Below are 112,965 nucleotides of genomic sequence, written 5' to 3'. Positions count from 1 at the left end.
GCCTTCGACGTGGACGGTCTCGCCGCCCTCGAGGCCCGCGAGCCACGGCGAGAGGTCGCCCTCGGGGTCGATCCCGACGGTGAGTTCGAACGTCTCGCCGACCGTCGGCGAGGAGAGCGTGTAGTGGCGAGCGATCTCCTCGTCCTCGGGGGCGGCCCGCAAGAGGACGAACTGCCCGGGGAGGGCGTCGAACCCCGCGGGCGTCTCGAGTTCGAGCGCGACGGTGTCGGGACCGACCTCGCCGACCGATGCGACCGTGACTGGCGTCCCATCCATGTCGAACCCGTTCGTCGGCGGATTGAAAAGGCGTTCCGTTCGCCGCGACCCTCGCGAGCGGCCGTTTCGATGGGAGACGATACCGTGTGATTACCACACACATTCACTCGCTTCCGTGTTTCTTTCTCTCGTAAACTCTCGCCCCACAATTCCTAACGATTAATAACCAACTGTCCTTCCATCCCGAACATATCCACCACTGATGCGGTGGTCCGCTTGGGGTTTCAGAAGCCTTTTCATTTATGGGGGGCAAGGGGCCTCATAACATGGCTGAGGATCTCAACTGGGCGATCGGAGGCGAGGCCGGTGACGGTATCGACTCCACCGGAAAAATCTTCGCTCAGGCACTGTCCCGGGCCGGAAGACACGTATTCACCTCCAAAGACTTCGCGTCGCGAATCCGTGGCGGCTACACAGCCTACAAGATTCGGACGTCCGTCGAGCAGGTCCAAAGCGTCGTGGACCGCCTCGACATTCTCGTCGCCCTGACACAGCGGACCATCGACGAGAACTTGGACGAACTCCACGAGGGCAGCGCCATCATCTACGACGGCGAGCGCTCGTGGGACGCGGAGATCCCCGACGAGATGACCGCGGTCGACGTCCCGCTGAAATCGCTGGCCGAGGAGGCCGGCGGCGCGATCATGCGCAACATCGTCGCGCTGGGCGCGGCGTGTAAGATCACCGGCTTCGACGTCGAGTATCTGGACGAGGCCCTCGAGAAGCGCTTCGGCGGCAAGGGCTCGAAGATCGTCGAGAACAACAAGGAAGCCGCTCGCGCGGGCCAGGAGTACGTCGAGGAGAACTACGACCTGAGCCACCTCGGCTACAACGTCGAGACCACCGACAACGACTACGTCCTGCTCAACGGCAACGAAGCCATCGGCATGGGCGCGCTCGCGGCCGGCTGCCGGTTCTACGCCGGTTATCCGATCACGCCCGCGACCTCGATCATGGAGTACCTGACCGGGCGTATCGAGGACTACGGCGGCCACGTCGTGCAGGCCGAAGACGAGCTGTCGGCGATCAACATGGCACTCGGCGGCGCACGGGCGGGCGCTCGAGCGATGACCGCCACGTCGGGAGCCGGGATCGACCTCATGACCGAGACGTTCGGTCTCGTCGCGACCAGCGAAACGCCGCTGGTCATCGCCGACGTCCAGCGATCCGGTCCCTCGACCGGGATGCCGACGAAACAGGAGCAGGGCGACCTCAACATGGCGCTGTACGGCGGCCACGGCGAGGTTCCGCGGTTCGTCGTCGCACCCACGTCGATCACCGAGTGTTTCTGGAAGACCGTCGAGGCGTTCAACCTCGCCGAGAAGTACCAGACCCCGGTCTTCCTGGTCTCGGACCTGGCGATGTCGGTCACCGAGCAGACGTTCCCGCCGGAGGCCTTCGACATGAGCGAGGTCGAGATCGACCGCGGCAAGCTCGTCGACGAGGACGAGGTCGACGAGTGGCTCGACGCGCAGGGCCACTTCCGTGCCCACGCCGTCACCGAGGACGGCGTCAGCCCGCGGGCCATCCCCGGGACGACCGACGCTGCCCACATGTCTACCGGCCTCGAACACGACGAACTCGGCCGCCGGACCGAAGAAGAGGACGAACGCGTCCAGCAGGTCGACAAGCGCAACCGCAAGGTCGAGACCGCGAGGGAGAACGAGGACTGGGACTACCGCGAGTTCGGCGATCCGGACGCGGACAACCTCGTCATCTCGTGGGGATCGAACGAGGGCGCGCTCGTCGAGGCGCTCGAGTACCTCGAGGAGGACGGGATCGACGTCCACGTGATCTCAGTGCCCTATATCTTCCCGCGACCCGACCTGACCGAGGAGATCGAGGCCGCCGACGAGACGATCGTCGTCGAGTGTAACGCGAACGGACAGTTCGCGGACGTGATCGAACACGACGTGTTGACCCGCGTCAAGCGGATCAACAAGTACACCGGCGTGCGATTCAAGGCCGACGAACTCGCAGACGATATCACCGAGAAACTCACCGAGGAGGTACCCGCATAATGAGCTCCGACGTTCGATTCACCGACTTCAAATCCGACAAGCAGCCAACGTGGTGTCCCGGCTGCGGCGACTTCGGGACGATGAACGGCATGATGAAAGCGCTGGCCAACACCGGCAACGACCCCGACAACACGTTCGTCGTCGCCGGGATCGGCTGTTCCGGCAAGATCGGGACCTACATGCACAGCTACGCCCTTCACGGGGTCCACGGCCGTGCGCTCCCGGTCGGCACCGGTGTCAAGATGGCCCGACCCGACGTCGAGGTCATGGTCGCCGGCGGCGACGGTGACGGCTACTCGATCGGTGCCGGTCACTTCGTCCACGCCGTCCGCCGGAACGTCGACATGACCTACGTGGTCATGGACAACCGCATCTACGGCCTGACCAAGGGCCAGGCGTCGCCAACCTCGCGGTCGGACTTCGAGACCAGTACGACTCCCGAAGGGCCGAAGCAGCCGCCGGTCAACCCGCTCGCACTCGCGCTCGCCTCCGGCGCGAGCTTCATCGCTCAGTCCTTTAGCTCGGACGCGATGCGCCACGCCGAGATCGTCGAGAAGGCCATCGAACACGACGGCTTCGGCTTCGTCAACGTCTTCAGCCCCTGTGTCACGTTCAACGACGTCGACACCTACGACTACTTCCGCGACAGCCTCGTCGACCTGCAGGAAGACGAGGACCACGACCCCCACGACTACGAGGCCGCCAAGGAGGTCATCCTCGACAGCGAGAAGGAGTATCAGGGCGTCATGTACCAGGACGAGAACTCGGTTCCCTACCACGAGAAACACGGCGTCACCGAGGACATGTCCGAGATCCCCGACGGCGCGCCCGAGGACGCGATGGATCTCGTCCGCGAGTTCTACTGAGACCGCCGTCGATTCCGACTGATTCGCGCTTTTTCCGTCGTCGGTTCCGGTACTGCCTTCGCCGTTTAGTTACCGACCGCTCGAGAGGCGAGGTTCCAATCGCAAACTAACCGCCGGAGCGACCCGGTCGCCGGTCGTTAGGCCGGGTGTTCGACGGACTCGAGCAGGACCTCGGCGTTGGCCGATTCCTCGGTGAGCAGTTTCGGATAGGTGCCAAGGAGGACGAGCAGATCGCCCTCGTGATCGAAAGAGGTGAGTTTGATCTCGACGTCGATCGGCTCGCCGCCGAGTTCGGACTCGCCGAGGAACCGGTCGACCTCGCGGCCGTCCCCGAGGATATCGAGGCCGAACGTCTCCTGGTGCTGGATGTTACTGATATCGCCCTGGCCGCCCTCGAACTCGCCGAGGAACCGGTCGAGTAACTCCTCGTTGGACAGATCGTCGATCGGGTTGAGCGATCGGCCTGCGACCTCCATCCCCGGGATGGAGACGGCGGCGACGGCGGCCCCGTCGCGCTCTTCACCCTGATACTCCACGGCCTTCGAGTAGATCGCCGTCGCGATCGAGGCCTCGACCTGGCGCTCGACGCCGCCGGGAAGTTCGACCGAGCGGTCGATCGTTCGCTGGCTGACGTCGTCTTCCGCGTAGCCCGTCTCCTCGAGCGCGTCGTCGGTCGGGCGAACGGCGTCCGAATCGAACGCGAGCGGCTCGTTCCCGAGGACGACGTCGATACAGCCGGCGGTGAGCGCGATCGTCCCGGTCGCGCCCGCGGCGAGCAGCGATCGTCGAGAGAGAGTCATTACAGGTGGGTACGTTACGAGCGGCATATTCCTTGTGGCTTCTTCAGTTTCGCAGACAAGAGTATCAGGCCTCGTTGAACGTCGAGAGCGGATGATAGCGGACAGACACATCAAGAGTTATCGGGGTCGGCATCCCCCGTCTAGCCATGACTGACTTTGCAGACCGAGTCGAGCAGGTGTCGATCAGCGGTATCCGGGAGGTCTTCGAGGCCGCTGGCGAGGACGCCATCAACCTCGGCCTCGGCCAGCCGGACTTCCCCACTCCGGCCCACGCTCGGCGCGGGGCCATCGAGGCCATCGAGTCGGGGCAGGCCGACGCCTACACCTCGAACAAGGGGACCGAACAGCTCCGGGAAGCGATTTCCGCGAAGTACGACCGCGACTACGGCCTCGCGGTCGATCCCGCCGACGTGATCGCGACCTCCGGCGGGAGCGAGGCCCTGCATCTGGCGCTCGAGGCCCACGTCAACCCCGGCGAGGAGGTCGTCTTCCCCGATCCGGGCTTCGTCTCCTACGACGCCCTGACCCACATCGCCGACGGCACGCCGAAGCCGGTCGGGCTGCGGGAGGACCTCACCCTCGATCCCGCGACCGTCGAGGACGCCATCACCGAGGAGACCGCGGCGTTCGTCGTCAACAGCCCCGCGAACCCGACCGGGGCCGTCCAGAGCGAGGCCGACATGCGCGAGTTCGCCCGTATCGCCGACGAACACGACGTCCTCTGTATTTCGGACGAAGTCTACGAACACATCGTCTTCGAGGGCGAGCATCGTTCGCCGCTCGAGTTCGCCGAGACGGACAACGTCGTCGTCGTCAGCGCCTGCTCGAAGACCTACTCGATGACCGGCTGGCGGCTCGGCTGGGTCGTCGGCTCGAACCGCCGCATCGAGCGGATGCTGCGGGTCCACCAGTACGGGCAGGCCTGTGCCTCCGCGCCCGCCCAGTACGCCGCCGAGGCCGCTCTGACCGGCCCCCAGGATCAGGTCACGGAGATGGTCGAGACCTTCGAGCAGCGCCGGGACCTCGTCCTCGACGGGCTCACCGACGCGGGCCTCGAGGTACCCACCCCCGAAGGCGCGTTCTACGCGATGCCGAAAGTACCCGAGGGCTGGTGTGACGAGGTGCTGGATCGCGGCGTCGTCGTCGTCCCCGGTGACGCCTTCGGCGCGAACGGCGAGGGCTACGCGCGACTGTCCTACGCGACCGGGACCGAGGAGCTGAAGGAGGCACTCGAGATCATCGACGACGCGACTCGAGCCGTCCAGTAGCTCGCTCAAGCCGTTCGGTTTCTCCGGTCTTCCATGCAGCTTTCTCTGTCGCCGAGAAAGTCGCCGTCTCCCCTGCCGTCACGTGTACCGTTTTACCGTCCCGATCCGTGTGTTCGAACGAGATGCGCGCTGTACGCCTTCACGAACATGGCGACGCGGACGTACTGCAGGTCGAGGAGATCGAGCGGCCCGAACCGGCCGCCGACGAGTTGCTCGTCGAGGTCGCCGCGGCGGGGATCAACCCCGTCGATACCTACTTCCGGGACGGCTCGTACGAACCGGTCGGCCTGCCGTTCACGCCGGGCGTCGACGTCGCGGGAACCGTCGCGGCGACCGGCGAGGCCGTCGAGGGCTTCGCGGAGGGGGACCGCGTCTACGGGACCGGGATCGGTAACGGCGGCTCGCAGGGTTCCTACGCCGAGTACGCGACGATCCCGACGGATCGCGTGGTCCACCTCCCGGATAGCGCGGACCTCACCGAAGCGGGCGGGGCCGGCGTCGCCGCCGTCACTGCCTGGCGCGCGCTGATCGACCACGCCGACCTCGAGCCCGCGGAGTACTGTCTGGTCCACGGCGGCTCCGGCGGCGTCGGCCACGCGGCCGTCCAGATCGCGGCCGCGGTAAGCGCGCGGGTGATCACGACCGCGTCCGAGGAGTACCACGACGAACTGGCCGACTACGGTGCCGAGACGGTGCTTGACTACGGCCGGGACGATCTGGCCGACGCCGTCCGCGAGGCGGCCGACGGCGGGGTCGACGCCGTCCTCGACCACCGCCTCGACGACTACCTGCAGTTCGACGCCGACGTCGCCGCGACGGGCGCTCGCGTCGTCGGCATTGGCGAGAACAGCCCCGATCCGGGCTTTACGAACGACGGCGCGGCCCGCTCGAAAGACGTCTCCTACCAGTTCATGAGCATGTTCAACACGCCGGACCTGCGCGTGCCGATGCGGGGCGTCGCCCACCTCATGGACACCGGGAAGCTCTCGATCGACGTGGCCAGAAGCTACGACCTCGAGGAGGCCGCCGAGGCCCAGCGTGCGGTCATGGAAGATAGCTTCCTCGGCAAACTCGTGATCGAGCCGTAACGGACCGCAGTTCTCGGTGAAAACAGCGCAGTCGGCCGGTCAGGCGGACACCTGAACCGCGTCCGCCCGCTCGAGCAGGGTTCGTCCGTGGTCGGTAAGCGTGATCGTCTCGGTCTCGGTGTCGTAGTCCACGACCTCGGCGGTCGTCAGTTTCGGGATGTGGGTGTGATGCAGCGAGATTCGGACGGCGCGGCGCTCCCGCGAGGAAACGTCGCTGTGGTCCGAGATCGCGTTCGGCTCCACGCCGGCCTCCTGCGCGGCGATCTCGACCGCCAGTTCCGTGAGCGTGGCGTCGCCACCCGTCTCCGCGAGATACTGCAGCGCCGCGCGGCGTCGCCCGTCGGCAAGCAGATCCATCGCCGTATCGACGGCGTCGGCATCTTCACCGAACGCGGTGAGGCGCTCGGGCGACCGCAGTAGTGGGATCATATCCCCGGTAGGGTCCGGGACGTATATATGCAACTTGTGAGTCAGATCGAAACACCACACTGCGTGTCACGTCGTAGGAGGGCCCGCTCGAGACGGCTGCGATCGCGATGGAGGACCGATCCGGCGATTAGACGAGGTCGGCGACCGCTTCCATCGTCGTCCGCTTGTCGTCCTCGCTCATCCCGTCGACGAACCCGATACGGACGGCGTCGACGCCCTCGATGGCGGCGTACTCCGCGAGCCACTCGCGGACCTCGTCGGGGGTGCCCGCGAACGCGAGTTCGTCGAGGACCTCGTCGGGCAGGGCAGCGGCCATCGCGTCGGTGTCGCGGTCGTCCCAGGCGGCTCGGACCGCCTCGACGACGTCGGGGTACCCTTGCTCGGCGACCGAGTTACCGTAGTAGGGACCGTACGCGCCGAGCATGAACGCGATCGTGCCGCGGGCTTTTTCGCGGGCAGCCTCGCGGTCCTCGCTGGCGATCCCGCGGACGATCGGCGCGACCCGCAGGTCCGAGAGGTCCTTCCCGCCGAGTTCCGCGCCGCGCTCTAAGTCCTCGAGGCGGTCGCGCAGGCCGTCTTTCGTGAACATCTGCGGGGCCCAGCCGTCGCCGAAGCGGCCGGCCATCTCGGTGGCCTTGGGGCCGAGGGTGCCGACGTCGATCGGCGGCGGGTTCTCGCTCGGGCCGCGCTCGTAGCCCAGCCCGGCGATCTCGAAGATGTCGCCCTCGTAGGCGGGGTTGCCCTCCTCGTAGACGTTGCGCATGATCTCGATCACTTCCCGGGTGCGCCGGAGCGGCCGGTCGAACTCCTGGCCGTGCCAGCGCTCGGTGATCGCGGGCGAACTCGGGCCGATCCCGAACCGGAAGCGGCCGTCGGCGGCCGCCTGCATCGTCAGCGCGGTCTGGGCGAGCATCGACGGCGTCCGGCCGTACGGCGAGATGACGTCGTTGGAGATGCCCAGTTCGTCGGTCTGGTCGGCCGCCAGCGTCAGCGGCGGCACGATGTTCCAGCCGGTCGTCTCACCGACCGTGATCCGGTCGAAACCCAGTTCCTCGGCCTGGACGGCACGCTCGGCGACGCCCTGCGGGCGGTCGTAGTCCCCGAGCCGGACCAGCAAGTCGAGTTCGGCGTTCATCGGGCTCCCCTCCGCGTCGGCCGTCGAGTCGTGGTTCGGTCTGCCATCACCGCACACCGCGTCACGGACTCACATAAATCTGTAGCGTTTCCGTCCAGTCACGTGCGCGACCGATCACCGCGATGGGAGGGTCGTCACATCTCCGGCGAACCGCTCGCGGCGATCCACCCACTGTGTGCCTACAGTTCCGTGAGGGACGGGTCGCCGTCCGGAGTGCGATATCGGGCGAGGGTCGACTGCTCGGCATCCCGCGGGTCCGCATCTTTGTCGACGCCGTACACGGTGTACGTACAGTGATCGCGGGTGAACTCGACGACGGCGTAGCCGTGCTGATGCCAGTCGACGTACTCGAGGTGGTCGTTTTGATCTTTGGTCAACTCCGCGAGCGCGTCGTCGTCCCAGTCACTCGGGAAATCGACGACGTCGGCGGCGTTGACGCTCGTAACGGCGGGAGTCATCAGCTCGACACCGATTCGGTCGTACGTCTCGAACGGCTCGATTTCGCCGTAGCCGGCTTTCACGTGGCCGGCAAGCGACGCGTGGAGGTCGCCGGTCAGGACGACGAAGTTGCGTGGATCGACGTCCGCGACGTGTTGCATGAGTTCCCAGCGTTCGTGCTGGAAGCCGTCCCACGAGTCGTGGAGCAGTTCGATCTGCGACCAGTTGTCGCCGATGGTCAGGGGCATCGTCAGCACCTCGTTGGCCCAGACCGACCAGACGGCATCGGACTCGCTGACCCACTCCGTGAAATACTGTTTCTGTTCGTGGCCGAGCATCGTCCGCCCCTGCGCTTCCTCATCCGTACAGGTGATCCGTGCGTCGCCACAGGGTGGCCCGTCGCGATAGAGGCGTTCGTCGGTGACGGTCAGATCGACGAGGTCGCCGAACTGGAGATCCCGCCACAATCGGAGCTGGTCCTGCAGTGCCGACTCGTTCGGATCGAACTCGACGCGGGCGGGAACGTACTCGACCCACGCCTGGATGCCGTCGGCCGTGATCTCCATCGCCCGCTCGGGCTGCTCGCCGCCGTCCGTATCCGGCAACACCGGCGCGTTCGCTTCCTCGTCCCAGTATCGATTGTTCCCGATCTCGTGGTCGTCCCAGCCGTGAACAACGGTGTGTTGCTCGAGGCCCTCCTGGAGGAATTCGTTCCCCTTGTAGGTTCGATACAGCGTCCGGAAGTCGGCCAGGGACTCCGCCAGACCGGCGCCGCTGGGGAGGTCGATGTCGCGCCCGTCCTTGATATCCGTCGTCGGCGAGGTGTAGGCACCGTCGGCGGACTCGTAAATGAAGTCGCCGAGGTGGACGACGAAGTCGACGTCTTCGGCCGCGAGATGGCGGTAGGCTCCGTAGTACCCGTTCTGGTAGTCCTGACACGTAAGGACCGCGAACGACAGCGAATCGGGGCTCGCGCCGGCCGCCGGCAGCGTCCGACAGCGACCGGTCCGTGTCGCGACGCCGTCGTAGACGAACCGGTAGTAGTAGCGCCGATCCGACTCGAGAACGCCGTCGAGATCGACTTTGACCGTGTAATCGTGTGTACTCGAGAGTCGATCGGCGGGGACCGTTCCCTCGTAGACCGGCTCCTCGAAACTGTCGTCGGTCGCGACCTGGACACCGATCGGCTCCTCGGAGACGACCGCACTGGGGGCGATCCGCGTCCAGAGAATAGCGCCGCTCGAGGTCGGCCCGCCGCTGGCCACCGACTGCGGAAACGTCGCGTCGGGATCGGCTGTCTCGTCGACGGCGAAGACGCTCGGATCCGTCGCCGACGCCGCGGCGACGGGCTGGACGATATCGCGCTGGGCGAGAACCGCCGCGAGGCCGCCAGCGACCGAGGTGGTGCCGATGCTCTCGAGAAAGCCGCGCCGATTCGTCCGGTTCCGTGTGCCATTTTGCTCTGGCATACGATTGTGCTGGCAGAATCCAGTAAAAGGCGATTATAATTTATATATGTTGGATACTGTTATTATACCGTCGGATACGAGGGATATATACCCGAGTCACGAGGTCGTCTCGAGCGATCCGCGTACGACCCAGTGGGAAACGTTGATACTGTCAGTGTCTAACATGCATGCATGGCACACGATTGTTCGTTCCTCGAGGACCTCGACCTCGGGGACGACCAGCTGTCGTTCGCGGACGGCCGACGCGAATCACACGCGACGGACTGGGGGACCGAGGAGTCGGGCGGGGTCATGCCCGACGCGGTCGTCTGGCCCGAGCGGACCGCGGACGTCTCGGCAGTGCTGTCGGCGGCGACCGACCGCGGCGTGCCCGTCACACCCTACGCGGCCGGGACGGGCCTCGAGGGCAACGCCGTCCCGGCCCACGGCGGAATCAGCCTCGACCTGACCCGGATGGACGCGGTGGTCGACTACCGGCCCGACGACTTCCAGATCGACGTCGGCCCGGGGATCATCGGCTCCGACGTCGACGAACACGTCGCCGGCGACGGCCTCTTCTTCCCGCCGTTGCCCTCCTCGGGCGATATCTCGACGATCGGCGGCATGATCTCGACCGACGCCAGCGGGATGGGGACGGTCCGCTACGGCGAGATCGCCGACTGGGTCCTCGGGCTCGAGGCCGTCCTCGCGGACGGCACCGTCGTCCGGACCGGCTCGCGGGCGATCAAGACCTCGAGCGGCTACAACCTGACCGACCTGCTGGTCGGCAGCGAGGGGACGCTGGCGGTGGTCACCGAGGCCACCCTCGAGCTGGCCGGCCGGCCCGAGCAGATCCGTGGCGGACGGGCGATCTTCGAGACGCTGGACGACGCCGCCGAGGCGGTCTTCGACGCGGTCCGGACCGAGGTCGACGTCGCCAAGATCGAGCTCGTCGACGGGCTGAGCGCTCGGATGGCCAACGACTACCTCGACACCGGCCTGCCCGACGCGCCGATGGTCTTCCTCGAGTTCCACGCCAACCACGGGATCGAGGCGGAGATCGACCTCTGCCGAACGATCTTCGAGGACCACGACGTCGCCCGCTTCGAGATGAGCGAGGACGACGACGAGATGGCCGCCCTCTGGGAGGCCCGGCGGGAACTGGCCTTCGCCGTCAGGAGCTACGACCCCGACCTCGAGTCGCTCCATCCGGGCGACGTGACGGTGCCGATCAGCGCCTACCCCGAGGTGGTCCGCGAGGCGAAGCGACTCGCCGACGAGTACGACCTGCTGGTCCCCTGCTTCGGCCACGCGGGCGACGGCAACCTCCACTACAGCGTCCTCGCCGACCCGAGCGAGCCCGACCAGCTCGAGCGCGGCGAGGCCCTCTACCGGGAGATCGTCGAACTCGCCATCGAACTGGGCGGCACGGCGACCGGCGAACACGGCATCGGCGAGGGGAAACAGCCGTACCTCGAGCCGGAACACGGCGCGGGCGCGGTCGAGGCCATGCGATCGGTCAAGCAAGCGTTTGACCCAACGGATACGCTCAACCCGGGGAAAGTCTTCCCCGAGACGGCCGACGGCGAGCGGGTTCGGGAACCGGACCGCTGACAGCGGTCGGGACCGGCGTCAGTGGCAGCCCCAACCCTCCTCTCGGCCGGAAAGACGATATGATCACACTCGCATCGTTCCCTAGAGCGTTCCATGCCAACCCGCCGTCGTGTTCTCGCGTGTGCCTGTACCGTGGCCGGAACAGCCGCTGTATCGGGAGTCGGCGCGGCTACCGGCAGCGACGGTGATCTGACCCTCGAGATCGTTCGTCACGCCTCCGCCGAGCCCGCCGAGGACGCGCTCGACGCGGTCCGCGAGGGTGTCGACCTGTTCGCGGAGACCTGGTCCGGAGCGACGCCGGGCACCGCCGAGGTAACCCTCGAGACGGATGCGGTCGCCGACTTCGAGATCGCGCCCGCACACGGCGAGACGTTAGACGCCATGGAGACCGACGACGCCCTGCGAGGCGGTCGAACGGCGGCAACGGTGACGCTGGTCGTCGTCGCCGACGGCGCGACGACTGCCGGGGCGATGCGGGGGTACGCGGGCCGTGGCGACGGTCGCTCCCGCGAACCCGGTGCGTACGGCTACGTCAATGCCGAACTCGCTGCGCTTTTCGGCGCGGGAATCGGGACCCCTCGAGACCTGCTGCGGAACTTCGCAGCCCACGAGTGTGGCCACGCGGTCGTCGGCTGGACCGACTTTCCGCACTACCCCGTCGAGGCGACGGAGTCCGAACCCTCGCCGTCGCGACGGGCCCACAGCTGCGGCGCACAGGACCATCCCGACGCGCGGGGCTGGTTCGTTCGCCACGGCATCACCCCAATGGCGACGGGCTACTCGGCAGTGGAGAGCCGGAACACGCCGCGCGATCACCCGTTCGCGACCGAACGGGGGCCGATCGACGAGTACGCCGAGCCGGTTACCGAGTCGCCGTTCTACCTCACCATGGACTACGTTCCCGTCTTCTCCGCCACCGCTCGAGCGGCGATGGCCCACCACTACGAGCGGGTCTTCGGTTGAGTCTCGGCGACCCGCCCGACCGTGCCGTCGTGGAGTGCAGCCCAGTCTTTATTGCGCTGCTACAATTCTTCCGTAGTAGTTACTGTTCGCCGGCCGACGGTGGGTTCGGTCACGCTCTCAGCTATGATTGGCAGGATTCACGTCGATGTCCGCTCGAGTTGCAGCCTCCTGGGCACCGTGTTGAAGTCCCTCTCGCTGACGCTTTTGGTGCCGACGGCGGTCGCGCTGTTCTACCGGGAGAGCCCGCTCCCGTTTCTGGTCGCGCTGGTCGTCGCGGTCGCCGTCGGGATGGGGCTCGAGCGCCTCGAGCCCGAGCCGGACCTCGAACACCGCGAGGCGTTCCTGCTGGTGGCGCTGACGTGGCTGGTCCTGCCGTTGGTCGGGACGATCCCGTATCTCGTCGCCGGAACGGGGACGATCGCGCAGCCGATCAACGCCCTCTTCGAGTCGATGTCCGGATTCACGACGACCGGGGCGACGGTGATGGGCGAGATCTCCGTCGAAACGCACTCGCATTCGATCATGCTCTGGCGACAGCTCACCCAGTGGCTCGGCGGGATGGGGATCATTGTCCTCATGGTCGCGATCCTCTCGGAACTCTCCGTCGGTGGGACCCAGCTCATCCGGGAGGAAGCGCCCGGCATTCAGGTCGAGAAGCTGACCCCGCGGATCAGACAGACGGCGCGGGCGCTCTGGCTGATTTACGTCTGGTTCACGCTCGCGGCCGTGGTCGTCTACTACGGGCTCCACCTCGCGGGACTGGCCCCGAACATGACCTTCTACAACGCCGTCTCGCATGCACTCACGACGCTGCCGACCGGCGGCTTCTCGCCGGAGGGACGCAGCGTCGAGGCCTTCGAACCGATCGTCCAGTGGGCGGTCATGCCCTTCATGATCGTCGCCGGGACGAACTTCGCGCTCTACTGGCACGTCTGGCGCGGCAAGCCCGATCGGCTGACCGGGAACGCCGAGTTCCGGTCCTATCTCCTGTCGATGGGCGTCGTCGGTGCCCTCCTCTCGGCCCTGCTCTTTCTCGGGGTCGGCCTCGCGACGGTCCCCGACGGCGTCGCCGCGATCCCGGGCAGCCTCGAGCGATCGCTGCGCCACGGGCTCTTTCAGACGCTGGCGATCGTGACGACGACCGGCTACGCCAGCATGGACTTCAACACCTGGAGCGAGTCGACGCAGGTAATCTTGCTGTTCGCGATGTTTCTGGGCGGTTCGGCGGGGTCGGCGGCCGGCTCGATCAAGATCATCCGCTGGTACGTCGTCGGGAAGTCCATCGAACGCGAACTGTTCACGACCGTCCACCCGCAGGCGGTTCGGCCCGTTCGGATGGGCGACACGGGCGACGTCATCGACGAGGAGGCGATCCACGGTATCTTCGTCTTCATCGTCCTCTTTCTGACGCTGTTTGCGGTCTCGACGGTCCTGCTCTTTCTCGACGCCTATCGAACGCCCGGCCTCGAGCTGACGGCACTTGAGGCGATCAGCGCGACGATCGCGACGCTCGGCAACGTCGGGCCGGGCGTCGGCGTCGTCGGCCCGATGAACAGCTACGAGCCGTTTTCCGGAGCCGCGAAGCTGTACATGACCTTCCTGATGTGGATCGGCCGGCTCGAGATCCTCTCCGTGCTGGTGATCCTGACGCCGGCCTATTGGCGTTCCTGACTACGCGGGGGTCGTTACTCGGCCGCTCCGACCCCGGATGACGTCCCGTCGGACCGGTCGTCAGTCGCCGTTTCGTGTCGCTCGACGCCGGTGATCTCGAACCGTGCGCCCCCGTCCCCGTCAGTCGCGATCACCGACCACCCGTGTCCCTCGCAGATGTCCGCCACGATCGACAGCCCGAGTCCCGTCCCGCGCTCGCTCGTCGTATAGCCGGAGTCGAAAATCTCCTCGGGATCGCCCTCGAAGCCCGTCCCCGAGTCGGCGACGAAGAACCCACCCTCGAGCGTGCCGACGGTGACGGTCAGGTCGCGGCCGTCGGTTTCGGCCCCCGATCGCCCCCCATGGTCGATCGCGTTTCGGAACAGGTTCTCGAGTAACTGCCGGAGTTGAGTCCGATCCGCGACGATCGTTCGCTCGTCGACGACCGACAGCGTCGCCCCCGCGGTATCGACCGTCGACCACGCCTCGTGTGCGACGGCCGCGAGTGCGACCGGCTCGGGATCCAGCCCGCGTTGGCCCTGCCGAGCGAGCGTCAGCACGTCGTCGATCAGCTGTTCCATCCGCTCGTGGGATTCGGCGACGGTCCGTACGTACGCCGGGTCGTACTCCTCCTCGAGCAGTTCGAGATACCCCTTCGAGACCGTCAACGGGTTCCGCAAGTCGTGGCTGACCACGCTCGCGAACTCGTCGAGTCTTCGGTTCTTGCGTTCGAGTTCGCGTTCGCGATGGACCCGCTCGGTCACGTCGTGGACGACGATCGTCCAGCCGGCCGAGTACCCGCGCCCGTCGTCGATCGACGAGATCGAGAGATCGTAATAGGTCCGTCCGCCGTCGAGCGAGAACTGCATCGTGTCGGCGTTTCCCGCCGTTGTCGCGGCGTCCACCCGGTCTCGGTCGCGGGACTCGTCGATCACCGCGTCAACATCGATCGGAATTACGTCGTCGATCGATTCCCCGACGAGAGCGTCTCGCTCGTCCGCGAATATCTCCCGCGCGACCGGATTGCTGTCGACGATACGGCGATCGGCGTCGGCGACCAGCACGCCGTCCTCGAGGTTCGTCACGACCTCGCTGCGGGCGATGGGGGCGATCTCGAGGAGCCGGTATCGATAGAGGCCGAAGGTAATCGCGAGGCCGGTGACGGTAAAGCCGATCGGCGTCGTGCCGACGATCTCGAGCGACGCCGCCGAGAGGACGGCCGCCCCCCAGGGAACCGTGATCGCGACGAAGACGGCGACTCCCTGCCACCGGTAGAGTCGCTCGGTCCGCGCGATCAGCCGGAAGACGAGGACCGACGTGATCGCCAGACAGAGTGTCGCGTACCCCAGGTGAACGAACAGCCCGAGCCCCGGTTCCGAGGTCGCGACCGTCGCGGACGATGCCCACCAACTCCCGATCGAGATCGGTTCCTCGACCGGCGGCCCCCACAGCACGAACGTGCGGTCGTTGATCGCCAACGCGCCGATCATGGCGAGTGGCTCGATCGACAACAGCCCCAGTCGAGACCGGGTGAGCCAGCGGTCCTCGCCCGTATACTGGAGCGCGAAGACGACGAATAGTGTCGGAATAACGGCAGCACATATCCACTGGAGGTCGGCCCACCACAGTTTCGTGGCTATCGTCGCCGATTCGATCTCGAGGACGTGTGCGCCGAGCCAGACGGCGACGGTCGCCATGAGCGCGGCGAGCGCGCTCGAGCCGGCTTCGGGTCGGGTCCGCCACGCCGCGGCCGCGGTTCCGACGGCGACGACGAGCGAGAGCAACAACACGGCACTGTACGGAGAGACGGCCCAACCCATCGGTGAATAGGTAGCAATTAGTAACGAGACGCAAGTGTCTACCGGCCGGCCATCCGAGAGCCGGCGCTCCGCCCTCGAGGCGGTCGCGGATCGACGTCTCAGTCCTGTACCAGTACGTCCAGTACGTCCGGCCCCGAACGGTCCAGGGCCGCCTCGAGCGCGCCCTCGATTCCGTCGGGCGTCTCGACGAGTTCGGCTCGCGCGCCGTGGCTCTCGGCGTTTTTGACGAGGTCGACGTTCGGCTCGAAGTCCATGCCGACGAAGTCGTAGTCGTCTTCCTCGCCGCCCATGATCGCCAGCGTGTTGTCCTTGAGGATGCGGTAGTTGCGGTTGTCCGAGATGACGACGGTCAGGTCGAGGTCGTAGCGGGCGGCGCTGTAGATCGAGTGGGGGTAGTACTGGTAGGAGCCGTCGCCGATGAACCCGACCACGTCCCGGGGATCGTCGTGCTGTTCCTCGGCAACCGCGGCACCGACCGCGGCGGGCAGCCCGTAGCCGAGCCCGCCGCCCTTGTTCGAGATGTACTGCTCGGGGCCGAGGTCCCACCGCGTCAGCATGGCGTACTTCGAGGTGACGCCCTCGTCGACGATCGCGGCGTCGCCCGCAACCCGCTCCATCGCATCGACCAGCTGGGCCTTCGAGGCCCGCGGATCGTCCCCGTCGGCCTCGCCGTAGCCGGCCATCTGGGACTCGACCATCTCCTTGACCTCGGCGACTCCCTCGAGGCGGTCGGCGACGACGTCCTCGGAGAGCTTCGTTTGGACGCGCTCGGCGATGCCCTGCATGACGAGCCCCGGATCGCCGATCACGGCCGCGTCGGCGGGCTGGTTCTTCCCGACCTGCCAGCTGTCGTCGGAGAGGTGGATGCAGGTCGTGTCGGGATCGACCAGCGCCTCCTCGTGGCGGGTCAGCGTCGTGTTGGTCGAACAGCCCGCGAAGAGTATCGTATCGGTATCCATCAGCATCGCGGCCAGCTCCTCGTTGGTCGGCAGGTACGAGACCCACTGCTCGTGGTCGGTCGGGAAGTCCACCTCGCAGGCGAGGATCTCCCCGTGGACGCGGGCCCCCGTCGCCTCCGCGAGGTCGACCGCCGCGGCGACGGCGTCGGCCCCCGACCGGGCGACGTGGTCGCCGACGACGATCACCGGATCGTCGGCCTCGGCTAACAGTTCCGCCGCGCGCTCGAGCTGGCCGGGATCACCGCTGCCGGCGTTGGGGATCGGGCCCAGCCGTTCCGGTTCGGCGTCGGTTTCGGCCAGCATCACGTCCAGCGGCAGCCCGAGGAAGACCGGTCCCGTCGGCGGGGTCATCGCGACGCGGAACGCGCGCCGGAGCATCGTCGGCAGCGCCGACACGTCGAGCACCTCGTCGGACCACTTGCAGTACTCGCGGGCCATGTCCGCGAGCCGGCCCGAGAGGATCGGCTCCTCGTGGCGGAAGTCGGTGCTGTGATTGCCCGCGGTCACGACCAGCGGCGCGCCGGTGATCTTTGCCGCGTAGAGGTTGCCGAGCCCGTGGGCAAGCCCCGGCGCGATGTGGAGGTTCGCGACGCCGACCGGCGTGATCGAGTCGTCGTGGTGGGCGTGATACCGGCGGCGCTGTGCGTAGCCGCCTGCCATCCCCACCGCGATGTCCTCGTGGAGGCCGAGCCGATACTCGAGGTCGCTGTCGCCGATCGCGTCCATGATCGGGAGTTCGGTCGTCCCCGGGTTGCCGAAGACGTAGTCGACGCCGTAGGTCTCGAGAGCGTCAGTGAAGAGATCCGCGCCGGTATAATCGTCCGTCATGCTCGCTCGTGGTACGGCACACCACATCAAATTGTGTGTTTCGGAACCTCGGTGCCCGCCCGAGGTATTATCCGTCGGTTCGTTGTCGTCCGGGTATGGCTCTCGCGAGAGACGGGACGGGTTCGGGCGCGGTCGCTCGAGCGTACTGGTCGCAGGTCCATCCCGTCTTCATGACGCCGCCGATCGCCGCGTCGCTGTTCGGCGCGATCCTCGCGGGGAGCGTCGACCCGGTTCTCGCAGCGGTCCACGTCGTCGCGATGTTCGCGGCGGTCTACACGGCCCACGTCAAAGACGGCTACGTCGACTTCCACGTCCGCGGCGAGGACGACGACCACCCGCTGACCGAACGGGGCTGTCGGATCGGCCTCGCGGCGTCGACGGCGGTGTTCGCGGGCTGTTGTCTCCTGCTCGTGGCGCTGGTCGACGTCCTCGTGCTGGCGGTCGTGGTTCCGACGTGGCTGATCGCCTACCACCACGCACCCCAGCTCGACACGAACCCCGTGACGGCGACGACCGGCTATCCGCTCGGCATCGCCCTCTCGATCCTCGGCGGGTTCTACGTCCAGGCCGGGACGATCACCGCCGTCTCGCTCGGCTTCGCCGTCGTCTTCCTGATCCTGTTGTCGGGCGTCAAGGTGATCGACGACGCACAGGACTACGCGTACGACCGCTCGATCCGGAAGCGAACGGTCGCGGTCGCCGTCGGTCCCGACCGCGCCTATGCCGTCGCCTACGGACTGATGACCACGGCGCTGATCGCCGTCACCGCGTTCGCCGTCCTGCGGATCTTCCCGCTGACCGCCCTGGTGGCGGCGCTGGCCTTCGCTGCGGTCGCCGCTGTCGCGCGCCGGGCCGATCCGGAACTCGCGACCATGCTGCTCGTTCGGGGCTCGTACGTCTTCTTGGCGGTCCTCGTCGCCGCCGTCCGGTTCGATCCGCTCGGCCGACTGGTCTGAGACCGAGCGCCCTACAGCGACTCCCGGAAGCCACAGCGAGGACAGTACATGCAGCCGTCCCTGACCAGCGTATAGCTCTCGTCACAGCGACTGCACTGACAGCCCAGCGAGCGGCCGACCTCGCGGGCCAGCCCGGCGACCGTGGTCCGAAGCAGCCGCTGTTGGCGTTCGGCCGCCTCGAGTCGCTCCTCGAGGGTGGCCAACCGTGCCGCCATCGCTCGGTCGCGTCGGGACTCGGAAACGCCCGTGTGACGTGGGGTCATGCGGGGTGTAGGTCGCCGTCGGAGAAAAGCACGACCCTACCCAACAGCGATCGCGATAGTCCGTGCCGTCGTCGGTATCGACCGCCCGGAGAATCCGACCAGAGCGCCGCTACTCGGCTTCGCTCTCTTCGGTTCCCTCCGTGGTTTTCGGCGGCTTCCAGTCGAGTTTGACCGTGACCGTCTCGCGCTGGCCGCGCAGGATCGAGGAGCGCTCGCGGACGCCGACCTCGTAGGCGATCGACTCCGAGGGCGTGAGATCGACCGTTTTGTTCCCCGTACGGACCGATGTTGCTCCGGTCCCATCGATCTCGTCGGCCAGCGCTCGCAGTCGTTCGGCGGCCTCTTCGCGGGTGACTTCGTCGGCGGAAAGGGTCTTGTCCACCATATCGGACCCAACCACGTTTCGCGGGATAAATAGCACACCCAATGGCGTATCGGTCATAGATGTACAAAAATACATAATAAAACTGCATTCACACCCACTCGATTAATTCACGACCGACTATCAGTTCCCGACGGACTGACTCCGAACCGACCCGACGATACCCGGCCCGATCCGACCCGGTTCGCTACAGCGGTAGCGAGGCGAACGCCGACGGCGTTCGCCGCGGAAGAGCAATACCGTTCTATCTACGCCGGTTTCGTCTCTCCGTCAGTTGATGCTCACGATCTTGATCAGCACTTCTGCGTACACAACGGATAGATACAGCCAAACTCCGTGCGCTGCAATAGCAAGGATTACCTCGGGTGCAGTCTGATTGAACGAACGAATGGCAGACTCGCTCTGGTATCCGTCAGTGGGCGACGTTCTCGCCATCCACGACGACATCGTCTCGGAGTACTCTGACACGCATGCTGGCGTCCAGAATCGTGGCGATATCGAGTTTGCCCTGAACTACATCGAGAGTGGGAGTTTCGGGACGGTGCCCGAAACGATTCACGAGAAATCATTTCACCTCCTCAGACTGTTGGTGGCGAACCACCCGTTCGTCGATGCGAACAAACGCACCGCGCTCAACACGACGGTCGTGTTCTACTTCCTCAACGGATATCGGTTCACGTACGACAACGAGATCAGGACGATCCTCAAGCAGTTCGGCACCGATCAGACGACCGTCGAAGAAGCAGAAACCATCGAATACCTTCGTTCTCATACTGGAGAAATCGACCTCGTCGGAGAGATCGAACAGTGGCGTGATGATCTCATCCAGTACGGACTGGACGAACTGACCGGTGATTCGTCTAACCCGAACGATTAACCGCAGTCGGGGCGATACACCAGATATGGCGACCGAGGAAAGTTCAGAGTCCGATTCTCCCCTCGATGAAGTAATGGACGACATCCGACGAGAACTCGTCCAGCGGGTGGCAGCAGCTGACCGGGACGCGAACCGCAAGATCTACGACGCCCTCGAAAACGAGTAACGCGCTTCGACTCTACTGTTATCAGTTCGTACTCACGATCTTGATCACGTCGCCCTCCTCGAGTTCGTACTCCTCGCTGATCTCGCGGTTCGATTTCGCGTTCACGGCGTGGAGGTAGCCGTCGCCGATGTCGGAGTGGACGCTGTAGGCGAGGTCGACCGGGGTCGAGCCCTCGGGCAACAGGAAGGCGTCGGGGAGGACGTTGCCGCTGCCGTCGGACCACTTCGAGGCGTCCTCGACCGGGTAGGCGGTGAGGTGATCGAGCAGGTCGTAGACGGCGTGGTCGAGTGCCGCCTGCACGCCGGTGCCGCCCCACTCGGTCATGGTGTCTGCCAGTCCCTCGAGGGCCTCGCGCTGGGCGTCGTTGACGTCGTCGCCGACCTCGAGCGTCTCGTCGCCGGGATCGTAGTCGACCAGCCCGTTCTCGGCGGCCCGGCGCAAGGCGAGTTCGCCCTCCGCCGTGGTCGGGATCACGGGCTTGTCCAGGTCCAGCAGGCGCTCGACGTTCTCCGCGGGTGCGACGTCGATCTTGTTGGCCGCGACGACGATCGGTTTCGTTCGCTCGCGGACCAGTCGTGCGAGTTCCTCGCGGTGGTCGTCGTCCCACTGGATCGGGTCGTCGGGATAGTCCAGTTCCCGCAGGACCGTCGCGATCTGCTTGGGAGAGGCACCGAAGCCCGAGAGCATGTCCGCCAGCGCGTCGTCGATGTCGAAGTCCGGGGAGCGCGATTTGCGCTCGACGGACTCCCAGTTGCGGTCGACGATGCCGGCCAGCCAGAGATCCATCTCCTCCTCGATGAAGTCGATGTCCTCGAGCGGGTCGTGGTCGCCGATATCGACCGGTTCGCCCTTCTCGTTGGTGCCGCCGGAGGCGTCGACGACGTTGACGATCACGTCCGCGTTCGTCAGTTCGTCGAGGAACTGATTGCCCAGTCCCTTCCCCTCGTGAGCGCCGGGGACCAGCCCCGCGACGTCCAGCAGTTCGATCGGCACGTAGCGCTTGCCGTCCTCGCAGTTCTCGGCGTTACAACGGTCCTCGCGCTCGAGGCAGGGACACTCGGTCCGGACATAGCTCACCCCGCGGTTGGCGTCGATCGTCGTGAACGGATAGTTGGCGACGTCGACCTCCGCCATCGTCGCCGCGGTGTAGAACGTGGACTTGCCGGCGTTCGGTTTCCCGGCAAGCGCGATCGAAAGCATACCTCCCGATAGCGCCGTCCGGAGGAATTGTCTTTCGATTCGACCGACCTCGGCGGTCACTCGCGTCGGTCGGGCCGGCGGAAGCGGCGGACACGTCGCGTACGGCGGTCGATTCCCCTCGTCCCCCGTACTCGAACCGCGTGGGGGGCACGTCGTGCGTTCTACCCCGTTTCGGGGGCGGTCAGATAAATCGGGCTGTCAACTCAGAGTTCGGCAGCCATCATTACCTCGTCGACGTAGTGGCCGTTGAGTTTGTAGTGGTCCTCGCGGACGGCTTCCGTCTCCCAGCCGTGACCCTCGAGGAAGGCGATCGCCCCCTCGTTGGTCGAGGGAACGCTCTGGTAGAGCTTCTCGTAGCCGTTCGAACCGGCCCACTCGAGCCCCCGGGAGAGGAGATGCGAGCCGATGCCGTGGCCACGGTACTCCTCCAAGACGCCGACGGTGAGTTCGGCGGTGTGGCTCAACTTGTCGATTTCGGGCGCATAGAGGTGGACCCAGCCAACGACGTCGTCCTCGACGGTGGCGACGAAGAACATCCGCGACTCGAGTTCGTTGTGGCGGAGCAGGGCCTCCTCGTGATCGATCTCGTCGGCGACGCTCTCGGCCTCGATGTAGGTTCGTTCCTCGGCAACTTGCCGGATCGCGCCGACGATCCCCGTCAGGTCCTCCTGGCGGGCGGGTCGGATGTGGAACTCGAGGTCCGCCGAGACGTACTCCTCCTCGGCACCGGCGTCGATCGTCACCCGGAGTTTGCCGTCGCCTTTCTCGAGTCGCCCGTCGCGTTTGAGGATCGCGACGTGGTGTCGGAAGCCGCTCGGATCGATCCCCAACCGTTCCCGCGTGTCGTCGGGATCGACCGCGCCGTGTCGCTCGACGTACTCGTAGATCCGTTTGCGGTCCTCGTGACCGAACTCGAGTGTCTCAGTGGCCATGGCACTCGCTACCACGAACCAATACTTAATCCTTGCCTGGCGGATACGACCGGTCTCCGGCGTGACCTTAAGCCGGCAACTGGTACAGCCGGCCCCCCTTGCACCGGGAGTCCATCGATCCGATCGCGTGAGACGATCGCCGCCCGGTTCCCGGCGGCAGACGTGTCGCGCGCTCCCCATGATCGGATCGGACGTGGTGGTTGCTGGATCGGCCCTCGCGATCGCGGTAGCGGTCGGACTGGTCGCCCACGAATGGTCACACGCCGCGGTTCTGCGGCTCGCACGCGTCGAGTACGCCGTCTCCTACTTTCCCGGTCGTGCCGACGGCCTCGTCGCACTGGTCACGACACGGCCGTGGGCCGCCGTCCACCCCCGACCGACCGGTACCGAACCGCCCTGGGCACTCCGCCTCGCGGCGCTCGCGCCCGCCCTGCTCGCCGTGCCCGTCTTCGGACTGGGACTGTCCGGCCACCTGACCACGGAGACGCCGGTCGTCGCCGCGGCGGCGATCGGGTGGCTCGCCTGTGCCCTGCCCAGTCCGCAGGACTTCTCGGTCGCCTTTCACGCCGGCCGACTCCTCGAGCGGTCCCGAGAGCGGACCGGAACGGCCCACTCCCGCGCCGACTGACGGTCGTCGCCGGGTCGTTCCCGTCGCTCTACGAGTCGGTCCACGCGTGTGCGGCCGTTACGGCTGCGAACGAACCCAAAACGAGTCCCGCGGCGACGAGCCCGTCGATCGGAGCGAGCCCGGCCGCCACCGCGCCGAGGAACACAGTACCGAGCCCGACGGTCGCCCCGTACCGGCGGGGCCACGGGTCGCTCGAGTCCGTTTCGGTCGGCCCCTCGAGATACGGCTCGAGCTGACCGGTCCGCGGCGTCGAGTCGACCCGGCCGCGATCCTTGTCGTACTCGATGATCCCGTGATTGTCGAGTTTCGGCAGGTGGGATTGGTACAGCGAGATATAGACGCGCTGGCGTTCATCGGATCGGAGTTCCTCGACGGTCGTCTCCTGTTCCCAGGCGGCGACCTGTTCGGCGAGTTCGCGCAGTCGGACCGGCCCCTCGGCGTCCCGCAGGTATCGCAGGACGTCCCGGCGACGCTTCGTCTGGAGGAGGTGATGGACGTCGTCCAGTGACAGTTCGGCGGGGATCGCCCCTCCGTCCGCGTCTCGGGCGGCATCACCGGGGTCGTCGGTCCGGCCGCGATCGATCACGTTCGTGTGATTGTATACCAGGCGGACGGATAAACATACTGACCTCGACGGTGTGTCTCGGTGATTGACGGCAAAAGCGAACGCTCGGGTCGTGAACGACCCGGAGCGGCCGACAGCAACGCGGTCATACAGCCACGAATGACCGCGAATCGTGATTGAGTACGGGTGATCCACCGGCGCTCACAGCGACGGTCGGTCGTCGGGCGGTCGGCGTCTCGCCGACATAACTCTCATTGGGCTATCGGGCAATAAATCTATCCATTGGAACAAGAACGTCATTGTCTGCCGATAGAAAGAGGATGTATTGGGTATTACTCGGCGAGATATGTTTCACCCAGGAACCTACGAGCGCAGAGGTGCGGGAAAACTGCTAGCGTGTCGACCGAGGCCCGGCGGACTCAGGGGTCGATCGCCATCGGTGCGGTCCGCTCGGAGAGTTCGGCACTGACCAGAGCCGCGTGGCTTCGGCGGAGTCGTTCGGACAACGCCTGATGGGAGACGTCGAGTTCGGCCGCCAACTCCTTGAGTGTCACCCCCCTCGGCACGTCGAAATACCCCAGTTCGTGGGCCTTGCAGATCGTCTCGTACTGGGTTTCGGTCAGGGGAGTCTGTGCGCTCGCGAGGTCGTCGACGCCGCTGATCCGGGTGACGGTCGCCCGGTATTCGTATTGCTCGAGCAGGTCGTGACACGCCGACACCGACTCCCGGTCGTGAAAGAGCAGTTTCACCAGCCACCGACCGTTCCGTCCCCGAGCGGTCAGGATCGCGCCGTCGTTGTCGGTCACGATCTCGGTAAACAGTTTCGCCGCGTCCCCGAACTCGGTCCTGAACAGCCAGCGATCGCCCGGGCCGACGTCCGTCCCGGCGCCGTCGGACGCGCCGGTCGGCGACTCCCCGCCGTCGCCGAGGCTGGCGATTACGTCGACCGACGGATCGGCCTCGAGCGCCCGAGCGACGGCGTCCCGATCCGGACCGCCGGCCCAGATCAGCGGCGGCGAGTCACCGATCATCCCCCCGACCTGAAACTCGAACGTCGATACCCGATCGAAGGTCCGGTCGAAGCCGAGTCGCGCTGCCGGAATCTCGAGTTCGACGACTGTGGTCATCACCGAACCCCACCACGAAGACGTATAGACGGATTTCGCTACCGGTAGCCTTTCCCGCCACCCAAATCGGATGACTGTCATGTCGAATCCAATTTCAGCCGGGACGATATGCGGGGTATGACCGTGTTATAGGAGACTACCGGCCATTTGTGTGTGAATTTTAACACTCTCATCGGGGTGCGACTCTCTACGAAGAGACGAAACGACATCGATGCGTTCTCAATTCCTGTAATTTCCGGTCAAGTACAAGTCCCTCCGTGTCTTCCTTCTAGGTGGCCAAGAACCGATATTTGGCTGACAGGGAATACGAAACCACGGCGCTCCGTCGCCGCCGTTCTCGCCGATTTCTCCACACGATCGGCACGTAACTACCGTCGCAGCCGAGCGACGGGTCCGTCCGCACCGTCGCGGTCGAACTCGACCAGCCCGTCGGCCTCGAGGTCCTCGAGCAGGCCGGTCAGCCACTCACGGCCGTACTCGCCGTCGGGGACGTAGTCGACGCGGATGCGGTGACCGAGCGTATCGATCTCGAGTTCGCCGTGTTCGCGGAGGGTGCCGATCACGCGACCGCGGAACTGCCGGCGGCTCCCCTCGAAACTCGGCTGGGTCGGGACGTCGGGGGCGGTGAAGTCGCCGCTGGCGTAGGCCGAACACCATTCGCGCCACGGACAACCGGCTTCGTCACACGAGGGCGTCTGTTCGCAGGCGACCCCGCCCAGTTCCATGATCGCGTTGTTCCAGACTCGCGACTCGCCGTCGGGCATGAGATCGTTCGCCGCGTCCTCGAAGACCGCGTCGTCGTCGGGCACGTCGAACGCCCGATAGAGGACTCGCTTGACGTTGGTGTCGACGACCGCGTCCCCGTTGTTGAACGCGAAGCTCGCGACCGCGTTGGCCGTGTACGGACCGACGCCCATCAGTTCCTGTAGCTCCGCGGGGGTCTCCGGAAAGTCGCCGTCGTACTCCTCCTCGACCTGCCGAGCCGCCTCGTGGAGGTACTTGGCTCGGTTGTTGTAACCCAGACTGTGGTCCGTCCAGAAGCCAACCACGTCCGCCCGGTCGGCCGCCGCGAGGGCGGCTGTCGTCGGCCAGCGCTCGAGGAACCCCTCCCAGGCCTCGACGACCCGACCGAGCTGGGTCTGCTGGCTCATCACTTCGCTGACGAGGATTTCATAGGGGTCGTCGGTCCGCCGCCACGGGAACTCCCGATGGTCGTCCTCGTACCACGCGATCAACGCCTCGCGAACGGCCTCGCGGTCGTCGGGTAGCTGCGCCCCATCCCCTGCTGTCATCGGCTGGGGTTACGCCGTCGGCTGTAAGTCAGTGTCGCAATGGGGCGGCCCCCGGCGACGTGGTCCGACTCGAACTGGAAAGGCCTATCCGGCCCGCTCGAGTCCGCACGGGTATGAGCCTCGACGATCTCAACGACGACGTAACGGCCACCTACACCGACATCGGCGACGAACTGGCGCTCTCGCTGGACCGCGAGACGCGCAACGAACTCGCCTTGCTCGAGACGGCCCTCGAGCCCGAGGAGACCGACGAACTCGTCCGGCGGGCGATCCACATGCTCTTTCAGTCGACCGTCGACACCGGGAAACTCGACTTCCAGCTGCGGACGGCCTACGACGTGACCTACGACGAGTACCTCTCGGGGATGACCTTCGAGGAGATGACCGGCGCGGACCAGTATCCCTCGATGGACGACGAGCGACGCTACCAGTTCTGAATTCGCGTGTCCGTCGCCAGCCGGCGACCGATCGGAATTTCCGACGTTCAGGCCGCTGAACTACTATGAGTCATAGGAACACGATATGATTTCACCGTCATAATAGGTGAGCTTATCAGCGCTCGGCTCCTCGGATCGCACATGGCAATCTCCCAGCATTCACTCGAATCCGAATACCAGTGTCCCGACTGTTCGGGTGCGCTCTCGACCCGATACGAATCGCTCGTCTGTGACGACTGCGGCTACACGCCGCGTCACGGTGCCGACTGATCGGTCCGCGACAGTGTCGTAATCGAATCGATGACCGACCGCCCGGTTTTCAGTTCCCTCCACGCTCGAGAGAGTCCGCTCAGCAGTCGGGACGTTTCACGCCGCAGTCGGTGCGAAGCGCGGGCTCGATTCCCTCGGACCTTGCTCGAGTCACTCGTCTTTCCAAATGAGGCCTTCAGTCTCCGCGGTCAGGACGGTCTCACCGGCCGCGTTCTCACAGACGACGTCCGAGACGAATTCGTACCGGTCATCTCGTTCTCTAACGGTGTCGAACGTCGAGCGACACGTGATCGGTTCGCCGGTGTAGACCGGCTGGTGGAAGTTAAACTCCATCGTACTGGCCAACACTTCGTTATCGCTCCCGAGTTTCGTTGGCAGCGTCGCGGTCAACAACCCCTGGACCATCACTCGTCCATCGTCGTCCGGCTCGGTGTGGCGCGGTTGGTCGTCACCGGTGAGGTCCGCGAACCGCTGTACGTCGTCGACCGTGAACGTTCGCTCGAACGTCCTCGTCTCGCCCTCGGTTGGGTGCGTCATCGGAACTGATCTCCGCGTTGAAACTACAACAAAATAGCGGTGCCGGGACGACGCGTCGGCTGCGACCGTTTCGCCACGGTCCTCGCTCGCTCGAGTCACGCGCGGAATCCGGATCGTAACGGCCGTTCGTGTCCGCTCCGATCTCGGACAACTCTCTCGGGAACTCCGTCTGCTAATCGCTCACTCGATTTCCAACTGGCCGCCGCTCCCGCCGTCCCCCTCGTTGCCGTCCTCGTTCCATTCGAGTTCGAACTCGACACTCAACTCACCGGGCCCGCTCGTTGGCCCCTCGCGTTCGGCTTTGACCTCGAACGTCGGTCGGGCCGGCGGCTCCATCGTCACGGACTCGGAACCGGACTTGAGCGTGATTGCATCCCCTCGTTCGAGCTTGTCAGCAACACGCCGGAGATACGACGCGATGTCCGCTCGGCTCTGGTCGCTCTCCGATTTGAACAGGACTTCTTCGGGCATACAGCATCGCTACACTTCCCGTCCCGATAAATGTATTCGCCGTACGTACCGCAAGTTCTACTGGACTGAAGAGGGGCTCCTGCGACCGTCGGAGCCGTCAGTCGTCGATCGGGGCCGCGCTCGAGAGCGCCTCGTCGATGTCGGCCTCGGCCATCTTCTCGACCAAGGCGTCGATCACTTCCTCGCGCTTGCCGCTGACGAACTTGATCGAGCCGACGACGAGGTGGCCGCCGCCGGAGACGCCGCCGCCCGCGATTTCGGCTTCCAGTTCCGAAACCATGTTCGGGATGTCCAGCCGGACGCCGTCACTGCGAAGCACGGCGAAGTCGGGCCCGTAGCCGACCGTGATCACCGGATCGCCGGTCTCCTCGATCTTGCGGTCGTGGATCTCGCCGGTGGTCTTGCCCGGCGCGGGGTAGGTAAAGCGGTGGGCGTAGTTCTCGACGTCGATCCGATAGAGGTGCGCGCCGTTCTCGAGGGTCTCGTGTTCGAGGTGGGGCATGGCGGCCTCGAGTTGCTCGTCGACCTCCTCGCGGCCGCGGTCGGCGAAGAACTCGACGAGTTCGCGGTGGCGATCCTCGTCGTCGCTGTCGACCTGCAGCAGGTCCTGAATCAGCTGGTCGCCGGAGTTATACCGCAGCCAGAAGGCGGCGTAGTCGAGCGCCTCGCTGAGGTCTTGCAGTCGGTTCTCGTCGTAGCCTTCTTCGGCGGCCAGTTCGAGGTAGTCGTCCATCGCGTCGGCCTTCGAGCGGTCCGAGAGGCCGGCGACGGCGGGGACGTGGCGGAGTTCCTCGCCGAGTTCGGGATAGATCATCCGCGCGAGTTCGACACAGAGCATCCCGGTGGTGATCCGGTAGTCCTCGTCGTGGAGGTAGGGATTGACGTGGGCGTCGAGCAGGTCGCCGACCGCGTCGGGATCGGGGTGGTGGTGGTCGACGGCGACGATCGGGATGTCGTAGTGGGCCAGCGTCTCGTAGGCCGGGACGTCCTCGGCCGTCGAGCCGTTGTCAAGCATCAACAGGAGGGGAAGCTGCTGGCCGTGTTTCTCGCGGTCCTCCAGGGCGAAGTTCAGGTCCCGCGTGGCGTCTTCCATCTCGTAGAACGGCGCTTTGGCCGGCAGCCGCTTGATGAGATGGCGCGGCGCGTCCGCGTCCTCGTGGACATCGGCGATAAAGCGCTGCAGCGCGATCTGGACGGGGACGGCGGCGCACATCCCGTCGCCGTCGGCGTGGTGGCGCACCCGGATCGGGCGTCCCTCGAGGACGGTCCGGCGAAGCAGTCGCGCGACTTCCTCGAGGTCCTCGCGGAGCTTTTCGAAGGCCGGCCAGTCGATCAGCGGCTCGACGTCGTGGGGTTCGGCCCGTTCCTCGAGGGCCGCCTCGAGGCGGTCGCGCGCCTCGGTGGCGTCTTTCCCCTCGAGTTTCGAGAGGCCCTCGACCTCGATCTGGACCGAGCCCTCGCGGTGTTCCGGCGTCCCGGTGACCCGGACGACGTCGCCGACCTCGATCGAGGGATAGGCGCGGACGCCGGCCTCCTCGAAGGCGGCACAGGGGACGACGCCGTTCTCGTCGGCGACGTGGAAGATCGTCGGGCCGCCGGTCTGTTTGACCTGGGTCACCTCGCCCTCGAGGTGGACCTGGTCGCCGATCGATCCCTCGAGGCCGTCGGTGCCGGTCAGCGAGTAGTCGCGGCTGACCGACTCGGTCTCGTAGTCGTCGCTGACGTCGACCGGCTCGAAGGCCATGTCGCCGTTCTCGCGGACGCTCTCGAGTTCGACGACGAGTTCGTCGCCGACGGCGTAGGTGCCCTCGAGGACGGATTCGTGGACGAGTCCGGAGACGGAATCGGAGAGATCGACGAAGACGCCGTAGTCGACGATGCCGTTAATTTCGGCAAGATAGGAGCGGCCGGTCTCAACGTCGTCAGCGGTACAATCGGGAGCGAGATCGTAAACGACGGAACCCCCGTCGTCTGCGCCGGGTTCCCCGGCGGAGTCACGCGTCATCTTGAGTCGGATTTTGGAGGTGGTCGCGTATAACCCTTGTCAAGAAGCGATGGCGACTCGCGGCGCGGATCGCATCAAGAGCCGTTCGGTGCGAGTACGTCCGCGCCGAGTGGTTCCGGGCCCGTCGCTGCTCTGCTCGGCGACGAGGCGCTGCCAACTCGTCGCCGTCGAACCCGCCTGCGGAGCGACTGCGCGAGACGTCGAGTGGCCGGGAGCGCACGGTTGCCCCTCGGTCGATGCTCTGTCGGTGCTTCTCGGTCGCGATCGGACCACCCGTACCGTCGGGGCGAGACGACGATATCACGGCAGGTATTTTATATGAGGAAGTTTAAAATGAACAAGGTATCCCGTCGGAACCGACAGGTCGCGTTTGATCGTCGGTAGCGTCGGTTAGAGTATTCGCATGGAAACCGATATACAGGAGATTAGGCCGGTTGAACTGTCTGATTCGATCGAGTCAGGTGAGGTAACCCTCGTTCTCGGCGCACCATGCGTCGGCAAGTCCCACCACGTAGCGGCCGTCGGACACACCGTCACGCGACTGCCGGCGGCCGCGGCTGTCGACGATGACGAACTGGTGATCGTCGATGACTTCGCGACCGCGATCTGCGATCTGACCGACGAAGCCTGGTCGACGTACGGTGACGAACGCAGCGAGAAATCGTTGCTCACTCGAGCGGGCGGCGCGGCGTTCGTGACCCGACCCCGAAGTTTCGACTGGCTATGCCGGTCCGAGTCGGACGTGTCCGCGGCGTTCGTCGAGGCGGTGGATACCGTTTTGATGGTCAGAACGCCGCCTGCTGCGGGTACCAACGCGATCGAAACGATTCGAGACGCCGTCGCGTCGAGGCGAACGTCCCCACTGGGTGACGAGAGACGGGCCCAGCTCGGATCGCGGATCGCGTATCCGACGTATCGGTTCGAGAGCGACCCACTCCGTGCCCGGTTGGGCTGGTACGACGCAACGGTCACTCCCGCGGCGTTTCTGTCGCTGACTTCCGCCGGATCGACGCCGGTACTCGTCGGTGCGGACGTGCGGCGAATGCTTCAGGACCGAGACGTTTCGATCGAGCCACTCGGCAACGCACTCGTCGACATCGGCCGCCCCCTGGTACCGAGTGGCGACAAACCCGGGCGACGGTTCAACGAGCGGGCCCCGCCCGTCACCGCAGCGGCGTCGCTTATCGCTGCTGCACTGGTCGATGACGCGAACTGGTTTGGGCCGCTCGTCCGGTGTCGACCACTCCCAGCGGCCGCTGAGGCCCTCGAGGCTGCGTTCGACCTCCCGCCGGGTACCGTCGGCTTCCTCCGAACGTTCGCGGCCGAACCCGCGAGGGGAGCGATTCGCGATCGACTCGCGGCTCGAGCCGACGACGAGGCCGCAATCGCCGACTTCCTCGAAGACCGGGCCGAGGCGTTCCGTACTATCGACGCGGTGTTCTCGTCGCTCGAGGCGGTCTCGACATCGCCTGAGACGTACGGTTCGTCGCCGTTGGTCAGTGCCTGGCAGTCGGAGGGGCTCGACGAACTGCGGGCAGCGGCGACGGCGCACGAACTTCCCGATCGGACCGACGGCTCGGACGGGAGCGCCGATCGACCGGGAACGGACCCGCAGTCGGACGTCGACTCCACAGCCCTGCTTGAGGCGCTCGACGGCGGGATCGTGGTCCTCACCGGGACGAAGGCGAGCGGGAAGCGACGACTCGCCTCCCGCGTCGCCGCGGAACTGAGCGACTGGGGGGCGACGATCATGCTCCCCGATCTCCGACGGCCCGATCGGGTTCGCCGCGGGATCGATGCCACGCCCGATGCCGTCGTGGTTGCGACGTACGCGGCAGAACCGGCCCAAATCGTCGGCGACGACGGCGTTCGAGCGATCGTCGACTGGGTCGACGAGGGCGTGTGTACGGGCGCGATACTCATCTGCGATACCAGTAATCGCGACCGGTTCGATGCGAGCTGCGAGCGAGCCGGCTGTGACGAGCGGGAGGCGTGGCTAGACCGCACCGACGTTTCACTCGACGAGCCAGCCGTCCCCGCCGATCGAGACCCAGCGACGATCGCCGAAGACCTACTCGACGCGATGGACTGGAACGAGACCCAAACGCCGTCCCGCGACCCCATCGATGTCGAGCCAGTTGCCGACCAGAGTACGCTCGCGGCCGTTGCTGGCGTCCCGGACAACGCTTTGGACGAGGCGTTCCTCGGTCGGATCGTCGCCGAAACGGTCCACGGGTTCGCGACGACCCACCGGCCGAACGCGGGGTCGCCGTGGCTCGACCTCGTCGACGAACTCGTTCGCGATGTCGGGCGGAATCGGTGCGCCGATTCCGACGAGGCGATACGGTTTCGCGGCGGGGTCTACGGGACCGCGATGGCCGCCATCGCGACCGCGGATCCGACGACCGACGAGTGGATCGGTGCGATCGCACAGCACGCCGTCGCCGCCACGAACGAGACCGCGACTCCGGTGGGACGGGAATCGGTCGGCGGCGACCAAGAACCGTTCGCGACCGCGTTTGCGACGGCACTGGGGAAACTCGCACTCCCCGGGGACGAGACGAGGGTGAACATCGGTGCCGTCGCGTGCGTCGACGAGGCCCTCCACGAGGTCGTTCCGACCGACGGGTCGGACTATTGGCTTCACGTCGTGTACGGACGAACGGTGGGGGAAATCGCCCGCGAGAGCGACGACCCCGCCACGGCCGAAGCTGCCCTCGCCACCATCGAGTCGCACGTCCGACAGCACGCAAACGACATCGACGACCGGGAGACGGCACGTGTACTCGCTGGCAGCTTCGCGTCCATGCTCGGCGCTATCGCGGGCCTCGAGCGGTCTCCCGAGGAACTGCTGGCGTGGACGAACGAGTTGGAGACACGAGTCAGGGAATCGGCCACGCTGATCGTCGATCCGGACGTCCAAACGACGATGCTACAACAGGTCTACGTCGACTCGATCGGACGATGGGCGTTCGAACACGACTGTCCAGCGGATCGGGTCGGCCCCTGGTTCGAGGCGGTCGGTCGGAGTCTGCGCCGAACCGCTGCGCTCGCGGACATCGATGACTCCGACGCGTTCGTCTCCGAGGCGTACGGACAGGCCGTTCACGCCATCGTCGCGGACGGCGACCTCGAGCGGGCCGAACTGTCGTTTGCGGGCTACGACCGGCTTGTCGACGCTGTCGCCGAGTCGGACCGCTCGGACGACGAGTGGGAGAGCCGAGCGGCCCTCCACGCCGACGCCCTCGCAGCGTTCGCCGCCGTTGAGCAGGACAACCACGAGGGCGTCAGGAGCTACCCCTACGGCCACCAGACGATTCCCTCCGAGGACGCTCTCGGATTCACGGACTGGCTCGAGTTGTACGACGACACCGTGACTCGAGGGGCGGCCGCAGACGCGTCCGGAGCGACGCTCGACTCGTATCTGGCAGCGGTTTACAGCGGTGCGCTGTCGGCGCACGTGCGGGGGTTCGACGCCGATTCGTCGACCGGTGTCACGCCTCGCAGCGAGCATACCTGGTGGACGGGGATTACTGACCGACTGACCGTCGCGGCGACGGAGGTAGTCGAAGAGCCGTACTCGTTCCTGACCGAGGTCTACGGCGACGCGGCAGTGGCCTGGGCGAACGAGGGCGACGCCAGCCGCAGTCGCGAGTGGATCGCGTCCCTCGTCGAGTCGTACCGGAGCCGTCGCGACGCGATCGACGAACCAGACCGGACGGCGTGGTTCGAGGCGTTCGCAGCCACGGACGCGGCGATTCTCGCGGCCGTACTCACGCGAACCGATACCGGCGAACGGACGCACGATCGGCTGGTCGAGACGGTGCTGTCACAGATCGAGACGGCGGCGACGGCGGCGGACAATCCGTGCCGGCCGCGGGACTACGCGGTCTCGGTATTCGGCACCGCGCTGGCGCGTGCGGCCGACGCCGAGCGCGACGCGGTCCGGTTCGGGGTCAGCGAAGTAGTGGCGACCGTGATGACGGAGTCGGCGCTCGAGTGGCTCGATGTCGACCGAACGACTTTCCTCGAGCGGATCTACGGCGACGCGTTCGCGGCGGTCGGTCGCGAACACGCCGACGGGACGAACGTGGACGAGTGGCTGGCGGCCGTCGGCGAGCGGACGGAGGTGATGGCGACGAACGCGGCATCCGACGATCCCTCGAGCGTGCTCGTCGCCGTCTCCGCTCGCGCAGTCGCTGCAGCGATCCGCGACGGAGCCGACGCGTGGTGTCGCCGCGTCGACTCGACGCTTCATGGGTGGGCGACGGGCTCGCTCGTCGACGACCCGGAGACGTTTCTGGTAACGGTCTACGCGGCGGCGATCGTCGAAGTCGCAACGGACCACGACACGGAGGTCGCGATGGAGACCTGTCTCGACGCCGTCGACGACTCGATCGCGAGGGCGACCGAGGCGGGACTCGTCCGCTCCGACGAGACACTCGAGCGTACCGTCTCGCGGGCCGCGACCGCACTGTCGACGGGCGACGGCCCGGCGGACGCGACCTCGAGAGAGTCTCTCGGTCGTGCCCTTCGAGCGGCCGACGACCGGTCGGCAACCGACGGGAAGGAGTAGGCGGCGTCGGTCGGGTCGATTCCGAACCAGCGCATCGGAACGTTTAGCAACCGCAAGGCCCCAGCGTAGACCATGGGGCTGTTCGACGCGCTGTTTCGCTCGAGCGAGATCCTCGGCATCGCGGAGGAAACGCTCGAGTTTGCCCTCGAGTCCTCCGAGGAGACTCACCCGAACGAGTACATGGGATTTCTCCGGGGGACCGAGGCCGACCGGTTGGGGCTGGACCGCGAGGGGCTGGTCATCACGGACATCCTCGTGGTGCCCGGCACCGAGTCAAACAGCGTCAGCGCGACGGTCAAGACGAACCAGATTCCCAACGACGTGAAGGCGTTGGGTAGCATCCACTCCCATCCGAACGGCGTCATCAGCCCGAGTAACGCCGATCTGGACACCTTCGGTCGGGGCAGCGTTCACGTCATCATCGGCGCGCCCTACCGCCGGACCGATTGGAAGGCGTTCGATTCGAAGGGCCAGCCGACCGGACTGAACGTGATCGACGTCGACCTGCCCGAGACCGAGGACTTCTTCGATTTCACGCAGGCGGATATCGACGAGGAACTGCGATGACGAGACTCGCCATGCTCGAGACGATGCCACGTACCGGACCGACGACGGGATCGCCACGAAAACCACGTACCGCCGGATCGACCGCGGGGGCGACATGAGCCGGACCGTCATCGCGCAGGGGACCTTCGACATCATCCATCCCGGCCACGTCCACTACCTGGCGGAAGCCGCCGCGATGGGCGACGAACTCTACGTGATCGTCGCCCGCAAGACGAACGTCGATCACAAGGAGAAGCCGATCTGTCCGGCGACCCAGCGCCGGGACGTAGTCGGCGCACTCGAGTCCGTCGACGAGGCGCTGCTGGGCCACGAGGAGGACATCTTCGTCCCCATCGAGGAGATCGACCCCGACGTGATCGCGCTGGGTCACGACCAGCACCACGACGACGAGGCAATCGCGGCCGAACTCGAGCGGCGGGGGATCGACTGCGAGGTGCGCCGTGCGAGCGCCCGAGAGACCGACGACGAGCAACTGCTCTCGACCCGGCTGATTATCGATCGGGTCCTCGAGCGCCGCGGCTGAGCGGCGACGCGGAGATCAGTTCTGACGGATCACGGGCGGCGGGAGCCGCAGCGAATCGACCGTGTGTCCCGTCTCGACGAAGTGGTCGATCGCCTCTTTGGACACCTCTTTTTCGGTGTAGCCGTCGGCGGTGCTGACCTGCCAGTCGCACTCGAGACAGTATTTGCGCATGCGGGAGTCTAGCTGGTACTCGGTCTCAAGGGCGGGAAAGAGCGGTGCAGGAAATCGAAGGGACCGCCCCGCGGTCGGGACGAACACGGCCCGGACGGTGAGACGCCGCGAGCCGGTTGCGGCCGCTACTCGTCTTTGACGCCGGGGTTGGTCACGGCACCGTTGGCCGCGGAGCCAAAGGCCTGCCCGTACTTCGCCAGCACGCCGCTGGTGTACTGGCGGTCGGGCTGTTCCCGGTCCGCGAGTCGCTGCTCGATCTCTTCGTCGGAGAGGTCGACGGAGAGTTCGAGGTCGTCGATGTCGATGGTGATCGTGTCGCCGTCTTCGAGGGCGGCGATGGGACCGCCGGCCGCCGCCTCGGGGGCGACGTGGCCGATAGAGAACCCGCGGGTCGCACCGGAGAAGCGGCCGTCGGTAAAGAGCGCGACGTCCTCGGCGTGGCCCTGGCCGGCCACGGCTGAGGTGACGCCGAGCATCTCGCGCATGCCGGGACCGCCGCGGGGACCCTCGTTGCGGATCCCGATGACGTCGCCGGATTCGACGTTACCCTCCTGGACGTAGGCCATGGCCTCCTCCTCGCGCTCGAAGATCCGGACCGGTCCCTCGTGGTGGAGGTGGTCCTCGCCGGTGATCTTGATGACCGCCCCCTCGGGCGCGAGGTTGCCGGTGAGGATGCGGATGGCGCCGCGCTCGTGGATCGGGTCGTCGACGGTATGCAGGAAGTCGGCGTCGAGATCCGAAATCGCGGGCGGATCGACCCGCTCGATGGCCTCGGCCATCGTCTCGCCGGTGACCGTCAGCGCGTCGCCGTGGAGCAGGTCGGCCTCGAGCAGTTCGCGCAGGACGACCGGCACGCCGCCGACCTCGTGGAGGTCGTTCATCACGCGCTTGCCGCCGGGCTGGAGGTTGGCGATCTTCGGCGTGCGGGCGCTGATCTCGTTGAACGTCTCGATGTCTAAGTCGACGCCGGCCTCGGCGGCCATCGCCAGCAGGTGGAGGACGGCGTTGGTCGAGCCGCCGACAGCGACCTGCAGGGCGATCGCGTTCTCGAAGGAGGCCTCGCTGAGGAAGTCGGAGGGTTTCCGCCCCGCTTCGACGGCTTCGACGGCGATCTCGCCGGCCTCGCGGGCGACCTCGTAGCGCGACTCGGCTTCGGCGGGCGGGCTGGCGCTACCAAGCGGTGCGAAGCCGATCGCCTCGGAGATCGAGGCCATCGTGTTGGCGGTGAACATGCCGCCACACGAGCCCGCGCCGGGGCAGGCGTTGCGCTCCATCTCGTCGAGTTCGTCCGGGCTCATCTCGCCGTCGGCGACGGCACCGACGCCCTCGAAGAGGTTCTGGACGGTGATCTCCCGGCCCTCGTGTTCGCCGGGCATGATCGAGCCGCCGTAGAGGAAGACGCTGGGGAGATCCGTTCGAATGGCGGCCATCATCATTCCGGGCATGTTCTTGTCACAGCCGCCGATCGTGACCAGCCCGTCCATGCGCTCGCCGAACGACACCAGTTCGACGGAGTCGGCGATCACTTCCCGGGAGATCAGCGAGGCCTTCATCCCCTCGGTCCCCATCGAGATGGCGTCCGAGATCGTGATCGTTCCGAACTCGATCGGCATCCCGCCGGTGTCGTCGACGCCCTCGAGGGCGGCGTCGGCGACGTCATCCAGATGGACGTTACACGGCGTGATGTCGGCCGCGGGGTTTGGAACGCCGATCATCGGCGCGCCGAAGTCCTCGTCGTCGAACCCCATCGCACGGAACATCGCGCGGTGTGGGGCCTTGTCCGCGCCCTCGGTCACCTCGCGACTACGTAACTCCTCGTCCTTGCCGTAGTCGAATTCGGTATCGCTGCTCATGGTCTCACGTCGCATCGAAACGGTATAAGTTACCCTTTCTCGGCCAATGGTTCGGAAACTCGGAAAAAGCCGAATACGTTCGTCCGCGAGGCCAACGGCTGCGAGCAGCGACGGACCGGAACCGACGCAGGGACTCACGCGCTCAAAAGGATAGGAGCCGCTGAAACGATTGACACACTGATCGCAGCGCTGTCGTGTGATCAGGTGTGCAATGACTTTCAGCGGCAACTATAGTCCCGCGTCGGCGACCGTCATGGCAGGACGTACTCGAGGTCGCCGACCGGATACGTCAGGAACAGTCCCGCGTAGTCGACCCGCTCCTGCCGACGGGACAGGTCGGATCGTAGACGACCGTTTCCTCGCGGCGCAGCCGCAGGGAGAGGTCGGCCTCGTCACAGGCTGGCACGATTACCGAGGCGTCGGGACGCGCCATCGTGGAAGCGTGTCCGCGGAATCGGTATCGGCTGTGTCCCGCTGCCCTCGAGTCCACGGTCCCGTCGAGTGGTCCGTCAGAGCCATCGTCAGGCGTTGCCACCGTCGAAACCCCCTTGCCGGGGGGCTCCGTAGCGAGGCCACGATCATGCCGAGCGCGACCGTCAGCACCGGGGCGCGACTCCACGTCGGCTTCCAGAACCTGTCGCTTGCCCGCGGGCGGCTCTACGGGGGCATCGGCGTCGGGCTCGCGGAGCCGCGGGCGACCGTCACCGCCGAGCCCGCCACCGAGGTCGCGACCGACGACCCGCTGGTCGGAGAGTACGCCCGCCGTGCCGTCGACGTGCTGGACCTTCCCGGCGTCGCGGTGGCACTCGAGGAGCGGCTGCCGCGCCACGTCGGCCTCGGGAGCGGCACCCAACTCGCGCTGGCAGTGCTGACGGCGACGGCACGGGCCCACGGACTCGAGCCGCGGGTCCGCGAGAACGCGCCCGCGATGGGGCGGGGCGGCCGCAGCGGCGTCGGCGTCGCGACCTTCGAGAGTGGCGGGTTCGTCGTCGACGCCGGCCACCCGACGAACCGCTTTACCACGGAGCCGCCGGCGGAGGGTGACTGGACGGTGCCGCCAGTCGTCGCCCGCCACGACCTGCCCGATGACTGGCGCTTTCTGGTCGTCGTCCCCGACGCCGAGCCCGGCCGCAGCGGCGACGACGAGGACGAGAGCATGCGCGCGGTCGTCGAGCGGGCCGACCCCGCGATCGCCGACGAGATCGCCGGCGTCGTCACCCGGAAACTGCTGCCCGCCGCGGCCGGCGGCAGCCTCGAGCCCTTCGGCGAGGCCGTCGCCGAGATCGGCCGCAAGAACGGTGCCTGGTACGCCGACGCACAGGGCGGGGTCTTCCGGCCGCCCGCGGGCGAACTCGTCGACGCGCTCGAGGACTGCCCGGTCCTCTCGGGCGTCGGCCAGTCCTCGTGGGGCCCGGTCGTCTACGGCGTGACCGATACCCCCCACGCCGGGGAGGCTGCGGCCGCGGCTCGGGACGCGCTCGCGGACCGCGGGCTCGAGGGTCGCGTGATCCTCGCCGAAGCGGCCGAGAGTGGGGCTCGAGTCGAGACGGATGTCGGTCGCCGATAGTGATGGAGATATTGTCACCGCGAGCGAACGAAACCGCGGCGCTACGCGCTGCGGTAAGACGAGCGGCCGACGGCCGCGAGTCAATGAGCGAGCGGGCCGACGACCGACCTGAAGCGAGTGAAACGAGCGACGCGAGGGAGCGGAGCGCAAACGGTCGGCCGCAACCGGTAAAGGGACGCGAGCGAACGACCCCGTATGAAACGGATGCCGCTGGGCGTCTCGCGGCTCGATCGGATGATCGGTGGCGGCGCGCCAACCGGCAGCGTCGTCTTACTGGCCGGCGAGTCCGGTGCCGGCGCGCGGGAGTTCTGCTACACCAGCGCCGTGCTGAACGGGCTCGTCGAGGCCGACCCCGATCTCTTCGACCTCTACTACGGCGACCTCGCATCCGACGTGACCCTCCCCGAGGACGTCCACTACGTCTCGTTTACCGACGAACCGAGCGCCGTCGTCGACGAGATGCAGTTCGTCATGGACGAGGCCCTCGTCGACGCGGGGATGGACGACGTCCGGTTCGTCGAACTCGCCGAGGAGTACTTCCAGCTGACGCCGGTGCCGACCGACTGGTACGCCGACGGGATGGCCGACATCACCGAACTCGGCAGCCACAACGAACGTACTGACGTCCTCGAGGCGCTGGGCGAGTACCTGACCGACCACGCTACCGACAACCTCGTTGTGATCGACTCGCTCACCGATCTCGTGGCGGCGGCCGATGATCGGCTGAACTGGTCGGACCTGACCGTCCTGCTGAAGGGACTCAAACGCGCCTCACATCGCTGGGGCGGCGTCATCCTCCTGCTGGTCAACGCCGAACTGCTGGGGCCGACGGAACTCGGCCGGCTCAAGGAGGCTACCGACGGCACGCTGCTGTTCGAGTGGGAAAGCGGCGGCTCCGAACGCGCCCGCACCCTCGTCGTCGAGCAGTTCCGGGGCGTCCTCTCCCGGCTCGAGGACGAGGACATCGTCCGCTTCGAGACGGAGATCCACGACGGCGGCTTCGACATCAGCAACGTCCGCAAGATCAGGTGACCGGCGGCGCGGCTCCCCCTCGAGTTCGGACCAACGCTTATACGCTCGATATCCCAAGTACGGACAGATGTCCAGCCGAAACCACGATGAGCGCGCCGTTTCCTTTGCCGTCCCCGACGAGGCCGATGACTGGCTGGCCGACGAAGCCGCCCGGCGCGGCGAGAGTCGTGACGAGATCTGTCGGCGGCTGGTGACCGCTGCGGCCGCGGTCGCGACCGACGACGACCCGACGCCGACGGCCGAATCGACCGACTCGGCAGTGGCGACGCACAACGACGACACCGGCCCCGAGACCGGCGGTGAGTCCGATGACTGACGACACCGGAGACGACGAGAGCGAGTTCGAGACGGATGCCGGAGCTGAATCCGCGGACGGAGACGCCGGAATCGAGATCACTCACGACGCGGACGCGGCTCCGCTCGAGTCCGACGATTCCGAATCGGACGACCATGCCGATCCTCCCGATGACCTCGCCTCGACCGTCGCGGAACCGGACGACAGCGCCTCTGAGACGACCGAGTTCGACGACCTATTCGATCGGCAGGACACCGCCGATATCGACGCCGACCGACTCTGGGAGCAACTCGAGGGCGACAATCTGCCGGCACCGACGGACGCGGACGACAGCGAGGTCCGCGAGGTCGACAAGCGAGCCTACTGTCAGGGGTGTGAATACCTCACCGAGCCGCCCGACGTCGCCTGCACCCACGCGGACGCCGAGATCCTGGCGGTGCCGACGATCGAGACGGTCCGGGTCGCGGACTGTCCGTTCGTCCTCGCGGACGAGGCGGGCGACCGGGAGCGGTGACCCGCCGATCTCGAGTGTTTTTGCCGCTCGGGCACGTACCGGCCGGGTATGCAATTCTGCGACGACTGCGGCTCGATGATGAAGGCTCGCGGTGACCGCATGGTCTGTACGAACGACGACTGCGGGGCCTCGAGCGAACGCGACCGCGAGCAGGAAGACGCCTTCGTCACGACGGAGTCCCAGACCGACGACGACGTGATCGAATCCGACGAGAACGCCAACTTCGAGGGGAAACCGAAGGCAAACGACGTGATCTGTGACGAGTGCGGTGCCGAAGAAGCGTGGTACACGCTCAAACAGACCGCGTCGGCCGACGAGCCGCCGACGCGCTTTTTCAAGTGTACCGAGTGCGGGAATCGGTGGCGGGAGTACAACTGACGACGCTACCGGGTCCGTTCGGCGTTTCTGACTGGATTATCGTGCTAATCGACACCAATGGGCAAGGAATAAGCGCCGGTCCCCCGTATCGGTCGTATGGATGCGCTCGAGCGGCCGACGTTTAATTCCGAGGCCAGCCGGCGTCTCTACGAGTACGTCGAGCGCCACGGGACCGTCGAACGGCACAAACTGCGCGAGATCGTCTCCCTCCCGGTCGAGGAGTTCCAGACCCGTCTCGAGGAGCTAAAGCAGGACGGCTATCTCGCGGAGGACGGCGGGACCCTCCGACTCGCGCTCGAGTTCGGGGCCGTCGAGAAACACGAGTTGGACGAGTTCACCGTCACCGTCCGCCCCGCCAGACAGGACGACTTCGACGGGCTGGTCGAGACGATCAGGGACGTCACGGCCGAGGAGACCTACGTCGTCGCCGAGACGGTCGCCGAGCAACTGCTCTCCGACGACACCGTCACAAGACACACCGCGATCGAGACCCGCCAGTTCTTCGTCGCGACCGTCGACGGCGCGGTCGTCGGCTGGACGCACCTCGATCTCCACCGGCTCGAGCCGGTCCGGGAGGTCGCCCAGCAGACCGTCGGCGTCCGCGAGGCCTACCGGGGCCACGGAATCGGGAGTACCCTCCTGCAACGCGGGATCGAGTGGGCCGAGGCCAACGGCTACCGGAAGCTCTACAACAGCGTCCCCGTCGTCAACGACACCGCGCTCGAGTTCCTGACCGTCCACGGCTGGGACACCGAGGCGATCCGCAAGGACCACTACACGATCGACGGCGAGTACGTCGATGAGGCGATGATGGCCTACGAGTTGTAGCGGCGTCGATCCGGGCGGACCGCGGCCGCCGACGGCGGGCGCAACGTTCACGTCGGTCCGGACGAATCGACCGGTAGACGAATGTCCGACGGGCCCCGGCTGCCGGGCGTCGAGCGCGAGGCCGACGAGGACCGGATCGTCTGTCACGTCGACGCCGACTGTTTCTACGCCTCCTGCGAGCGGCTGCGCGAGCCCGAACTCCGGGGCGAGCCGGTCGTCGTCGGCATGGGGTACGAACCCGGCGAGACCGTCGGTGCCGTCGCCACCGCCAGCTACGAGGCCCGCGAGTTCGGCGTCGAGAGCGCCCAAGCGATTTCGACGGCCCTCGAGCGGTTGCCCAGACGCGCGGCGCACGAGGTCGGCGACCTCGACGGGGGGACGGACCGCGAGGAGACCGGCCACTACCGCCCCGTCGACATGGACTACTACGAGTCGGTCGCGGCCGACGTCCGGGAGATCCTCCACGACTGCGCGGACGTGGTCCGGGAGGTCAGCATCGACGAGGCCTACCTCGACGTGACCGAGCGGACGGCGTGGGAGGTCGCCGACGGCTTCGCCCGGCATATCAAGGACCGCATCCGCCGGGAAGTCGGCGTGGCCGTCAGCGTCGGCGTCGCGCCGACGATGAGTACGGCCAAGATCGCCAGCGACTTCGACAAACCCGACGGCCTCACCGTCGTCCGACCCGACGAGATCCGCGAGTTTCTCGCCCCGCTCGCGGTCGACCTGCTGCACGGCGTCGGCCCGGTAACGGCCCGCGAGCTTCGGGAGATGGGCCTCGAGACGGCCGGCGACGTGGCGGCGGCCGACCCGGAGCCGCTGGTCGAGCGGTTCGGCGAGCGCGGCCGAGAACTGTACGACCGCGCACGCGGCGACGACGACCGCCGCGTCGAGCCCAAGGGCGACCCCAAGAGCTTCTCGCGGGAGTCGGCCTTCGCCGAGGCCGTCGCGGAACCCGAGCCGAAGTACGACCAGATCGAGACGCTCGCGGCCGCCGTCGCCGACCGCGCCCGCCGGGAGGGTGCGCTGTACCGAACCATCGGCGTCAAGGCGGTCACGCCGCCGTACGACGTGAACACGCGCGAGCGATCCCTCCCCGGCCCCGTCGACGACCCCGAACTGGTCGACCGCGTCGCGCGCGATCTCTTCACCGAGTTCGAGTCCGAACCCGTCCGCAAGGTCGGCGTCCGCGTCGCCAACCTCGAGTTCGCGGCCGCCGATCAGGCCAGCCTCGAGAGTTGGGAAGGGGGCGGGAACGATGCCGACGGGGGGTCGAACCTCGAGCCGACCGACGACGAATCAACTGCCGACACAACCGACGACGAGCCGGAACCGGGGGCGCTCGGCGGCGATCGCTCGAGCGGACAGTCGTCGCTCGCGGACTTCTCGTGACTGCCCGTCCGCGTCCGATCCGACCGGCGGCGGCCACAACGCACTCGGCGCTCGAGACCGAGCCTCCGCTCGGATCGGCAATAACATTGAAACTATAACCCCTCCCCCACAACTCGGGGACAGACTACACTTCCCTACGCTCATATGACAGAGGACTTCTACGATCTGCTCGAGATCTCGCCCGACGCCGATCAGGACGAGATCAAGGACGCCTACCGCGAGCAGGTCCGTGTCTATCATCCTGACGTGAACGACGACGACCGCGCACAGGCGCAGTTCACCGCAGTCAAGACCGCCTACGACATCCTCGGCGATCCCGTCGAACGACAGGCCTACGACCGACTGGGCCACGAGGACTACGTCGCCAAACGGACCAGCGGCCTCCCCTCACCCGACGTCTGGCAGAGCGACGACGGCGACGACGAGGGAACGGAGGTGAGCTACTCGGAGTCGGAGACGGCCTCCGCGTCGGCGTCGGCCGCCGGCGCGTCGGCGGCCGGCTCCGCGAGCAGTAGCGCCGGGACCTCGAGTCACGGTTCGACGTCGACCTCGAGCGCCGGTACGAGTGCCACTAGCTCGGCCGCCGGAACCGGTGGCGCTGCCTCGAGTACGGACACGTCAGCAGCCGGCGCGACGGCCGACGCCTCGAGTGCGACCGCCACCGGAACCGCGACGGGGACCGGCGGCGGGACGGGTTCGGGAACGAGCAGTCGGACCGGCGGATCGGGTAACACTGCCGGCGGTACCGATCGATCACAGACGACCGACAGTGACGACGGGTCGACGGCCAATCCGATCGCCCGCTGGTGGCGGCGACGGAACGTCTCGCTGCCGCTGCTCTGGCTGTCGGTGATCGTCTACGCCGCCGGCCTCGTCCAGTTCGCGCTCGCGAACGAGGGCGCGCTTCGCTCGCTCCGGGCCGAACTGGCCGGGATCGGTGCCGACCCGCAAGGGCTCTGGACCGCGCTCTCGGCCGACCGTGGGGGCGTCGAGACGACCGTCGCGTTCATGCGCGGTCTCGAGGTCGTGACCCCGCCCCTCGAGCGGCCGCTGTGGTACGGCGCGCTGGTGGGCGTCGTCGCCCTCGCCGCCCTCGGACTGCTCGTCTCCCGGGTCGTCCGCCGGGAGGAGACCTGGGGACCGGTGACGATCGACGAGACGATCGTCGTCGCGCTGTCGGTGGCGGTGCCGACGACGCTGATCGGCGGCCCGCTGCTTGCCGGTGCGGTCCTCATGCCGCTGCTGTTCGGCGTCGTCGTCCGACACACGCGACGCGGCCCGGGGTGGACGCCGTCGTATCTCTACGTCCTGCCCGTCCTCGCGCCGCTCGCGGCCGTCGGCGCGGCGGCAGCGGGCGTCGCCAGCCTCCCGCTCGACATCGCGGCGGTCGTCGTCCTACCGTTGCTCGGCGGGCTGGGGCTGCCGTTGCGAGCGACGATCAGGAAACGGTTCGGGCGCTGATTGACCGACGGAATCCCCCGCGGCCCGTGTCCGTCGCGACGGCGTGTACGCTACCGAACCGTTGAAATGCGGCAGATGCCAAACGTCCGCATGGCCAAATACTCGACCGGTTCGTCCGGCGGTGGCGGCGGGACGAACTGCGAACTCTGTGGTACCGAGAGCGACTCGCTGACGCTCGCGTCGGTCGCCGGCGCGGAACTCGAGGTCTGTCCTGACTGCGCGCCACACGACGATTCGAAGGCCCACGGCGGGGGAGACCGAAAGCGAAGCGAGCAGGACGCGGGCTCGACCGACGAACCGAACCGCAAGCGGAAGGCGGCCCAGAACGTCGCGAAGGCCAATCCGGTCTGGGACGGCGACTCCGAACACTGGGAGAGCGAGGGTACCAACTACGACGACGACCCCCTTCCCTACCTCGTCTCGGACTACGGCGAGGCCCTCGTCGAGGCCCGACGGGAGGCCGGCCTCCAGCGCGAGGAACTCGCCGAGGAACTCGGCGCACCCGAGAAGGACATCCTCGCGGTCGAACAGGGTCGAGCGACCCAGGCCGGCGTCGGCGGCGGCCTGATCGACGCCCTCGAGGAGCGACTGGACGTGACGCTCGCGGAGTAAGCGACCGGTAGTTTTTCTCGCGTCGGGCGACGGTCTCGGCGGGCAGACTTTTAGTGACCGAGAACCGACTGGAACCGATGACCGGGCAACGGGCGGCGGCGGAGCCGTACGCGACGCGGTTCGAGACCGAGGTGACGTCGATCGACGGGCGACGGGTCTGGCTCGAGCGCAGTCACTTCTTCGGGGCGAGTGCGGGCCAACCGGCCGATAGGGGGACAGTCGCCGCCACCGCGGTCACCGACGTCGAACTGGTCGACGGCGAACAGGTCCACGTGCTGGCCGACGCCCCCTCGTTTTCGGTCGGCCACCGCGTTCTCTGTTCGGTCGACTGGTCCTTCCGGATGTACTGCATGCGGGCCCACACCGCCAGTCACGTCCTGCTCGGGGTCGCCGACCGACTGCTTCCCGACAGCTCTTATGCCGGCCTCGAGATCGGCCCCGAGAGGGTCCGGGTCGACCTCGAGACGGCGGCGACGGTCGACGACGAGCGCCTGCTCGAACTCGACGAGGCGGTCAACCGCGTGGTCTGGGAGTCCCGGCCGGTATCGTGGGACGACGAGCCGGTGTCGGCGGTCCGCGAGCGTGACGCCGTCGTCTTCGACGACCACGCCGACGACGCCGCCGTGGAAGAGGGCCGCGTCCGAACCGTTTCGATCGAGGACGAGAAGGACCGCCAGCGAACGGGTCGATTCACCGCGACGACCGGCTCCCCGGAGCCGTGGGACGCGCGGGCCTGCGGCGGGACCCACGTCCGCAACACCCGCGAGATCGGTCCCGTCACCCTGCTGGGTACCTCGAGTCCCGACGCGGACGTGACCCGGATCGAACTCGCCGTCGGACCGGCGGCGATCGAACGGCGAACGGCCGAAAAGCGGGCCGCCTTCGCCGCGATGGAAGCGACCGACGCCGCCCTCGAGGACGTGCCCGACGACCTCGAGTCGTAGCCGATACTGACGTCGCCTGTCGTATTTTCGCTATCATACATGATTAGTAGGATTCAATTGGGACAGTGTGTGACTGAAGCTACAAATAGCTCTGAAACGTTTTTCTCGTTTATACCAACATACGGATATCAGCTATCATGGATCGGTGAGGTAGTATAATGATACTGCACCAGTGATTTTTACTGCCTGATCTTACGTTAGATATGGTCGAAATATCGCGTCGGAGGGCGGCATTACTGCTTGGTGGTGGTAGCGTACTGGGCTACGGAACGCTCGCCATCACAGGTGGCGTCGGTTCGAATGAGCCGTTGATACCGAACTCCATCCCAGTAGACGGGTGCAGTGAGCGAGCCGCTTGGCCGACGCTCCAGCGCGATCCAAAACGAAATGCTGCCATCGACCAATCGATGAAGCGTCAGCTCGCGTTGCGAAGCGAAGGGGAGCCTGTGAATTCTATTTCGGGACGGGCAATGGTTGTGTGTACCGACGAGTACGTTATTTGGCATCTCGAGCAGGGAAAGACCGTTCATCGGTATCATATACCGTCGGGTAGAGTCGACTCACTCTCGCTGCAATCTCGGTTACGTGTCTATCCGGCAATCCACTGCTCGCTGTTGGGAGTCCACACGAAATCAGCAGTGTACTGGATCGATATCGATGAGTGGAACATCGTCTCGAAGACATCCGCGAGTACACCGCTCATGGACGTGCTTGTTGACGACGACTTCGCCTATCTTCAACTCGGCGGCGGAATCCAGACGTTTGCAGTCGACACGGGCGAGCCGGCGTGGTCGTTCGAACCCGAGTGGACGGCAGTCGGTATCAGCAGCTCGGACGAGAGGGTTTTCGTGATCGACGCTACCGCGGGCGAGGGCGGGACGCTCACTGCCCTCGAGAAGGGAACGGGGGAGATCCGCTGGACGACCGACGTGATCGGCGAAACGTATTCGTCGCCGGTCGTCGGCAACGCCGTCTACGTCCTGAACAACGAGGGAACGCTGTACGCGCTCGAGGCGGAAACCGGCGACCTCGAGTGGCGGGAGCGCGTGACTGACACGCCCGACCGGTATACGATCCCAGCCGTTCGGGACGGGACCGTCTACGTCTCGGACGAGTCCGGCGGACAGACCGTCGCCCTCGACGCCGAAACCGGCGAGCGAACGTGGGAGGCGCCGATCCCGCGCGACGACGGAACGGGCGAGTCGTCAACGACGCTGTCGGCCCCTGTCTGTACACCCGAGTCAGTGTTGGTCGGGGCTGCACCCGGCGGACTGGTCGCTCTCTCGCAATCGGACGGCTCCACTCAGTGGCAAGCGTCGTCGCACTCGATCGTCTCGAATCTCGTCATGAACGCGAACGGGGTGTACGCACTCTCGCCCGACGGGGTGGTAGCGGCGACGGACGCCGTTTCGGACGAGTCCAGTACGTGAACCGGCCAGGATACTCCGTCCCGTCCGGCACGACTGCGCAACCCCGCCCACCGCAGGTGACAGTTATTACTACCGTGCGAGTGAACGTCCGACTATGGGAGTCGATTACTCGAGGCTGCACGACCCGAACGCCGAGTACACGATGCGGGACCTCTCGGCGGAGACGATGGGAGTCACGCGCGAGCGCGGCGGCGGGCGCGATATCGAGATCACTGACGTCCAGACGACGATGGTCGACGGCAACTTCCCGTGGACGCTCGTGCGGATCTACACGGACGCGGGGATCGTCGGCACCGGCGAGGCCTACTGGGGTGCCGGCGCGCCGGAACTGATCGAGCGGATGACGCCGTTCCTGCAGGGCGAGAACCCGCTGGACATCGACCGACTGACCGAACACCTCGTCCAGAAGATGTCCGGCGAGGGCTCGATCGGCGGCGTCACGGTCACCGCGATTTCGGGCATCGAGGTCGCCCTGCACGATCTGGCCGGCAAGATCCTTGAGGTGCCGGCCTACCAGCTGCTGGGGGGCAAGTACCGCGACGAGGTCCGGGTCTACTGTGACTGCCACACCGAGGAAGAGGCGGATCCGATCGCCTGCGCCGACGAGGCCGAGCGCGTCGTCGAGGAGTTGGGCTACGACGCCCTGAAGTTCGACCTCGACGTGCCAAGCGGCCACGAGAAGGACCGCGCGAACCGCCACCTCCGAGCTCCCGAAATCGAACACAAAGCCTCGATCGTCGAGGCGGTCACCGAGCGCGTCGGCTCGCGCGCCGACGTGGCCTTCGACTGCCACTGGAGTTTCTCCGGCGGCAGCGCCAAGCGGCTCGCGAAGCGCTTGGAGGAGTACGACGTCTGGTGGCTCGAGGACCCCGTGCCGCCGGAGAACCACGACGTGCAACGCGAAATCACGCAGTCGACGACGACGCCGATCACCGTCGGCGAGAACGTCTACCGGAAACACGGCCAGCGCCGCCTGCTCGAGGAGCAGTCCGTCGACATCATCGCGCCCGATATGCCGAAGGTCGGCGGGATGCGCGAAACCCGCAAGATCGCGGATCTGGCGGACATGTACTACGTCCCGGTCGCGATGCACAACGTCGCCTCGCCGGTCGCGACGGTCGCCAGCGCCCACGTCGGCGCGGCCATCTCGAACGCCCTGGCCGTCGAGTACCACTCCTACGAACTCGACTGGTGGGAGGACTTGGTCGAGGAGACGGTCATCGAGGACGGCTCCATCGAGATCCCCGAGGAGCCCGGCCTGGGCGTCACGCTCGACATGGACGCCGTTGCGGAACACGCGGTCGAGGGCGAAGACCTCTTCGACGAGGCCTGACCCTGCTGTTCGGGGCCGATCGGCTGCCCCTGCCGGCTCCCGTTTTATGTCGCTCGTCGGGGTGGCTATCCGCGTGCCATCGAACGAACGGACGCGACGACGGTTCTTGCGGACGGCTGGAACGATCAGCACCATCGCGGCGCTGGGCCTCGGCGGGGCGGGAACCGGCGCTGCACAGGACGACGGCGACTCGAGCGCGGCGGGAGACGGCCCCAACGTCGACAGCGAGTACGCGGCGGTGTACGAGGCGGCGATCGACTCCGTCGTACTGGTGTCCGTCGCCGGAATGGGCGCGCCAGACGGTGGTGGTCGAGGCGGGATCGGTACTGGATTCGTCCTCGAGAACGGATACGTCCTGACGAACAACCACGTCGTCGAGGCTGCCAGTGAGGGCGGGATCGAACTCCAGTTCAACAACGGCGAGTGGCGGACGGCCGCCGTCGTCGGTACCGACGTCTACAGCGACCTCGCCGTCCTCGAAGTCGAGGACGTGCCGGATGTCGCCGACGGGCTCTCGCTGGCCGACTTCCGGCCGGTGATCGGGCAGGAAGTCCTCGCCATCGGCAACCCGCTGGGGCTCGACGCCTCCGTCTCACAGGGGATCGTCAGCGGGCTCGATCGGGCGCTTCCCAGCCCGACCGGGTTCTCGATCCCGGCCGCGATCCAGACCGACGCGCCGATCAACCCCGGCAACAGCGGCGGGCCGCTGGTGAGCCTCGACAACGAGGTGCTGGGCGTCGTCTTCGCCGGGGCCGGCCAGACGATCGGCTTCGCGATCTCCGCACAACTGGCGAACCGCGTCGTCCCCGCGCTCATCGAGGACGGCGACTACGAACATCCCTACATGGGCGTGGGAGTCCGACCGGTCGGCCCGAGCGTCGCCGAGGAAATCGGCCTCGAGGAGGCGACCGGCGTGCTGGTCGCCGAGGTCGTCCCGAACTCCCCCGCGGACGGCGTCCTCGAGCCGGCGGCAACGGGACGGCCCGGGACCGGCGACGTAATCGTCGCCATCGAGGGGACGCCGATCCCCACGCAGGACCAACTCTCCTCGTATCTCGCGCTCGAGGCGTCGCCGGACGAGACGGTCGAGGTCGAGATCGTCCGCGACGGCGAGCGGGGGACCGTCGAACTGACGCTTGGTTCCCGGCCGGAGCCGGAACGGCAGCGGCCCCCGATTCCGGGCGGTCCGGGCCCGGGCGAGCGACCGCCGGGCCCCCGGCCCTGATCGCCGTTGATCTTGGTCACAAAAACCGGCACGTCCCGGTTACTGCCGTTTCCGACCCGCTTTCGTCGCGGTCTGCGAGTCGTTCGGCGTTACTCCTCCTCGGCTTCGCCTTCCGCTTCCTCGAGGGTCTCCGCGTTCTCCCGGGGCGCGTTCTGCGTCCCGAGAGTACCGTCGCCGTCGTCGACTTCGTCGGGGTCGCGGTCGATCCGCTCGAGTTCGTCTTCGATTTCGGCTTCCCGTTCGGCCTCGTACTCGTCGGTTCTGTCGGTATCGTCTTCAGCCATGCGGCGGCGCTTGGGGGGCGAGCGGTTTGGACGCCGGGCCGTCGAGTGCAACGTCGATAGCTGCCTCGAGTCGGCCCGCTGAGCGGGGGGCACTCGTGGCAACACTTCGGCTGACACGAAAGACAGATAAAAGACCCCGCGCTGTGAATAGACAGATATGGACGTTCCCTACGACCTCACCTCGTACGTTCGGGTGTTGAAAATGGCGACGACACCCACGACCGAGGAGTTCCTCCAAGTGTCGAAGATCGCCGGTGCGGGGATCTTCCTGGTCGGCCTCGTCGGCTTCATCATCGGCGCGATTATGCTGTTCATCTCGGGCGGTGGTGGCATCTAATGGGGATCTACGCTGTCAAAACGACGGCGAGTCAGGAACGAACCGTCGCCGACATGATCATCAACCGCGAGGAGCCGGAGATCCACGCGGCGCTGGCCCCCGACTCGCTGACCTCCTACGTGATGGTCGAAGCCGAGGGCAACGCCGTCCTCAACCGCGTCCTCGAGGACATTCCCCACGCCCGCAGCATCGTCCCCGGCGAGTCCGACATTTCGGAGGTCGAACACTTCCTCTCGCCGAAGCCGGACGTCGAGGGGATCGCCGAGGGCGACATCGTCGAACTCATCGCCGGTCCGTTCAAGGGCGAGAAGGCACAGGTACAGCGAATCGACGAAGGCAAAGACCAGGTGACCGTCGAACTGTACGAGGCGACGGTTCCGATTCCGGTGACGGTTCGGGGCGACCAGATTCGCGTGCTGGATTCCGACGAACGGTAGTTCGTCGACGATGCGAGCGGATGCGACGCACCCGTAAACGGACAGTAACGAGCGGTCGCGGATGGGGTCGCTCGGCGCGAACGAAGTGAGCCTCGCGGACGTTTCTACGCCAGTTTGCGAGACACAGTAACGACGGAGGTGATTGTCCGCGGGCACCCGGCATCGTAATCCGAGCGGGCGAGTCACATCCGTCGTCAACCTACCTACGACATTTACCAGCGGTCGCGAAACCGATCGACTGCTAGTCGGGACGAGCCAGCCACCTGCCCTGTAATAAAAACGCTCAGTTCCGAAGATAAAGCGGTAACGACGGACACGAGAATGGGGTTGTCGTTCGCTACCACAACGCGAACGATAACTGATGACTCACGAAGCACACGCGGATTCGACTGCGGGGAACAGTGATACGACGCTCTCGCGGCGGCGAATGCTGCGGACGACGGCGGCGACGGTCGTCGCCGGGACCGGGTTGAGCGTCGCGTCGGGGTCGGTCGCGGCCGACACCGACGAGATCATGGAGGTCGACTTCCGGTATGGGACGCCGAGCATCGACGACGCGCCACAAAACGAGGACGAGGTCGTCTTCAACGTCCACGGCTATACGGGATCCTCGGAGAGCGTCAACGAGGCCGCGACCTTCCAGCAGACCGCCAGGGATCTCGGCTATACCGAGACCGTGACCGCCGTGACGTGGGACGACAGCGGCCTCCCAAGTTCCGCCGAAGCGAGCGCTCGAGACACCGGCGACGCCTTCGCCGCTTGGCTCGGCGACTACACGAACGCGAACCCGGACACGACGATCCGCATCCTCGGCCACTCGATGGGCGGAATCGTCCAGATGGAGACGCTCGCGGCCATCGGCGGCGCGTTCACTGTCGAGACAGCAGACAGCATCGGCTCCTACGAGGTGGATGACGCTCCCTGTGAGAGCGGGGACTTTGACGACGCTATCGAGTCCTCGGCCGGCGAGGTCCACAACTACTACTCGACCAACGACAGCATCGCCCGACTCGGGAGCGGACCGGCCGACTGCGGCGGCTGGTTCTCCGACGGGGAGACGGCGAGTAACTATGCCGACGTCGACGTGAGCGACGCCGTCCCCGACCATACCTCCTACAAGGAGAGTACCGGCTGCGTCTCGGCGATTATCGACAACTACTGACGCCGATACAACGTGGCTCGAGCGGACGACGAGAGTGAGGACGCCACGGCAGGGACGACGATTGTCGTTACCGCTTCAGTTCGTTCGCGATCGTTTTCATGTCCGCGACCGATTCGATCTCCTCGAGCAGTTCCTCGCGTTCCCGGACCGCCTCGGAGCTGGCACCGTAGGCGCGGACGTACTCGGCGCGACTGTGTTCGGTGAAGGCGTGTCGGATCGCGAGGTAGCCGTCGGGGACGACGGTGCCACAGACCTTACACTCGCGGCGCTGGTGTTCCGTCGCCTGATGGACGACGGCCGACTCGACGTCTTCGAAGACCGATCCACAGCCGTCGATTCCGCATTCCCAGGCCATTCGATACCGGAACTCGCACGGCCGCCCTAATCATCCTTTCGCAGCCGAGCCCATCGGTCGGAAGACAGGTGGCCGATCGGCCGCCGAATCAGAATTCATAACTCGGCTGTCCCGAAAGTGGGGGGCGTGATCGAGGAGTGACGTACCGAGTCGACCCCCACGTGAAGGTGCTGACCGATCGCGTTGTCGAGCGGGCAAAACGGGCCGGTCTCGACGCGATCGTCTACGCACCGCATTTCACCCGGCTTCCGGAGACCCGCGAGCGGGCGGCGGCCTATTCCGACGACGACCTGCTGGTGATCCCCGCCCGCGAGGTGTTCACCGGAACGTGGCGGAACCGCAAACACGTCCTCGCGCTGGGCCTCGAGGAGCCGGTTCCCGATTTCATCCCGCTCGAGACGGCGATGGCCGAGTTCGAGCGCCAGGGAGCGACGGTACTCGTCCCGCATCCGGAGTTTGCGAACGTGAGCCTCTCCGAGGCGGATCTGCGCCGGTACGCCGACGTGATCGACGCCATCGAGATCTTCAACCCGCGACACTTCCCGTGGGATAACCGACGTGCCCGCGACCTCGCCGACTCCCTCTCGCTGCCGCCCTTCACGTCGTCGTACGCACACCTCCCGCGGTCCGTCGGGGTCGCCCACACCGCCCTCGAGGCCGCGATCGAGACGGAAGCCGACCTCCTCGAGGCGTTCGACGACGGGGTCGCTCGCCGCGTGATCTACGACGACGGGCCGTATCGCTGGTCGACGACCGCTTCGGAACTCGGCAATCTCGTCTACGAGAACACCTGGGAGAAGGTCGACCGGCTCTTCCTCTCGGGAACCGAGCCGACCCATCCACAGCATATCGCCTACGACGGGCGGTTCGACGACGCCGCCGTCTATTAGTACCGCCGGGACCGCATACCGTCCGCCATCGATGCTCGAGCCGGTGGTTTGACGTGCGAACGTGTGCCAGTATTTCCCACGATGATCTCGAGTCCCCGTCTCGCCGCGTCGTCGTTCGACCGCGAACCCAGTACCACCGTCGTCGTCGGTGATCGGCGGTGAGGGATTTTTCGAACCACGCCACGGATCGCCCGGCGGGTCACGACGTCGCGATCACCGGAATCGAATCGGCGGTCGTCGACGGAAACTTCGAGTGGAACCTCGTGAAAGTCCACACGGATGCGGGCGTGACGGGGATCGGCGAGGCCTACCGCGGGGGCGGCGTCCCGGAACTGATCGAGTACGCGAACCGGTTTCTGGTCGGCGAAAACCCATTGGACGTCGAGCGGCTGTTCCGGCGCATCGTGCAGGAGACCTCGGGCCACGGCGGGACGACGGGGAAGGTCGTCACCGCAGCCTCGGGCATCGAGATCGCGCTCTGGGACGCCGCCGGGAAAATCCTGGACCTGCCGGTCTACCAGTTGCTGGGCTCGCGCTACCGCGACCGGATTCGAATCTACTGCGACTGCCACGCCGGCGAGGCCTACGCGGTCGACGACGGCGGGTTCACCGAGTACGCCGACGCGGACGCCTACACCCCCGAGGCCTACGCCGCGGAAGCCGAGCGCGTCGTCGACATGGGCTTCGACGCGATCAAGTTCGACCTCGACATGGAGCGGGACAACGAGCCCGACCCCTACAACGGGCGGCTATCCAACGCCGCGATCGACCACAAAGTGTCGGTCGCCGAGGCCGTCCGCGACGCCGTCGGACGGGAGGTCGACCTCGCCTTCGACTGCCACTGGGACTACACCGTCGAGAGCGCCGCGCGGCTCGCCCGCAAACTCGAGCCCTACGATCTCATGTGGCTCGAGGACGTCGTCCCGCCGGAGGAGACCGACGCCCAGAGAGAGGTCGCCCGCCGGACCGAGACACCGCTCGCGACGGGCGAGAACCGCTTTCGTATCCACGAACTGAGCGACCTGCTCGACGAGTACGCGGTCGACGTGATCACGCCCGATCCGGCCACCTGCGGCGGCCTCGCCGAGTCGAAACGGATCGCCGAGCGCGCCGAGGAACGGTACGTCCCGTTCTCGCCGCACAACGTCTGTAGCCCCGTCGGCACGATGGCCTGCGTCCACCTCTGTGCCGCCGTCCCCAACGCCGACGTGCTGGAATATCACGCCCTCGAGGTCGACTGGTGGGACGACCTGCTCGCACGCGAGGAGCCACTCATCGAGGACGGCTACATCGACGTGCCGACCGAGCCGGGGCTGGGGATCGAACTGGACGAGTCGGTCGTCGAGGACCACCTGCTGCCCGGGACCGACGGCTTCGACTGAGCGACGCGTACCTCCGCCATACCCGTAGCTGCTACCGGAATTTTGATTCGACGGTGGGTGTGAAACCCGCGTTCAGTAGCGGGGCATCTCGAGCAAATCGTCTCCGATGTCACGACTGATGGATACCATTATGTGTCTGGGATTCGAACTTCGTGTCACATGTCCTCCAAAAATACGGTTGGCGCTGCGCCACTGATCACGGGCATTTTGCTCGCGTTCCAATCAGCCGATGCGATGGTCCAAAGCGGACTTTCGCCGTGGTCGGTCCTCGGTCTCACTGGTGGTTGTGCCGCCATCGTTGTCGGTCTCGGAACGCTGCTCGGGACGGACACGTTCAAACGGGAAACAGTCGCAACCGACCGACTTTCGACGGCCGTTCTCGGACTGGCTGCGACCGCATTTGCCGCCGGTGCAGCGATCGCAGTCGCATAGCATATAACGACTGAGAGCGACGTCCCCCGCTATATTTTCGGACCCCCGACGCCACGTGTCGAAGAGCCCGATTTCAACCGCTTCCGAACGGAGAAACCGTACTACGCGCCACCGTCGACGTTACGGACTCTCGAGAGCGTCGCCGCGACCCGATCCCAGTGGCTCCCCCGCCAGAAGTGCTGACCACAGTCCCGACAGACCCACGTCTCGACCTCCGTCGGATCGGGCGCGTATTCCGGTGTCGAACCGGTCGGATCGGCCGGCTCGAGCGGGCCGTTACACCGCCCGCAGAAGTCGGGGTCGTCGGCGAGGGTGAGATCGACGCCCGCCGCGTCGAGTTCGGCGAGTTGGGCCTCGACGTCGCGGCTCTCGAGGAGGATCGACTCGTCGGCGCGGGCCGCCACGTCGACGTCTCGCGTGACGACGGTTCGGTCCTCCTCGCGGGCGACGGCGAGGAGGTCGTCGTCGGCCTCGAGGCCGCGGTCGCCGGCGTAGGCGGTGTCGTGGTCGCACATCCGCAGATAGGCACGGAGCCCGCCGCACATGAGATCGAGGAGGAGTCGCATGGTGTAGCGGGGACGTGTCAGTGGAGGAACTCCCGTAACGCGGCGAGCCCCCAGGTGTTGATCACGTCCGCGGGCTCGGCCCAGCCCCGCCGCGCGGTGTGGACGCCCCAGCGCATGTACTCGAGCGTCGCGGGCCGGTGGGCGTCGGTATTGACGGCGATCACCGCGCCCTCGTCTATGGCCGCCTGTACCGCGCTGCCCCAGAGATCCAGCCGACGGGGATTGCTGTTGACCTCGAGGGCCGTGTCGTGGTCGGCGGCGGCCGCCCCGAGCGCGGTCGCGTCGAACTCGAGGCCGGCGCGTTCGTTGAGCAGGCGGCCGCTGGGGTGGCCGAGGACGTCGATCGTCGGGTTCTCGACGGCCCGGACGAGCCGTTCGGTCGCGGTCTCGGCGTCCTGGCTCAGGGCGCTGTGGGTCGAGGCGACGATCACGTCCAGCGCGTCGATCACGTCCTCGGAGAGGTCGACTTCGCCCGCGGCGTCGACGTTGGCCTCGATCCCCGCGAGGACCTCGATGTCAGCGTCGTCGCCGACTGCACGGATCTCCGCGACCTGCTCGAGGATCTCGTCGTCGGCGAGGCCCATGCCGCCGACGACGCCCGGGCCCTCGGCGTGATCGGCGATCCCGAAGTAGTCGTAGCCCCGGTCCGCGGCGGCTTCGACCATCGCCTCGATGGACGTGTTGCCGTCGGACCACTCGGTGTGGGTATGCAGGTCGCCACGGATATCGTCGCGCTCGAGCAGGGTCGGTAGTTCGCCGGCCGCCGCGGCGTCGATCTCGCCGCGGTCGGTTCGGAGTTCGGGCGGAATCCACGCCAGTCCGAGCGCTTCGTACATCCCCGCCTCGGTCTCGCCCGCGATGCGGTCGCCGATGCGCTGGTCCGCTTCGTGGTCTTCGACCCCGCTGACGTCGAAGGCCCCGTACTCGTTTAACTTCATCCCGCGGTCGATCGCGTAGTTTCGCAGGGCGACGTTGTGGTCCTTGCTCCCCGTGAAGTACTGCAGCGCCGAGCCGAACTCCGCGGGGACGACGACCCGCAGGTCGACGCGGCTCTCGCCGACCCGGACGCTGGCCTTCTCGGGGCCGGACTCGATCTCGTCGTCGACCGACTCCCACGAAACGAACTGCTCGACGACCGCCTCGCCGTCTTCGGTCGCCGCGAGGACGTCCACGTCGCCGATCGTCTCGCGCCACCGGCGGATCGAGCCCGCCACCTCGCAGCGCTCGACCGCCTCGAGACCCTCGAGGTACGCGAGGACATCGTCAGCAAGCGGCCGGGCTTCCCCAAGGAGCTGGCGCTGGCCGACCGTTCGGGCGAACTCGAGGTTCTCGAGGATGTTCTGCTCCGTTTTCGGGCCAAACCCCTTGACGTCCTGTATCTCGCCCGCTTCGGCCGCGTCCTCGAGGTCGTCCAACGTCTCGACCCCGAGTTCGCGGTAGAGCTTCCCTGCGGTCTTGGGGCCGACGCCCTCGATGCGGGTGATGTCGGCGATGTCGATCGGCAGCTCGGCCCGCAGTTCCTCGAGTTCCTCGATTCCGCCGGTCTCGACGTACTCGACGATCTTCGCGGAGATGGCGTCGCCGACGCCGTCGATGTTCTCGAGGACCTCGCGGTCGCCGGCCGCGACCCGGTCGGCGATCGGCGACGGATGGGCCCGGACGTTCTCGGCCGCGCGCCGGTAGGCGCGGGGCTTGTACTCGACATCGTCGGCCTCGAGCAGGTCCGCGAACTCCTCGAACCGGGCCGCGATCTCGGCGTTGGTCGTCATCGGCCCCTCCGGGAGGCTCCGTCGTCCTCCCGTCCCAGCGCCTTCTTCAGGAAGGACATCCAGCGCTTGCGGTCCTGGGCCTGCTTGGCCTGTTGCTCGCGCTCGAGGTCCGTCGGGCCGAGGCTCTCGAGGGCGTTCAACGCCCGGTCGATGCCGATGATGCTCTGGGCGAGTTCCTCGCCCTCCTCGCGGGTGATCGCACCCTCCTCGATCCGCTCGAGTCGCTCGAGCCGCTCGCGTCGCAGGTTCCGCTTGGCCTGCTCGACGCGCTCGCGTTCGCCGGACGGCACCGTCTCGCGGCGCTTGATCTCGAAGACGAAGGTCCGGAGATCGATCTCCTCGTCCTGGACCGTGATCGTCTCCGGGATGTCCGCGCCGACGGTCGCGCCCTCGCGCTCGACGCGCTCGAGCAGTTGCTTGCGCTCGTACTCTTGCACGCCCGGATATGGGAGCCCGCCGGGCAAAAATGTACAGTCCGCCGGGAAGCGATGTGACCGCCGGGGCCGCCGCCGTACCTGACAGCTCTTCGAAACTAGTGACAAACCCCAAATCCCTTAGCGACGCCGCACATACCCCCGGTCAATGGCGAAGTGCGACGCGTGTGGGAACGACGAAAACATGCCGTACAACTGTCGTCACTGCGGCGGCACCTACTGTGGCGACCATCGGCTGCCCGAGAACCACGACTGCTCGGGACTCGAGAACTGGAACGACCCGCAGGGTGTCTTCGACAGCGGGTTCGACGACGGGATCGGTTCCGGCGGGAGTACCTCGCGGGCCTCCGGAGTCATGGACAAACTCCCGATCGATACCGGCCCGGGCGGCCCGCTGGCGTACTTCCGCGGGAACATGACCTACACGTTCCTGCTCCTGATGTGGGTCACGTACGCCCTTCAGGCCGCCGCCCTGATCGTCGGCGGTGTATCACTCCACCAGTCCCTGTTCGTTCTCTCGTCGGAGCATCCGGAGTACGTCTGGACCTGGGTCACGTCGGTCTTCGCCCACTCGCCGTTCCTTCTCCCCGGCGGGAGCTTCTTCCACATCGTCGGGAACAGCATCGTGATATTCTTCTTCGGCCCGCTGGTCGAGCGCTACGTCGGGTCGCGGGACTTCGCACTGCTGTTTCTGGTCAGCGGCGTCCTCGCCGGACTGGGACAGATCTCGCTCTCGGTGCTGCAGGGCGGCGGGACCGCGGTCCTCGGGGCCAGCGGTGCCGCCCTCGCGATCATGGGCGTCCTGACCGTTCTGAACCCCGGTCTGAAGGTCTATCTCTACTTCATTCTCCCCGTCCCGATCTGGCTGCTGACCGCCGGCTACGCCTTCATCAGCATCTTCTTCCTCACCGGCGCGACCGGGGGCGGAGGTATCGCCCACGGGGCCCACCTCGTCGGCCTCGTGATCGGCCTCGCCTACGGCCAGTACGTCAAACAGAACCGAAACGTCAGCGCGCCCAGTCGCCTCGAGTTCGGCGGCGGCGGTGGCGGTCCGGGCGGTCCCGGGGGCCCCGGTGGTCCGGGCGGTCCCGGCCGCGGCCGGTTCTGACGCCCGCACCCGTCGCAGGACCCCGCAACTGATTTTCGCCCGGCGTCTACCCTCGATCCAATGCACCAGCCCCGTCCCGACCTCGCTCCCGACGGCTCGCTCTCGCGCGCGGAGATGGAAACCCTCCAGCGCGAGATCGCTTCCGTCGCGACCTTCGAGGACGACTTCTCGTTCGATCACGCAGTGCTGTCGAACCCGCTCGAGGCGACTGCGAGCGGCGGTGAGCGACCGGTCGTCGTCGGCGTCGACCAGTCCTTCCTGACGAACGCCGAGGGCGAGCAGGACCGCGCCTTGAGCGCCGTCGTCGCCACCCGCGGCGGCGAGGTGATCGAGCGCGTCCACGCGGTGACCGACCTCGAGATCCCCTACATCCCCGGCCTGCTCTCCTTCCGTGAAGGGCGGCCGATCCTCGCGGCGCTCGAGGAGTTGTCCGTCGAGCCCGATCTGCTGCTGTTCGACGGGAGCGGCCGCATCCACTTCCGGCAGGCCGGCATCGCGACCCACATCGGCGTGGTCCGGGACGTGCCAAGCGTCGGCGTCGCCAAGAGCCTGCTCTGTGGGACTCCCCGGGCGGACACCGCTGACCTCCCCGAGGGGACGACGATCGGTATCGAAGCGAACTCGAGGGTCGACGCGCCCGACGGTACCCTACTGGGCTACGCGGTCCAGACGCGCCAGTACGAGTCGCCAAACCGGCATATCAATCCGCTCTACGTCAGCCCCGGTCACCGCGTGGGTCCCGAGACGGCAGCCGAAGTTGCGCTCGCGCTGGCTACCTCGTACAAACTCCCCGAACCGGTCCGACTCGCCGACAAGTACGCCGACGCGGCCAAGGGAGAGGTCGACGCGTAGCCGATTCGACTGTCCACCGGCTACAGCCTGCTGATCAGCCACCTGCAGCGGGTGGGACTGAAAGGGGCCGGACCGATCGACGAAGCACGACGACGGAAGCACCGCAGCGACCGTCGGGAGCGAGGAGCGCACCGAGGCGCGCGAGTCGATCGGTTCGGGGGCTTTCAGGTCGTTTGCCGTCTCGAGACGATTGGTAGAGCCGATCGAACGTGAATCCGATCCGAACAGTACGATCAGCGCGACAAACCATCGATACTTAGGTATCGTCGCACGAACCGGTCGGGTATGGCTACCGATGCGGACGTCGAGAGGACAGCCGACGATGGCTCCGACGGGACCGTCGTCGAGGACGACCCCGGCCACGAGACCGCCGCGGACGACGCGGGCCCCGCAGGCGACGAGGACCGCTACACGCGCAAGCAGTCGGTACTCATCACCGGCTGCTCGTCCGGCATCGGTCGCGCGACCGCCCGCGCCTTCCTCGACGACGACTGGCAGGTCTTCGCGACGGCGCGCAACGTCGACGACATCGCCGACCTCGCGGACGAGGGCTGTGAGACCCTCGAGCTGGACGTCACCGATCCCGAGCAGGTCGCCCGGACCGTCGAGGCGGTCGTCGACGTTGCCGGCTCGATCGATTGCGTGGTCAACAACGCCGGCTACGCCCAGATGGGGCCGCTCGAGGACGTCTCGACGAGCGATCTCCACCGGCAGTTCGACGTCAACGTCTATGGGCCCCACCGGCTGACCCGCGCCGCTCTCCCGCACATGCGAGCGCAGGGCGAGGGCCGAATCGTCAACGTCTCGAGCGTCTCCGGTCGGATCTCCATGCCCGGCTCGGGCGCGTACTCCGGCTCGAAGTTCGCCCTCGAGGGGATGAGCGACGCGCTGCGGGCCGAAGTCGACGAGTTCGACATCGACGTGGTGCTGATCGAGCCCGGCCCGGTCGAGACGGCGTTCACGACCCGCGTCGACGAGGAACTCCCGGAGAACGAGCGGACGGCCGACTACGAGTCGCTGTACGAACTCTACGACGACGCGCAATTGATCGGCGGCGGCAGCGGCGGCCCGTTCGCCTCCGAGGCCGAGGACGTCGCTGAAGCGATCCTCGAGTCGGCGACCAGCCCCGATCCGCCCGCCCGGTACCCGGTCGGTCCCCTCGCGCAGTACGGGCTGTACGCCCGGTTCCTCCCGGCCTCGATTCGCGACAGGCTCTACGGACTGGTCCGCAAGCTGGTCTGAACGCCGTCCGCCGGCCGCACGCGGCCGCCTACCGCTCCGAGTCGTCGTACCGCTCGGCCGCCGACTCGAACCCCAGTTCCGACTGTTCGCGCCCACGGCGCTGCTCGAGGGCCGCGATCGCCTCGGGCTCGGGCGCGGCGTCATCGGTGATCCGCGCCCACGAGTCGTGGACCTTCGAGTGGCACCAGCGACAGAGATAGACCGTGATCTCGTGGGAGAGGGTCTCGCCGTCGCGGTCATAGGAGAGGTGATGTTCCTCGAGCAGCGGCCGCTCGTCGTCGTGGGCCATGCGTTTTTCCTCGAGGCCACAGCGAACGCACTCCCGATCGCGGTTGCGCGACCGGAAGTGGGGGCAGTCGGCCCACGTCCAGTCGGACTCGGGGTCGACGACGGGACACTCGTAGTCGTCGGCCGCGCGCTCGCGGGCGAACTCGGGGTCGTGGTCGTAGTGATCGAAGGCGTACCGACACGTCCCCTCGCCGGTCAGGTAGTCACAGACGCCCGCGAACTCGTAGGGGTCGTCGACGCCGACCGAGGTCCCCTGCGGCGTTTTCTCCATCGTCGCTCGTCCGTCTTTGGCGGACCGACCAGTTGAATTTGGCGTCCGATAGCCACGCCGGAACGTAAAAAGTATAATATGTGTGAGGAGTAACGAAAGTGAATGAACCAATCGGATCCGATTCGAACCGTCGGCGTCGTCGTCGCCGGTTGGGTCGCCCTCGAGGTCACGCTTCGTTGGGGTTTCGTTCTGGCCGGCGCTGCCGCCGGGATCGATCCGGGACTGGTCGATGCGTTCGTCCTCGCGCTCGGATTTCCACTCATCGCGGCGGTTCTCAGCCGGTACGCGCTCGAGCGCGGGCAGGACCGCGAGACCTGGGGCTGGGGCTGGGGCTGGTCCCGGCGGACCGTCGGTGCGGGGGCGCTCGCGGGGATCGTCGGGCTCGGACTGGTAGCTGGGGCGTCCCAGGTCGACGCGGCGCTGTTCGGGTTGGGCGACGGGAGCGGGACCGGCGACGAAACGACGGTGGCGGCGGCGATCCTGTTACTCGTTGGCAACGGATTCGTCGTTCCGATCGCGGAGGAGCAGGTCTGGCGGGGCGTCGTCCAGACCGAACTCGTCGAGGCCCGAGGAGCGGTCGCCGGAATCGCGGTGACGGCCGTCCTGTTCGCGTTCAAGCACGTGATCGTGGATCTGTCGGTAGTCAGACTCACGACACTGCTGACCCTGGCCGCTCTCCTCTGCGTCGTTCGCTACCGGTGGAACACTGTCAGCAGCACGGTGGCTCACGTCGTGGTCAACGCCGCCTTGACGGTCACTCTCGTCGCAACGACTCTCGGCTGACCGAACACGGACGGGCCGACGGGCGGCATTCGCGCGGTCCGACTGCCCGGCGAGAAGGTTTTTACTGGCACCCGTACGACTCGAGGTCGTGCGACTCGTCCACGAGCCGGCTTCCGACGCCGACGACGAGATATTCGAGGAGCGGACGGAAACGCTGGCGATGACAGTCGAGGTCGCGGACACGCTCGTGAGCCAGGCCCGCGGGCTCATGTTCCGCCGATCCGTGCCGGACGACTACGCGCTCGCCTTTCGGTTCGACGACGCGGCGGTCCGGGACCTCCATATGCTGTTCGTGTTCTTCCCCATCGACGCCCTCTGGGTCGAGGACGGGGTCGTCCAGCGCGTCGAGCGGCTCCGGCCGTGGCGGAGTTTCGCCCGCGCCCGAGCCGATCTCATCGTCGAACTCCCCGCCGGCAGCGCCGCGACCGTCGACCCCGGCGACCGGGTGCGACTCGAGGACGCCTGACGGATCGGTATCCGGAACCGGCGGTTTTAAGACACCGTGATACGTTGTGACGGGATACAATGGCACGCCATACGCCATCTGACGAGGATAGAGGAAGTCGGGGCGACCCGGCTGGGCGTGAAATTCTCCGACGAGTATAATCACCGTTCCGACGACAACACCCGCAGTTCCCGCAATTCACCACTCTTGCCTGTAACTCACTCACCCGAACAGACGATCGCATCGGACCGTACAGTACGCCTGCTGGACACGACGCTTCGCGACGGCGAGCAAGCGCCGGGCGTCTCGCTCTCGCCGGACGAGAAAGTCGAGATCGCCCGCTCGCTCGAGCGCGCGGGCGTCTCCGTCATCGAAGCCGGCAGCGCCTGTACCGGTGCGGGTGAGCGACAGGCCATCTCGCGGGTGACCGACCTCGATCTCGACGCCCGCGTCACCAGCTTCTGTCGCGGCATGAAAGGCGACATCGACCTCGCGCTCGAGTGTGACGTCGACGGGGTTCACATCGTCGTCCCAGCCAGCGACCGTCACGTCGAGGGCAAGGTCGGCACCTCCCGCGCGGACAACCTCGAAAACACCGCCGAACTGGTCGCCTACGCCAAAGATCACGACCTCTGGGTCGAGGTCATCGGCGAGGACGGCTCGCGGGCCGATCTCGACTACCTCGAGGAACTCGCCGAGACCTCTTTCGAGGCCGGCGCGGACCGGTTCTGTTTCGCCGACACCGTCGGCCACACCGGCCCCGAACACACCCACGAGGCCGTCTCCCGACTCGCCGACCTCGGTCCGGTGAGCGCCCACACTCACGACGACCTCGGGCTGGGCGTCACGAACGCGCTCGCGGCCGTCTCCGCGGGGGCCGATCTGGTCCACTGCACGGTCGACGGCCTCGGCGAACGCGCCGGCAACGTCGCCTTAGAGGAGGTCGCGATCGCGCTCGATCACGTCTACGACGTCGAGACGCTCGACCTCGAGGAGGTGTACGGCCTCGCCCAGATCGTCGCCCGGGCGACGGGCGTCCAGCTCCCGCCGAACAAGGCCGTCATCGGCGAGAACGCCTTCACCCACGAGAGCGGGATCCACACCGACGGCACGCTCAAGGACGACAAGATGTACGAGCCCTACGCCCCCGAGACGGTCGGGCGCGAACGCCGGCTCGCGCTGGGCAAACACACCGGTCGCGCCGGCGTCAGGGCCGCGCTCGAGGAACACGACGTCGCGGCCGACGACGACGAGGTCGCCGAGATCGCCACTCGTGTGACGGAACTGGGCGATCGTGGCCGCCGGGTCACCGACGCCGACCTGCTGGCGATCGCCGAGGACGTCACCGGGGACGATCGCGAGCGCGTCGTCGAACTCCTCGATCTCTCCGCGACCAGCGGCGGGGCGGTCCCGACCGCGAGCGTCCGCCTCGACGTCGACGGCGAGGAGCGCGTCGCCAGCGGCACCGGCTCCGGTCCCGTCGACGCCGCCGTCTCGGCCGTCCGCGAGGCGCTGGGCTCGATGGCCGACGCCGAACTCGAGTCCTACCACGTCGACGCCGTCACCGGCGGCACCGACGCCGTCGTCACCGTCGAGGTCACGATGGTCCGCAATGACCGCTCGGTGACGGTCGCCCGCAGCGAGGCCGACATCACTCGAGCGAGCGTGAAAGCGATGGTCGACGCGCTCGATCGGCTGCTCGCGACCGACCAGCAGCCGCTCGCACCGGCCGACGACTGACGACAGCCGCCGCTGATCAGCGCTCCGGTCGCTGACGCGGCCACGCCGTTTTCCCCGATTCGACCCGACAGTAACAGCAGCGTCGACGCCCGCCGTCTCCTACTCCTGTCGGAACGGATCGCTCACGACGTTCCACGGGTCGAACGCGTAGATGGCGGCCAGAAACAGGGCGACAGCGACGACGAACAGGCGAGCGACCGCGCTCGCAGACGTGGGGACGCCGATCTCGAGGGTCGTCGCCATCACGATCGCGACTCCGATCCAGAGGGTGCCGACGATCGTTCGTTTTCGACGGTCCATAGTCGCCCGTTCGGCTCGAGTCGCTTGAATGCGTGGGGTTTCGAACGGCCCCTGACTGCCGTCTCGATCGGGGTGAGGGGAGGTCAAGACGAGTCGATCGGCCCGAGGCCGACGGTCTCCTCCTCGAGGGCGTTCTGGCGCGTATCGAGCATTCCGACGTCCTCGTACGAAACCGGCCCCCTGACCTGATGAGCTTCGGGCCCGGGTTGGTGACCGAGGTAGTCGACGTTCGGGTTCGTTCCGATATCCGCGAGCAACTCGAACTCGTTTTGGGGCGCGTTGACGTAATCCTCGAACAATTCCTGGGCGACCTCCGCCGTGTCGGCGACCTGGACGTCCTGACTCGGCCCCTCGAACTGGTCCGGCATCAGCCCGAGTTCTCGGCGCACCTCGTCGCTTTCGAGGTCGAGGCCGGTTTCTTCGATCGCGCTGACGACCTCAAGGATGCCCGCTTCCTTGTCCGGGAGCGAATCGCCCGGCGGCGCTTCCTCCTCGTAGTCCTCTTGGGTAATTTGGACCCCCGTCGCGAGCGCGATTCGCCTCCTCGTGAATTCGTCGACGGCATCGATGACCGCGTCCAGGTCGCCGCTGACGCCCTCGAGCGACGACGAAACCGAATCCGCGGACGGAAGCGCCGCATCCAGGTTGATGATCGTTCGCGATCGAGCCGGGTTCTCCCTGTACCGTTCGGGATCGCTCGCGGGGTTGTTCTTGTCGCCGAACTGGATAACGTTCGGCGGGCAGGCGACCTCGCAGGCGCTCGTGCCGATGTTGCCCTCGCCGAAGTTGCCGTCCTGACGGGCGGGATCGAAGACGCACTTCGACATGACGCCGCGAGGGGCACGACTGCTGACGCGCCGGTCACGATAGTCGTAGACCATGTCCGCACCGAGTTCGTCCTCGTCGGTTTCCGGTTCCCCCCACTGGAAGTAGTTGACGCCGTACGGACAGGCGACCTGACAGTAGCGACAGCCGATGCAGACGTCGTAGTCGGTCAGCACCAGCCCGCCTCTGTCGCGGGTATGCCGGGCCGTCGTCGGGCAGACTTTCTCACAGGGCGCGTCGGTGCAGTGCTGACACGGGCGGACGAGGTAGTTGAAGTCGTGAACGACCGGGTTGTCCCCGCAGTCCTCGGGATCGACGTCGACGGTATCGGGGTCCGGGGACTCGACCGCGCCGTCCTCGAAGGCGAGGACGTACATCCAGTTCGCCCCCTGGTCCCAGTTGTGTTCCTGATTACACGCGGTCACGCAGGCGAGACAGCCGTCACAGTTCTCGAGGTCGATCGTCATTCCCCACTGGGTCCCCTCGTCCGCGTCCTGGACTTCTCCCGCCTCCTCGACGGCGGGCTCCGGTTCCTGCTGATCGACCGCGCCCCAGCCGAGACTCGCGAACCCCAGCCCGGCCCCGGTCTTTTTGAGCATTTCACGACGGGAGCCGTCGCCGTTGGCGAATTCCAACAGCGTCGACCCGATCCCATCCTCGTTGCCGTCCACATCGTCCGGACTGGCAATCGGCCGTTCGTCCTCGCCGAACTCCGCCATCACGTCGTCGTGATACCGTTCATGGAACTCCTCTTCCGAGAGTTCGCCCTTCGTGACCCGCATGGCGTCTCTCCCCATCTCCATCCCGAGTTCGGTGTCGTACTCGGTCTCGTCGAGCATCTCCTCGAGGTCGTCCTGCCACGACTCGCCGAGGGGGTGAAACGCCTCGTCGTCCGAGGTGTCGTCGTCGAAACTCATCGTCCCCACCGGTCCGGTGTCGCTCGCGGTCCGTTCATTGTGACTCGTGTTCCCACACCTATCACAAGTCTTCGCAAAGAGGCCCAGCCTGCAAATGACGGGATCGGCTGTCCCCCGAATCGGCACCTGCCGTGAACTGCCGCCGGAGGGGGTGGGTCGAGAATCGAAGTATCCGAGCAGCGCAACCCTGCGGTGTCAGTTCGGACGATCCCGTACGTTCGGGTTGCGGTCTCCGTAAACTGTCCTTTCCGACAGGGATCACGATGGCGGATGGCTGGCTCTACTTATCGTCTTGTGCTATACCGAAAACCGAGAAGGCGAGTCGAATCACGCCGAGACGTCCCGGATCGTTCGCTCCGCTCACGTCCCGGACTGCGCCTCGTCTAGTTCAAATCGTCCGTAATCGTTTTGCAGCACCGAACATCGATTCGCACCGCTACGCGGGGCTCATCGGTTTGTTGCTGTAAAAGCGCCGAGAGGGAGATTTGAACTCCCGAGTCCGTGAGGACAGCAGATTTCGAATCTGCCGCCTTGGCCGGGCTAGGCTATCTCGGCTCACTCCTCTCTACTCGAGAGACGTTTTTACCCGTTTCGATTTTTTCGCTCCGTGCGAACGGTTCGCCCGAGGGCGATAGCCCCTCGAGCCGAGCGGCGTTACCCCGTGTTCTTCATCCCGGCCGCGATCCCCTTGACCGTCAGTCGCAGCGTTCGCTCCTCGATGTCGGTCCGGTGGGTCCGGTCGAGCAGGTAGACCTGAAGCATGTTCAGCGGGTCGACGTAGGGGTTTCGTCGCTCGAGGTTTTCGCCGAGCCAGTCGCGGGTGTGTAACTGTTCGCGCTGGCCGATCTCGGTGATCAACTCGCTTGCCCGCTCGTACTCGTCGGTCACCCGGGGGAAAAAGCGCTCCCGGAGGTCGTCGTCGGCCATTTCGGCGTACCGTTCGGCGATCTCGAGTTCGGTGCGGGACAGCGAGAGCGCGGCGTTGTCCAGCGTCGTCCGGAAGAACGGCCACTCCTCGTACATCTCTTGGAGCGTCTCCATCGAGCCGCCGTCGTCTGCGTAGGCGTCGATCCCCGTCGCGAGCGCGTACCAGCCCGGGAGGATACACCGCGACTGGGTCCAGGAGAACACCCACGGGATCGCCCGCAGGTCCTCGACGGTCCGCTCGCCGCTGCGAGAGGCCGGACGCGAGCCGAGATCGAGATTCTCGATGACCGTGATCGGCGTCGCCTGCTCGAAGTAGCGGACGAACCCGTCGCTCTCTAAGAGGTCGCGGTACTCCCGGCGGGCGGCGTCGGCCATCGTTTCCATCGCTTCGACCCACTCCTCGCGGACCTCCTCTTCGGGCTGGTCCAGCGCCTGCTTGCGCGCCCGCAGCTGGGCGTTGAGCATCTGCTCGATGTTGCGCTCGGCGATGCGGGGATTGGCGTACTTCTCGGCGATGGCCTCTCCTTGTTCGGTGAACTTCACTTGTCCCGTGACCGTACTGTTGGGCAGGGCCAGCAGCGCCTCGTTCATCGGGCCGCCGCCCCGGGAGATCGAGCCGCCGCGGCCGTGGAACAGCCGCATCGTCACGTCGTGATCGTCACAGATCTCGCCCAGCCGGCGCTGGTTCTTGTACAGCGACCAGTTGGCCGCCAGAAAGCCGTTCTCCTTGTTCGAGTCCGAGTAGCCCAGCATGATCTCCTGGGTCCGCCCGCGGGCCTCCAGCGCCTGCGCGTAAGCCTCGTTCTCGAACAGCGTGCCCATGATTCGGCGGGCCCCGGAGAGCGCGTACTCCGTCTCGAGCAGTGGCACGATGTCGAGTCCCGAGTGTTCGGGCAGGGAGACGACGCCGGCCTGATCAGCGAGGAACAGCACCTCGAGGACGTGGCTCGGCTCCTCGGTCATCGAGATGCAGTAGGTGTCGATCGCGTTGCTCCCGTACTCGGTCTGCCACGCCGCGAGGCGATCGAACAGGTCGAGGACGCGGGCGGCGTCGTCCGAGAGGGTCTCCGTCCGCTCGAGGTCGATCACGGGCTCGTCCTGCAGGACGGCGTCGGTCAGGAACTCGACGCGTTCGTCCTCCGAGAGCCCGTGGTAGTCGATCCCCTCGGCCTCGAGGGCCTCGGCGATGGCGTCGGTGTGTTTCTGCTGGTGATCCCGCAGGTCCAGACTCGCCAGTGAGAAGCCAAAGGTCGCGACCCGCCGTCGGATCGGGTCGACGTGGGCGTCGACGACGCTTTCGGCCCCGTTGTCCCGGAGGCTCTCGGCGATGACCGCGAGGTCGTCGCGCAGGCCCTCGACCGTCTCGTAGCCGCCGGGGCGAACGTCGCCGACCCGGCGGAGTCGCTCGCGCATCAACTTGAGCTTCTGTCGGTACGGCTCGTCGGGGTAGCGCTCCTCGGCCGTCCGAGCGGTCCCCGGCAGCCGCTCGCGGTCTTCCTCGAGCGAGGCCTGGAACGCCGAGCCGGCGTCGATCCGGCTGCCGTCCTGGCTCAACACGCCGGAGAGACGCTTGAGCTGATCGCGGTACTGTTCCAGGACGACCGAGCGCTGGCGTTCCAGGGTGTTGGCCGTGACCTCGGGGGTCACATAGGGGTTGCCGTCGCGGTCGCTACCGGCCCACGACCGGAACTCGAAGAGCTTCGGGATTTCGAGACTCCCGGGTACTTCCTCGTCGATCGCGTCGGCGAGTTCGTCGTAGACCTCGCCGACGACGTCGAACAGCGTGTTCTCGAGGTACCACTGGACGTTGCGCGCCTCGTCTTCGGGTTCGGGCTGGCGATTGCGGACCTGTGGGGTCTGCCAGAGGCTCGTGACCTCCGCGTCGACGTCCCGCCAGACCTGCCCCTCTTCCTTGTCGGTCAGCAGCCGCTCGTCGACGGTCTCGAGCGACGTCGAAATCTCCCGCAGTTTGGACTTGACCGTCTTCCGGCGGGCCTCGGTCGGGTGGGCGGTAAACGTCGGCTCGATCAGGACGTCGTCGAGGACCTGCCGGACGGTCTCGACGTCGGCCTCGCCCAGTTCCGCGGCCGCGGTCTCGAGGCTGTCCTCGAGGGTCCCCTCCTGAGATGCGGTCCGAATGGTCCGAACCCGCTCGCGTTCCTCGGCGAGGTTGATTAACTCGAAGTAGGTGGTAAACGCCCGGGCGACGATCCGTTGCTGGTGGGGCGACAGTCCCTCGAGTTCCGCGATCAGCGGCTCCCGGGACTCGAGGTCGCCCGACCGGTACTCGATCGCGGTCCGGCGACAGGACTCGACGGTCTCGAACGCGCGTCGGGAAGTCTGGTCCTCGAGGACGTCGCCGAGCAACGCCCCGAGTTCGCGGACGTCCTGGCGGACGTTCCTGTTGTGAAGTCGCATATCAGGTCCGTACGTGGCCGACGGGAAAAACCCCTAGTGGCCTTTCCGGTCGTCGGTTGGAACCGAACCGCGCCCATCACCGCCATCGTTCGCAGGGGACCGTAGTGACGAACCCCGAGGCTTTACGGTCACCCACTGCCCCAACTCGAGTAAATGCCGACCCAGCGCCGGATGCAGTTCGTTCGGGGACACGTCGCGTGGATGGTCGCGACGATCCTCGTCCTCGCAGTGCTGGACGCCGTCTCCTACGAGTTGGTCTTCGTCTGCTCGCTGATCGGCTTTCTGATCGTGACGGAACTCACCGCACCGTTCAACGTCACGCCGACGTGGCGACGCCGGCTGCGGTGGCTCGTTCTGCTCGGACTCGTCGGCTTCGCAGCCGTCGTCGTCCGGCGGATCCTCGCGATCCTGCCGCCGGGGGTGATGCCGATATGAGCTGGCACGCTGGCGTCCTCGATGGTGACGGGGTCGACTGGCCCCGGTTGCTACTAGCGGGGCTCGTCCTGTCGCTGCTGCTTGCACTGGTGATCGCCGCCGCGACGTCGTCGGCGGCGTTCGGCCCGTACAACCCTTCCTGGGAGGGGTCGTCCGAGCTACGGGGCGACGCCGAGTCCGCACCGGGGGTCGAGACGCACTTGCTGCGTGACACTGCCGAGTACGAGGAGTTGCCGGCGACCGAGACGGTCGCGTTCGTGATCGCGCCCGAGGAACCCTACGAGGGCGAAGACGTCGCCCGGCTCCGGGAGTTCGTCGCGAACGGCGGGACGCTGGTGGTCCTCGAGAACTTCGGCGAGCCGGGGAACGCGTTGCTCGCCGATGTCGGCGCCCAGGCGCGGGTCGACGGCCAACTCCTGCGGGACCAGCGCCACCACTATCAGGGGCCGGCGATGCCGGTCGCCAACGAGGTCGGCAACCACTCGTTGACCGACGGGGTCGATCAGTTGACGCTGAACTACGGGACGGCCGTCGAGCCCGGAAACGCGACGGTGCTGGTGTCGACGAGCGGCTTCACCTATCTCGGCCCCGAGGGCGACGACCTCGACGAACAGGACGAACTCCGGTCGTACCCGGTGGCGACAGTCGAGAGCGTCGGCGACGGGCGGGTCGTCGTCGTCGGCGATCCCAGCGTTACGATCAACGCAATGTACGACGAACCGGACAACGCGGCGTTCGTTCGGGGGCTCTACGCGGACGCCGATCACGTCGTCTTCGATCGCTCCCACGGCGGTCCGGTCCCGCCGCTGCTCGGCGCGGTGTTGACGCTCCGCGACTCGCCGCCGTTACAGCTGTTCGTCGGGGGACTCGGGATCGGCGTCGTCGCGGCTCTCTCGCGAGGACGCCCGCGTACCTGGCTCGAGGGCGTCCGAGCGCGACTCCCGGCGCGGTTCCGGCCGGTCGAGAGTAGCGAAGAGCGTCCTTCATATCCCGGTCTCTCGGACGCCGAGCGGGCCGAATTCCTCCGCCGACGTCATCCGGACTGGGACGAAGAACGGATTCAACGCGTGATAACAGCCCTTAACCATCCCCGTTCGGAAGGGGGGACTGACGAATGAGCGGGACCACCGAACCGGCCGACGAACCGAGCGCCGATCCGGAAGCCATCTACGAGCGTCTGCAGGCGGAGATCGACCGCGTCCTCATCGGAAACGAGGAGGCCGTCGAGTACCTGACGATCGCGCTGCTGACCCGCGGGCACCTCCTCCTCGAGGGGGTGCCGGGGATCGCGAAGACGACGCTCGCGAACCTCTTCGCCCGGACGAGCGGCCTCGAGTACAACCGGATCCAGATGACTCCCGACACCCTCCCGGCCGATATCACGGGGACTCACATCTACCAGCAGGGAACGGGCTCCTTCGAACTCCAGCGCGGCCCCGTGTTCGCCAATCTGGTGGTCGCTGACGAAATCAACCGCGCGACGGCGAAGACCCAGAGCGCCCTTCTCGAGGCGATGCAGGAGCGGCGCGTGACCATCGAGGGGGAAACGCTCTCCCTACCGGACCCGTTCATGGTCGTCGCGACCCAGAACCCCCTCGAGTCCGAGGGCGTGTTCCAACTTCCGGAGGCCCAGCGCGACCGCTTTCAGTTCAAACTCCGGCTCGAGCTACCGGACCGGACCGACGAGCGGGAACTGCTCGACCGGTTCGACGACGAGCCGGATCTGGGACCCGATGACGTCGAGCAGGTGGTCGAGCCGGGGACGCTCGTCGACGCCAGAGAGACCGTTTCGGCGGTCCACGTGGCGGAGTCGGTCAAGGAGTACGTCCTCGATCTCGTCGCCGCCAGCCGCGACCACGCCGACGTCTCCCACGGTGGCTCCCCGCGTGCGACGCTTGCTTTTCTCAACGGCGCCAAGGCACGGGCCGCGATCAACGGCCGCGACTACGCCATCCCCGACGACGTGAAGTCGATGGCCGAGCCGGTGTTACGACACCGGCTCGTGTTGAGTACCGACGCCGATCTGAGCGACGTCGATCCCGGCGACGTCGTCGTGGACATCGTCGACTCGGTCGAGCCCCCCAGCGCTGAGGCGGAGTTCAGCTTCGACGCGCCCGCGGCCGGCGACGGCGGGGCGGAAGTCTCCGAGTAGAGCCGGCCGCGGTCACTCGCCGCCCGTAGAGGTCGATTCTTCGTCGTCCCATCGACAGGTAATCAGCCAGTCGGACCGGTCATCACCGGCCGCGACCTGGAGTCGGACCGGTTCCTCGAGGCCACCGGCGAACCCGACCGCGAGAAACGAAGCGATCGGGTGATCGAAGCGATCGACGTCGCCGAACGCGCTGTCGGTGACGGCGACGGTGGCCCGATCGGCGGCCGCGTCGACGTCCGGCTCGGCGCCCCCGGCGAGTTCGAACTGTTCGACGAGCCCGTCGGCGAGCTGGGCCGCGAGCGGTTCGGGCGCGGTCGCGAGATCGTCGGCCAGCGCGTCCTCGAACGCCTCGAACAGCGGCCGGCCGGTGGGCTCGAGGGCGAGGCCGCGCGACTCGGGGGCGGTCAGGATCGGCCCCTCGAGGTCGTCGGGGACGTCGCCGGTCGCGTGCTGGGGAACGTACAGGCGGGTGCCCGAGGGGTCGTCGGTCGGTACGTAGACGCGGTCGGCCCCGAGCCCGAGTTCGTCGGCGACCGCCGCCTCGTTGGCCGCCATCGCGGCGTAGATGCGCTCGCCGACCTCGGCGGCGACGAAACTCCCCGGCGTCAGATAGTAAGTGAGGACGCCACCGAACAGTCCGACCCCGGCGAGGGCAAAGAGGACGTCGCGAGCCGACGGAACGAGCAGCGCCAGCGGGACGGCACAGATCCCGATCAGCGCCAGCCCCGCCGCGGTCCGGCGGTACTGTGACTGCCGTGCGCGGGCGTATTCGTCACGCAGCCGCCGGTTCTCCCGTTCCAGCAGCTCCGCCCGGGCCGCAAGCTCGAGCCGATCCGCCGGCTCGTCGCCGTCGGCGGCCGTCTCGGTCGTCGCGTCGTCGGAAGCGGTGTCGGTCGAACTCATGTGTCAGTAGCGGAGTCGGTCGTTGATTCGCCCTCGTGGGCCGGAACGAGTCCGAGCCGGACGAGTTCGTAGCGGTGGAGCCCGTAGGCGACGACGCCGAGGACGGCGACGAGCGTCGCCGCGGCCGCGGGGGTCGAGTGGGCGTCCGCGACCAGCCACGCGATCCCGGCCAGCGCGCCCGCGCCGACGACCGCGACGCCGGCGATCGCCCGGGGACGATCGACCCGGAGGACGGGCGCGAGCAGGACGGCCAAGAACGCCGCCTCGACGATGGCGAACGGGACCGGCTCGATCCCGTCGGGAAGGACCGCCACGAGCGCGACGTGGCCGACCGCCAGCGCGTACGGTGGGCCGAGTCGGTAGCCGACGGCCGCGGTTCCGAGGCCCGCGAGCAGGCCGATCGGACCCGAGACGGCGCCGAACGCCAGCGCCAGCGCGAGCAGCGCGGCGACCGTCGGCCGGTCGCGTCCGGTCGCCGCCGGCACCGCGTCGATGCGGGCGCTCACGCGGGACCACCCCGTCGGCCCGCCTCGAGGACGGTCGCGAGCCGATCTGCCGGCCCTACCTCGAGCGCGGTCACGCCGTCGGTGCGGGCGAGTTCGCGTCGGAACTCCTCGAACGCGACGTAGCGGTCGTAGGCCCGTTCGATGTCGGCCAGCCCCCCGGGTTCGTAGAGGACCGACGGGGCGAGCAGGACCAGCACCTCGTTGCCGCCGCGCCGAGCGAGTCGGACGGTCTCTCGCAGCTCCGCGGGTCGCGAGTCGTCGGTACAGACGACCGCCCAGACCGATCCCCGGACGTCCGTCAGGCCGCGCTGGACCCCGGCGTACAGCGGGTCCTCGGCGACGCGCTGTCGGCAGCCCTGCCGGTCGGCGTAGAAGGGCCGAAGCGTCCGCGCGAAGGCATCGTCGTCTCCTTCGAGGTCGGACAGCGAACGCTGGACATCGGCGGGGCTCGTCCGCCGGGGGACCCCGGTGTGGCCGCGCCCGCTCGGCACGGCGTCCGTCGGGTCCGTCCCGGACGCGCCCGCCGGGTCGGCTCGACCGGACACCGCTGTCGGCGAGGGAGCGTCGCCGGCGGTCGTCGGCTCGAGGTCCAACAGCCGCCGCCTGACCGAGCCGTAGTCGGCGGGCGACGAACCGGGCATGGAGGCGTCGGTGATGCCGTCGTCGCCGACCGTGACCAGCCCGAGCGGGTCCCCGAGCCGGCGCGCGCCCCCCGCGACGGCGAGGGCGACCGCCCGGAGCGTCTCGAGTTTCGTCTCGCCCCGCCGACCCGTCGAGAGCGCCGCGCGGTGGTCGACGACCAGCAGCGTCTGCCGATCGGTCTCGGCCTCGTACTCCCGGACGTACGGCGTGTCGTGTCTCGCCGTCGCCTTCCAGTCGATCTCCGACGCAGTGTCGCCCGGGACGTACTCGCGCAGTTCGGTGGGCGCGATCCCCGACCCGCTCCGACCGGAATCGTGGACCCCGGACGACGCGCCCGCCGGGTCGCCGCCCTCCCCGACGTGGATCGAGCGGGGGGACGGCGGCTCGACCGTCACCGCGGGTCGGGGACCGACGGTGAGCGTCTCACGGAACAGCCCGTCGGTCGCCGTCACGGTCGGCGCGGCGAACCGGTGGCGGCCGGTAACGGGCCACTCGACCGCGGCCGTTCGGTCCGCGCGATCGCGGTCCGGTTCGAGCGTGACCGCGAGCCGGTCGGCCGCGACCGCGGCGACCGGGAGGCCGGCCTCGATCTCGAGGGACAGCGCGGTGTCGGCCCCGCGGGTCGCGACGAGGGTCACCGGCATGTCCTCACCCGTCCGAACGCCGGTACGGGCGGGAGCCTGCTCGATCGCCAGCGACGCGGCCGTCCGCTCGAGGTCCGCCGTGAACCGGTACTGGTGGGCCAGCAGCCACGCGCCGACCAGCGCCGCGCCGACCAGCGCGAGCGGGCGTGCGAACACCGCGGCGAGAACGGCGAGAACGACGGCCAGCGCGGCGACCGCCCACCCCCGGCGCGTGGGATACATATCTGGACAGAGTTCGGGGGACGGTGTTCAAAGTATTGGTACACGGCGGTGACCGCCGGCCGCGTTTCCGGTCGGTCGCGACAGTCAGGAGAGAATACCTTATCTATGTGCGTTCGCAACCCTCGAGTCGTGAATATCGCCGGGAATCGCGCGGTCGTCGTCGCCCTCCTGCTCGTCGCGATGGCGATCACCGGCGGGATCGTCCTGACGGGGGGCAACGGCGCGGGCGGCGCGAGTTCGAGCGACGGGGACCGCGCCGGGACACCGTCCCACCGCGATCCCGACGCCTACTCCGAGGAGGGGGACCTCTCGAGCGTCCAGCGCCAGCTGGCGGGGCAGTTGAGTTCCCAGCTGGGACAGGGCGCGATCTCGCTCAGCGAGGGCGAGCGCGAGGCCGCCAGCCAGTTCGTCGACGAGGAGTACCGCGAGCAACTGCGCCAGTACGTCGACGTCGCGGACGAGACCGGCGAGGGGGCCGACCTCGAGCGGGAGTTCGAGCGAGCGGGCGAGACGCAGGCCAACCTCTCGGCGGCAGTCACGGCGTACCGGGAGACCAAGCCCGAGTACGAGGCGGCCTACGAGGACGGCGACGAGGAGCGCGCTCGCGAACGCGCCCGCGAACTCGAGGCGCTGTATCGGGATATCGACGACCTCGGCGACGACGCCATTGCGCGCTACGAGACGATCGAGAACCGGACCGACACCGATATGTCGGCCTCGATTGAGGCCGTCGAGAACGTCTCCGCGGAGATTCGGGCCGAACAGGCGACCGTCCGCGACCAGCAGTTCGAGGAGACGTCGCTGCGGCTAACGCCCGAGCGCGAGACGATCTCGTTCCGGGAGCCGCTCGTCGCGACGGGCGAGTTGCGGACGACGGACGGCGATCCGATCGCGAACCGGTCGATCCGCCTCGACGTGGGGAACCACACCGAACGCGTCCGGACCGATTCGGCGGGCGCGTTCACGCTCGAGTACCGCCCGACGAACGAGTCGCTGTCGACCGACCGGCTCCCGGTCGAGTACGTGCCGGCGACGCAGTCGGTCTATCTCAACGCCGAGACGGCAGTCAACGTCTCGATCACCCAGAGCGAGCCGACCGTCTCGCTGAACCGGACCACCGACGAACTGTCGTTCGGCAACGAAACGGCCGTCAGCGGCGCAGTGACCGTCGACGGGGTCCCCGTTGACAACGTCACCCTCGTCGTCGACATCAGCGGGGATCGCATCGGCACGGTCAACGTCACTGACGGCGCGTTCGACGACCCGGTCGCGATACCGGCCTCGGTCCCCGCCGGCGAGCGCGAGCTTCGGGTCGAACTGCCCTACGAAGACGAGGAGCGGGCGCTGACCGCGGCGACCGACGCGGCGACCGTCACGGTCCGGGAGCGCGAGAGCAGCGTCGCGATCGCGGAGGTGTCGTCGTCGGAGCGACGGGTCACCGTCACCGGAACGCTCGCGACCCCGGACGGAACGCCGGTCCCGGACGAACCGGTCCGGATCCGGATCGACGACCTGACCGTCGGTACCGTCACGACCGACGAACACAGCGCCTTCCGGACGACCGTCTCGGTCCCGGACTCGGTCGACGCCGGCGAGACCGCCGTCGCCGCCGTCTACGAGGGGCGGGGCTCGAGCCTCAAGTCGTCCTCGGCCGAGGCCAGCGTCGCGGTCAGCAGCGCCGGGCCGAACGCGCCGACGACCGCGATCGCGGTCGGCATGATCGCGCTGCTGGCGGGCGGCGGGCTCGCGTGGTGGTACCGCGGGGACGACGACCGACCCGCCGCGAGCGGGCCCGCGGTCGAGCAGTGGAGCCTCGCTGGGGAGCCGACCGTCGGCGACGCGCCGGCGAAACCGACGCCCGACGAGGTCGAGTCCGTCCTCGAGCGCGCGAGCGACCAGCTCGCGAACGGGCGACCGGACGACGCGGTTCGGACGGGCTACGGCGCCGTCCGCCGGGCGCTGCTCGCGCGGCTTGGCAACCGGGACGCGCTGACCCACTGGGAGTTCTATCGGCAGTGTACGGACGCCAACGACGTCGACGCGGCGTCGCTGTACGAACTCACGCAGGGCTACGAGCGCGCCGCCTTCGGCCCGGACGGCCTCTCGAGGGAGGACGCGGCGGCCATCCTCGAGCGGGCGCGATCGTTGTGTGATCTCGACGAGCCGTCGAACGGCGGCGCCCCGGCCGACGACTAATGCCGATCGAGAGCCGATCGAGAACGACGGGAGCGTACGACCGCCGCGATCCCGGAGCCGCCATCGGATCGTTTTTACCACCGACCTCGATACTAGGAGTCGAATGGTCGCGTCCCGTTCGCTGTGGTTGTTGCTTCCCCGCCCGCTCAGACGGCTGCCGGCGGATCTCGCCGGTGTCCTCGCGCTCGTCGTCGCGACGAACGTCGCGGTGCTGACTCCGTTCCTTCGGGAGACGCCGCTTCGGGTCCCGCTCGGCCTCGCGTTCGTGCTGTTCGTCCCCGGCTACGCCTTCGTTGCGGCGCTGTTTCCCGAGGCTGGCGAGTCGCCCGGCTCGACCGACGGCGACGATGCGGCCGACGGGACGGACGCCGACAGCGCGGACGGCTGGACCGACTCGATCACCTCGCGGGCCGGTATCGACGGCATCGAACGGGTCGCGCTCTCGTTTGGTCTCAGTATCGCCGTCGTCCCGCTGCTCGGACTCGTCCTGAACTTCACGCCGTGGGGCATTCGGCTGGGGCCGATCATGCTCGCGGTCAGCGGCTTCACGCTCGGGGCGACGGCCGTCGCGACCCGCCGACGGTGGGACCTCCCCGAGACGGAGCGGTTTCAGGTCCCCTACCGAGAGTGGTACGCCGCCGGTCGCGAGGAACTGCTCGAGCCGGATACGCGGGCCGACACTGCGTTGAACGTCCTCCTCGTCCTGTCGATCGTCCTCGCGGCGGGCAGCGTCGGCTACGCGGTCCTCGTACCGCCGGAGGGCGAGCAGTTCTCCGCCGTCTACCTGCTGACGGAAGACGACGACGGCGAACTGGTCGCCGACGACTACCCCAGCGAGTTCGTCCGCGGCGAGAGCCAGGAGGTGATCGTCGGCGTCGACAACCACGAGGGCGAGCGGACGGCGTATACGGTGGTGGTCCTCGAGCAGGACGTCGAGGTGATCGCGAACGAGACGACGCTCGAGAACGGGTCGACGACAACGGTCAACGAGACGGTCGTCCGCGACCAGCGCGAACTCGACCGGTTCGGTGCCACGGTCGCGGCCAACGAGAGCTGGCACTACGAGTACGACCTCGAGCCGACGATGACCGGCGAGAACCAGCGGATCGTCTGGCTGCTGTTCCCCGAGGACGACGTGCCGGCCGATCCGTCGATGGACGACACGGAGTACTCCGTCCACCTCTGGGTGTCCGTGAGCGAGTCGGACGGGTGAGGGGGGCCCGTAACTCACCGTCAGATCGGCGATCGAGACTGCGGTCGACGAACTCTCCGCTGTTCGTTGGCATCGGCCCGAGGAGCGTAGCGATTTAAACGGCTTTCGAAGACCGTTCGGCCAGTAAATATATATCCCGACACGAACGTCGAACGGGTAATATGGACGAATGGAAAGCGAACGAAACGCGTCTTTCAGGACGCCCCGGCTCGACCGCATGAGTACGTCGGACGGAGGAACATCGAGCCGGTCGGCGGGCGTCGACTCGACGTCGGGGTCGGCCGATCCGGTGGTGGCCGACAGAGAGTCCGGTACGGCAGGACGGGAGTTCCACGAGGCCGACGAACTGCTTCTCGGACCCGACAGCGATCGCGCGCCGACGATAAGCGTCGTCATGCCGACGCTCAACGAGGAGGAGGGAGTCGCCGAGTGTATCGGCCGGGCCAAGACCGCCATCGCCGAACTCGGCGTGACCGCCGAGATCATCCTGAGCGATAGCTCGAGCGACCGGACGCCCGAGATCGGCCGCGAGATGGGCGCCATCGTCTACGAGCCCGACCGACCTGGCTACGGCTACGCCTACCGGTACGCGTTCGACCGCGCCCGCGGCGACTACATCGTCATCGGCGACGCGGACACCACCTACGACTTCGAAGCCATCCCGCGCCTGCTCGACGAACTGAAAGAGCGCGACGCCGACATGGTGATGGGCAGTCGCCTCGAGGGCGAGATCAAAGACGGCGCGATGCCCGCGCTCCACCAGTACGTCGGGAACCCGCTGCTGACGAAGTTCCTGAACGTCTTCTACGGAGCGGGGGTCAGCGACGCCCACAGCGGCTTTCGTATCATCCGCCGGGAGTGCCTCGACGACCTCGAACTACAGACGACCGGCATGGAGTTCGCCTCCGAGATGATCATGGAGGCCGGCGCACAGGACAAGTCGATCGCCGAGGTGCCGATCACCTACCACGAGCGGGAGGGCGACGCGACCCTCGAGAGCTTCAAAGACGGCTGGCGCCACGTCCGATTCATGCTCGTCAACGCGCCGGGCTACCTGTTCTCGGTCCCGGGACTGCTGTTGAGCGTCGTCGGTCTGCTGGTGATGGGGACGGCGTTTACCGGGGCGTCGATCGGCGACGTGACGCTCGGCATCCACTCGATGATCGCCGGGAGCCTACTGACCATCGTCGGCTACCAGGTCTCGAGCCTCGGCGTCTTCGCGGCCGTCGCGAGCGATCCGATCCAGGTGCCTGACGATCCGATCACGACTCGCATAACCCAGTCGCTGTCGCTCGAGAACGGCGCCACGATCGGTCTGGCACTGTTCGCGGCCGGCAGCGCCTACGCCGGCTGGCTCGTCTACCGGTGGTACGCGAACGGGTTCATGACCCTCGAGTTCACCATGAGTGCGCTGCTTGCGTTTACCGCGATCGTCATCGGCCTCCAGACGGTGTTCTCGTCCTTTTTCCTGAGCGCCGTGAACCGGTAGCGTATCACGGCCTCGGTCTCGGTTCGGTTCCAGTCAGTCGTGCCCCGCGAGCCGGGTTTCCGCGACGGACCGTGAGCGGTCTGTGCGTTTCACCACCATCCGAACCGATAACCCGAAACCGGAGCAGTACGACGGTGAACCCTATCGGAATTCACCAGTCATTGCTATCGCGTGAGTAGCCGAGAACGGACGGCATCGATGCCGTCACCAGAATTGCGCGGCCGGCGTCCCGCAGTCCTCGCAGACCACAGCGGCGTTGCCCTTGTACGTGTCGCGGACGAGGGCGTTCGCCTCGCAGTACGTACACGTCCCCTGTACGATTTCGTCGAGGGCGGCCTCGCGATCCCCCGCTCGTTTCGGTTCTGCGCGCATTATCCGAGACCACTCAGCTTTCTTTTATATGTCTTCTGGCTACGTGATCGCCCGGCGGGGGCGCCCCGAGGTGAGAGCGAACGCATTACGACAGCGACTTCGATCGAACCGTCGGCCGTGCGAAAAGTCCATTAGCCCTGCCTCGAATAGCTCGGAGCAATGCAGGAGACGGACGCCGAGGCGGTTGCCGACACGACCCGGGAGTTCGTCGCCGAACGCGACGACGGCGCGGCCGCACTGGAGGCCGTCCTCGAAGCTGACGACGGCGCCGAGACGTGGACCTTCGACGACATCGAACTGGACTCCGGAACGTTCGGTGAGTTGGTGTCGCAAGGGATTGTCGAAAAGATTGACGGCGAGTACCGGCTCGCGGATCCCGCGGCCGTTCGGCAAGTGATCGGCGGTGACGAAGCGCCCGCTCGAGACGCCGACTCGGACGAGGGTGTCGGATCGCTGCTCGAAGGGGTCGGCGGGATCGATAGCGTTCGCAACGCGGTCGTCGGCTTCGCGACCCTTCGTACCCTCTTCGTCGCCCTCGCACTCACGTTCGTCGGAGCCGTCCGAACCGTGCCCGTCTACGGCGACGTCCACCGGGACGGTCTGGTCGTATTGCCCGGGAACGACCCCTATCGGTACCGCTACTGGCTCGAGCAGCTGGTCGTGAGTGATCTCCAGCCCTGGAACCCGGGTGATCTCAGCGCGATGCCGAGCGAGGTCGCCGGCAACGACGTGTTCTACTACTGGCTGGCCTGGCTCGGCTCGGCACTGCTCGGGAACTCGGCCGACGCGGTCGCGACGGTCCTGACGTGGTACCCGGTCCTCGCTGCGATGGGGACCGGGCTCGTGATCTACGCGTTAGCCATGCGGTTGACCGGGGATTTCCGGATCGGGATTGCGTCGATACTCATACTCGCGTTGATCCCGATTCACTCGACGTACACCTCGCTTGGCTTCGGCGATCACCACGCGCTGGATTACCTGCTGCTGACGCTTGTCGTCGGCAGTCTAGTGGTGCTGGTCGATCGCGATCCGACGGTTCGGCTCGCGGGCGCCGCGCTGTCGGCCCGCTGGGTCGGCGCGATCGGCCTCGGACTCGCGCTGGCCGCCCAGAACGCCGCCTGGCGCGGCGGGCCGATCTGGTTGATCGGGATCGGGCTGTACGTGCTGGTACAGACGATCGCCGACGTGACGAACGACCGCTCGCCGCTCGCGTTCGGTGGGCCCCTCCTCGCGGCCATTGGCCTGTCCGCGCTGGTGACGGGCGTGTTCTGGGGCTGGTTCGACTGGCTCGAGCAGTATCGTGCCGTCGCGCCCGTCCTGTTGTTCGTCGGGAGCGCAGTCGTTATCGCGGGCGGTGAGGCGGCTTGGCGGGTCGACGTGCCGACTCGAGTCGTCGTCGCCGGCGAAGTCGGGGTAGCCGGTTTCGTGGCCGCGATCGCCTGGCTCACGATGCCGGCGGTTTCCGAGACCGGGACGCGCGCACTCGAGTACTTCCAGCGGACCAGTGGATCGGGGATCACCGAGACGGCCTCGCTGTTCTCGGCCGAATTCAATGTCCTCTTCGGGCCAGTGATCTACCTCGGCTCGGCGTTCGTCCTCGCGGTGCCGTTTCTGGGCTGGGCGACCTGGACGGCGTTTCGGTCGGACCACCGCGGTTGGGGCGCTGTCGCGACGATCAGCTGGTATCTGCTCGTCTGGACGGCGATCCAGTTGCGGTTCGCGGCCGAACTCGCGCCTTTCGTCGCGCTGTTTGCCGGGGTCGGATTCGTCGCGCTCCTCTCGTGGATCGAGCTGATCGACCCGGCGACGATCTTCCAGGGCGAAGCCGAGACGGAATCGAAGGAGCAGTCGTTCGCCGACGGCGCTATCAGTCGGTCATCGCTTCCCTCCCCGTCCAGAAGCGCGTATATCGTCGGCGGCTTCCTCCTGCTCTCGAGTTTCAGCCTGATCTTCGTCCCGAGTCACATGGCTGACGTGACCGCCGAGGAGTCGACGGTCGAGACGGCGACGTGGCTCGAGGAGTACAGCGATGAACAGGGCTATGAGTACCCACAGAACTACGTCTTCAGTCCGTGGAGCGATAACCTGCGGTACAACTACTTCGTCAACGGCGAGTCGGCGTCGTATAGATACGCACAAGACAATTACAAGGACTTCGTTTCCGCGAGCGATCCTGACGACTGGTATCGGCAATTGCAACAACAGGGACGGTTCGTCGTCACCCACGATATCGACGGCACGTATCCGGCCTCGAGTACGCAGGCGACGTTGCACGACAGGCTGGGTAGTCGCGGGAACGGAACATCGGGGGCGGGCCACTATCGAGCGCTGTCCGTCTCCGACGACCGGGGTCGAGCGGCGTTCGAACTCGTTCCGGGGGCTCGACTGACCGGCGGCGGCCCGGCCAACGAGACGATCACCGTCGAAACCGACGTGGAAATCGACGGGGAGACGTTCACGTACGAACGGCAGGTCGAGACGAATCGATACGGCGATTACGGCGTGACCGTTCCCTACGCCGACGAGTACGTGACTGCTGGGGAGACTCGGTCGGTTACAGTCGCCGATATTCAGAATGGTGAAAACTTCGGTCAAATTCGTGCCCATTGGACATTCGACGAAGGTAACGGTAACTCTGTTTCCGACCCGGTTGGGGGTGATGTAGCAACAGTCGACAGTGCTGAATGGATTGAGGGCGTCAACGGCTCTGGGCTGCACTTCAACGGGAGTGGTTCAACTGTTATTAGAAATGATCGGACTCAAGGTGTTGCAAATGGTTCGTTCTCGGTATCACTCTGGGTGAAGGGAAATCTTACGACGAGTGGCGCAGACTATCCGACAATTTTACGCCGTAGTGGTGATGGAGGATACGGGTTTTGGGCAGGATCGAAAGCCAACTACTTCGGATTTCGAGTCTATGATGCCGACAATAATGGTGTTGATGCGTTTGGGATGAATAATACGGAATTTGAAAATTGGACCTTAGTCACAGCAGTCGTTGATCGGAACCACGAGACAGTCCATTTGTACCGAAATGAGACACTCGTAACAACCCGTAATGCAAGCACTCTTGGTCCGATTAGAGAACCAGATACATTATCCCTTGGTGGACAACCGAATGACAACTTTGTTACTGCCTCTGTCGATAGCGTACGAATCTATTCAGAACCACTCACTTCTAAGGATGTTAGCCAACTGTACAAAGAAAACAGAATTAGTACTTGAAACCGATATTAATTTCTGGTATTAGGACGAGACGATATTATTGACATATAAAAATATTCATGTCAATAATTATTCAAACTTTGCTTGTCTCTCCCTTTCCCGACAATAAAAATTTATTCATTTTTATTTTTAATATGCATTTCGGCAGTTTGCTCGAGTCCCTCCTCAAACGACCAGTCAGGTTCCCAGCCGAGTTGCTCGATCTTCCCTGTCTCGAGGGCGTACCGCTGGTCGTGGCCCGCACGATCCTCGACGAACGTGATTTGGTCTTCGGAACCACCGACGGCTTCGAGGATCGCCTCCGTTACTTCGAGGTTCGTTCGTTCTTCGCCCGAGCCGATATTGTAGATTTCGCCGACCTCGCCCTCCCGGAGGACGAGATCGAGGGCGCGGCAGTTGTCCGCGACGTAGATCCACTCGCGGACGTTCGAGCCGTCGCCGTAGACAGGGAGGTTCTCCCCCGCGGCGGCGTTGCGGAGGAACTTCGGGATGAGTTTCTCCGTATGCTGTCGCGGCCCGAAGTTATTGCAGGTTCGGGTGATGAGAACGGGGAGATTGTGCGTCGTCTCGTAGCTCTTGGCCAGCAGATCGGCGCTTGCCTTCGTCGCGGCGTAGGGGTTTCGCGGGTTCAACGGATCGTCCTCGCTGAAGGTCCCATCAAGGATCTGGCCGTATACCTCGTCGGTCGAGATCTGGAGAAACCGGTCGAGGTCAGTCTCGACCGCAGCATCGAGAAGCGTCCGGGTTCCCTCGACGTTCGTCTCGACGAAGGGAGCCGCCCCTTCGATCGAGCGGTCGACATGGGATTCGGCCGCGAAGTTGACGACCGCGTCCGCGTCCGCGACGAGACCCGCGACGAGATCGCTGTCACAGACGTTGCCCTCGACGAACTCGTGTCGCGGGTGATCGATGACACCCGCTAGGTTGTCGCGCGAGCCGGCGTAGGTCAGGGCGTCCAACGTCACGACTTCGTCGTCGCTGTTCTCGAGGAGATAGTGAACGTAGTTGGAGCCGATGAATCCCGCGCCCCCCGTAACGAGTATTCGCATACGATCACGTGTCGCCAGCATATATTTACAGTTTCGGGAACCCAGTGCAGTCATGACGATCCTGATTCTCGGTTCCGGGGGACTGCTCGGAAGCGCGCTCGTCGATCGCTGTCTCAAGCGATCGATCGACGCGGTCGGAACCTATCACTCGAGTCCGCCGTCGTTCGAACTTCCGCTCGAGCAACACGATATCCGTGACACGGAGACGTTCCGGACCCTGTTGGACGAGTATCGACCCGACGCCGTTGTGAATTGTGCGGCGATGACCGACGTCGACGGCTGCGAGTCCGACCGGGAAGCTGCCTTCGAGATCAACGGCACCGCTCCCGGCGGCCTCGCCGAGTGCTGTGCGAACCGCGGCGTCCCGTTCGTCCACGTTTCCACGGACTACGTCTTCGATGGGGTCGCCGTCGACCCCTACGACGAAGCGGCAGTGGCCGAGCCGATTCAGGTCTACGGCGAATCGAAACTCGCCGGCGAGGAGGCAGTTCGAGCGGTCGACGGATCGATGCTAGTGACGCGACTCTCGTTCGTCTACGGCGTCCGCGGCGATACGAACGAATTGGTGGGTTTCCCGACCTGGGTTCGCGACACGCTGGCCGCCGGCGACGAGGTGCCGCTGTTCGTCGATCAGCGGCTGACCCCGACTCGAGCCGGCCAGGCCGCGGCGACGATTCTTGATCTCCTCGCGACCGATGCCGAGGGCGTGTTTCACGTCGCGAGTCGCTCGTGCGTAACGCCCTACGAATTCGGCCGGGAGATCGTTCGGGTTCAGGACGCGGACGAGACGTTGCTCAACGAGAGCCAGCAGTCGGACGTCTCACGGCCCGCCGACCGGCCGTCGTATACGTGTCTCGACGTGCATAGAGTCGAGGAGGAACTGGACCGTCGCCAACCGACGCTCGAAGCGGACCTCGAGGCGATCGCGGCGCAGTTTTAGAGTTCGTACTGCTCGGCGTGGTCGAGGAAGAAGGTCCGCTCTTCCTCGGGAAGGTCGGTGAACCGGAGGACGTTCTCGCAGCCGAGTCCCGGACACTTCATGACGCGGTTCGACTCGAGTTCGTTCGCCGAGACGACGGTACCACAGGCCGTACAGGTGTGGGTGATAATACGCATTGTCAGAGTTTGAGCTGGGAGTTCTCTCCGACGACGAGACGTCGTCCCTCCGGCAGCTGGTCGTCGGCCCGGCCGACGTTCGCGCCGCGCCCGAGGAGGCTGTCCACGATCTTGCCGTTGGTCGCGATCGTCGACGCCCCGATGACGACGCTGTTCTCGATGTGGACGCCCTCGAGCGTCGATTCCGGGCCGATCGAGGTGTACGGACCGACGTACGTGCCCGACTCGACGACGGTGTTGGGACCGATCGAAACCGGGCCGCGGACGACCGCCCCGTCTTCGATCGTCGCCGTCTCGTGGAGTTCGATCCGGCCTTCGACGGTGGCGTCGGGTCCGATCCGGCCCTCCCGAACCAGATCCTCGTCTTCTAGTACGAGGCGGTTGGCCTCGAGGATGTCTTCGGGTTTGCCCGTGTCCTTCCACCAACCCTGAACGACGTGGGAGTCGATCGAGTGGCCGTCCTCGAGCAGCGTCTGGATCGCGTCCGTGATCTCGAGTTCGCCCCGCCAGGAGGGCTCGAGGCGCTCGATCACGTCGAAGACCTCGTTCGAGAAGACGTAGATCCCGATGAGCGCGAGGTTCGTCGGCGGGTCGTCGGGCTTCTCGATGAGTTGCGTGACGGTCCCGTCGTCGTCGACGTCGGCGATCCCGAACTGTTCGGGCGTGTCGACCTCCTGCAGCGCGATTCCGGCCCCGTAGTCACCGCGCTCGAAGCTCTCGACGAGGTCGGCGATCCCCTGCTTGAGGATGTTGTCACCGAGGTACATCACGAAGTCGTCGTCACCGACGAAGTCCCGAGCGCAACCAGCGGCGTGGGCCAGTCCCAGCGGGTTCCCCTGAACGATGTAGGTGATGTCGACCCCGTAATCACTGCCGTCACCGAGCAGTTCCTGAATCTCCTCGCGGCCCTTGTGCCCGAGGACGACGCCGATCTCCGTGACGCCGGCTTCCTTGAGATCCTCGATCGCGTACTCGAGGACCGGTTTGTTCGCGACTGGGACGAGCTGTTTCGGGCCGGTGTGGGTAATCGGGCGGAGTCTCGAGCCCGTTCCCCCCGACAGAAGTACGCCTTTCATCGGTTACTCGTGCGGTTCCGCCTCCCAGTCCAAAGGAATTTCGTCCGTGTCGTAGGGGATGCGTTCCTCGTCGGGCTCGTCGTAATCGTAGAGTTTCGACGGGAAGTTGAGCAGGAACGCGGGCTCATCTCCGATCGCCTTGAAGCCGTGCCAGCAGCCCCCGGGGATGCGGATCGCTTTCTGGTTATGTTCGCCGATGACGAACGTATCCAGTTCGCCCTGCGTGGGGGAGTCCTCTCTGTCATCGTAGATCCCCACCTTGATCCGTCCCTTCGGGCAAATGAAGTGGTCGATCTGGCCCCCGAGGTGGCGGTGCCAGGCACGAACAATACCAGGATAAGTCATCGAATAGTACGACATCGCCGGGTCGGGATCGTAGAGGTTCCAGTCTTCGCGGAAGACCTCCACGAGGTGACCTCGCTCGTCGGTATTCACCTGGAGATCTCGGACTTTGACGTCATGAATCATCGGAGTAAGAAACTGATTCGGGTACGTTGTGATAGATGTAATGGTTCTAAAGAAGAGCCTGTGTGTATTGGGAATATATCAGTAGTATGCCAAACAAAAATATGTTTGACTGTATAATTCGGATTGTGTGGGGTGAAATTAGGTTGTTGCTTATTCCAGAACAGGTAAACACTCTCTCATTACTAAATTATCGATAGAGGAGTGCTGTTGCAACCATTCGACGAATCGGTTTCAAATTTCTCATTACTTTCCTCTCTGAATCATGAGCATCAATGGGTAGGGTCATTGTCTCTGGCCAGAGTTTCTCAATAAGGTTATGAAAGAGTCGATTATGTCGCCGGTCTTCATATGGAACGGAAAGGGTTAATTCTAAAAGTCGTCGACAATTAAACAAAATGTGTGTGTCCTGCGCAATATCCCACTCCAAGAGGGATAGTCCTTGCCAGATACCAATACGATGTTCCCAATAATAAAGATCATATGGGTCAAATCCGGCATTTCCAGATGGATCAAAGGCGGTCTTTTCAATAAATTCTTGGAAAGCCCCACGAACAAATTTGGAATCATGAGCAATCCCATAGAGACGGGATTGCATCGCGGCATCAGCCTCAGGAAGAAAAGCATAACTATCTCGATAGAATGTTCGGCCAACCTCAGCTACATTGGATTTCAAATGGAGGCGGTTCGAGGGGTATTGTTCGAGAAGGGCTTTCCCCATTCGTGCTCGAAATGGTGAAGACATACCTGCCACATTTTCAGAGAAAAATGTATAGAACTTGTCACCTACATTATTTGGAACATTGACCGTCCTGTGGTTAAGGTCAAGTGCTGTGCAGAGTTCACGTGCAATAGCCGCCTCTTTCCGACTCTCGTCATCAAATACTAATGTGTAGTAAAGGACATCATCTGCTACGTTACGAGTCGCAGCGAGCGTAAGCCGACTGTCTAATCCAGCAGTCAGTGAAACCGCTAGTGGTTTCGAATCTGAAAGAAGTTGAACTTGTGATTTCAATAATTCAGCAACTTCACCAGCAACATCTGCAACCGATCGTTCAGTTCGCTGACTGCGAGGATAAAAGCGTTCTATCGTCATTTCTGGAATTTCTAGAAGGGTATTTGGTGTAAGTGATCTAATTGACTGGTACGGGGTCTTGATACCTGGGAAATAGCTGTCGCGGTGTGACTGATAAACGTTTGAGTCTCGGAATGCGACAGCGTCAGGGTCCTCTGACATCCCGGTTACATCGGCAAGCAGCGTGGGGTGAGAAGCGACTGCCGGTACGTCAATATTATAGAATGCCGAACGATTTGCTGTCGCATCAGTTACAATAAATGTTGAATCAGTTGAGTGTACAAGGAGAAGAAACCGCCCAGCTAAATAGTCTAACCTATCAAAAAATTTTGCTCTTGACTCTTCGTATCGTTCCCCGAGGGACATGGTAACTTTGTCTATATCGAATGTTTTCGCTCGGCAGTCGAGGATACGGCCAATGCAAACTATCTCAGTATCATCGACTGAACTCGTTGAAATCTCAAGATTAGAACTATACCTAATAGCATATCGTCCAACACTGGTTGACTTCCACGACGCTGGCACTGCTCCAGAATTGTCGTATTGCTCTTCTGTGAGCAAATAGCCACGAGAATAGAGTAAGTTATCGTATTTCAATCCCATTTTGCTCAAAAATGCATCCACGCCTATATAGTAGTATTGCAAAACCTTGGGGTATGCTAACATTGGAGACATTTATGGTATAAATTCAATCATGGGAGAAACAAGTCGCTGTGCTATTTCTCTTATTGGTGAGTACACAAGAACAATAGAACCATAGACCAGTACTCCGAAGCAAATTACGCTTCCGAGTTCAATAATGGTATTAATTTCGATATAGATCTGTACACTGTAGACACAGATCCCCATGGCGGCTGATGCGACAATACTCCACAACGCTTTTTGAACAGGAAAATCAATATTCAAGAATTGTGTGAGATAATGAGCGTGTAGGGATGTGTTCACAATGAATGATAACGTAGTCGCGATCGCTGCGCCAACAATACCGAACTTCCAAATCAACACGACGTTCAGCACGAGATTAACCAATATTGAAACTGCTGTCGCGTAGGCAGCTAAGTCCGGACGGTCAATCGCTTGGAGTGATCTGCCCAGTACGACATGGACTGCTTGGAATACTTTCTCACCAGCTAGAATTATCAGTACAAACCAAGCGACGGTGAATTCCGGCCCGAACATTATTTTGAGAAGGTCCCGTGAGAGGACTGCTATTCCGACAAAGGCTGGAGTTACTAAGAGGAAAGCAGGGAGGAGAGCTGTCGGGATGACGCTCTCAATCTGGTCAACTGCACCATCAGCGTTCCAGTGACTAACTTGAGGAAAGAGTGCTGTTGCAATCGACTGGCTGAGCAGCATCACGACAAGGGATAGCCGCCATGCATTCTCGTATGCGCCAATTTCGCCACGAGTAACTGCAGTCCCCACTGCGACAAAAACTGATAACATCGCAACATCCATCCAATTGTAGAAGTAGTCTCCGATTGATGATATTACGCTGAACTTCCCGTAATCGATCAATGAATCTACATGCTCGAGAGTGGGATTAGAGATTGGCGTTGACACTTTCCACCAACCAACAATAAGCATGAGTGTTGAACCCACGAGGTATCCATAGACTAGTGAATAGACACCGTATCCTTGTAGATAGAGTACGTATCCGGAACTAATCCAGCCAATAGGACGAAGAATCTCTACAAGCGCTGTTTCGCCGACGCGCATCTCGCCACGGAGTACAGTCACAGAGAGTTGTGCAGTTTGCCTCACGAACAGTGCTACAATGAGCGCGAGCGTAAGGTCAGCACCGAGATATTGCGTGACATATCGACGTGAGTAATGTATTAATAGGGATATTAAAATTAATGGTGGAAATTTAAGCGCTATCGCAGTTCCGAGATATTTACTCTTATCGGCACCCTCGCTGATTCGCTTCTCAGTAGCACTCGAGATGCCAAAGTCTGTTGGGATAGATAGGATGCCGACGAGAGCGATGAAAGGATAATACGTCCCGAGCGGGGCTGCTCCGAGCTTTCGCGAAAAGATAATAATAGCGAGAAAATTGAGAATAGCAGCCCCAATCTTAGCTACAAATATCTTCAGACTTGATTGGGCTAGATTCATCGGGATACCAACACCGTTGAGTGTATTCAGAGTATTGATTAATGGGTTACGTTCGAGCCATATGTGAAATTCTAATCAATTATCCGCTCTTGTTTATATGACGGATTCAACTAGTGCCTCTATTTTTGGTCGGACAGTTCTAAGGCTATATTTTTCAATACAGCGGCTCCTAGCGATTTGTCCAAGTTCTGTACGTCTGTCAGGATCATCCACGAGAGTCTGGAGACTTTGATAAAGTTCATTCGTGTCACTTGGCTCCACAACCAGTCCGCCATCACCAACAATCTCTGGAATATCCGATACAGCAGTCGTTACGATCGGCACCCCCATTGCCATTGCATCAAATAATTTAGCAGGTATCTGGCCCTTTGATGCTTCTGTCCGCTGCTGTGGGATACACGCAATATCGGATGCAGCGTACCACTTTGGAATGGAATCAAACGGCTGGTAGCCACGAATATCAACCCGGTCATTAGTTGTCTGGTTTAAACTTGCCGTATAGTCCGAATTGTCACCACCGATAATAAGAAGACGAACACGTTTATTGCCTATTAAATTCACTGCCTCAATTAGCTTCTCTACTCCTTTATGAGGTCTCGGAGTTCCAAAAAACAATATCACAATGTCTTCGCTAGGAATGTCAAACTCTTTTCGACACGAGACTTTTGAGTGCCGACTGGGTGAAAATTTTTCTGTGTCCCGTACATGTCGTATGATCTGTCCACCGAAGCGTTGCTGTAGTAGGGAATTTGAGACTGTTAGACCATCAGCCAAATCCGTGACTGATTCCAACGCACGGGTATAGTAGAATGAATTGAAATTAATGAGGCGGGGTATTCGTTCAATATAGGGCGTACTAAATGTTTCGAATTGATCAAATTGTGTCTCCCAGTCATCAATATCAAGAAGGAGCGGTTGTCCATTAAGACGCGATTTCAGTAGACCGAGGCCGTAACTTGTCATCCGAGGTTTTGAAGCATAAACGACATCACCATCTATTAATCTTAAAAGGTCACCCACATCATAGGGGAACCGATGGATGCGAGAGTTCGTTTCCAGAGATTTATATTCATGTTTCTCACACAGTGGGTCCCAGATCCCAGATTTCAATTCGGGGCCAACTATCTCGATATTATACCTATCGCTCAATAATTGAGCCAGTACATGCGCTCGACCTAGACAGTTGTGAGAGACATCATAAGAGAGTATGGATACTTTCTCTACCATCTCGATACTGGGCAAAGTGCGGAAGAAGTAATCAAGATAACGAATCCAAAACGGTTAACACCGACTAGTGTATGAAAAATCGATTGAGAATTAGTATTAAACTCATATGGAGATCAAAATAATATTTCTATCGCCAATTGAGAAGAATATTACTTAAAATACCTGGCTAAGTCATGCCGCAACATCTGTGGCCAGAAGAGGATTCGGTTTCACTACACTCAAATATCTTTAGGAGAAAGAACCTGTATGGATGTTCAGAAAGGGTCTATAATATATGCATGTATTGGATTTTCTTTTGGCTTGCTTGGTTTGGTGAGACAATCATTTTTATTAATTCTTTTTCTCTTCTTATAATACTCCTAGGTATAACTAGAACGAAGGAATGGAATCCCCTTATTGCTCTCCTTGGACTGGGAGTTTTTTGGCCAAGTATCACCTCATTTGGGCACCTCTATGGCCGAGATAGCCACCCAGCCGCCATTATTGCAGATACGATTGCTCAGACCCAAACGGAAATTCCGGTAGATACAGGATTTGAAGCTGGTTTTTCTAAGACCCCTGGTCTCCATTCCCTAGCAATCGTTACAAGTGAGGTCACAAGTCTCCCAATTGTCCCAGCAGTCAGGTGGAAGCCACTTATCACAGGTATTTTACCATTCATAATATTTATAGTGTCTTTACTGATTGTTCTATTAACTATACGTCGCTTTTATCCACATCGACCGATAGGACTTTCGGTGACGATCCTTCTATTTTGGACCCCAATGCTAGCATTTAGGAGTGCGTTTCGCCGACCAACAATTGGTCTTTTTGCCTTTAGTATGATTGTTTGCCTTTATTATTGGTACGACCAGACTGGTCAACGACGATATCTTGTTCCTCTTTTTCTAATAATCCCAATTGCAATTACTGGTCATCATCTTGCGACCGTAATGATGATTCTTTATTCAGGGATTTACCTACTAACTAGAACAAAAAACCGGCAACTCATGTTAGCATTAATAATTGGATCGTGTGTCGTCTTGTATTATGTTTTCTTTAATCTTGGCGGATCTAATATCATTATGTGGATTGCTGGTGCAGGATACCTTTTGCTTGAGGGAGGATCACTCGATCCAGTTCTGCCAACATATCGAATTCAGGGCAATTCGGTAAGCTTCTTTCAAGGAACTGTTGCTCCATGGATATATCAACTAATTCTAGCTATTGGGGTTGCATGTTATGCATTTCTATCCCGGACGCGAAGGTCATATCATTTCCTACTCTGGGGTATTTTGACTGGAATATTATCAGTCATTGCATTTGCAACTAATGTCGTAGATTATACTCGTATGATGACTTATTTTGTTATCGGCGCAGGCTGGGTGGCCCCTTGGGGATATCAAGATGCGATTAATATAGTTTCCTCAGAAAGGGCACGACATGTGACTACTGCTATAATTGTGTGTCTATTCCTCCTGGGGGCCTCAATGGTACCGTTGCATACGGTGAGTCAGAGTAATCCAGAATATCTTACTGGAGAGACGAGCCAAAACTATCCAAAACAGCAATATGCTGTAGCTAATTGGATAGATAACCATAAGACTACTCCTCCCCGAACAATAGTTGGCGATACTGATACGATAGAGACGACTGCACCATTAACCGGTTCATTCGCTACTCCTGCTATCAGAGTTATTCTATCGTCTGATGTTCCATCTGGCCATTTAGTTGTTTTATCTAAATACCGAAATAGCGTGATATTCCATGGGACTTATCAGAATGAGGTAGTCGTGATAAAGTATAATTCTATACAACAATTTGATTCATCATCAAACACCATCTATTCCAATAATGGATTTAATGTGTATGGAAATTCTAGCATTTGATTATATTATGTTGGGCATTCATAAATAGAATAGTCGGACCCATATTTTGTCACGTTCTACTTCAAACGATAGATTATTCTTACCGGAAGTATCCATAGTCAAGGTGGGATCAATATGAGGATTCTAATGTTACAAGATCACTGGTGGCCTGAGGTCGGTGGGGGTCCAAATCACGTCCGCGATCTCTCAGAGTCCATTGAACAAGCAGGTCACGAAGTCGATGTGTATACACGAGCATTACGTAGTGGAGGTGAACTATACGATAGTCGGGAACAACTCGGTGAAGATATAGATGTCGTTCGTCGAGGGCCAACTACTGAATTCCATAATCCAATAGGCCGGATTACTACTACACTTTCAATAGTGCCTTGGTCTTCTCTTTCGAAATACGACATAATACACACGCATACATTTCTGCCGGCAGTTTCCGGAAAGCTAGCCTCGCTTATTTCAGGGACTCCGGTTGTCCTCACAGTCCATGGTACGGCAATTCCGAGTGGGGTTGGCTTATCCAACTCAGGTATTAGGAACAAGATTGAGCGTGAGATCGAGAAAGTACTACTACTTCGACTGAATTACAATTATGTTATCTCTGTTAACCAAGAGCATCTCGACCTTTTATCACCAAAACATAAAAATATAGAATACATACCAAACGGGGTAGATATCGATAGATTCCAAACCGATGGAAAAGATAGTGGATATGTTCTCTATCTAGGACGATTGGCCCGCGAAAAACGGGTAGGTGACCTAATATCTGCATTCTGTGAGATTGCCAACGAACACGAGGATCTTGAGCTTGTAATTGTGGGTGATGGACCTGAGAGAGAAAACCTAGAACAGGCCGCTCGCGAAACCCCGTTCGCGGGACGGATCCAGTTCAAAGGACGAGTCCCAGACAAAGAGATTCCTGAATACTACTCAAGAGCGTCGGTTTTTGTACTGCCGTCAATATGGGAGGGTCATCCATTGACACTCTTAGAGGCCTGGGCGAGCAAAACACCAGTAGTCACGACTAACGTCGAAGGAATTCGAGAGTTCGTAAAACATGAAAGAAATGGTTATCTTGTCGAACCGAAATCGCCCGATGAGATTGCTGAAGGTATTCGATTTCTTATCGAAAACCAGAACCTGAAAGAACAGATCATTGAAAAAGCCTACTCGGAGGTCGTTCAGGAATTCTCATGGGAGTCAGCCGCACAAGAGACTATTAGGGTATACCGAGAGATCATAGATGGATACTAAAGTAAGTGTTATAATACCGACATATAATCGTCCACAAAAGTTAGAGGAAGCCTTAGATACAGTAAATAACCAATCCTACGAAAATATAGAAATAATTGTAGTTAATGACGGATCAGATGTATCCTATTCTACAGTAACAGCGTTGGATAATCCGAATGTGAGGTATTTCAAACATTCGGAGAACCAAGGAGCATGTGCAGCAAGAAACACAGGAATTAAGCAAGCCAGTGGAAAGTTTCTTGCTTTCCTAGATGATGACGATAAGTGGCGACAAAGCAAGGTTAGAGAAGGGATTAATGAGTTAGAAACATCAGATAAGGATACGAAAGTATGCTATAGTGGAGTTATACACAAAAATGGAAATGGTGATGTAAAATCAGTTAAGAAGGCTAAGAATAGAGGCTGGATAACTGATGAAATTTTGCTCGGAAACTTTGTCGGAACTTTTTCAAATGTGATCATTGAAAAAGAAGCGGTCTTAGAGACGGGATTATTGGACGAAGACTTCCCTGCTTGGCAGGATTGGGAATGGTACATCCGTCTTTCGTTAGATCATAAATATACATATAACAAATCTAATAATACAGTCCATGTCGAACATGAAGAGGAACGAATGAGTTCAGATAGCACCCGTACAGAATCTGCATTATATAAGATGATTGACAAGCATACTGATACTGCGCGTAAATATGGGTTGTCCAAAAAATTCCAATCGCGGTGTTACTCTACGAAAGCAAGGTATGGGTTAACGACAGGCAATTATGACAAAGCAATCCAATTCTCATTACTATCTCTTGTTCTTGACAAAAGTAATATGCATGGTCTGAAAATTCTGGCTGCCGCGCTTGATGATGGATTGGGATATCGAGCAATTCGAAGTGTAAAGTCGTTATTCCACTACATCCGATAATAACATCCAAAATATCCCCTAAAACTATATCTTCACAGACTTTTCATCCACTATAGTTTTTATTATAGCAGGGTATACATCGAAAGAGTGTTGATATCTAATCAACAATTAATATGCAATGAATACCGCTTTCATTTCTAACGTTGTCTTTCCGTTCGTCAAAGGTGGTGCTGAGAAACGCATTCACGAGATCGGGAGGCGGCTCGCGGCGGAGGGCCACGAGATCACCGTCTACGGCCGGCAGTTCTGGGACGGTCCGCAGGTGATCGATTACGAGGGCGTCACGCTCTACGGCGTCGCGTCCGCCGCGGAACTCTACGCCGACGACCGTCGGTCGATCACGGAAGCCATCGACTTCTCGACGCGACTGCTCCCCCATCTCCGCCGAAACATCGACGATCACGACCTCGTCGTCGCCTCCCTGTTTCCCTACTTCCCCGTTCTCGCGTCCAAACTCGTGACCCTCGGAACTGAGACCCCGCTCGTTACGACCTGGCACGAGGTCTGGCTCGACCACTGGGACGAGTACCTCGGCCACCTAGCTCCCTTCGGCAAAGCCATCGAGCGACTCACCGCGAACACGCCACACTATCCGATCGCCGTCTCCGGCGTCACCGCCGATCGGCTCACCGAGATCGGCCCGGCTCGAGACCGGATCGAGGTCGTCCCGAACGGCCTGGACGTAACCCAGATAGAAACCACCGAACCAGCCGCGGAGGGCTTCGACGTCCTCTATGCCGGCCGGCTCGCCGAACACAAGAACGTCGACCTCCTCCTCGAGGCGTTCGACCAAATCGCCGACACCCGCCCGGACGCGACGCTGGGCGTGATCGGCGACGGTCCGGAGCGAGACGCGCTCGAGGCCCGAGCGCAGACCCTCGAGCATGCCGACCGAATCACCATGCTGGGCTTTCTCGAGGAGTACGACGATGTCCTCGCTCACATGCGCGCGGCGGACGTGTTCGCTTCTCCCTCCACTCGCGAGGGGTTCGGGATCACGTTCGCCGAAGCGATGGCCGCGGACTGTACCGTCATCGCGGCCGACCATCCCGAATCGGCCGCCTCGGAAGTGATCGCCAACGCCGGGTTTCTCACGCCCCCAGCAGTCGACGACCTCGCGAGCGTCCTTGAGCGAGCGCTTGCGGGCGACCGTCCCGCGACAGACCCCACGGCTCGAGCGCGGCGATACGACTGGGACAGCGTAGCCGAGCAGGCCGAGGCGTGTTACCGGCGAGCGATCGACGGCACTTGGTAACTCGGCAGAGACGACACGATCCACGTGCGACAGCCGGCCGATCGATCCACCGCGGGTGGGACTGAAAGGGGCGACGGCGCTCGAGGTGCGAGACGACGTAAGCACCGCAGGACGGAGTCCGAGGAGCGAAGCGAGTCGCAGCGCTCGAGCGCCGTCGGGGCTTTCTGGACGTCGTCACCGGACACGACAGTACCGAACTCCTCAGAAGCAGTCGGTCTGATGTGGCTGCAACGGAGACATCGTCGTCCTCTCGCAGCCGCCATTCCACGCCGATCGATTCGTGGTCCGTCTCGGATCGAAAGGCGCGGGAGACTCGAGTTCAGTCGTCCTCGAGTTCGCTCGCGTCGAGTTCGCCCTCGAGATAGTCGTGTCCGGTATCCGTGAGTTGGTAGAGACCGGTATCGACGGAGGCCAGTAGGCCCGCGTCGACCAGCCGTCCGCATCGTTTACTCACGTACTGCCGATCGTATTCGATGTTAGCGGCGAGTACCTTCGGCGAAACCTGAATGGGATGCTCGTCAAAAAAGAGCATGATTTCATAGTCAACGGGAGCCATCCAGGACACTCGCTCGACCATCAGTGGCCAATACCACCCCAGCAGAACGGAAAAACAGGTGCTATCTACGGAGAGCATATCTACATTCGTATTTATATTTGGACGACGTACGTAGTCAAGACTTTTGTCAACGGAGTATATAATCGTAAGTGCGGAAGCTACGCGTGATCCCGACAGGGCACAAAACGGCGGACCGGTGCTTGGCTCACCGAGTCCGCGAGTAGCTCCCGTCCGACCCACGGAAGCATGACGAACGACGAGACACGGGATTGTGAAACTCCCGACCGACCGGACGCATCGATACCGACCGCTCGAGCCTGTGCTGACTGTTCGATTCGCCAGCGGCTGGCAGCGATCGACCGACTCGCACGGAGTCTCCTCGCGGACGTTCAGGCCACCAACGAGGCCCCACTCGAGGATCTCGAGCCCGAGACGCGACGGGCGGCGACGCGACGGCTCCGGGAGGTGCGGGCCGAGGCCGAACGCGTCGAACTCGAGCTGTTCGGCTCGCCGCTGGCGTCGCCCGCGGACGACCCGGCACCGGCGACGGTCGTCGGTTGCGGATCGCTCGCGACGGCCTATCGCGGTCCGGACCCCGGAGCCGGGGACGACGTCCTCGAGTCCGTCCCCGATGACGAGGGCGTCGATCCCGACCGACGGCACGGGTAGCCGAACCGCCCCACCTAGCGGTCGCCGATTTTCCGTATTCGATCGGCGACGGAAAACGCACTGCGAGACGCGACAACGGGTCCTCGAGGACGAGTACCGGCCCACCACGACCCGCCGTCAGCGCCGCCCCGATCTCGGACGCCGATCGATCGGTGTCCGACTAACCCTGGTCGTCGACGGCCCGCCCGCAGTGCGTACAGAGGTCGTCCTGCCAGGGGACCGTGATTCGGACCTCCCGTTCGGTACCGCAGTGGTGACAGCGTCTGGTCTCCGTTTCCGTGTTCTCCTGCATGTTCTCCCCCATGGTTTCGAACGCCAACCCGGCCGCGCTTGAATATTCTGGCCGAATAGCACACGATATCTAAAACGTACGTCGAATCGATAGGTCGCCGCAGGGGCGATACCGCGTCCCCGTCCGCCACGAACGGAGTATCGCGTGGGTGTTCCCCGCCCGACGAACGGCAGTCGGAGACGATCGGCCGCCGGTGAACCGCCGCTGTCGCTGCTCGAGGGACGAGCCTCCTGACCGAGAAGTGACTCCCCGCGAGACGCCACGGGTACGGGCCGGGCTCAGTCCTCGGTGTACTGCGCACAGACCCGCCGGATCCCCTCCTCGAAGTCGATCTGGGGTTCCCAGCCGATCGCCTCGCGGATCTTCGAGGCGTCGGCACAGGTGTCATGCACGTAGACATCCTCGGGGATGGGATTCTCGACGTACTCGGGCTCGACGTCGGTCCCGAGTTCGTCGTTGATCATCTCGACGACCGTGTCGAAGTCGTAGGCTTCGCCGGTCCCGAGGTTGTAGATCCCGTCGAGTTCGGCCGCTGCGGCCCCCTCGAGCCCGCGGACGATATCGGAGACGTGGGTGAAGTCCCGGGTTTGGGTCCCGTCGCCGTACAGGACCGGCGACTCGCCGTTTGCGATGTCGTCGGCGAACTGCGCGATCACGTTGGCGTACTCGCCCTTGTGTTCCTCCGCGCCGCCGTAGCCTTGATAGACCGAGAAGAAGCGCATGCCGGCCATCGACATGTCGTAGTGGTTCGCAAAGTACTCGCCGTAGCGCTCGCGGGCGAGTTTCGAGGCCTCGTAGCCGGTGTCGACGCCTACGTCCATGTCCTCGGGCGAGGGCTCGGTGCGGCTGCCGTAGATCGACGACGTCGAGGCGTAGACCACCGTGTCACAGCCGTCCTGTCGGGCCTGCTCGACCACGTTGACGAAGCCCTCGACGTTCACGCGAGCGCCCGTGGTCGGGTCCTCCTCGTGCATCGCATAGGACGACAGCGCCGCGAGGTGGAAGACGACGTCGACGTCCGTCGGCAGGTCGTCCGCGAGGACGCTCGCGTCGACGAAGTCGACGTCCTCGTCGAGGTTCTCCGGCGTACCCAGATACTGGTCGTCGACGACGGTCACGTCGTTGTTCGCGGCGAGGTGATTCGCCAGGTTCGAGCCGATGAATCCCGCCCCGCCGGTGACGAGAACGGTCCGATCGTCCAGAGTCATATCGAAAATCCCAGTTCGGTGATCCATAGGTGTTTTGAAAGCCCGAGCGGTGGCAACGACTGCGACTGACGCGACCGGCCAGCAGTCGACGACAGGCCGGCGATCGACGCTCGAGTCGCCTCGAGTGACGCCGCCGACCTACCGCTGAACGTAGCTTTAATGTATATGATACCATACCCCAAACAGTGAGACTGCTCTCGAACCCGTATCGACGGCGCTGGATCGGCTGGGGACTGCTCGTCGCGGCCTTTTTCCTCGTCAGTCTCCACCGGTCGTCGACCGCGGTCCTCTCGGGGGAGCTGATGCGTGCGTTCGACACGACGGCGACGAGCCTCGGACTGCTGCATTCCTCGTTTTTCTACCTGTACGCAGCGTTTCAGGTGCCCGCGGGGCTGTTGACGGACCGATACGGTGCGCGGGCGACCGCCGCAACGGGGACCGCCGTGATGAGCGCCGGCGCGGTCGCATTCGGGCTGGCGTCGACCTATTCGGTCGCGTTCGGCGGCCGCGTGCTGGTCGGGCTGGGGGCCAGCGTCCTCTTCGTCGCGGCGCTGCGGTTCTGTGCGAACTGGTTCCGACCCGACGAGTTCGGGACGATGACCGGCGCGACGTTCAGCGTCGGCATTCTGGGCGGCCTCGCGGCGACGACGCCGCTCGCGGTCGCTATTTCGCGGCTCGGCTGGCGGGGGTCGATGGTCGGCCTCGGCGTGGCCGGCCTCGCGGCCGCGGTCGGCATCCTCCTCGTCTCCCACGACTCGCCGGCCGACGCCGGCCTCGAGCCGATCGACGACGTGCCGGACCGACCGGACGTGACCGACGCCGCGACGCTCAAGCGGTACGTCTCGGACGCGGTCCGCGAGCCCGAGACGTGGCTGTTGGGGATCATGCTCTTTTTCATGACCGGCATCGGGATCACGATCTTCGGTCTGTGGGGGATCCCCTATCTCGTCCAGACCCACGGGATCTCCGTGACGGAGGCGTCGGTCTACCTGCTGGTGGGCAACGTCGGCGGCATGATCGGGCCGACGGCCTTCGGCTGGCTCTCGGACCGGTGGGGGCAGCGAACCGGCCTCATCGTCTTCTCGACGGTCGTGTTCGGGCTGACCTGGGCGGTCTTCGCCGCCTTCGGGACCGTCCCCCTGTTTCTCGTCGGCGCGATCTTCCTCTTCTCTCGCGTCCTGCGCGGCGGCGTGCCGCTCGCCTTTACCGTCATCAAAGAGCGCCACCCGGAGGGAGCCAGCGGGACCGTGATCGGGATCGTCAACACGATGGGCTGGATCGGCGCGGCCGTCTTCCCGGTCGTTCTCGGTGCCGCACTGGATGCCTACTGGACCGGCGACACCGTCAACGGGACGCGGGTCTACACCGAGTTGGGCTACCGGGTCGCGTTCGCCATCGCGGCCGCTGCGGGATTGCTCGCCGCGGCCTGTGCGATCCTGCTTCACGTCCGGACGCGGGCGGAACGGCCCCTCGAGACCGGGACCGACCTCGAGCAGCCGACCGACTGACGTTCGAGTTCCGGACGACCACACACCGTCGCCTGCCTCAGCCCACAGCTACTTGCCGATACGTACCACACCACACGGTCATGCGCTACTACGAGGACATCGAGGTCGGGGAGACCCGGGAGTTCGGCGAGTACCACGTGACCAAAGCGGAGGTACTCGAGTTCGCCGAGCAGTACGACCCGCAGCCGTTCCACACGGACGAAGAGGCCGCCGAAGAGTCCGCGTTCGGCGAACTGGTCGCCTCGGGCTGGCATACCGCCGCGATGTGTATGCGGATGCTCGTCGACGGGCCGATCCAGGACCGCGCCAGCATGGGCGCTCGCGGCGTCGACGAACTCCGGTGGAAACAGCCGGTCAAACCCGGGGACACGCTCTCTGTCCGGACCGAAATCGTCGACAAGCGGGTCTCCGAGAGCGATCCGACCCGCGGCTACGTCGACAGTAAGCTCGAGGGGATCAACCAGGACGGCGACGTGGTCATCTCCTGGATCGGGCTGGGCATGATCGCCCGCCGGCCGGACGGCACGGAGGAGTGAGGATGGCACGGGTGCCGCTGCTTGAGGCCGACGACCTCCCCGAGGAGTACCGCTATCTGTTCACCGAGAACGACGTGGGCGACGCCCACATCTTTCAGGCGATGGCCAACGCCCCGGAGCTACTGCAGTGGTACATGCGCTACTCGACGCGGCTCTGGGACGTCCTGCCGGCCCGCGAGCGCGAGGTCGTCATCCTGGCGGCCGCCCGCGCCCTCGAACACGAGTACGAGTGGCACCAACACGTTCGGCTGGGCCGCGAGGCCGGCGTGACGGACGCCGAGATCACCGCCATCAGCGAGGGCGACCTCGCGGCGCTTTCGGACCGCGACGCGGCGCTGGTCACCTACGCCCGTAGCGTCGCCCTCGGCGATCCCCGCGACGGGGACCACGACCGACTCGGCGAGTACTACGGCGTCGAGACCGTCGTCGGCGTCGCCATGCTCGCGGCCCACTACGTGGCGACCGCACGCGTTCTGGACGCCTTCGACGTGGCGACCGAGGAGGCGTTCGTCGGCTGGCGGCCCTGATCCCCCGCGGCGACCGCGAGTCGATTTCGGTCCGAACCCGTTCGGATCGTCTCTTATCCGATTCGCCGCCGTTCCGTCGGTATGGCCGATCTCAGGCAGTTCGACGTGCCCGAGAGCGTCGACCCCGACGAGTGGCGACTGTCGGTGACCGGCGCGGTCCGGCACCCGACCGACTTCGCGCTCGAGGACCTCACCTCCCTCCCGCTCGAGACCGATACGGACGACTTCGCCTGCGCCGAGGGGTGGGTGGCCGAGGGGCTGTCCTGGCGCGGGGTTCGGGTCGCCCGACTGCTCGAGCGGGTCGAGCCGGCCGACGCGAGCGCGTACGCGCTCGTCGACGGGATGGACGAGGGCTACGCCTGCGCGTTCCCCCTCGAGCGGCTCTCCGAAGCGGTGCTGGCCGTGGCACTCGACGGCGACGCGCTCCCGGTCGAACACGGCGGCCCGGCACGGCTCGTCCCCACCGGCGAGGCGGCCGACTGCTGGGAGAGTATCAAGTGGGTGCGCGAAATCGAGGTCCGCGAGACGGAACCGACCGCGGACGACACTGCGAAGGACGTGGCGCTGTCGCGGCTCGAGTGAGCTGGCGGTGCGACGAGGCCGGGGTCAGGGCTCCGTGGCCCGGTTACCGAGGAAGGTCCCGGTCGGGGTCTCGAGCCCGTCGATTTCGGCGGTCAACGCTCCCGTCGAACTGTCGAAGACCAACAGTTTCCCCGCGTCCCAGCAGCTGACGTAGACCGCCTCGCCGTCGCGGGTGAACTCGGGATGGAGCGACCGGCCGGGGGCCCACTCGGTCGTGTCGATGACCGTCGAGACGCGCAGGTCGTCGGGATCGATCGCGTAGATGACGCCCTCGTTGTCCCGATCCGTGTCGTCGAAGATCACGTCGCCCCAGACGTAGTCGCTGTCGGGGTGGGAGTTGCAGAACATGCCGTGGCCCGGGACCTCGATGTCGGCGACCGGTTCGCGGCTCTCGAGGTCCCACGCCGTGATCGCGTCGCTCATCACGGTCCCCGTAAAGCCGAGCCCGCGGGACTCGTCGATCGCGCCGGGGGTCGGATGCGGCGGGCCGGCCGTCGGTACCCGGTCGACGACCGCCCGCTCCCGGACGTCGAGGACGTACAGACACTCGTCTCCCTGCGAGGCGAGGTAGCAGTACCGCTCGTCGGGGCCGTAGACGGCGTCGTGGAGGGTCCGGCCGACGGCGACCTCGTCGACGATCGGGAACGAGGGATCGTCGTAGTCGACGAACCAGGCCCTGCCGGCGTCTTTCAGGACGACCAGAAAGCAGCGCTCGCCCGGCACGTCCCGGACGGTACAGATCCGCGAGGCGATCGACTGACCGTCCGGATCGACCGCGTGGGCCGGGAGCCGATGCAGCGGCTCGAGCGTCTCGGCATCGAGGACGACCGCGTGGTTGGGGTTGTAGTACCCCGCGAGGAGGTAGTTCGAGTCCGCGGAGATCGCGATGGCCCGCCCGGAGGTGCCGGCCCGGACGCGGCGGACGAGGTCGCCGCTGGAGAGATCGAGCTTGCTCACCCACCCTTGCCGGGACTGGACGTACGCGGACGCTTTGGGGTCGTTCTCGGCGAGAAACCGGTGAAAGACGATCGAATGGGGCGCTCTCCCCACGTTCTCGATGCGACCGAGCCGCTCGTGACGCGTGGTATCGATCAGCGACACCGACCCCGGCTGGCGTTCCGCAACGAGCAGCAGGTCCCGCAGGTCCGGACAGTCGTATTGTGGCGTTGCCGGTGGATCAGTCTCCTCACGGTGAACCTCGAGAGAATCGGCGATCTCCTCGAGCCCCAATTCGCGAAACGACGGCGGTCTGACGGTGCTGGCGGCGAGTTGCTCGCTCATCGAGTCTCTCGGTCCCCCCTTTCGACCTGACCCGAAAATACACGTCCGCGAAGACGTTCGGGACGGACGACGGACAGTGAGCCGAGCCGGGCCGGGGTGGATCGTGATGTCCGCTCGAGGGGGCCACGGCCCAGCCGCGGACGGAAAAGCACGCGAAACACGAGCGCGCGGCGGGCGTCCGGACGGGCGGCGATTACCCTCGGAGTTATTGGCCGCGGCGTCGAGACGGACCGTATGACCTTTGTCGTCCCGTTTGACGGATCGGAACTCGCGGAAGCCGCGCTCGTCAGAGCCGTCGAGTACGACGCTGCCCTCGAGGAGGGGGTCGCGGCCGTCGCTGTCGTCCCGGAGCGAAAAGGATACGCACGGGAGAAAGGCTGGATCGACGAGGACGAACCGTACGACGTCGATGCGGTCGTCGACCGCCTTCGCGAACGAGTGCGGACGCTCGCACCGTCGGCGGCGTTCGAGTGCGAACGGATCCGCGAGTTTCCGCCCGAGGCCCAACTGGCCGGCCACATCGAGCGACTGATACGGAACCACGATCCGAGCGTCGTGTTCCTCGGCAGCGACAACGTCGGCCGCGTCGTCACGCCGTTGACGAGCGTCGGCGTTCACGTCGCCGCCGATGAAGCGTACGACGTCTTCATCGTTCGCCAGCCGACACCGCCAGCGCTCGAGGCCCTCGACCCCCATCCCGACTTCTACCGGGACACGGAGTCGACGTAGCGATCGCGATACCCGGTGTGAGAGTCCGATCGGCGGCCTTCGACGGATCGACTCGACGTGGTGGGTTTATGCTGCCGAGCGATGTGCGATCACCGAACCTATGAACTTCGACGAGTTCACCGGCGACGTCCAGCACCGACTCGAGCTACCCGGTACCGGCGAGACCGTCCGCGCGATCAGGGCCACGCTCGTGACGCTCGGCCAACGGCTTCCCGAGGGTGCGGCCGCGGACCTCGCGGCCTCGCTGCCGATGGAAATCGACTGGTACCTGACCGGGGCAGTCGACGAACACGGCCAGCGGTTCGACTGGCGGGAGTTCGTCTCGCGGGTAAGCGACATCGAGAGAACGGACGAGTCCGAGGCCGCCTACCACGCCCGCGTCATCGTCGATCTCGTCCGGACACAGGTGCCGGCGTCCGACTTCCGTGAACTTCGCGACCAACTTCCCGAGGACCAGTCGGACGAGAACTGGGCGGAACTGTTCGACGTCGTCGACGCTGGCGGCTGGGGCGACGCCGAAGAGGCCCAGACCGGCGGCGGGCCACAACCCGAACGCGAGTGATCGCCGGCCGACTCGAGGCGGGAGGCGAGCCCGTCGTCCGAACGTCGTCACCGAGCCCAGCGATTAATGATCACGTCGACCAAGGAGACGGTATGTACGACCGAATTCTCGTTCCGACCGACGGGCGCGAGGAGACCGAACGGGCGATCGACGAAGCGATCGCGCTCGCTGCCGAACACGACGCGACGCTGCACACGCTGTACGTGGTCAACTCCGCTGCGATCGCTCCCGGCATCGACTTTAGCGATCTCGAGGACGTCGGCAGACAGGCGGTCGAATACGTCCGTGATCGGGCGACGGCCGCCGGTGTCGATCGGGTCACGGGTGACGTGACACATGGCCTTCGCCATCGCGCGATCCTCGACTACGCCGCCGACCATGATATCGACCTGATCGTTATCGGTCGCCATCGGGAACTCGACCATCTCGTTCGCGGGAGCGTCTCGAAACGCGTCTCCGAGGCGGCGACGGTCCCGGTGTTACTCGTCGAGTGACCGTCAGCCGGGCCCCCGTACCCACACCATTAATCACCGAGGAACCGAAGTCTTTCGCCATGTCACCGACAACCGATGCGATCGATTCGGTCCTCCTGCCGACCGACGGCAGCGACGGTGCGCTCGCGGGGGCGAAACGGGGCGTCGATCTCGCCGCGATGGCCGACGCGACCGTCCACGTCCTCTCGGCCGTCGACACCTCCGCGATTGAGGGCGTCGCGTCCGTTCTCGAGTCGGATCTGGACGAACAACGGGCCGCGCTCGAGGCCGACGCCGAGTCGGCCGTCGAATCCGTCTCGTCGATGGTCCGCGACCGGCGGCCGGACCTCGAGGTCACGACGGCGACCGAGCAGGGGACGCCCTTTCGGGTCATCGATCGCTACGTCGACGAACACGATATCGACGCCGTCGCGATGGGAACGAAGGGACGAACGGGTGTCAGACGAGTCGTTCTCGGAAGCGTGACCGAAAACGTCCTCCGGACCGTCGGGGCCCCGATACTCGTCGTGCCGCCGGCGGCGAGTGACGAGCCGCTTACCGAGGACACCGTCCGGAACGTCCTCCTGCCGACGGACGGGAGCGACGGTGCGGCGGTCGCCGTCGACTGGGGACTGGCGCTCGCGGCGGCCTTCGACGCGATGACCCACGCGGTCTACTCGGTCGACACGAGACGGTTCTCGCCACGGCGAGCGCCCAGTGAGGTCCTGTCCGAACTCGAGCGCCCCGGGGAGGACGCCCTCGAGTCGGTCCGCGAACGAGCGCGCGAGCGCGGCTGCACCCTCACGGGAACCGTCGCGACGGGGCCGCCGGCGAGAGTCATCCTGGATTACGCCGACGGCAACGATATCGATCTCATCGCGATGGGGACACACGGCCGCTCGGGCCTCGAGCGCCACTTCCTCGGGAGCGTGACCGAAAACGTCGTCCGGAACGCCGAGTTGCCGGTGTTTTGTGTTCCGATGAACGCCACCTGAGAGCGATAACCGGGACGCCGGATGTCCCCCGCCGACCCCGTCAACCGGAGACAGTCGGCGAGTCCGGCCGACGGGTCGCTGTCGCCGGCCGATCGGCCGGCGGTTCGAACACGGTGCCGGTATTATACCGACGGTCGTCGTAGCGGCCGGTATGAGTGACCGACTCCTCGTTCCCTACGACGGGTCAGCGCCGGCGAAAGACGCACTCGAGTACGCGCTCGAGAAGTTCCCGGATGCGGACGTCACCGCCCTGTACGTCGTTCCGGTTCCGGACGGGTACTGGACGGCGTTTCAGGACCCCGAGGATCGGGTTCCGGCCGTCGAACGCGGCCGCGATGACGGGCACGATATCCTCGACGAAGCAGTCGATATCGCCGCAGACCACGGCCACGATATCGATACCGAAATCGCGACGGGGAAACCCGACCAGGAGATCGTCGAGCTGGCGACGGTGGACGACTACGAGACGGTCGTTATCGGAAGCCACGGCCGCGAGCGAATGTCGCGTATCATGCTCGGCAGCGTCGCGGAAAAGGTGGTCCGCCGATCACCGGTGCCAGTCATCGTCGTTCGCGACTGAATCGGTCGACAGCTCTCCTCGGGACCGACGCCCGTCGGTCGAACGAGGACGGCCGGCCACCGATCGAAGTGACAGTGTACTGGCAGTGCCGCCGGTAGATACCGACGTTCCAGCCTGCCGGAAAGTAGAAGTGTTTTTATATGAACTCTCGACGAATCGTCAGTTCATGGAGCCGATCGAAATCGGCGGACGGTTGATCGCTGGCATCGCCCTCATTCTGGCGAACGCCTTCTTCGTCGCGATCGAGTTCGCGCTCACTCGTGTCCGACAGTACCCCGAGTCGGAGTTCGACGAACCGGGGCTGCGGCGTGCGTGGGAAATGACCAACGAACTCGAGATCTACCTGACCAGCTGTCAGGTGGGCATCAGCGGGACGAGCATCGCCGTCGGTATCGTCGCCGAACCGGCCCTCGCGACGATCATCCGTCCCGTCTTCGAGAACACCGCACTCGCCTCCGCAGGCGCGGGTGCCGTCCTCGCGTTCGTCATCATCAATCTCCTTCATCTCACTCACGGCGAGCAGACGCCGACCTATCTCGGCGTCGAGCGAACGAAGTTCGTCGCGAGGTATGGGGCCACCCCGCTGTACTGGTTCGCAAAACTCCTCTCGCCCGTGATCTGGTTCGGAGACGCCGTCGCGAAGTGGACGCTACACCGGTTCGGGATCGAGATGACCGGTGCGTGGCTCGAGACCGAGACGGAGATCATCGAAACGCGTGCCGAACTCCGGAACCGACTCGCGTCGGTCCTCGAGCGGGGCGACGTCCCCGACGACCGACGCGAGGAGATCATCAACGCCCTGACGGTCGGCGATCGGCCGGTCGAGGACGAGATGACGTCCGTCGAGGACGTCACGTTCCTCTCGACGACGGCCTCCACTGCGGAGAACGTCGATCGGATCGGCTCGAGTCCCCACACCCGGTTTCCACTGATCGAGGAGAGTCCGGAGTCGTTCGTCGGGATCGTCTACGCCCCGACGGTCGTCGACCGAATCGACGACCTGCGAAACGGCGACGTGTCCTTTGCCGACATCGCGACGCCGCCGATGACACTGCCCGCCGATATGCACGTCAGCGACGCGATCGACGAACTACAGGCGGCACAGCAGGAACTCGCGCTCGTCGAGGCCGACGGGACCGTCGTCGGACTCCTGACGGCGACCGACGCCCTCGAGGCGCTGGTCGGTGACTTCGAGGACCCGCTCGTCGTGAACGACGGCTTGCTACAGGGACGATCGTAGTTCCGACAGCGTTCGCTTTGGCTGTCATCGACTCGTCTCCCGTCGCAGTCGCGTCGGTAACGGGATCAAAGCTGGAGTCCGCCTCCAAATATCACTGGTCGATTCGAAGTGAGAGAAATGCTCCGACAGGGATTCGAACCCTGGTCATTGCCGTGAGAGGGCAATATGATTGGCCGGACTACACCATCGGAGCGCGCTGCGTCGTGTCCCGACGCGTCGCGAGTGCATTCCATCGTAGCGCCGTCTGACGTTTAAGCATTCCGTTTCGTCCCGGGAGTGTTGAACGCTCTCACGCAGGTATTTGTCGATCGAGCTACTCTTCGAACGGCGACTTGGTCGCCTCGGGTTCGAACCCCTCGAGGCTGATGATGTTCTCGCGGCCGACGCGGAGTTTGCTGATCGTGCCTTCCTCTTCCATGTCGGAGAGCAGCATGCTCACTTTGGACTTCGACCAGCCGGTGTCCTCGACGATGTTGACCTGTTTCATCCGACCGCCGTTCTCGCGGATGAGTTTGACGACGCGGTCCTCGTCGGTCAGTAACTCCTCGTTGGGGATCGACTCGGAGTCGTCCGCGGCGTCGGTGGCCGGATCGACGGTCGAGCCGGCACCGGTGGCCGCCCCTCCGGCAGGAGGCGTCGGTTCGGCGTCGTCAGACGCCGATTCGCCGTCGCTGATCGGGCCGTATCGTCGGTACCAGACGGCGGCCACGACGCCGACGACGAGCAGCAGGACACCGACGAGGATCGGAACGAGGTTCCCGCCGAGCAGCCCCGCGTTGCCGTCGCCGATGGCGGCCGAATCGGGACGGTCGAACACGACCCGCGGCCGGCCGTCGATGAACTCCCGTTTGCCGCTCCAGCGAACCGACTCCGCGTCCGTGAGCGAGCCGCCGGCGTACTGGGCGTCATCGGGTTCGATCGACCGGAAGGTCAGATCGCCGGCGGCTTCGATGACGATCGCCTGATCCGCGGAGAGCGGAACCCCGTCGAAGACGTCCCCGACGACGATCCGGTCGTCCTGAACGTCGGCGAAGTTCGTCCACGTAAACGACATCTCGACGACCCCGGTCGGCGTGAACTGGTCTTCGACCCGTACCGATCGCCGGAAGTTCGTCGCTTCCATCTCCCGGCCGGATTCCTGCATGCCAGCCCGGGTCAGTTCGCGTGACTGGTTGGTAAACCGATCGTAGAGGCCCGTTTCGTTCGCCCGGAACTCCTCGGCGAAGGCCTCGAAGTTCTCCCGGGTTCTGGTCGCGTTCTCGTCGTCGGTAAACCGCTGTTCGTAACGGAACGTCCAGGTCGCGCTGCCGTTCTCGTGGACGCGGATCTCGAACGTCGTATTGTCGAACTCCCGCGTCTCCTGTCTGAGCAATCCCCGTGAGTCTTGAGGTGCGATCGCGGCCCCAGTCTGTGGCTCGACCGGCGTCGTCGAGACGGCGTCGCCCGGCCCGCCGGCCGCCAGCGATGCCGTTGTGCCGACGGCGAGGACGGACGAGAGAACGAGAAGGACGACGAGTCCGACGGATCCCGGCCGATTCATTCGTCTTCCACTACGTGCCGGAGCTAAAAATGCTTGTGAATATCGCTACCGAACCGATGGGGTCGACAGTTCGGTCGGTACGCTCGGCGTACCTGTCGTGGCGGACGCCACGGCTGCGTGTCGATACCCACAAACCGATCGGCCGCGTACCGCTGGCTATGATTGCCAATCTCGCGCAGGGCGTCCAGGTGTTTACCAGCAACGTCTTCCTCGTCGACGGCGACCGACCCGTCGTCATCGATACCGGTGCGAACTTCGACGTCGTCGCGGCCGCTCGTAACCACGTCGACGACCTCGAGGCGGTGATCCTCACTCACACTCACCGCGACCACGTCGGGAACCTCGCGGCGGTCAAAGACGCCTTCGGCGTCGACGCATGGGGTTTCGACCCGTCGATCGACGGCGTCGATCACGCCATCGCCGACGAGGAGACGGTCCGGTTGGGCGACCACGAGTACGTCGCACTGCATACGCCCGGCCACAAGAACGACCACCTCTGTTTCTACTCGGAATCGGCCGGCGTCCTCTTCGCCGGCGACCTGATCTTCCAGAACGGGAGCTTCGGCCGCACCGACCTCGAGGAGGGCGACCGTGGGACGCTGGTCGAGAGCATCGATCGGGTCCGCGAGCGGATCGATCCCGACCTTGCAGAGATGCATACCGGCCACGGCCCGAGCGTGACGACGGATCCGTACGATCACGTCGAACTCTCGGGGCGGATGGCCCGACAGTCCTGACCTGCGGGCGTTTTTTGCGAGCTACGCCCGCCCGGCGGCGTCCAGCAGTGCGTCGTACGCGTCCGCATACGCGCGAGCGATCCGTGCGGAATCGTCCCGTTCGTCGCCCCCGAGCGCCGGCAGTCGAACCCGCTCGAGGGGATCGAGATACTCGAGAACGTCGGGGACGCGCTTCTCGACGGCACCGTCTCTGGGACTGGAACTGGCGACCTCGCAGGCGCGACAGTAGCGATCGCCCGGATAGAGCCGGACCCGGCCGGGTTCGACGGCCGCGACGGCCGCGATCGACGCCGGCTCGAGGGAGTCGAGCGGGAGCGCGATGTCGCTGTAGGACTCGACGACGGCCACCTCCGTGGCCTCGATCTCGGCGGCCAGTCGCTCGAAGGCGGGGACGTACTCGCGCTCGGCGAGGGCGTTGAACTCGTCGACGGTCTCGACGGGGACGGCGTCGGAAAGCGGGAGCGCCTCGGCGACCCGGTCCGGAACGTCGGCGGTGGCGTTGCGAACGAACAGCGGGTCGTCGGGGTCCCGGCCGATTCGGTCGATCACGAACTCCCGGTCCGAGCGGCCGAGCAGTCCCGTCCCGCCGTCGGGAGCGGGCCGCCACAGCCGATGGACGGGGTTGAGCCGTTCGGGCGGCCGCTCGCGGCCGCCGGCCGCCGAGAGTCGCGCGGCGTCTTTGCCGTACAGTCGCCCGTCGGCGAGTGCCCGGCGACAGTCGTCGTGGTCGAACCAGAAGTCGTTGCCGGCGCGGGGCTTGTAGCCGACCGCGCCGGTCCGCTCGAGGAGGCCGGCCGAGAACGTGGTCTTGCCGGCGTCGACACGGTCGGCACCGACCACGAGCAGGATCATTCCCGCAGGCCGTAGTAGCCGGGTTCGTCCTCGTCGCGGGGTTCGGCGACCACGAGGTCGTCGGCGTTGGTCATCACCCACGGAATCGCCCAGTCGAGCAGGATGTCCTCCGTCTCGCG

112 protein-coding genes and 2 tRNA genes (2 of these 114 running past the window's edge) are annotated in these 112,965 nt (G+C 64.7%); 65 read left to right on the top strand and 49 right to left on the bottom strand.

Translation table 11 applies throughout. The features are described 5' to 3' along the window. Positions 1–276 carry the 5' portion of an FAD-binding oxidoreductase gene (locus tag NP511_RS00880; RefSeq protein WP_049966767.1) on the bottom strand. 363 nt of this gene lie to the left of the window's left edge, so 276 of the gene's 639 nt are visible here — the first part of the coding sequence; it begins with the start codon at positions 274–276; its stop codon lies beyond the left edge, outside the window. 266 nt (positions 277–542) lie between these two features. Here NP511_RS00880 and NP511_RS00875 point away from each other — a divergent pair, with 266 nt between their 5' ends. After that, entirely contained in the window at positions 543–2,297 is a 1,755-nt protein-coding gene (locus tag NP511_RS00875) for a 2-oxoacid:acceptor oxidoreductase subunit alpha (protein ID WP_006650816.1), read from the top strand. Further along, a complete protein-coding gene (locus NP511_RS00870; RefSeq protein ID WP_006650815.1) occupies positions 2,297–3,163 on the top strand; it encodes a 2-oxoacid:ferredoxin oxidoreductase subunit beta in 867 nt (288 codons plus the stop codon). Before NP511_RS00875 ends, NP511_RS00870 begins: the two co-directional genes overlap by 1 nt. A 137-nt stretch (positions 3,164–3,300) precedes the next feature. On the opposite strand, the gene NP511_RS00865 is transcribed toward NP511_RS00870, so the two are convergent. Continuing rightward, positions 3,301–3,963: a DUF6517 family protein gene (locus NP511_RS00865; RefSeq protein WP_084158323.1), complete on the bottom strand. Its 663-nt coding sequence runs from the start codon at positions 3,961–3,963 to the stop codon at positions 3,301–3,303. A 146-nt stretch (positions 3,964–4,109) separates the two neighbouring features. On the opposite strand from NP511_RS00865, the gene NP511_RS00860 reads away from it, so the two are divergent. Next, positions 4,110–5,231: a pyridoxal phosphate-dependent aminotransferase gene (locus NP511_RS00860; protein ID WP_049966765.1), complete on the top strand. Its 1,122-nt coding sequence runs from the start codon at positions 4,110–4,112 to the stop codon at positions 5,229–5,231. Between the two features lie 122 nt (positions 5,232–5,353). Beyond that, positions 5,354–6,319: an NADPH:quinone reductase gene (locus NP511_RS00855; protein ID WP_049966929.1), complete on the top strand. Its 966-nt coding sequence runs from the start codon at positions 5,354–5,356 to the stop codon at positions 6,317–6,319. 39 nt (positions 6,320–6,358) lie between these two features. Here the strand turns inward: NP511_RS00855 and NP511_RS00850 are convergent, their stop codons facing one another. From NP511_RS00850 to NP511_RS00840, 3 genes are all read right to left on the bottom strand, one after another. Further along, complete coding sequence (locus tag NP511_RS00850; RefSeq protein WP_049966764.1) at positions 6,359–6,748, bottom strand: DUF7344 domain-containing protein; 390 nt, start codon at positions 6,746–6,748, stop codon at positions 6,359–6,361. A 127-nt stretch (positions 6,749–6,875) separates the two neighbouring features. Next, complete coding sequence (locus tag NP511_RS00845) at positions 6,876–7,883, bottom strand: TIGR04024 family LLM class F420-dependent oxidoreductase (protein ID WP_049966763.1); 1,008 nt, start codon at positions 7,881–7,883, stop codon at positions 6,876–6,878. Between the two features lie 179 nt (positions 7,884–8,062). After that, positions 8,063–9,790 (bottom strand): alkaline phosphatase D family protein, encoded by a 1,728-nt coding sequence (locus NP511_RS00840; protein WP_049966762.1) that lies wholly within the window; start codon positions 9,788–9,790, stop codon positions 8,063–8,065. 171 nt (positions 9,791–9,961) lie between these two features. Between NP511_RS00840 and NP511_RS00835 the strand changes: the two genes are divergently transcribed. From NP511_RS00835 to NP511_RS00825, 3 genes are all read left to right on the top strand, one after another. Further along, positions 9,962–11,383 (top strand): FAD-binding oxidoreductase, encoded by a 1,422-nt coding sequence (locus NP511_RS00835; protein ID WP_049966761.1) that lies wholly within the window; start codon positions 9,962–9,964, stop codon positions 11,381–11,383. Positions 11,384–11,515: 132 nt separating this feature from the next. Continuing rightward, positions 11,516–12,346: a hypothetical protein gene (locus NP511_RS00830; protein WP_233274370.1), complete on the top strand. Its 831-nt coding sequence runs from the start codon at positions 11,516–11,518 to the stop codon at positions 12,344–12,346. Positions 12,347–12,469: 123 nt separating this feature from the next. Continuing rightward, on the top strand, positions 12,470–14,017 hold the full coding sequence (locus tag NP511_RS00825; RefSeq protein WP_049966759.1) for a TrkH family potassium uptake protein: 1,548 nt from the start codon (positions 12,470–12,472) through the stop codon (positions 14,015–14,017). A 14-nt stretch (positions 14,018–14,031) separates the two neighbouring features. Here NP511_RS00825 and NP511_RS00820 read toward each other — a convergent pair whose 3' ends face one another. Beyond that, complete coding sequence (locus NP511_RS00820; protein WP_049966758.1) at positions 14,032–15,816, bottom strand: sensor histidine kinase; 1,785 nt, start codon at positions 15,814–15,816, stop codon at positions 14,032–14,034. Positions 15,817–15,914: 98 nt separating this feature from the next. After that, the gene (locus NP511_RS00815) at positions 15,915–17,603 is read right to left on the bottom strand and encodes a thiamine pyrophosphate-binding protein (RefSeq protein ID WP_049966757.1); all 1,689 of its coding nucleotides are present in this window, start codon (positions 17,601–17,603) and stop codon (positions 15,915–15,917) included. A 95-nt stretch (positions 17,604–17,698) separates the two neighbouring features. Here NP511_RS00815 and NP511_RS00810 point away from each other — a divergent pair, with 95 nt between their 5' ends. Then, positions 17,699–18,559, top strand: coding sequence for a UbiA family prenyltransferase (locus NP511_RS00810; RefSeq protein WP_049966756.1), 861 nt, complete (start codon positions 17,699–17,701; stop codon positions 18,557–18,559). Between the two features lie 11 nt (positions 18,560–18,570). On the opposite strand, the gene NP511_RS00805 is transcribed toward NP511_RS00810, so the two are convergent. Together NP511_RS00805 and NP511_RS00800 are read right to left on the bottom strand one after the other, a co-directional pair. Then, entirely contained in the window at positions 18,571–18,774 is a 204-nt protein-coding gene (locus NP511_RS00805; protein ID WP_006650800.1) for a hypothetical protein, read from the bottom strand. 157 nt (positions 18,775–18,931) lie between these two features. Beyond that, the gene (locus NP511_RS00800) at positions 18,932–19,207 is read right to left on the bottom strand and encodes an amphi-Trp domain-containing protein (protein ID WP_049966755.1); all 276 of its coding nucleotides are present in this window, start codon (positions 19,205–19,207) and stop codon (positions 18,932–18,934) included. Between the two features lie 385 nt (positions 19,208–19,592). On the opposite strand from NP511_RS00800, the gene NP511_RS00795 reads away from it, so the two are divergent. Together NP511_RS00795 and NP511_RS00790 are read left to right on the top strand one after the other, a co-directional pair. After that, positions 19,593–20,081 (top strand): type II toxin-antitoxin system death-on-curing family toxin, encoded by a 489-nt coding sequence (locus tag NP511_RS00795; protein ID WP_049966754.1) that lies wholly within the window; start codon positions 19,593–19,595, stop codon positions 20,079–20,081. A gap of 25 nt (positions 20,082–20,106) precedes the next feature. Beyond that, complete coding sequence (locus NP511_RS00790; protein WP_162834904.1) at positions 20,107–20,247, top strand: hypothetical protein; 141 nt, start codon at positions 20,107–20,109, stop codon at positions 20,245–20,247. Between the two features lie 21 nt (positions 20,248–20,268). On the opposite strand, the gene NP511_RS00785 is transcribed toward NP511_RS00790, so the two are convergent. Then, positions 20,269–21,447 carry a redox-regulated ATPase YchF gene (locus NP511_RS00785; protein WP_049966753.1) on the bottom strand — a complete coding sequence of 393 codons (1,179 nt, stop codon included), beginning with the start codon at positions 21,445–21,447 and terminating at the stop codon, positions 20,269–20,271. Positions 21,448–21,650: 203 nt separating this feature from the next. Further along, a complete protein-coding gene (locus tag NP511_RS00780) occupies positions 21,651–22,379 on the bottom strand; it encodes a GNAT family N-acetyltransferase (protein ID WP_049966752.1) in 729 nt (242 codons plus the stop codon). A gap of 178 nt (positions 22,380–22,557) precedes the next feature. Here NP511_RS00780 and NP511_RS00775 point away from each other — a divergent pair, with 178 nt between their 5' ends. Beyond that, on the top strand, positions 22,558–23,007 hold the full coding sequence (locus NP511_RS00775; RefSeq protein WP_006650793.1) for a hypothetical protein: 450 nt from the start codon (positions 22,558–22,560) through the stop codon (positions 23,005–23,007). 28 nt (positions 23,008–23,035) lie between these two features. On the opposite strand, the gene NP511_RS00770 is transcribed toward NP511_RS00775, so the two are convergent. The 3 genes from NP511_RS00770 to NP511_RS00760 form a co-directional block, all read right to left on the bottom strand. After that, entirely contained in the window at positions 23,036–23,593 is a 558-nt protein-coding gene (locus tag NP511_RS00770; RefSeq protein ID WP_006650792.1) for a DUF7344 domain-containing protein, read from the bottom strand. Positions 23,594–23,991: 398 nt separating this feature from the next. After that, the gene (locus NP511_RS00765) at positions 23,992–24,699 is read right to left on the bottom strand and encodes a helix-turn-helix domain-containing protein (RefSeq protein WP_006650791.1); all 708 of its coding nucleotides are present in this window, start codon (positions 24,697–24,699) and stop codon (positions 23,992–23,994) included. 368 nt (positions 24,700–25,067) lie between these two features. Next, positions 25,068–25,991, bottom strand: coding sequence for an HhH-GPD family protein (locus tag NP511_RS00760; protein WP_049966751.1), 924 nt, complete (start codon positions 25,989–25,991; stop codon positions 25,068–25,070). Between the two features lie 113 nt (positions 25,992–26,104). Between NP511_RS00760 and NP511_RS00755 the strand changes: the two genes are divergently transcribed. Beyond that, positions 26,105–26,428 (top strand): ribbon-helix-helix protein, encoded by a 324-nt coding sequence (locus NP511_RS00755; RefSeq protein ID WP_006650789.1) that lies wholly within the window; start codon positions 26,105–26,107, stop codon positions 26,426–26,428. A 141-nt stretch (positions 26,429–26,569) separates the two neighbouring features. Next, a complete protein-coding gene (locus NP511_RS00750; RefSeq protein WP_006650788.1) occupies positions 26,570–26,698 on the top strand; it encodes a hypothetical protein in 129 nt (42 codons plus the stop codon). Positions 26,699–26,848: 150 nt separating this feature from the next. Here the strand turns inward: NP511_RS00750 and NP511_RS00745 are convergent, their stop codons facing one another. From NP511_RS00745 to han, 3 genes are all read right to left on the bottom strand, one after another. Beyond that, entirely contained in the window at positions 26,849–27,235 is a 387-nt protein-coding gene (locus tag NP511_RS00745) for a MaoC family dehydratase (protein WP_006650787.1), read from the bottom strand. A 180-nt stretch (positions 27,236–27,415) separates the two neighbouring features. Then, the gene (locus NP511_RS00740; protein ID WP_006650786.1) at positions 27,416–27,706 is read right to left on the bottom strand and encodes an amphi-Trp domain-containing protein; all 291 of its coding nucleotides are present in this window, start codon (positions 27,704–27,706) and stop codon (positions 27,416–27,418) included. A gap of 97 nt (positions 27,707–27,803) precedes the next feature. Then, entirely contained in the window at positions 27,804–29,711 is a 1,908-nt protein-coding gene (gene han, locus NP511_RS00735; protein WP_049966750.1) for a Hef-associated nuclease, read from the bottom strand. A gap of 403 nt (positions 29,712–30,114) precedes the next feature. Between han and NP511_RS00730 the strand changes: the two genes are divergently transcribed. From NP511_RS00730 to NP511_RS00720, 3 genes are all read left to right on the top strand, one after another. Continuing rightward, positions 30,115–34,287: a hypothetical protein gene (locus tag NP511_RS00730; protein WP_049966749.1), complete on the top strand. Its 4,173-nt coding sequence runs from the start codon at positions 30,115–30,117 to the stop codon at positions 34,285–34,287. Positions 34,288–34,359: 72 nt separating this feature from the next. Next, positions 34,360–34,854: a Mov34/MPN/PAD-1 family protein gene (locus NP511_RS00725; protein ID WP_049966748.1), complete on the top strand. Its 495-nt coding sequence runs from the start codon at positions 34,360–34,362 to the stop codon at positions 34,852–34,854. A 94-nt stretch (positions 34,855–34,948) separates the two neighbouring features. Next, on the top strand, positions 34,949–35,377 hold the full coding sequence (locus NP511_RS00720; protein WP_049966747.1) for an FAD synthase family protein: 429 nt from the start codon (positions 34,949–34,951) through the stop codon (positions 35,375–35,377). A gap of 15 nt (positions 35,378–35,392) precedes the next feature. Here NP511_RS00720 and NP511_RS00715 read toward each other — a convergent pair whose 3' ends face one another. The 3 genes from NP511_RS00715 to NP511_RS00705 form a co-directional block, all read right to left on the bottom strand. After that, the gene (locus tag NP511_RS00715; protein WP_162834903.1) at positions 35,393–35,548 is read right to left on the bottom strand and encodes a hypothetical protein; all 156 of its coding nucleotides are present in this window, start codon (positions 35,546–35,548) and stop codon (positions 35,393–35,395) included. Between the two features lie 125 nt (positions 35,549–35,673). After that, positions 35,674–37,401 (bottom strand): dihydroxy-acid dehydratase, encoded by a 1,728-nt coding sequence (gene ilvD / locus NP511_RS00710; RefSeq protein WP_049966746.1) that lies wholly within the window; start codon positions 37,399–37,401, stop codon positions 35,674–35,676. Positions 37,402–37,690: 289 nt separating this feature from the next. Continuing rightward, positions 37,691–37,834 (bottom strand): hypothetical protein, encoded by a 144-nt coding sequence (locus NP511_RS00705; RefSeq protein WP_158413764.1) that lies wholly within the window; start codon positions 37,832–37,834, stop codon positions 37,691–37,693. 147 nt (positions 37,835–37,981) lie between these two features. Here NP511_RS00705 and NP511_RS00700 point away from each other — a divergent pair, with 147 nt between their 5' ends. From NP511_RS00700 to NP511_RS00640, 13 genes are all read left to right on the top strand, one after another. Continuing rightward, positions 37,982–38,968, top strand: a complete 987-nt coding sequence (locus NP511_RS00700) for a beta-ribofuranosylaminobenzene 5'-phosphate synthase family protein (protein WP_049966745.1) — start codon at positions 37,982–37,984, stop codon at positions 38,966–38,968. A 195-nt stretch (positions 38,969–39,163) separates the two neighbouring features. Further along, entirely contained in the window at positions 39,164–40,000 is an 837-nt protein-coding gene (locus tag NP511_RS00695) for an RAD55 family ATPase (RefSeq protein ID WP_049966744.1), read from the top strand. A gap of 67 nt (positions 40,001–40,067) precedes the next feature. Next, positions 40,068–40,316, top strand: coding sequence for a hypothetical protein (locus NP511_RS00690; protein ID WP_049966743.1), 249 nt, complete (start codon positions 40,068–40,070; stop codon positions 40,314–40,316). Then, positions 40,309–40,809: a DUF8135 domain-containing protein gene (locus tag NP511_RS00685; RefSeq protein WP_049966742.1), complete on the top strand. Its 501-nt coding sequence runs from the start codon at positions 40,309–40,311 to the stop codon at positions 40,807–40,809. The genes NP511_RS00690 and NP511_RS00685 overlap by 8 nt, the downstream gene beginning before the upstream one ends. Before the next feature lie 48 nt (positions 40,810–40,857). Continuing rightward, on the top strand, positions 40,858–41,187 hold the full coding sequence (locus NP511_RS00680) for a transcription factor S (RefSeq protein ID WP_006180664.1): 330 nt from the start codon (positions 40,858–40,860) through the stop codon (positions 41,185–41,187). 96 nt (positions 41,188–41,283) lie between these two features. After that, entirely contained in the window at positions 41,284–42,015 is a 732-nt protein-coding gene (locus NP511_RS00675; RefSeq protein WP_049966741.1) for a GNAT family N-acetyltransferase, read from the top strand. Between the two features lie 81 nt (positions 42,016–42,096). After that, a complete protein-coding gene (locus NP511_RS00670; protein WP_049966740.1) occupies positions 42,097–43,407 on the top strand; it encodes a DNA polymerase Y family protein in 1,311 nt (436 codons plus the stop codon). 144 nt (positions 43,408–43,551) lie between these two features. After that, on the top strand, positions 43,552–44,868 hold the full coding sequence (locus NP511_RS00665; protein ID WP_049966739.1) for a J domain-containing protein: 1,317 nt from the start codon (positions 43,552–43,554) through the stop codon (positions 44,866–44,868). Between the two features lie 90 nt (positions 44,869–44,958). Then, positions 44,959–45,480, top strand: coding sequence for a helix-turn-helix domain-containing protein (locus NP511_RS00660; protein ID WP_049905944.1), 522 nt, complete (start codon positions 44,959–44,961; stop codon positions 45,478–45,480). A gap of 77 nt (positions 45,481–45,557) precedes the next feature. Then, a complete protein-coding gene (locus NP511_RS00655; protein WP_049966928.1) occupies positions 45,558–46,424 on the top strand; it encodes an alanyl-tRNA editing protein in 867 nt (288 codons plus the stop codon). Between the two features lie 638 nt (positions 46,425–47,062). Next, entirely contained in the window at positions 47,063–47,854 is a 792-nt protein-coding gene (locus NP511_RS00650) for a PQQ-binding-like beta-propeller repeat protein (protein WP_049966738.1), read from the top strand. Positions 47,855–47,948: 94 nt separating this feature from the next. Next, positions 47,949–49,187 (top strand): mandelate racemase/muconate lactonizing enzyme family protein, encoded by a 1,239-nt coding sequence (locus NP511_RS00645; RefSeq protein WP_049966737.1) that lies wholly within the window; start codon positions 47,949–47,951, stop codon positions 49,185–49,187. A gap of 46 nt (positions 49,188–49,233) precedes the next feature. Further along, entirely contained in the window at positions 49,234–50,412 is a 1,179-nt protein-coding gene (locus tag NP511_RS00640; RefSeq protein ID WP_049966736.1) for a S1C family serine protease, read from the top strand. Positions 50,413–50,501: 89 nt separating this feature from the next. Here the strand turns inward: NP511_RS00640 and NP511_RS00635 are convergent, their stop codons facing one another. Then, positions 50,502–50,696 carry a hypothetical protein gene (locus NP511_RS00635; RefSeq protein WP_006650767.1) on the bottom strand — a complete coding sequence of 65 codons (195 nt, stop codon included), beginning with the start codon at positions 50,694–50,696 and terminating at the stop codon, positions 50,502–50,504. 157 nt (positions 50,697–50,853) lie between these two features. Between NP511_RS00635 and NP511_RS00630 the strand changes: the two genes are divergently transcribed. The 3 genes from NP511_RS00630 (at position 50,854) to NP511_RS00620 (ending at position 52,632) form a co-directional block, all read left to right on the top strand. Beyond that, a complete protein-coding gene (locus NP511_RS00630) occupies positions 50,854–51,033 on the top strand; it encodes a protein translocase SEC61 complex subunit gamma (RefSeq protein ID WP_006180673.1) in 180 nt (59 codons plus the stop codon). Next, on the top strand, positions 51,033–51,470 hold the full coding sequence (locus tag NP511_RS00625) for a transcription elongation factor Spt5 (protein ID WP_006180674.1): 438 nt from the start codon (positions 51,033–51,035) through the stop codon (positions 51,468–51,470). Before NP511_RS00630 ends, NP511_RS00625 begins: the two co-directional genes overlap by 1 nt. Before the next feature lie 361 nt (positions 51,471–51,831). Then, positions 51,832–52,632 (top strand): alpha/beta hydrolase, encoded by an 801-nt coding sequence (locus tag NP511_RS00620; RefSeq protein WP_049966735.1) that lies wholly within the window; start codon positions 51,832–51,834, stop codon positions 52,630–52,632. A 67-nt stretch (positions 52,633–52,699) separates the two neighbouring features. Here the strand turns inward: NP511_RS00620 and NP511_RS00615 are convergent, their stop codons facing one another. Next, positions 52,700–52,987 carry a DUF7565 family protein gene (locus NP511_RS00615; protein WP_006180676.1) on the bottom strand — a complete coding sequence of 96 codons (288 nt, stop codon included), beginning with the start codon at positions 52,985–52,987 and terminating at the stop codon, positions 52,700–52,702. 137 nt (positions 52,988–53,124) lie between these two features. Between NP511_RS00615 and NP511_RS00610 the strand changes: the two genes are divergently transcribed. The 3 genes from NP511_RS00610 (at position 53,125) to NP511_RS00600 (ending at position 55,691) form a co-directional block, all read left to right on the top strand. Next, entirely contained in the window at positions 53,125–53,877 is a 753-nt protein-coding gene (locus NP511_RS00610; RefSeq protein WP_049966734.1) for a PHP domain-containing protein, read from the top strand. Positions 53,878–54,035: 158 nt separating this feature from the next. Beyond that, positions 54,036–55,259: a mandelate racemase/muconate lactonizing enzyme family protein gene (locus tag NP511_RS00605; RefSeq protein ID WP_049966733.1), complete on the top strand. Its 1,224-nt coding sequence runs from the start codon at positions 54,036–54,038 to the stop codon at positions 55,257–55,259. A 159-nt stretch (positions 55,260–55,418) separates the two neighbouring features. Continuing rightward, positions 55,419–55,691, top strand: a complete 273-nt coding sequence (locus tag NP511_RS00600; RefSeq protein WP_136396920.1) for a hypothetical protein — start codon at positions 55,419–55,421, stop codon at positions 55,689–55,691. Between the two features lie 101 nt (positions 55,692–55,792). Here the strand turns inward: NP511_RS00600 and NP511_RS00595 are convergent, their stop codons facing one another. Genes NP511_RS00595 through NP511_RS00585 form a run of 3 tightly spaced genes read right to left on the bottom strand, consistent with a single transcriptional unit; the run spans position 55,793 to position 58,463 of the window. Then, the gene (locus NP511_RS00595) at positions 55,793–56,257 is read right to left on the bottom strand and encodes a Mut7-C RNAse domain-containing protein (RefSeq protein WP_049966731.1); all 465 of its coding nucleotides are present in this window, start codon (positions 56,255–56,257) and stop codon (positions 55,793–55,795) included. A 17-nt stretch (positions 56,258–56,274) separates the two neighbouring features. Continuing rightward, the gene (gene polX, locus NP511_RS00590) at positions 56,275–58,026 is read right to left on the bottom strand and encodes a DNA polymerase/3'-5' exonuclease PolX (RefSeq protein ID WP_049966730.1); all 1,752 of its coding nucleotides are present in this window, start codon (positions 58,024–58,026) and stop codon (positions 56,275–56,277) included. Continuing rightward, complete coding sequence (locus NP511_RS00585) at positions 58,023–58,463, bottom strand: DUF5788 family protein (RefSeq protein ID WP_049966729.1); 441 nt, start codon at positions 58,461–58,463, stop codon at positions 58,023–58,025. Before NP511_RS00585 ends, polX begins: the two co-directional genes overlap by 4 nt. A 145-nt stretch (positions 58,464–58,608) precedes the next feature. Between NP511_RS00585 and NP511_RS00580 the strand changes: the two genes are divergently transcribed. From NP511_RS00580 to NP511_RS00570, 3 genes are all read left to right on the top strand, one after another. Continuing rightward, positions 58,609–59,568: a rhomboid family intramembrane serine protease gene (locus NP511_RS00580; RefSeq protein WP_049966728.1), complete on the top strand. Its 960-nt coding sequence runs from the start codon at positions 58,609–58,611 to the stop codon at positions 59,566–59,568. 60 nt (positions 59,569–59,628) lie between these two features. Further along, positions 59,629–60,420, top strand: coding sequence for an endonuclease V (locus NP511_RS00575; protein WP_049966727.1), 792 nt, complete (start codon positions 59,629–59,631; stop codon positions 60,418–60,420). 285 nt (positions 60,421–60,705) lie between these two features. Next, positions 60,706–61,662 (top strand): SDR family oxidoreductase, encoded by a 957-nt coding sequence (locus NP511_RS00570; RefSeq protein WP_049966726.1) that lies wholly within the window; start codon positions 60,706–60,708, stop codon positions 61,660–61,662. A 28-nt stretch (positions 61,663–61,690) separates the two neighbouring features. Here NP511_RS00570 and NP511_RS00565 read toward each other — a convergent pair whose 3' ends face one another. Next, positions 61,691–62,221 (bottom strand): DUF7097 family protein, encoded by a 531-nt coding sequence (locus NP511_RS00565; protein WP_049966725.1) that lies wholly within the window; start codon positions 62,219–62,221, stop codon positions 61,691–61,693. Positions 62,222–62,323: 102 nt separating this feature from the next. On the opposite strand from NP511_RS00565, the gene NP511_RS00560 reads away from it, so the two are divergent. The 3 genes from NP511_RS00560 (at position 62,324) to NP511_RS00550 (ending at position 65,189) form a co-directional block, all read left to right on the top strand. After that, positions 62,324–63,004 (top strand): CPBP family intramembrane glutamic endopeptidase, encoded by a 681-nt coding sequence (locus NP511_RS00560; RefSeq protein ID WP_049966724.1) that lies wholly within the window; start codon positions 62,324–62,326, stop codon positions 63,002–63,004. 88 nt (positions 63,005–63,092) lie between these two features. Then, a complete protein-coding gene (locus tag NP511_RS00555; RefSeq protein WP_006650753.1) occupies positions 63,093–63,470 on the top strand; it encodes a DUF192 domain-containing protein in 378 nt (125 codons plus the stop codon). A gap of 117 nt (positions 63,471–63,587) precedes the next feature. Next, positions 63,588–65,189, top strand: a complete 1,602-nt coding sequence (locus tag NP511_RS00550; RefSeq protein WP_371827952.1) for a (R)-citramalate synthase — start codon at positions 63,588–63,590, stop codon at positions 65,187–65,189. A 99-nt stretch (positions 65,190–65,288) separates the two neighbouring features. On the opposite strand, the gene NP511_RS00545 is transcribed toward NP511_RS00550, so the two are convergent. The 4 genes from NP511_RS00545 to ppc form a co-directional block, all read right to left on the bottom strand. Next, on the bottom strand, positions 65,289–65,489 hold the full coding sequence (locus tag NP511_RS00545; RefSeq protein ID WP_049966722.1) for a hypothetical protein: 201 nt from the start codon (positions 65,487–65,489) through the stop codon (positions 65,289–65,291). A gap of 83 nt (positions 65,490–65,572) precedes the next feature. Then, entirely contained in the window at positions 65,573–67,231 is a 1,659-nt protein-coding gene (locus NP511_RS00540) for a 4Fe-4S ferredoxin N-terminal domain-containing protein (RefSeq protein WP_049966721.1), read from the bottom strand. Positions 67,232–67,701: 470 nt separating this feature from the next. After that, positions 67,702–67,786 (bottom strand) — tRNA-Ser (locus NP511_RS00535). 99 nt (positions 67,787–67,885) lie between these two features. Further along, positions 67,886–70,576: a phosphoenolpyruvate carboxylase gene (ppc, locus tag NP511_RS00530; RefSeq protein ID WP_049966720.1), complete on the bottom strand. Its 2,691-nt coding sequence runs from the start codon at positions 70,574–70,576 to the stop codon at positions 67,886–67,888. A gap of 153 nt (positions 70,577–70,729) precedes the next feature. Between ppc and NP511_RS00525 the strand changes: the two genes are divergently transcribed. From NP511_RS00525 to NP511_RS00515, 3 genes are read left to right on the top strand one after another with little or no spacing between them, the layout of a single operon-like run. Then, positions 70,730–71,011, top strand: a complete 282-nt coding sequence (locus NP511_RS00525; protein ID WP_049966719.1) for a DUF8044 family membrane protein — start codon at positions 70,730–70,732, stop codon at positions 71,009–71,011. Beyond that, complete coding sequence (locus NP511_RS00520) at positions 71,008–72,129, top strand: DUF4350 domain-containing protein (RefSeq protein ID WP_049966718.1); 1,122 nt, start codon at positions 71,008–71,010, stop codon at positions 72,127–72,129. The genes NP511_RS00525 and NP511_RS00520 overlap by 4 nt, the downstream gene beginning before the upstream one ends. Next, positions 72,126–73,163, top strand: a complete 1,038-nt coding sequence (locus NP511_RS00515) for an AAA family ATPase (RefSeq protein ID WP_049966717.1) — start codon at positions 72,126–72,128, stop codon at positions 73,161–73,163. Before NP511_RS00520 ends, NP511_RS00515 begins: the two co-directional genes overlap by 4 nt. Before the next feature lie 12 nt (positions 73,164–73,175). Here NP511_RS00515 and NP511_RS00510 read toward each other — a convergent pair whose 3' ends face one another. From NP511_RS00510 to NP511_RS00500, 3 genes are read right to left on the bottom strand one after another with little or no spacing between them, the layout of a single operon-like run. Then, positions 73,176–74,066 carry a DUF7982 domain-containing protein gene (locus NP511_RS00510; RefSeq protein WP_049966716.1) on the bottom strand — a complete coding sequence of 297 codons (891 nt, stop codon included), beginning with the start codon at positions 74,064–74,066 and terminating at the stop codon, positions 73,176–73,178. After that, on the bottom strand, positions 74,063–74,572 hold the full coding sequence (locus tag NP511_RS00505; protein ID WP_049966715.1) for a DUF8163 family membrane protein: 510 nt from the start codon (positions 74,570–74,572) through the stop codon (positions 74,063–74,065). The genes NP511_RS00510 and NP511_RS00505 overlap by 4 nt, the downstream gene beginning before the upstream one ends. Further along, the gene (locus NP511_RS00500; protein WP_049966714.1) at positions 74,569–76,080 is read right to left on the bottom strand and encodes a DUF58 domain-containing protein; all 1,512 of its coding nucleotides are present in this window, start codon (positions 76,078–76,080) and stop codon (positions 74,569–74,571) included. The genes NP511_RS00505 and NP511_RS00500 overlap by 4 nt, the downstream gene beginning before the upstream one ends. Before the next feature lie 105 nt (positions 76,081–76,185). Here NP511_RS00500 and NP511_RS00495 point away from each other — a divergent pair, with 105 nt between their 5' ends. The 3 genes from NP511_RS00495 to NP511_RS00485 all read left to right on the top strand — a co-directional run bounded on the left by NP511_RS00495 (position 76,186) and on the right by NP511_RS00485 (position 80,978). Further along, the gene (locus NP511_RS00495) at positions 76,186–78,276 is read left to right on the top strand and encodes a DUF4129 domain-containing protein (protein ID WP_308986948.1); all 2,091 of its coding nucleotides are present in this window, start codon (positions 76,186–76,188) and stop codon (positions 78,274–78,276) included. A gap of 103 nt (positions 78,277–78,379) precedes the next feature. Continuing rightward, complete coding sequence (locus NP511_RS00490) at positions 78,380–79,489, top strand: DUF1616 domain-containing protein (protein WP_049966712.1); 1,110 nt, start codon at positions 78,380–78,382, stop codon at positions 79,487–79,489. Positions 79,490–79,706: 217 nt separating this feature from the next. Continuing rightward, positions 79,707–80,978, top strand: a complete 1,272-nt coding sequence (locus tag NP511_RS00485; protein ID WP_084158321.1) for a glycosyltransferase family 2 protein — start codon at positions 79,707–79,709, stop codon at positions 80,976–80,978. A 204-nt stretch (positions 80,979–81,182) separates the two neighbouring features. Here the strand turns inward: NP511_RS00485 and NP511_RS00480 are convergent, their stop codons facing one another. Further along, on the bottom strand, positions 81,183–81,350 hold the full coding sequence (locus NP511_RS00480) for an HVO_A0556 family zinc finger protein (RefSeq protein ID WP_158413763.1): 168 nt from the start codon (positions 81,348–81,350) through the stop codon (positions 81,183–81,185). Positions 81,351–81,509: 159 nt separating this feature from the next. Between NP511_RS00480 and NP511_RS00475 the strand changes: the two genes are divergently transcribed. Beyond that, positions 81,510–84,575, top strand: coding sequence for a LamG-like jellyroll fold domain-containing protein (locus NP511_RS00475; RefSeq protein WP_049966711.1), 3,066 nt, complete (start codon positions 81,510–81,512; stop codon positions 84,573–84,575). 113 nt (positions 84,576–84,688) lie between these two features. Here the strand turns inward: NP511_RS00475 and rfbB are convergent, their stop codons facing one another. Then, positions 84,689–85,624, bottom strand: a complete 936-nt coding sequence (gene rfbB, locus NP511_RS00470; RefSeq protein ID WP_049966710.1) for a dTDP-glucose 4,6-dehydratase — start codon at positions 85,622–85,624, stop codon at positions 84,689–84,691. A 52-nt stretch (positions 85,625–85,676) separates the two neighbouring features. Between rfbB and rfbD the strand changes: the two genes are divergently transcribed. Then, positions 85,677–86,564: a dTDP-4-dehydrorhamnose reductase gene (gene rfbD, locus NP511_RS00465; RefSeq protein WP_049966709.1), complete on the top strand. Its 888-nt coding sequence runs from the start codon at positions 85,677–85,679 to the stop codon at positions 86,562–86,564. Here the strand turns inward: rfbD and NP511_RS00460 are convergent. From NP511_RS00460 to NP511_RS00435, 6 genes are all read right to left on the bottom strand, one after another. Further along, the gene (locus NP511_RS00460) at positions 86,561–86,740 is read right to left on the bottom strand and encodes a hypothetical protein (protein ID WP_049966708.1); all 180 of its coding nucleotides are present in this window, start codon (positions 86,738–86,740) and stop codon (positions 86,561–86,563) included. The genes rfbD and NP511_RS00460 overlap by 4 nt on opposite strands. A gap of 2 nt (positions 86,741–86,742) precedes the next feature. Further along, positions 86,743–87,816 carry a glucose-1-phosphate thymidylyltransferase gene (locus NP511_RS00455; protein WP_049966707.1) on the bottom strand — a complete coding sequence of 358 codons (1,074 nt, stop codon included), beginning with the start codon at positions 87,814–87,816 and terminating at the stop codon, positions 86,743–86,745. Between the two features lie 3 nt (positions 87,817–87,819). After that, positions 87,820–88,284, bottom strand: a complete 465-nt coding sequence (locus NP511_RS00450; RefSeq protein WP_049966706.1) for a dTDP-4-dehydrorhamnose 3,5-epimerase family protein — start codon at positions 88,282–88,284, stop codon at positions 87,820–87,822. A 187-nt stretch (positions 88,285–88,471) separates the two neighbouring features. Further along, a complete protein-coding gene (locus NP511_RS00445) occupies positions 88,472–90,031 on the bottom strand; it encodes an asparagine synthase-related protein (RefSeq protein ID WP_136396919.1) in 1,560 nt (519 codons plus the stop codon). Then, positions 90,032–91,474 (bottom strand): oligosaccharide flippase family protein, encoded by a 1,443-nt coding sequence (locus NP511_RS00440; RefSeq protein WP_049966704.1) that lies wholly within the window; start codon positions 91,472–91,474, stop codon positions 90,032–90,034. Positions 91,475–91,567: 93 nt separating this feature from the next. Next, positions 91,568–92,494 (bottom strand): glycosyltransferase family 4 protein, encoded by a 927-nt coding sequence (locus NP511_RS00435; RefSeq protein ID WP_158413762.1) that lies wholly within the window; start codon positions 92,492–92,494, stop codon positions 91,568–91,570. Between the two features lie 485 nt (positions 92,495–92,979). On the opposite strand from NP511_RS00435, the gene NP511_RS00430 reads away from it, so the two are divergent. From NP511_RS00430 to NP511_RS00415, 4 genes are all read left to right on the top strand, one after another. Further along, entirely contained in the window at positions 92,980–94,569 is a 1,590-nt protein-coding gene (locus NP511_RS00430; protein WP_136396918.1) for a hypothetical protein, read from the top strand. A 126-nt stretch (positions 94,570–94,695) separates the two neighbouring features. Beyond that, the gene (locus NP511_RS00425) at positions 94,696–95,814 is read left to right on the top strand and encodes a glycosyltransferase family 4 protein (RefSeq protein WP_158413761.1); all 1,119 of its coding nucleotides are present in this window, start codon (positions 94,696–94,698) and stop codon (positions 95,812–95,814) included. Then, positions 95,804–96,724 carry a glycosyltransferase family 2 protein gene (locus NP511_RS00420; RefSeq protein WP_084158318.1) on the top strand — a complete coding sequence of 307 codons (921 nt, stop codon included), beginning with the start codon at positions 95,804–95,806 and terminating at the stop codon, positions 96,722–96,724. The genes NP511_RS00425 and NP511_RS00420 overlap by 11 nt, the downstream gene beginning before the upstream one ends. A 118-nt stretch (positions 96,725–96,842) precedes the next feature. After that, on the top strand, positions 96,843–97,979 hold the full coding sequence (locus NP511_RS00415) for a glycosyltransferase family 4 protein (protein ID WP_049966703.1): 1,137 nt from the start codon (positions 96,843–96,845) through the stop codon (positions 97,977–97,979). Between the two features lie 319 nt (positions 97,980–98,298). Here the strand turns inward: NP511_RS00415 and NP511_RS00410 are convergent, their stop codons facing one another. Further along, complete coding sequence (locus NP511_RS00410) at positions 98,299–98,556, bottom strand: MarR family transcriptional regulator (protein ID WP_211249120.1); 258 nt, start codon at positions 98,554–98,556, stop codon at positions 98,299–98,301. A gap of 225 nt (positions 98,557–98,781) precedes the next feature. Between NP511_RS00410 and NP511_RS00405 the strand changes: the two genes are divergently transcribed. After that, positions 98,782–99,204, top strand: coding sequence for a hypothetical protein (locus NP511_RS00405; RefSeq protein WP_049966702.1), 423 nt, complete (start codon positions 98,782–98,784; stop codon positions 99,202–99,204). A 160-nt stretch (positions 99,205–99,364) separates the two neighbouring features. Here the strand turns inward: NP511_RS00405 and NP511_RS00400 are convergent, their stop codons facing one another. Further along, the gene (locus NP511_RS00400; RefSeq protein ID WP_158413760.1) at positions 99,365–99,508 is read right to left on the bottom strand and encodes a hypothetical protein; all 144 of its coding nucleotides are present in this window, start codon (positions 99,506–99,508) and stop codon (positions 99,365–99,367) included. A gap of 266 nt (positions 99,509–99,774) precedes the next feature. Beyond that, positions 99,775–100,704 (bottom strand): NAD-dependent epimerase/dehydratase family protein, encoded by a 930-nt coding sequence (locus NP511_RS00395; RefSeq protein ID WP_049966701.1) that lies wholly within the window; start codon positions 100,702–100,704, stop codon positions 99,775–99,777. Between the two features lie 185 nt (positions 100,705–100,889). Here NP511_RS00395 and NP511_RS00390 point away from each other — a divergent pair, with 185 nt between their 5' ends. The 4 genes from NP511_RS00390 to NP511_RS00375 all read left to right on the top strand — a co-directional run bounded on the left by NP511_RS00390 (position 100,890) and on the right by NP511_RS00375 (position 103,857). Beyond that, on the top strand, positions 100,890–102,212 hold the full coding sequence (locus tag NP511_RS00390; RefSeq protein ID WP_049966700.1) for an MFS transporter: 1,323 nt from the start codon (positions 100,890–100,892) through the stop codon (positions 102,210–102,212). 80 nt (positions 102,213–102,292) lie between these two features. Then, a complete protein-coding gene (locus tag NP511_RS00385; RefSeq protein WP_049966699.1) occupies positions 102,293–102,748 on the top strand; it encodes a MaoC family dehydratase in 456 nt (151 codons plus the stop codon). A 2-nt stretch (positions 102,749–102,750) separates the two neighbouring features. After that, positions 102,751–103,275, top strand: a complete 525-nt coding sequence (locus NP511_RS00380) for a carboxymuconolactone decarboxylase family protein (RefSeq protein ID WP_049966698.1) — start codon at positions 102,751–102,753, stop codon at positions 103,273–103,275. Between the two features lie 81 nt (positions 103,276–103,356). Next, entirely contained in the window at positions 103,357–103,857 is a 501-nt protein-coding gene (locus tag NP511_RS00375) for a molybdopterin-dependent oxidoreductase (protein ID WP_049966697.1), read from the top strand. A gap of 24 nt (positions 103,858–103,881) precedes the next feature. Here NP511_RS00375 and NP511_RS00370 read toward each other — a convergent pair whose 3' ends face one another. Beyond that, positions 103,882–105,138, bottom strand: a complete 1,257-nt coding sequence (locus NP511_RS00370) for a cytochrome D1 domain-containing protein (protein ID WP_049966696.1) — start codon at positions 105,136–105,138, stop codon at positions 103,882–103,884. A gap of 234 nt (positions 105,139–105,372) precedes the next feature. Between NP511_RS00370 and NP511_RS00365 the strand changes: the two genes are divergently transcribed. The 6 genes from NP511_RS00365 to NP511_RS00340 all read left to right on the top strand — a co-directional run bounded on the left by NP511_RS00365 (position 105,373) and on the right by NP511_RS00340 (position 109,717). Then, complete coding sequence (locus NP511_RS00365; RefSeq protein WP_049966695.1) at positions 105,373–105,867, top strand: adenine nucleotide alpha hydrolase family protein; 495 nt, start codon at positions 105,373–105,375, stop codon at positions 105,865–105,867. Between the two features lie 100 nt (positions 105,868–105,967). Beyond that, complete coding sequence (locus tag NP511_RS00360; RefSeq protein ID WP_049966694.1) at positions 105,968–106,429, top strand: DUF2267 domain-containing protein; 462 nt, start codon at positions 105,968–105,970, stop codon at positions 106,427–106,429. 92 nt (positions 106,430–106,521) lie between these two features. Beyond that, on the top strand, positions 106,522–106,923 hold the full coding sequence (locus NP511_RS00355; RefSeq protein ID WP_049966925.1) for a universal stress protein: 402 nt from the start codon (positions 106,522–106,524) through the stop codon (positions 106,921–106,923). 59 nt (positions 106,924–106,982) lie between these two features. After that, positions 106,983–107,897 (top strand): universal stress protein, encoded by a 915-nt coding sequence (locus NP511_RS00350; protein WP_049966693.1) that lies wholly within the window; start codon positions 106,983–106,985, stop codon positions 107,895–107,897. Positions 107,898–108,048: 151 nt separating this feature from the next. Beyond that, positions 108,049–108,477, top strand: coding sequence for a universal stress protein (locus NP511_RS00345; RefSeq protein WP_049966692.1), 429 nt, complete (start codon positions 108,049–108,051; stop codon positions 108,475–108,477). A gap of 166 nt (positions 108,478–108,643) precedes the next feature. Next, positions 108,644–109,717 carry a CNNM domain-containing protein gene (locus NP511_RS00340; protein WP_006650736.1) on the top strand — a complete coding sequence of 358 codons (1,074 nt, stop codon included), beginning with the start codon at positions 108,644–108,646 and terminating at the stop codon, positions 109,715–109,717. A gap of 118 nt (positions 109,718–109,835) precedes the next feature. On the opposite strand, the gene NP511_RS00335 is transcribed toward NP511_RS00340, so the two are convergent. Together NP511_RS00335 and NP511_RS00330 are read right to left on the bottom strand one after the other, a co-directional pair. After that, positions 109,836–109,910: transfer RNA gene (locus NP511_RS00335), tRNA-Glu, on the bottom strand. Positions 109,911–110,030: 120 nt separating this feature from the next. Then, positions 110,031–111,257, bottom strand: coding sequence for a helix-turn-helix transcriptional regulator (locus tag NP511_RS00330; RefSeq protein ID WP_049966691.1), 1,227 nt, complete (start codon positions 111,255–111,257; stop codon positions 110,031–110,033). Between the two features lie 158 nt (positions 111,258–111,415). Here NP511_RS00330 and NP511_RS00325 point away from each other — a divergent pair, with 158 nt between their 5' ends. Continuing rightward, complete coding sequence (locus tag NP511_RS00325; protein WP_049966690.1) at positions 111,416–111,994, top strand: MBL fold metallo-hydrolase; 579 nt, start codon at positions 111,416–111,418, stop codon at positions 111,992–111,994. Positions 111,995–112,015: 21 nt separating this feature from the next. Here the strand turns inward: NP511_RS00325 and NP511_RS00320 are convergent, their stop codons facing one another. Both NP511_RS00320 and NP511_RS00315 read right to left on the bottom strand, forming a co-directional pair. Then, complete coding sequence (locus NP511_RS00320) at positions 112,016–112,846, bottom strand: ATPase (protein WP_049966689.1); 831 nt, start codon at positions 112,844–112,846, stop codon at positions 112,016–112,018. Beyond that, a protein-coding gene (locus NP511_RS00315) for a DUF5827 family protein (RefSeq protein WP_006650732.1) crosses the window boundary here: on the bottom strand, positions 112,843–112,965 show its 3' portion. It continues 144 nt past the right edge of the window; the window shows 123 of its 267 coding nt (coding positions 145–267); its start codon lies beyond the right edge, outside the window — the gene reads right to left on this strand; the stop codon is at positions 112,843–112,845. The genes NP511_RS00320 and NP511_RS00315 overlap by 4 nt, the downstream gene beginning before the upstream one ends.

The organism is Natrinema thermotolerans (genome assembly GCF_031165565.1).
Taxonomy (GTDB): domain Archaea; phylum Halobacteriota; class Halobacteria; order Halobacteriales; family Natrialbaceae; genus Natrinema; species Natrinema thermotolerans.
The sequence above is the reverse complement of the archived record's forward strand: the minus strand, read 5'-3'. Positions and strand labels throughout refer to the sequence as shown.

Coding starts and splice junctions, on each gene's coding strand:
- NP511_RS00665 (WP_049966739.1), top strand. CDS start 43,552: ATGACAGAGGACTTCTACGATCTGCTCGAGATCTCGCCCGACGCCGAT.
- NP511_RS00405 (WP_049966702.1), top strand. CDS start 98,782: ATGACGAACGACGAGACACGGGATTGTGAAACTCCCGACCGACCGGAC.
- NP511_RS00340 (WP_006650736.1), top strand. CDS start 108,644: ATGGAGCCGATCGAAATCGGCGGACGGTTGATCGCTGGCATCGCCCTC.
- NP511_RS00630 (WP_006180673.1), top strand. CDS start 50,854: ATGGACGTTCCCTACGACCTCACCTCGTACGTTCGGGTGTTGAAAATG.
- NP511_RS00510 (WP_049966716.1), bottom strand. CDS start 74,066: ATGAGTTCGACCGACACCGCTTCCGACGACGCGACGACCGAGACGGCC.
- NP511_RS00410 (WP_211249120.1), bottom strand. CDS start 98,556: ATGGTCGAGCGAGTGTCCTGGATGGCTCCCGTTGACTATGAAATCATG.
- NP511_RS00785 (WP_049966753.1), bottom strand. CDS start 21,447: ATGCTTTCGATCGCGCTTGCCGGGAAACCGAACGCCGGCAAGTCCACG.
- NP511_RS00360 (WP_049966694.1), top strand. CDS start 105,968: ATGAACTTCGACGAGTTCACCGGCGACGTCCAGCACCGACTCGAGCTA.
- NP511_RS00385 (WP_049966699.1), top strand. CDS start 102,293: ATGCGCTACTACGAGGACATCGAGGTCGGGGAGACCCGGGAGTTCGGC.
- NP511_RS00855 (WP_049966929.1), top strand. CDS start 5,354: ATGCGCGCTGTACGCCTTCACGAACATGGCGACGCGGACGTACTGCAG.
- NP511_RS00755 (WP_006650789.1), top strand. CDS start 26,105: ATGAGCCTCGACGATCTCAACGACGACGTAACGGCCACCTACACCGAC.
- NP511_RS00640 (WP_049966736.1), top strand. CDS start 49,234: ATGTCGCTCGTCGGGGTGGCTATCCGCGTGCCATCGAACGAACGGACG.
- NP511_RS00800 (WP_049966755.1), bottom strand. CDS start 19,207: ATGGTGGACAAGACCCTTTCCGCCGACGAAGTCACCCGCGAAGAGGCC.
- NP511_RS00690 (WP_049966743.1), top strand. CDS start 40,068: ATGTCCAGCCGAAACCACGATGAGCGCGCCGTTTCCTTTGCCGTCCCC.
- ilvD (WP_049966746.1), bottom strand. CDS start 37,401: ATGAGCAGCGATACCGAATTCGACTACGGCAAGGACGAGGAGTTACGT.
- NP511_RS00460 (WP_049966708.1), bottom strand. CDS start 86,740: ATGCGTATTATCACCCACACCTGTACGGCCTGTGGTACCGTCGTCTCG.
- NP511_RS00790 (WP_162834904.1), top strand. CDS start 20,107: ATGGCGACCGAGGAAAGTTCAGAGTCCGATTCTCCCCTCGATGAAGTA.
- NP511_RS00450 (WP_049966706.1), bottom strand. CDS start 88,284: ATGATTCATGACGTCAAAGTCCGAGATCTCCAGGTGAATACCGACGAG.
- ppc (WP_049966720.1), bottom strand. CDS start 70,576: ATGCGACTTCACAACAGGAACGTCCGCCAGGACGTCCGCGAACTCGGG.
- NP511_RS00815 (WP_049966757.1), bottom strand. CDS start 17,603: ATGACGGACGATTATACCGGCGCGGATCTCTTCACTGACGCTCTCGAG.
- polX (WP_049966730.1), bottom strand. CDS start 58,026: ATGACGACCAACGCCGAGATCGCGGCCCGGTTCGAGGAGTTCGCGGAC.
- NP511_RS00765 (WP_006650791.1), bottom strand. CDS start 24,699: ATGACCACAGTCGTCGAACTCGAGATTCCGGCAGCGCGACTCGGCTTC.
- NP511_RS00805 (WP_006650800.1), bottom strand. CDS start 18,774: ATGGCGGCACGGTTGGCCACCCTCGAGGAGCGACTCGAGGCGGCCGAA.
- NP511_RS00845 (WP_049966763.1), bottom strand. CDS start 7,883: ATGAACGCCGAACTCGACTTGCTGGTCCGGCTCGGGGACTACGACCGC.
- NP511_RS00485 (WP_084158321.1), top strand. CDS start 79,707: ATGAGTACGTCGGACGGAGGAACATCGAGCCGGTCGGCGGGCGTCGAC.
- NP511_RS00675 (WP_049966741.1), top strand. CDS start 41,284: ATGGATGCGCTCGAGCGGCCGACGTTTAATTCCGAGGCCAGCCGGCGT.
- NP511_RS00495 (WP_308986948.1), top strand. CDS start 76,186: ATGTGCGTTCGCAACCCTCGAGTCGTGAATATCGCCGGGAATCGCGCG.
- NP511_RS00695 (WP_049966744.1), top strand. CDS start 39,164: ATGAAACGGATGCCGCTGGGCGTCTCGCGGCTCGATCGGATGATCGGT.
- NP511_RS00350 (WP_049966693.1), top strand. CDS start 106,983: ATGTCACCGACAACCGATGCGATCGATTCGGTCCTCCTGCCGACCGAC.
- NP511_RS00445 (WP_136396919.1), bottom strand. CDS start 90,031: ATGTCTCCAATGTTAGCATACCCCAAGGTTTTGCAATACTACTATATA.
- NP511_RS00865 (WP_084158323.1), bottom strand. CDS start 3,963: ATGACTCTCTCTCGACGATCGCTGCTCGCCGCGGGCGCGACCGGGACG.
- NP511_RS00740 (WP_006650786.1), bottom strand. CDS start 27,706: ATGCCCGAAGAAGTCCTGTTCAAATCGGAGAGCGACCAGAGCCGAGCG.
- NP511_RS00835 (WP_049966761.1), top strand. CDS start 9,962: ATGGCACACGATTGTTCGTTCCTCGAGGACCTCGACCTCGGGGACGAC.
- NP511_RS00825 (WP_049966759.1), top strand. CDS start 12,470: ATGATTGGCAGGATTCACGTCGATGTCCGCTCGAGTTGCAGCCTCCTG.
- NP511_RS00500 (WP_049966714.1), bottom strand. CDS start 76,080: ATGTATCCCACGCGCCGGGGGTGGGCGGTCGCCGCGCTGGCCGTCGTT.
- NP511_RS00370 (WP_049966696.1), bottom strand. CDS start 105,138: ATGAGCGAGCAACTCGCCGCCAGCACCGTCAGACCGCCGTCGTTTCGC.
- NP511_RS00575 (WP_049966727.1), top strand. CDS start 59,629: ATGCACCAGCCCCGTCCCGACCTCGCTCCCGACGGCTCGCTCTCGCGC.
- rfbB (WP_049966710.1), bottom strand. CDS start 85,624: ATGCGAATACTCGTTACGGGGGGCGCGGGATTCATCGGCTCCAACTAC.
- NP511_RS00655 (WP_049966928.1), top strand. CDS start 45,558: ATGACCGGGCAACGGGCGGCGGCGGAGCCGTACGCGACGCGGTTCGAG.
- NP511_RS00775 (WP_006650793.1), top strand. CDS start 22,558: ATGATCGGATCGGACGTGGTGGTTGCTGGATCGGCCCTCGCGATCGCG.
- NP511_RS00700 (WP_049966745.1), top strand. CDS start 37,982: ATGCCGAGCGCGACCGTCAGCACCGGGGCGCGACTCCACGTCGGCTTC.
- NP511_RS00680 (WP_006180664.1), top strand. CDS start 40,858: ATGCAATTCTGCGACGACTGCGGCTCGATGATGAAGGCTCGCGGTGAC.
- NP511_RS00600 (WP_136396920.1), top strand. CDS start 55,419: ATGTCCTCCAAAAATACGGTTGGCGCTGCGCCACTGATCACGGGCATT.
- NP511_RS00490 (WP_049966712.1), top strand. CDS start 78,380: ATGGTCGCGTCCCGTTCGCTGTGGTTGTTGCTTCCCCGCCCGCTCAGA.
- NP511_RS00875 (WP_006650816.1), top strand. CDS start 543: ATGGCTGAGGATCTCAACTGGGCGATCGGAGGCGAGGCCGGTGACGGT.
- NP511_RS00355 (WP_049966925.1), top strand. CDS start 106,522: ATGTACGACCGAATTCTCGTTCCGACCGACGGGCGCGAGGAGACCGAA.
- NP511_RS00810 (WP_049966756.1), top strand. CDS start 17,699: ATGGCTCTCGCGAGAGACGGGACGGGTTCGGGCGCGGTCGCTCGAGCG.
- NP511_RS00475 (WP_049966711.1), top strand. CDS start 81,510: ATGCAGGAGACGGACGCCGAGGCGGTTGCCGACACGACCCGGGAGTTC.
- NP511_RS00625 (WP_006180674.1), top strand. CDS start 51,033: ATGGGGATCTACGCTGTCAAAACGACGGCGAGTCAGGAACGAACCGTC.
- NP511_RS00325 (WP_049966690.1), top strand. CDS start 111,416: ATGATTGCCAATCTCGCGCAGGGCGTCCAGGTGTTTACCAGCAACGTC.
- NP511_RS00545 (WP_049966722.1), bottom strand. CDS start 65,489: ATGGACCGTCGAAAACGAACGATCGTCGGCACCCTCTGGATCGGAGTC.
- NP511_RS00685 (WP_049966742.1), top strand. CDS start 40,309: ATGACTGACGACACCGGAGACGACGAGAGCGAGTTCGAGACGGATGCC.
- NP511_RS00345 (WP_049966692.1), top strand. CDS start 108,049: ATGAGTGACCGACTCCTCGTTCCCTACGACGGGTCAGCGCCGGCGAAA.
- NP511_RS00415 (WP_049966703.1), top strand. CDS start 96,843: ATGAATACCGCTTTCATTTCTAACGTTGTCTTTCCGTTCGTCAAAGGT.
- NP511_RS00515 (WP_049966717.1), top strand. CDS start 72,126: ATGAGCGGGACCACCGAACCGGCCGACGAACCGAGCGCCGATCCGGAA.
- NP511_RS00635 (WP_006650767.1), bottom strand. CDS start 50,696: ATGGCTGAAGACGATACCGACAGAACCGACGAGTACGAGGCCGAACGG.
- NP511_RS00375 (WP_049966697.1), top strand. CDS start 103,357: ATGGCCGATCTCAGGCAGTTCGACGTGCCCGAGAGCGTCGACCCCGAC.
- rfbD (WP_049966709.1), top strand. CDS start 85,677: ATGACGATCCTGATTCTCGGTTCCGGGGGACTGCTCGGAAGCGCGCTC.
- NP511_RS00705 (WP_158413764.1), bottom strand. CDS start 37,834: ATGGCGCGTCCCGACGCCTCGGTAATCGTGCCAGCCTGTGACGAGGCC.
- NP511_RS00730 (WP_049966749.1), top strand. CDS start 30,115: ATGGAAACCGATATACAGGAGATTAGGCCGGTTGAACTGTCTGATTCG.
- NP511_RS00760 (WP_049966751.1), bottom strand. CDS start 25,991: ATGACAGCAGGGGATGGGGCGCAGCTACCCGACGACCGCGAGGCCGTT.
- NP511_RS00615 (WP_006180676.1), bottom strand. CDS start 52,987: ATGGCCTGGGAATGCGGAATCGACGGCTGTGGATCGGTCTTCGAAGAC.
- NP511_RS00525 (WP_049966719.1), top strand. CDS start 70,730: ATGCCGACCCAGCGCCGGATGCAGTTCGTTCGGGGACACGTCGCGTGG.
- NP511_RS00380 (WP_049966698.1), top strand. CDS start 102,751: ATGGCACGGGTGCCGCTGCTTGAGGCCGACGACCTCCCCGAGGAGTAC.
- NP511_RS00365 (WP_049966695.1), top strand. CDS start 105,373: ATGACCTTTGTCGTCCCGTTTGACGGATCGGAACTCGCGGAAGCCGCG.
- NP511_RS00645 (WP_049966737.1), top strand. CDS start 47,949: ATGGGAGTCGATTACTCGAGGCTGCACGACCCGAACGCCGAGTACACG.
- NP511_RS00400 (WP_158413760.1), bottom strand. CDS start 99,508: ATGGGGGAGAACATGCAGGAGAACACGGAAACGGAGACCAGACGCTGT.
- NP511_RS00565 (WP_049966725.1), bottom strand. CDS start 62,221: ATGGAGAAAACGCCGCAGGGGACCTCGGTCGGCGTCGACGACCCCTAC.
- NP511_RS00720 (WP_049966747.1), top strand. CDS start 34,949: ATGAGCCGGACCGTCATCGCGCAGGGGACCTTCGACATCATCCATCCC.
- NP511_RS00595 (WP_049966731.1), bottom strand. CDS start 56,257: ATGCGACTCCTCCTCGATCTCATGTGCGGCGGGCTCCGTGCCTATCTG.
- NP511_RS00820 (WP_049966758.1), bottom strand. CDS start 15,816: ATGGGTTGGGCCGTCTCTCCGTACAGTGCCGTGTTGTTGCTCTCGCTC.
- NP511_RS00520 (WP_049966718.1), top strand. CDS start 71,008: ATGAGCTGGCACGCTGGCGTCCTCGATGGTGACGGGGTCGACTGGCCC.
- NP511_RS00580 (WP_049966728.1), top strand. CDS start 58,609: ATGGCGAAGTGCGACGCGTGTGGGAACGACGAAAACATGCCGTACAAC.
- NP511_RS00425 (WP_158413761.1), top strand. CDS start 94,696: ATGTTACAAGATCACTGGTGGCCTGAGGTCGGTGGGGGTCCAAATCAC.
- NP511_RS00670 (WP_049966740.1), top strand. CDS start 42,097: ATGTCCGACGGGCCCCGGCTGCCGGGCGTCGAGCGCGAGGCCGACGAG.
- NP511_RS00620 (WP_049966735.1), top strand. CDS start 51,832: ATGACTCACGAAGCACACGCGGATTCGACTGCGGGGAACAGTGATACG.
- NP511_RS00795 (WP_049966754.1), top strand. CDS start 19,593: ATGGCAGACTCGCTCTGGTATCCGTCAGTGGGCGACGTTCTCGCCATC.
- NP511_RS00480 (WP_158413763.1), bottom strand. CDS start 81,350: ATGCGCGCAGAACCGAAACGAGCGGGGGATCGCGAGGCCGCCCTCGAC.
- NP511_RS00320 (WP_049966689.1), bottom strand. CDS start 112,846: ATGATCCTGCTCGTGGTCGGTGCCGACCGTGTCGACGCCGGCAAGACC.
- NP511_RS00750 (WP_006650788.1), top strand. CDS start 26,570: ATGGCAATCTCCCAGCATTCACTCGAATCCGAATACCAGTGTCCCGAC.
- NP511_RS00430 (WP_136396918.1), top strand. CDS start 92,980: ATGTATTGGATTTTCTTTTGGCTTGCTTGGTTTGGTGAGACAATCATT.
- NP511_RS00725 (WP_049966748.1), top strand. CDS start 34,360: ATGGGGCTGTTCGACGCGCTGTTTCGCTCGAGCGAGATCCTCGGCATC.
- NP511_RS00560 (WP_049966724.1), top strand. CDS start 62,324: ATGAACCAATCGGATCCGATTCGAACCGTCGGCGTCGTCGTCGCCGGT.
- NP511_RS00440 (WP_049966704.1), bottom strand. CDS start 91,474: ATGAATCTAGCCCAATCAAGTCTGAAGATATTTGTAGCTAAGATTGGG.
- NP511_RS00850 (WP_049966764.1), bottom strand. CDS start 6,748: ATGATCCCACTACTGCGGTCGCCCGAGCGCCTCACCGCGTTCGGTGAA.
- NP511_RS00715 (WP_162834903.1), bottom strand. CDS start 35,548: ATGCGCAAATACTGTCTCGAGTGCGACTGGCAGGTCAGCACCGCCGAC.
- NP511_RS00420 (WP_084158318.1), top strand. CDS start 95,804: ATGGATACTAAAGTAAGTGTTATAATACCGACATATAATCGTCCACAA.
- NP511_RS00660 (WP_049905944.1), top strand. CDS start 44,959: ATGGCCAAATACTCGACCGGTTCGTCCGGCGGTGGCGGCGGGACGAAC.
- NP511_RS00395 (WP_049966701.1), bottom strand. CDS start 100,704: ATGACTCTGGACGATCGGACCGTTCTCGTCACCGGCGGGGCGGGATTC.
- NP511_RS00330 (WP_049966691.1), bottom strand. CDS start 111,257: ATGAATCGGCCGGGATCCGTCGGACTCGTCGTCCTTCTCGTTCTCTCG.
- NP511_RS00780 (WP_049966752.1), bottom strand. CDS start 22,379: ATGGCCACTGAGACACTCGAGTTCGGTCACGAGGACCGCAAACGGATC.
- NP511_RS00870 (WP_006650815.1), top strand. CDS start 2,297: ATGAGCTCCGACGTTCGATTCACCGACTTCAAATCCGACAAGCAGCCA.
- han (WP_049966750.1), bottom strand. CDS start 29,711: ATGACGCGTGACTCCGCCGGGGAACCCGGCGCAGACGACGGGGGTTCC.
- NP511_RS00860 (WP_049966765.1), top strand. CDS start 4,110: ATGACTGACTTTGCAGACCGAGTCGAGCAGGTGTCGATCAGCGGTATC.
- NP511_RS00455 (WP_049966707.1), bottom strand. CDS start 87,816: ATGAAAGGCGTACTTCTGTCGGGGGGAACGGGCTCGAGACTCCGCCCG.
- NP511_RS00570 (WP_049966726.1), top strand. CDS start 60,706: ATGGCTACCGATGCGGACGTCGAGAGGACAGCCGACGATGGCTCCGAC.
- NP511_RS00540 (WP_049966721.1), bottom strand. CDS start 67,231: ATGAGTTTCGACGACGACACCTCGGACGACGAGGCGTTTCACCCCCTC.
- NP511_RS00745 (WP_006650787.1), bottom strand. CDS start 27,235: ATGACGCACCCAACCGAGGGCGAGACGAGGACGTTCGAGCGAACGTTC.
- NP511_RS00840 (WP_049966762.1), bottom strand. CDS start 9,790: ATGCCAGAGCAAAATGGCACACGGAACCGGACGAATCGGCGCGGCTTT.